Origin of the sequence: Anaplasma platys (assembly GCF_012790675.1) — a bacterium.
Classification (GTDB): Bacteria; Pseudomonadota; Alphaproteobacteria; order Rickettsiales; family Anaplasmataceae; genus Anaplasma; species Anaplasma platys.
Genome location: NZ_CP046391.1, coordinates 581,144 through 666,135, shown reverse-complemented (window position 1 = coordinate 666,135; position 84,992 = coordinate 581,144). Strand labels below are relative to the sequence as shown.

Genomic DNA, 84,992 nt, shown 5'->3' with positions numbered 1-84,992 from the left:
TAACCAGCGCCGAAAAGAACAAGGTAGCTGGGCTGCTAACGAGGACTATATCCGGGGCTTGGAAAATAGAAATGTATTGGCTAATATACCGTGAGCCCCATGTCCCATAACAAAACGCAGTTGCGCTAAGCTATACTACGGAAGTTTACATACTGACTTACTGTAGCAGAGTGATGGAGATGCGTTGGTAGAGTAGTGTAACGTAGGTTAGTGTTCTAGCATGGTGAGAAATTGGCACTAAGCTATACTTTATGGAGGTTCGTGGAACAACAGGGCGTATGAAGTAGGCAAGATGTGTTGAGCTAATTTGCCATGGGCTATATCTCCCCGCAACAAAACGCCATTTGCGCTAAGCTATACCCTGAGAAATTTGTGGCAAACTTACATAGCCCATCTCTATGCAGGGGTTATTTTAGATCTGTGAGGCGCTTGTTTAACGTGCGTTTAATAAGTGCGGCGTTGCTTCCCTGTCATATTAGTCCTTGGCAAATTTGAGCTTATACACAAGCTCTGCAGTGGGTTTATGATCATGGCAATAGCTAAGCTCTTGTTGTTAATTCGTGGTATGTAGACTTTTTGCTCGGTAGCTCGGGTATGGATTTGCGTGCAGATTCAAAGAATGGGTTTTTGTTGAAGGTTTGGAATCACGCTACAAAATGCAGTTGGGCCCGCATTTTAAACTATCTCTTGCCATTATTGGGTGCTATGTAACGTGGTACGAGCTTACGCTTGGCTGTACTTAGCGCAAGTAGTTTGCATTCCCCCCCCCCTCCTTCCTTGCAGCCACATTTCCTCATCTATGGAGTCTAATAAAGCAGACGGGCGTTCTATGTGGCGAGGGAGGAAAGGATCCAGCACTAGGTTCTCATTGATGCGGTTATATGGATTGCTTGCGCCAGTTTGAGCATCTTTTTTCTGAATTCTGTGTGTACACAACTCAATGGATTCTGATAACGACGCTTCAAGCGTTTGCGTATATTTTTCCGCCATAATGCCGTAAGTGCGAATTTTTGATCTCAGAGTGCGGGTATTTTGTAACGCACGTTCTGTGTAATTCAAGCAGGTACTGTAATCAATGTGTTTAGCATATATGGGATATCTTTCCCTTAGCATTAACTGTCTAGAGTAGGCAGTGATTGAAGCATATACCGAATCGAATATTTTTTTAGCGTAACGGGCATACACAGTTTCCCTTGTAGCATAGCAGTCTGCAAGACTGGAGGACTGAGTTCGTATTTCTGCGGCAAGTGCCAAGTTTCTGATGAGACTGAACTCCAATGAACCTTCAAGAACCTGTTTTTGTGTGGTGTTACTTCTCCAAGAGATATCATTGACCAAGACTTCATAGCACGACAGCGCCGAGCTTATAATCTTACACAAAATCTTCTTGCTACTATCGCCAGAAGATGAACGCCTAACATTGAATAACCAAAGCTGTATTACACTAACCCTTAGGACAATTAATGTGCACACTGTGTCCTTTTCCGTCCTACCTAGATTCATAAATTCAGGGTTTATTATTAGCCGATTTATAATATTTAAAACAGCTACTGTGCGCTGTGCCGCTATATCCGCAGTTACGCGACTCTCTGATACTAGTCTATTTACTGAAAGATTTACCACTTCTAGTATCTTTGTTGTGTTTGTTGCAAGTTGAGAATTGGGTGACTGTAGAGTCTGGGTCTCGCTATGGAAACCTGACTTATCACCTGGCATAAAGGTCTGCATTATATCTATGGCGTTTACTAGAATCGCCAATACCTGCTCTGCCCGAAAATGTTTCAGATCGCCAGGTGTGTTGAGTTTCGCAGATAAGAACAGTTCAGTGTGGACAAATGATACATATAGATATGTGCGACATAATTTCACGAGCTTCTCGCTGTCTTTGTTTGGGCAGGAGTGTTTCTGGACATAGAGTTCCAGTAACTTTCGTATAGCAAGCCGCATGTTTTGGTAAGAGGTGTAAATATAACACTGCTTGTGGTAGTCATCATCGTAGTTGTATCCGCTGGTGCACTCCTTAAATATTGCGGCGGTTCTTTCCTTTGCACTGACGAGAAGATTCAGCAAGACCTCAAGTACTTGTGATTGTGCGAGCTGAAGGTTTACTAATGCTGTGCTGGCACCTTTTATAACCTCAGCAAGGTCTTCACCTTCTTGTTGCTGTGATAGGTGTGCGCTCACCAAGTTATGTTCCATAACACTTATACTCCTGTTACCTGAGAAAAACCTGCTGTTGTGTGTTGGGGTTCCATAGAAATGCAATGTTGTTTACTGCACCACGATGCCTTTTTATGAACGAATTAGCTCTGTATAATGGTTTATATAAGTTCCAATTCCCACCCTCTACCTTGTAGATACATTTCTTCCTCTATGGAGTCTAACAGGGTCGACGGAGAAGTATTATCTGCAGTATAAAAATACGACAATACAGAGAGCTCTTCATTAAACAAGTTGCGGAAGCAGTGGCCATTTTTAGTAAATAACGCTTCGTTTTGCATGGTCGATGCGCACAACCTTCCGGATTTAGTCAGCGACTCCTCTAACGTTTGCAAATTCTTGTTTGTCACATCGCTAAGCGTTGCAGCTTGTGACCTAATATTCCGCACTTTTTGCAGTGCGCTCTCGAGCTCATCTAAGCATGAGTTGTAGCCTGTCATTTCAGCTTCAGAGCGCAGAATCTCTTGCAGTAGCAGTTGTTTATAATAAGAGGTAATCGCTGCATATATCACATTGCATACGCGAGATATTTTTCGTATCATGTCCAGACGTGCCGCCCTATTTTGCTCAGGGCTTTCTTGTTGATCACTAGAACAGATGCTGGTCTCAAGTGCTAGAGAAATATTCTCAATGAGAGAAAAGGCCAAGGAATGGTTCTCATCATGCGGTTGTGCAGGAGGATAGCAGTCAATTGCTCTGTATGCAGCTATTTCATAACAAAAAAGCGTAGTATTAGCAACTTGGCACAAGAGCACGTTTCTTCCCTCTCTCTTCTCGAAGCGGGGACTCATTATAAGTGATAACTGTGCTGTGAGCACTCCCAGTCTTTTTCCTATCAGGTCCTGTAGAACACCAGTTTCTGATGGCCAAAGGGCAAAAAACTCTGCGCCCCGTACCAGTTTGTGCAGTACATTAAGCTCCCCGGCAGTTCTATAAATCATAGTGAGATTCGTCATATGAGTTTCGTTTTTTAGACGCAATCTGTTAACCGCGCGATTAACTACTTCTAGCATCTGTGTTGTTTTAGAATAAAAAGCAGAGGATTCACCGTATTCCTTTTTTCTTTGAGGCGACTCATCTTCAAAAGCGTGGGTCTGGATTAAATCTATAGCATTAACAATTAGGACAAGAACTTGCTCCGCGTGCCAGTACATCAAATCCACTTCAATTTGGAGTATCTTTTGGTCTAGGAATCTTCCAACATCGTCCAGGGTTACATATAGCCTGTAGAGGCACATCTCCCAATAGAACTCACGCAATTCTTGATCCATAAAAGCGCGCTTTTGGGTGAGAAGTTCTGCAATGTTTTCCAATACAATGGTGGTATTACCGTAAGCACAACAGATACGTCGTTGCTTGCTACAGTCATCATCGTAGTAATGGCTTCTGGTGCTCTCTTTGAGTATCGCTGCAGTTACTTCCCTGGAGCGGGTCAGAAGACTCCGTAGCACTTTAATTAATTGTCCATGTGACAACTTTTTGTCGCTCAGTGTTGAGCTTGCCCCCATTACCACTTTTGCAGGGTCTTCATATGCATTTTTATTCCCTGAGTGTGTATGAACCGGGTGGTGTTCCACAATTCTCATATTATCTCCACCTATTACTTATAAGAAGCAAATATCATGTGCGAAAAGGTCTCAGATGTGGGGACGTGCAATAGCACGTTGTGTCTTATGTGAACGCCAAAGAGCACAACCACGCAGTGCTGTACCTCACATCCCATATAATTACCGCGATCTTCCAATTTCCCCTCCTTGCAGCCACATTTCTTCATAAATTGAATGCCGTAGGGGCAATTCATTTGCGTTAAAGCAGTTCAGTACTAAGATGTCAGAAACCAATTCGCTGCTTGGGTAGCCATCTGCAGAGGGTATTTCTCTATCTCTCAGTACCAGTGCACATAATTCTTCAGATTCTTCCAGCGACTCCGCTAGCATTTGCAGACGTTTATCCACGGCGCTACCACATGAAGCGATCTTTGACCTAACGATCTCAACTCTCTGTTTCGCACTTTCTATGCAATCCAAGCAAGTATAGTAGCCTGCGTATTCGGTGGTAGGTGAGAAGGAACGGAAGCTCTGTAGGAGCAATTGCCTATAACAAGCAGCAATAGCGTCGTTTATTCCGTTACACACATAAAGCATTTTTTTCAACATACTCCTGGGGACTACAAGATTGCCTGTTGAACAAGAGTCTTTGATCTCAGAAAGCAGCGTGTGAGTTTCAAGCGCTAGGGATAGATCCCTCATCAGACAGAAAGCCAGAGGACTGTCTCCATGGTATTCTTGTGTGGGAAAGAAGCAGCCAAGTGCATAATGCGCAATTCGCTTGTAATACAGAATCATTGAGTAGACAATTTTGCGCAAAATCTCATTTCTCTTACACGATTTCCTATCTATAGTTGATGTGGCAAGCAGGAGCAATAATTGTATTCTCAGCGTCCATAGCCTTTGTTCTATTATATCATGTATGATATAATTTTGCGCAGGTTTCTGTTCGTACAATGCCGAATTAATGACTAGTCTATTCAACATGTACAGCTCTGCGGTGGTTCTCAAAAGCAAGGTATGGGATGTGCCATCCTCAAATTGTAACAAATTTACTGATCTATTAATTACCTTTAGTATCCCCGTTGTTTTAACTGCAAGAGCTGAAGCTGCTCCATACACATCCTTATTATTGAGTAATGCATGAGTCTGTATCATGTCTATGGTATTGACAACTAGTGCCAGGACTTGCCCTGCTCGCCAATACATCAAGTCAACTTCATTCTTGATGGTTTTGTGATCCAAGAACCTTTCCATATTGCTTAGTGCCACGCAGAGATTGTAGAGGCACCGCTCCAGGAACCCCCGTTTTATGGAGTCATGCTTGCAAAAGCAAAGTTTCACAATTTCGTCTATGGATTGAGAAATGTTGTCGTGAGCTAGGAGCAAATAGCGCTGTTTGGCAATGTCCCAATAGGCCCCACTTTGGTGAGTGCTCTCTTTGCAAATTGCAGCAGTTATTATTTTAGAGCGAGTCAGAAGATGTAGAAAAACTTTCATCAATCCACTCTGCGTTAGCTTCGCGCCACATAAAGTTGTACACTCTCCCCGAACCACTTCTGCAGGGTCTGCGTATACTTGTTCGAGTGGTGAAGGCGTCATGACGACATCATGTTCCATAAAATACTCCGGACTATTACCGATAAAAAGCCGCTTTCAGGCACGAAAAGGTCAGTAAGGCGTGTTTTTGCGGACTTCCATAATTACAAAAATGCTTACGCAGCAAACTGCGCTGGTGACATTCATCCTGTGCCAGATGATCACCATAATCTCACCATTCTCCCCCCCCCCTTCCTTTTTGAGACCATTGTCACTTATGTTGTATTGCAATTGTTCAATCAGCATGCGGTAGCCAAAACACATTCCGCTAGGAAGGCCTACATGTTTTCCAGTGGGGACGTGGTCCACATTGTACATTAAAGTGTCAGTCGCGCTAGGCGATGCTCCGTTACCTGAACTTTGTGGCGAGTAAATAGGCGGATTTTGCCTGTTTTTTTTAGAGCTCCCATACGTATTTCGATACAATGTACTGAGCATGGACGCCCAGGTCCTTCCGCTGCTGTTATTAGATTCTGCTTTGTGGTACACAGGGTCAATGCTGGGAAGCGTCGAGCTATCTAAACTGCAGAGTCCCTCCTCAGCGCACAAGCTTTGCACTGAGCTGGCGTGCACGGGAACGTCGCTTGTGTAAGAAGAAGCGCTACATCCTACATGCCCCCACGCAAAACGCCCTAATTTCCACCAAGTGCCTTGATGACACCTTTCCTTATCATCCATATCTCCCCCCCCCTCATTCAAAAAGGTGCCATCTGTAAAATCGCCGACACTTCGTGAAACACGCGTTCTCTATAGCTCGTTAATGGCACACACAATGTGTCTTTGTAGGTAATTTTCTTTGCGTGAATTAAAAACACAACACACCCACGATTGTACAATTCGCACACTGTTCTAGCAAGTTGTCATAGAGTGTGGCAATATAAATATTAGGTGTACGGCGTATTTCATGGTGAAATTTGCAAAATAATCTCACCTATCTGGTCTTGCTAGTAGACCTAAATAATGCGTGTCCGTTTCCAAGGCAAGTACCTCTATGAACACTTCGTATTCCGCAGCTGTGGCTTTTAGCTAGTATTTGCCTAAGGGTATTAGGGGCCAATATTTGCTGTTTTGTGAGTCCGTATAGCAAAGTTCTGCTCTCTAGGCCTACAGTCATGCTCGGGATCTGATAGTGTTCTCAGGAAATGCTTGCTGCATGGAATCATTCTGGGGAAAAAGGGCATATTAACAAGTTCCTTTGCGGTATTGCTGGTTAGGGGTGCGGGCTGCTAGGAATAATTAGGAAGATGAGCGTGAATTTGTGGTTCCCAGCATGCTGCACGTGTACCTTTTTGCCTTATCATCTAGGTGAGGTAAGTTTTTAATGGCCTGCTAACCTGGTTTGGGTTGTTGTCACCCCACATGTGTACTGAGATATTCTCGAGATAGTAGCGACATAAGCTCCAGTGGATTCGGGAATTTACAGCTATCTGATAGGCTATAGCGCTCTTGAATAATGGGAAATGTTTCACTGTTTTGAGAGCAAATATACTAATTCAAGGATTTATAAACGTGCTGCTAATAGATCCCTCTTTGAGAGAGATGATTAAATGAGGAGAACATTTACCCGGAAGGTGAGGCTCAGAAGATTTTCCTATAGGTATTTCAGGGAAAAAACTTTAGTGGCGAGTTCTTTTACAATATTTTATGACGTGCACGTTGTGTTTTTGGTAGGGAAGGGGCTTCTCTTTCTCGTTCTACTTGGCGGTTTTGACCTCTACTTCCTAACCATTTTTCGGCCTTGTTTTGTGGAATAAGCCTAGTGGCTGGTAGGGTAGTCGGCAAGTTGCCGAGAGAAACCCTGTGTTGTTGCTAAAATAGCGAACGACACGTCGTTGGAGTAGGTCTACCTACTCGGCTTGCTTTTTGCTCTTCAACAACGCTTTCAACGAGCAGCTGTTTGCGGCAATGAAGCAAAGAGTTGGGAAACTCATGTGCGGTAACAAGAAGTTTTGTCAGCCGTACGCTGACATTGTGGCGAAACTCATAATCTCCTTGAGGCTGTTTTTTAATACCCGAAAATCACATGACTGCATTGCATGCTTTGTCTACTAAACGGGTTGTCGGATTGGTTACTAGGTTCACTAAATGCTTAGTGTCAGACAGTTGGCAATCGCACAACAATGCCTGAACCGCAGAGTTATAGCAGGTGGAAACGATTGTTCTGTCTCTCGGTATTTCACCTGAAAACACAGGGAGCAGGGTTTGCTTGTCCCAGTTATGGCTATACCCTGGTTAGATCTAGCCTGTCTTGGACTCTCTCTGACGCTATGACGATTCTTTCCAGAGATTCAAACATCTCCCTGGGTACCCATATCTCGTTCAGAGCATCTGATATGTTCGCAGTGTCAGCGCTCAACGACTTCAATAACCCATAAGCGATTTAGCAAAATTTCGATCTTCCTCAGTGGAAAGATCAAACTTCTCCACATAGTTCTCGGCTCTCCGGTCTGATAGAAACATGCACAAGAAAGCTGTTTGGCGAGATTCGCTAGCACCCTGTCCACATTTAAATCACTCACTAGATAATCTTTTGCTGCAAAGCCATTCCCGTTATTTTTGTTTTCGAACTTTTCCAAATTCTCTGCGCTTCTTCCAGCAATGCAGAGCACTCAGATATTCCAAACTGTACCAAAGGCCATGTGTCCCACAGTTTTTTTCTATAAATGACGTTGGTGTTTTGAGACGAAATGCGCGAATACTCTAACGCAGCATCGGAGTACAGCGGTAATGAGTGCTGTAATAGAAAGGCGCACTGACGCGTGACTATCCAATATTAAGTCTGCTTGTTGTGCCAGCGCCAAGGTTGTTCCATAACGGGTCAAGGCCCTAAATGTGGCAAGCGATCTGTATCGCTTCGGAGTGCCTCTACTAAGTAGTCTTGTTGCATAGGCAGCTCCTATGAAAGCTTTCGCCATAACAGCCTCGGATACATCTTGCCATATCCTAACCTTGGGCAACAATACTTACCTTAAGACGGGGATCATTCTATGGGTAATAGTTGTTTCATTGCTTTCTGGAGCAAGGCTGTGCCTTGGTCTCAGTGATGACTTTCTGGCACGCTGCAGAAAAATTATGGCTTCTGTGAGTGAGATGATAGACTTCTCAGAGAGGGAGACAGATGGATCACCATTATGTAGCGCTGATAATGAAGTAGCGTAAGTTATCTGCCCCTCACAGAAAAAGACTGAATATCCAAAATTGCCGACACCTCCGGTTATGTGCGCAAACGATGCAAAACACACCGCACTTAAAAACAGGCAATTTCGGTTGAAAGAGCTGCGAACACAGCCACCCAGGATTGTACAATGCCCCAATTGTGCCAGCAAGCTGTTAATAATCTGAGCAGCGTGAACATTCGGTACATGGTGCGTTTCATAATTAAACTTGTAAAACACCCTAGTAAATTCTAAAGGTCATAGCTGGTGTGCTTGGGTGATGTTGAAACAGGGCTTTTACCAGATTCAGGTTAGGTATTTAGTAGGGACGTAAAGGCACCACTCACCCTTTTGGTTATTGCGGTGAGTGGTTGGTCAATGCTTTTACAGAGTGTGGTAAGATGGTTTAGTGCCGTCTTGCCGCTGTTGCTGAGTAAAGTTCTCTGCAACGGGTCCTTCGATCATGCTGTCTATATTTTCAGTGCCTGGATCTGATGCTGCAACGGATCTACAAGTTACCGGGTCCGAGGGGCTATCACACGTTCCAGTGCTATGTTCAGATGTTTCAGTTGGGGCACTGGACGTACTTGCACGCTCTGTAGATGCATGTGAATTCTCAAGGGCAATGGAGATATTATCGGGCTTTCTTGTGTTTCCTTGTGCTTGTTGTCCTTGGAGGTTAGCATTTTTTGTTTTACTCAAACTATTTCCAGCATGATTAATGGCAATAGTGCAACTGGGTCTACTTGGTCTAGAAACAGCGGTGACCCCGGGTAATAGTTCGTACGAACGAGTTCTAAAAGCATTTTCATCATTTTTTTTAGTTTTCTCCGTGGGTTCGGATGCTTCCTGCCCAGGGTGTGTACCCGCAGTGGGTGCGGGGAATAGAGCAGTATATGATGGAGGTGGCGTACAGCTTCTGCTGTGCTCTCCTTCTGTAGAGCAACTAATGTACCCGGGCGAATTTGGATCATTCAAGATCTTTTCAAAAAAAGCGGTGTCAACAGGTGTCCGCAGCGCCTCATCATCGATGGTTACAGCTTCTAAAGCTGCTGCGCCTTGTGGATCACCCTGCTGGTTATCAATAGCATTTTCAGCATTAATTGCTGTTGAGACGATGTCTTGATTTCTTGAAGTTTCCACAAGTTGCACGGCGTCATCGTACTTTTGTGGTACATCAGATACAGGCTTATTGTGTGGTTGTTCCATAATATTTTCCTCTGTTATTAAATTTATTAAGTATTTAACAGTTGTGGCACAATGTGACCAGGGCGAGTTTCTTTTGACGTGTGTTTCCGGTATGAAGCCCGGGTCTTTATACTTGCCGGCGAAAGTTTTGTAGGTTGTGTTGTGTGTCGAAAATGTGCTTTCACCGCGAATAGCAGCGCATGGCTTGGTGCCTTCTGCATGTTGCGTTGTAGGTTTTTCAGTGAGGGTGTATGAGTTGTATTTTCTCAGCGTGATGCTGTCATAGATTCCTTTGTTTTGTCCTTTCATTTTCCGGTATGGATTACCCTCCGGGTATACTACGCTTACGCGGTAAACTCGGTAGTTTGTGTATCCTTCCATAAAGTTATGTGCAGGTATGAGAACGGGCGCTTGGTTCACGTAATTGAAATCATACTGCGAAGTATGCACGCAATGGTGACCATCGCCGTGTAAAACAAGCGGAGGCTCCGCTATCACGTGGGGAGCATATCGACTGGGTTGAGGATAGTGAAGTGGACCACTGTTTGATGCTCTTGATGCATACACGTAGGCATAATGTGTGGCGTTCAGTTGGTGAGTTAAGGGTCCTACAGGGTGAAAAGACAATAGGCCATAGTAAGGTGCGCTTTCAGCTAATGATGTTGCTACTCCTGAGGGGTTTATCGCGCTTAGTGCATACCTATATCCCATGTGACTATGGATTTGGACATTGTGATTTTGTGACGGAGGCAGAGGATAAAGTATCAAGGGATTGGGTAAGACGGCACCTGGTGGCGCACGCATTCTGCTAGTGTTAATCCTCCCGTCACTTTGGGTGTAGTCAATCATACAAGTACATACATAGGGTTCAGGTACTGTGTAACTCCCTGCATATTGCGCTGTAGAGTTTTGTGGATTTGTATTCCAAGACCGTCGCGTATACGCAGATTCGAAATTGGGGTGTGCATGGCTTGTTTCCTGGAATACATTGGTCGAAATATGGGGTGGTAAAAAGGGTATTGTTGTTGCTCGGCGTGCTGTTTGAGGGGCATAATCGTGTTGGTATTGGGGTGCACCCCTATGTATGGCGGGAATTTCGTGGCCCACAGAACCTCGCTCCGGCAGAGCATCAGAGGATCTTATAGCTGCAACTTCAGAGTGTAGAGGTCCGTAGTTAGCCCTTTGAAGGGGTGCAGCCGTTGCAGAACAGATAGTTGTTGATACTCTAGTTGCGTTGTTTGAAGCCTGAGAATTGACAAGATTGCGTTTATTTATGCCGGAAGCATTCCTTCTGTATGAAGCAGCCTGAGAGTTGCTCGATGCAACGCTATTTGCGGCATTAAGATGACTAATTCTTCCGGCAGCCGTTGCTTCATTGTCGTGCGATGTGCACCGAGCGTCCTGTGACGTCGGTGCTTCTGGTTCCGAAGTGCGAAATTCTTGGTATGTCTCTGTCGCCCCATCTGAGACTTGAGAAGTAGCCAAGGTACTTGTGGGCGTAGGAACGAGGTTTGCATGATTGTTTTCAGATTCTGTGGCTGTTGCTTCAAGTTGTTGGTGCGCTTGGCACATACCCGAAAGTGTAGGTTTTGCTTTAAGAGGATAAAGCGTCGCTGCCGCCGATGTTGCAGAGTTTGATTGGGAATTAATCGGATGATGTAGCAGTGTATTGTGATTGTCCCTTCCAAGCGAGGCAGCTCTATGCGAAGCCGTTGCAGTGTACGCATACGGAGTAGAATGATTTACTTGATTGCAATGAAACTGCGAGTTGGCGGCGTTTTGTGCACTCTGCTGACTATGACGTCTAGCAGGCATTGAGCGGTTGGCCAAATTAGCGTTGACAGCGGATCTTTTAGCTGCAGTTTTGCGGGTTGTACTGCGGGATATGGAAGCCGTCGAGGGAATATATGTTGTTGAAGGTAGAGTGGTTGTGCTGCTAGAAGTAATGGGGTTGGCCCCGTAATCACTATGGCACCCGTTGATAAGATCACCTCTATTTATTGTAGGTGTAGCATAGGTGCTAGCAGCTTGAGACATGTTGCGTAAAAGGCCTAAGGTGCCCATTGGCTGTGGTGCCACTGTGTTTATGTTTCCAGCGCATTGTGGGGACCTGGTAATAGCAGATTGTAGGGAGTTTGTGTTGCCTATTTCCACGGTGCCTGTGGTGTCTAACTGGTTTTTAGCGCTTACAGGATTCGTGTTCGCGGTCTCACAATTTGAAAATGTGAGATTTTGGTTCAATGCCTGAGTTATAGGAGCAGTCGTAGTTTGCTCCGTGTCAGATTGCGTCGCGTTATCCAACTCAGCCCAAAAAGGTCCTTGAGTTGCCAGCACCAGATTTGCGACTTCTCTTTGTAAATCACATGGTATTTGTAGCCCGGGCAATGACGATTCTTCTGTTGCCCGGTTTGATTCGGAATTTGTATTAGCATTTTGTGGCATATGTTTCTTCGATTAGTTGATCAAATTTAAAGCTTTGGTTGATGACATGAGAAAGAGGAAACAATTGCGTCGGAACAAAAACGCCGGGTTACTCGGGAAATTCAGAGAGGAGCTCTGTTTGTTACAAGGATTATGGATAGCGATCTTTACTGTAAAGGCGCAAAATTCCATACTATGGCATGCATTGAAACGCTGCATTGCGCCTTTAGTAGGAAATGTTATGTTCCATAATGCCGCAATATAGACTGCAGAAAAAGTGTAACTAACATGCCGTTTAAGAGTAGTCTTTGTGGGACTTTTTTGCTGATGACTTGGCGTACAGTAGTGTGTATATTGTTGCTTAAGGCTGTGAGTACCACTTGTAATATGGCTACATGAGGGGTAGTAGCATTCGTAGGTTGAGAACTGATTTATACTCCGATTAGATGTGCTCACTGGTCTGCCTAGTGATTTCGCTACAAGAATTGCAGTCCTGTGGGGCTCGGAAATTACTGATGTCAAAAATGGTATAGAAGGGACATGTTGTTGTTCTTTGTTATTCATCGTGCGTAGAAAAAAACTAGTCCTTATATCGCGCTTTTCGAGATACCTATGTGCGATTTTGTTTTCCGATAATTTTTCTTCCCCAAAAAGCATATCCGTTAAAGTATACAGTTGGTTTTTCTGTTGCCGCACTAGTGAATCTTGAGGACTTGGTGCATGTATTCCTTTCCCATTCAAACAGCGTGGGGAGTTTCTTGTTGCGGAAGGAAAATCGAGGAAAATTGGATAGTTTTTGTTATTTGAGTTTTGCAGGCTTTTTCTTACGTTATTTTCATGTCCAATATGTCTTATTTTGTTTTTGGCGCTGTTCTGTTTGATGTCTTTTTTGTGTTTTGTACTAAAGCTCCAGTATAAATCAGCTCCCAACCCTCTTCTGTTTTTTAAACCGTATGCCTTGAATATCTGTTTTGCAGCAGGGATAATGTGGTAGGATTGCAGTATGCGGCCACGCAACAAGCCCGAAGGCCTTACTCCACGTGAGAGAAGGCATGTAAAAAAGAAATCACAACGCGCAACCCACGGGCAACGACGCGACAAGGTTCCTCTTATATAGTCACCACCGTAAACAGTTTAGTGCTTATACTAGATTTCGCATAATCATGCTATACTATTTTTTAATAAAAAATTAGCGATTTTCTTTCGTGCAACTTGTTTGTGCACTTGATAATCCCCGGGGTTGATGTAAAGCCGAACCTAGTTACTGTTTTAGTACGTGCAACATTTCCGGTTGTTTTGCAGAGCAGGGCATGTTTTTCAAGCAACTAGCGAATTTTGATAGGCGTTGAGTAACTTACTCCACACCTATCACAAACTTGATACACCGCCACCTGTGTGGAAGGGGCTGTAATGCGTTCTTTTGCGGGAGGAGCCGCCCAATAGGCTTTTACCCTAGACACCTTTGGCTGCAGGGCCCTGAAAATGAGTACTTCTCCGTTTCGAAAATTTCCATGTGGCTGGGTTCGTGGAGTGCGCGGCGTTTCAAAATCTGCAAATAACCCCAACATGTCCGCTGCCTGTTGTGTGGAGCAAACTACTTTCATATGCTGCATCATTCTAGTGCCAGAAGAAGCATTGCGGTGCTCTGCGGGAAAGACGTGAGGCACGTGTTGCGAGGTGCCAGGGTGCTTGGTAGCGTGGTGGCTGCGTACTGGCACGTTTTGATAGCAACTCTCCTGCAGTAATTCAATAGGCCTTACTACTTCCGAACGAACGCCAGCTGTGGCTGAAGATTTTTGCTGCTTCTTAAAGTAAAGTCTCAACCTTCCCGGCATGGAACCTCTAAGATCTTATTTTGTTAACACCACTTTCGCATGTTCATCGGTTGCTTGACAATACCTTTTTCAGTTCTAAGTGTAATAAAAAATACATGTTCTCCCGAGCCGTGGTTTCTCTTATAGCACAGGCAGTTTGTCCGTTATGCTCTTGCGTAATTTTCCAGGTCAGCGATTTGTTGTTGTGTGATAATACAATTGTAAAGTACTTACTGTACGTAGTCTATGTGCCGTACAGCCGCTTTTTGTGGCCAGCTACATAAGTTTGCGTTTTCTGCGAAAGCAATTACCTATGGTAAGAGGTAATAGCGGTGCATACATTTACATATATCAAATGCCCTTCAACACGCTCGTGTTAACGTTTACCCTAACTCCAGGCAGTTTTTTATATCGACAAGCAATATGCGAGTGCCAGTGACAGATCCCTTATCGGCAAGAGGCCAGCGAACTGCCCATAGAGTGTAGTTGCATAGGAGATACCTAATGCTTTGCATGCCACCCCCTACATAGTGGGTATCAGGAAGGGAAGGGGGCTTTACTATTTCCCATGTTTTCGAAGTGCAAAGAGTCTATGTGATATTTGCCACCACGAACTGCGCCAAAGTTCACAAGCTTTTTTATAGCCAGTCTTTTAGTGGTGGACTCTTATTAGGTCTATGCACAATTCTAATTCCGTCCTCCTCGCAACGCAAAGATCGAGTCCGGTACCTTACTCCAAAGCCTATAGAAAGTGTATTGCTGCAAACTAACATAAGGTATGAAGCATTTCATCATATGCGCAGCAATATAGAAAGGACGACGAGGCTTGGGGGATGAGAGTACGTACAGCGAACAAGTTTGGCCCGAACGCGGGCAAGTGTTTATACCTGCTACTACCACTATGTGAGCTTCTGTGGGGTCTGTTTTCCATCTAGGATGGCCTACTATATGTTCATGTTATTTTACTATCAGTACAAGAAGACAGAATTATCGCACATATAGTCGCGACTGTGCGTGACGGAGATACCTCTCAGAGCTTGCGGTTGCTGACAGCATAATAACACACATAAGCAATCTCATAAGCTTGAAGTGGCACCCGATGATAGCCAGCTGTCCATGGGAAGAGAAGGGGGGGGGTATTCCGAGCAACAACATGCGGTTGTGCGCTATGGCTCTCCAAGCTGGTACCGGGCCTTGCAGCACTTTCGATTTCAGGAGGTCTATTAAATAAGGCATAGGCTTCTGGGCGAGTATCTTCGCTCGTGAATGACCCTGTGGCCAATATAGCATCTGTGTCTGCATAGGCTATATCATTCCCATTAAAGACTTCTTGCAACAATATTACACTGATGCCTTCCAAGTCATTGATAATGTCTCCGAGAGTCGTGGGTGGATCCTTGAAGTACGGTATGTCGCTGTAAAAACAATAAACATAAGATTTTTTTAAGAGACCTTCGAAGTTGTCAGGAATAGATCCTGGGTTGTCCCAATGTGCTATAGTTTTTTGGGAGAATATGGTCCATAGTGGATTCATATCTTCCAAAACGACTGCGTGCCTCCATGAGTTCTATGCTTTTTATGCAATAACCTCTATGCAGTGTCCTAATAATATCTTCCAATTCCCCGCAAATCCTCTTTGCACGCGATACTTGCACTTGGGATAGCTGATCTAAGGTGGGGTAATCTCCATACATATCCTCTATTGCTACAAGTGCATAAAAAGCTTCTGCCAAATTTAGTGTTGCAAAAACGTGGGGATCACAGAGAGTCTTCACCTGGGTTACATGTTCCTGTAGAGTCGAGTAGTAGCACTTTCTGGGTTTAGCCTTAAAGCGATAATTCTGAGTGTAGGGGTGACAAGGTTGGAAATAACACGTGCTGTTCTATTCTTGGAATAAAAGCTTACTGCATTTTTGTCTTTGGTTAGCGCGTCTATTACGCTCATTACGTACTTAATGTGCTCGCAAACTACATCTCTGCTGCTTCTATAAGATGGTTGGCACTGATCTAGTCAATTATGCCTGCCCATGAAGCAAGTGTTAAAGCCTGGCTCGAGAGGATTTTCTTGTAATTTGGGGAAACGCCAGTATCAGTAGCAACATCGATAAGTGTATTTGCAGCTACACTTAAAAAAACGCGGCGGGTCGCAGCTTGAACGGTTTTTACACTTGTTTTCTGCATGATGCAGTGCATGCGATGATAAGATTTGAAAACGGGGGACTTCCCGTGCTTGGGCTATCCATTTTTGGATGGATTGGATGCACGCGCTCAAGTCTACCAGAGCATTTCTCACGCTCAGCATGCCAGCTGTATTATGTACTTCTGAAGCGAAAAAAGAGCTTACACAACTTGTTAGAACAACAAGTTGCTCAAGTAATTGGTGCTCCAGGTAACGCATTCGACCGATATCACACTCAACCAACCGACCAATCATTTCATTATCTAGAATAGCCGTAATAGCCATCAAGACAGCTGGTACCTCACTGTATTCATGACCACTTGCGTGGAGCTCAATTCCGATATTACGCCGCCCAAAATTCTGAAGACATCTACGGGGCATCCTTTTGTCCATATATGGTCCCATCTATGAGTGCATGGTTGACATTTGTGAGCCTTTTATGCGGAGTTCTCTTAGCCCTAGTTGCTGTGGTTTAGGCTGGGAGATTTCGCTCCATGTTATTTTCTAAAATGTTCTAAACTACAGTAAGATCCGGTGCTTGGTGTTAGTAACCCTGCAGAAACTAGCTTTGTGACCCTGCAGCCTCCTGCACCACACACAGCCACCCAGTGCTTAGACCGCAGACAACTTTCGGAGTGAGAGAGAACTTCAATTACTGCCGTTAAAGCGCCTTGCCACCCACTGCATTAGCCATTCCTACGCTACGCTCCACAAGCCCCCAGACGGCTGCTCTGCCAACAGCGAAAGTGCCACCTAAACACGCACATAACACGCTGTATTTCCGTTGTAACCAAGCTGGACACGCAGCAGAGCTCATGCCCCACTACTCGGCGAAACTCAACGAAAAACACCTGCTCCACACTACTAAGCGCCACAGGCACACCCCGCGGTATACGTATCTACCCCGAGCAGGTCAACCCTATAGCGCGTATGGACTTTCCACGTAACTTAGGGAGTGGGTGCAGTCTCTTCTATGGAGAACGCTACAGCGCGCTCCATCGTAACTGCGGCTGCGCCGCCCCAGATGTGCTAGCGCCTTCAACAATGGTGCTGGCACAGATGTGTTGTGACGCGTGGCGACGCAGCCGGTGCTACCTCCTATCAGCACGCTACTTCTGCCACTTACTCCTGTGCTTCCAGATATAGAATTGTTAGCACCACAATTCAAGTTACTTCCAAATACCCCATTCAGACCATTCCCTAACGCATCTAGTCTGTGTACTTCCACATCGCAGTTTTCTGTACAGCCTCTCTCACTTTGAAATTTGTCATCGCTGAGCATTTCCGAGCTTTTTACAAAACTTCCGCCTCGTACTGTCGCCGTAACATGTCCAAACCTCTTCCTGCCATGTGGGTTGGCATCCAGCGTTTGGTTATTTTCAGTACATTTAGAAGTACTTGGACTCTTGGCTATTACAGCACACCGTGCAGTCTGACTAGATTCTCGCTGAGCAAGCAAGCCAGTAACAGTTTCTTCAGTCTTGCGCAAACCGTTTTTAATTTCGTGTCTTGCGGCTGACAAAACATAGGCACAGCGGTCTTTTCCCCTCTGCTTACGTATTTTTAGATTTGCTGCCGTAACATGTCCAAACCTCTTCCTGCCATGTGGGTTGGCATCCAGCGTTTGGTTATTTTCAGTACATTTAGAAGTACTTGGACTCTTGGCTATTACAGCACACCGTGCAGTCTGACTAGATTCTCGCTGAGCAAGCAAGCCAGTAACAGTTTCTTCAGTCTTGCGCAAACCGTTTTTAATTTCGTGTCTTGCGGCTGACAAAACATAGGCACAGCGGTCTTTTCCCCTCTGCTTACGTATTTTTAGATTTGCTTTTGTGATTTGAGATACCATTCTCCCTCCCCCGTATCTGTTGTCAAAGATTTCAAAATGCTCTCGCAAAGCACATAGAACGTATTTGATGCATGCTCACCACTGCCGACTTTCGACAGCTGTGGCATGAGGGAAAAGCCTCACTACCACCATGCCAGTACACCGTTCAGGAACACAGCCCAGCACAGGCTCTAAACGAATAACCATGCCAGCACACACCACGTAGAGTATATATTATTACCTCGCGAGTGTCTATATGCTAACAGCGTAATGTCGTGTTGGCGAAAGGGGGATACTTATCCCCTTTCATTATGTAATCAGCCATAGGAAAAGGTTTAACCCAGGAGATACGAAATAGAGGTACGTGGTTACACGACTTGATGTTATTTCCAGAGTAAGCATGGAAATCGTATCTTAACCCTCACCTAAGGCTTTCCAGCATCAGGTGTTTATTACGTAGTAAAGTGAAGTGTGGGGCAGGTGCATGATAGAGTATTGCATTCAATGCGCGAATCATCATTAAAACCGTGGTCTGCCGCGCTGCTGCCAATGAAGCACAAAACGCGTTAGCTGTTCCATAAGGTGGTGGGGCACGCACTAACCTATAGATCTCCATGCTGCTAGTTTAACTGCACCGGTGCAGTGTGATCTAATGCTAGCGTAAGGTTATGGAGTGCTGCGTTTTATGAAGTGAACTGGTTAAATCTATCCGTGAACTTGGTGACTCATTATGACCCTGAGAATGTTGACCGGGTTTGCCATGACCGACCTTATTATCGCTCCTGTCAAGTACTTGAGTGCAAGCGCCATACGCTGTCTCTTCGGCGCTGAGCATTTCTACAGCATCACTGTATAATAACAACCCTGCAGTGCCAGCAGAATTTGCATGGGAGCTGCTAAGATTTGGAAGGGCCCTTGTCACTACATTCTTACTCACCAAAAGTTTCCTGAGCACAGATCCTGTATTATCAATAGTTTCAGGGTCGGCGGACACCGCAATAGGAACATTGTTGCAGGCTTTACACGCTGCCAATGCCCTTTGCACGTAGTATGACAGAATTTTTGGCGCATTACTACATGAAGCTAGGCCTTGCTCCACGACATGCAAATGTTCTGCAGTACGACGCGCAGTATCTTGTACGTCTTGCAGTCTTGCATCAGTAAGCGGCGTCGCTTTATTAAGCTCCGTTTCCAACGAGCACAGAACATCGAGTACATCCACTACGTGCTGCTTTAATATATCCTGTAAGTTACCATCGACTGACAATAGCGCCTCTCTCACCGACCCAGTTAAATATTTTACATGCAGTAGATTAAACCTAACAAAATCGCTATAGTGCACTAGTGATAGCTTATGCTTTTCTGATCCCAATACCGCGAGGACGAAGTCACACATCAATGTCACTAGCGTTCGGTCGTTGTTGTATGCGCTTTGCCCTACAGGGACTGATAAGTTGCCTCCGGCAATCGCTTCCCGGGCATGTTTAACACGTTTTAAAATATGCGCTGCTAGCTCATCCCGCTGGAAGGCATTATAAGCAGAATCAAGAAGATCCGCCACGGCGGACACCATAACGGCAGTTTCTTCTAGTGATGCATGCTCCTTCCACGAGCTTCCTATCTCGCAACTATTTGAAAACGCTATTAAAGCGTGCGCTATAGCATTCATTGTGTCGCCATAAAGGGTGTTTATAACACTCACCTCAGGGGTGTGACAGACTTCTCTTTCTCTGCCATTGCGCACAGGAACTTGCACTGCTTTTACACATTTTCCAAGCTCAACTATGCATGCCCCTAGCAAATCTGTGTTTCCACGAACACACAGGTGTCGCACTTCCTCTTGCATGGTTAACAGCGCAGTGATAGCTTCTAGAAGATCGTTTTCGAGACTTCTCGGATTGCCTTTTTTAGATTCTGCCACACTCACTGCAGATACTGCATCAATAGCTCGCTCGTAAGCGCCGCAGACTTTCTTGAGTTCAGCCGCAACGCTCAGCAAAATTTCCCCGATGCGATCCGGCGATAAGTTATGTTTGTTAAACATAACGCGATCCACATAGCTGTGCGTTGCATGTACGCGAGTAATATCTGTGCTGCAACCCCCGGCATTCACTATCCCTTCGTGCTGTAGCTCCGCGCATGCTTCGATGCCGGACGACTTTGCTCCGCTAATGGATCGGGTTAAATATGTTCTTGTAGTACTGTACGCAGCATCAGTAGTATATTTTGCGGAATACAAAGTTGCAAAATGATAAAAGGAGCGGCTCTCTACTTCAGCAAGGCGGGCGGATTCTATTAATTCTTTTTGTGCATACACGTTTTTCGATGTCTTTTTTGCAAAGGCCATAGCAGATTTGTAAATTCCCTTTGCTGTTTTTTGTATTTCCTTTTTAGCCTCTGTGCCTGGGACATTAGGTGTTCTGCTAAGAGCAGCAGCCAATGCTACTAGGCGTTTCACCATACTGGCGACGTTCTTTTTGTACATCGGCAATGAGTTTTTACGTGGTACAGTGACCGCGAGGATAGGAGTTGTTTCTAGAAGCTCTGCAATGGCTTTAGTAGCGCTCACTGTGAGCATAAGTTCAGCCTTAAACGCATAAGAAATGCGCACACAATGCGGCGCAGTGTACTGTGTTGGATCTAGGATAGCTAGGGCATCAGCGAATATATAATGCACAAGCTCTTTATTCACAACACTACTAAAGACTCCATCTTCGATCAAGAGTCCCTTTCTGACATACATTTCATTAACAACACCACGAGCAGATTTAACTTCCGCAGTCAGTATATCCTCGATGGCCATCCTATGTTGCGGACTCTGATTATCACTTAGTACTCCGGAGAGAGCTGCGACCAACACAGTGTGTTTAAGCAAGCATTCTTTCTCGTTGTCATCGGCTTGCTCTGCAATAAAGAGCAATGCAATAACGACTTTACTTTAACTGCAGTGAAGTTCTGCAGCAGTACTAGCATGTTGTTCTTCAATTACGTGGGAAGTAATAGCACTGCTAGGTCTTTCTGTTGTGTCATGAAACAGAATTGACTTTTTACCTAATTCAAGCGAAAAGTCGTGTTCTACTGTTTTCTCTCTACATCCTTGATTCCATATTGGATTGCTGGCCATTGATTCTATTGACCTTCCAGCTAATTTCTGCAAAACACTTGATAGTGTTGATTGCCCATCGGTTGACAATATTACCTCTCCGTTAATAAAGTTTAGGAGATTGTGTAACTCTTGTCCATAAGCAAGATTATGTAAGGTTTGTACAAACTCAGATGGCCACGTTTCTGGGCCCCTTTCTCTCCATGACACAACTTGCCTGTCAAGCATCGCTCCTTCTAAGTCTACCTCATCCTCTTCTAAAGCTTCATCATTTCTTCGTACATGATGATCACTGCTGTTTGTTTGAGCTTGATAGGTATTGCGCAAACATTCACTTACCTTGTTTCTTATAACGCAGTAAGTGAAAGAATCATTAAATTTTCTAAAGAAATTATTTTGGAAAATTGGGGAGCTTTGCCCCGGCAAAGTGCCATTCTTAGCAGCAGTTAGGAGAAAGGCTGCTATCCAAACGTTATCTGCGCTTTCATTCAAGATACGTACAAGCTCAAAAGCTTTTCCAGAGTAGAGTAGAGATAGGATGTGCAAGCAAGTTCCCTGTTTATTTTGTCTTTTTTCTAGAGCATCAGCAAAGGTCTTTCCGTTTTCTATATCAAAGCACGCAAATAGATATTGCCTGTCCATTGTGATTACGTCCTCTAATTTTGGTCCTTCAACAAAATATTCTGGAAGCTCCATAGGAGAAGACATTGTCGAAAGCAGAAACTTTAAAAACCCCGCAGTGGGCATATTGTAATGTTTAGGCATATCCTTCGAAAACTTTATACTATTCTGAATGAATGTGTTTAAAATCCTTGTTTCCAAAGTTCTATTGTCACCACGCGAGAGTTTTGTACGCCTCCAATACTGTATGATTCCGCGGAATACATTATGGTTGTTAATAATATCAAAACCCATGCTGGTACCTAGAGGCTCTAAAGGAGCAGTAATAGAATCTGTTCCCTTTTCAAGCTGTTTCTGATATTCTCGGGGCATTTCATGTTTGCTGCCTATTGTACTAGCCAAGGTAGCGTGGCTTATCCAGTATGATGCCGTTTCAGCGTGCATTGAAATACATGACATTAGAAGGCGTGCATATCTTTTAAAAAATTCATCTCCTCGTTCATCGCCCTTGAGGAAATAATCGTTATATATTTTCGTGAGTATCTCACTTCTTTGGTTCTCACAAGATGTTATACGGAGAAAAGGGGCCTTATTTTTTGGAAATACAACCCTAATAGCAGTAGCATCTTCAAACTTTCGTTCTGTAATTCTAATCACCTCTTCACGCAGTGATTTCGTAGAAGCAAGGGACAGATAGATCTTCATGTCACTTGTTGCTTCTAAGCCCTTTAAATCCATGACTTTATTTACTAAATACCAGTGACTCTCAGGGCGCAAAAACTTGAATTCATAGGAATGTTTTGTACTGTAGCTCCTACTGAGACCCATGAAGCCACTACTAGGTGTTTCGAATAAGTTCATCAAGTCTGAAAACTTCCTTCTGTCAGTTTCAGGGACCTCTATAACCACAACACGCTTCCTATTTACGGCTTCAGGGGGATTATCCCCTCGGCAGTAGTTATCATGGTGAAAGGAAAATACATGTGGCGCTTTTTTTGGGTCAACTGATCCAGATGCATGAGTGATAATTTCCCTGTTAGTTGTATTGCTATGATCAACTCTCGCTAGGGCATTCAATGAACTTGCCATATCACCGCTTTCTCTATCTTCTACAAGTGGCGCTTCGCTTGTGCTCATAGATGGGCCAGCTGCATCTGCTGGAACCAATATTACAGCTGGTGAAGGTATGGCGTCAGAATCTTCAATTTCAACAGCTTCTATCTCATCTCTATCGCTATCAGCAGTTATTACGCTGTCACTCCTCAGAACAGTTTCTGTCAAGTTATCCGCTGCCACTTTCTGGGCTGAAGCCATATTTTCAGCGTTTCTACTCATTTCGACAGGGCTCTGTCCACTAGTGATTTGTTCATTCTCAACATCGTGTGAGAACTCCCGATGTTCATCTTGTAACTCTTTCTGCCTACCCTCCAATTCTGTCCGTCTTTCACTCATTATTTTTAGGTAATGCGTCAAGATTGAGACGGTGCAGATGAAAAACAAAGCACTAACCAAAGCACCGAAAACCCACGAGAGAAGTACTATCCTTTCTTTTCCTAGCCTCAACCTCTCTGCAAGCATCAAAGCCATTGCACATACGGCAGCAGCAAGTGTTAGTAGAATTCCCATTCCCCATAGAACACCTGCACTTAATCTATCCCTTCTCATCTTGGTTCCTTTATTCAATTTACTTAAAATTTTTATCTTTATGTTGAAAACAATTCTGGGCAATAAACCATTATTGTTAATACGACAGCTGCCTCCTTTTGCAATCGGCAGATGAGATGTGTATAAGGACCTTAGTTTATAAGATATATTGTGAATATCTATCCGCGCCAGAAGAGGGCACAAGGACGTAAAAACACATATCCATAAAGTGGTTTATTTTTATTAATACAATTAACCCTTTCGGCCACATGATAGCGTCAATCTTGTTAAGAAATCAACTTATTTCCTTTGCAAGGAATGGATTGAGGAGCCAAACGCCGATTTGCAGTTGTGTATGTGCCATAGAAATTTGCATGGGGTCGACGCCTATAGATAGAGATCTCATTCATGGTGGAAAAGGAAAGCGCACACATTCCCACAGGCCATAAGTGAGAAGAGCAGCTTTCCCTAAGCTATTCTGCTAAATTTACTGTGTTACTCTTTTGCTTTGGTCAGAAGTGCCACTAATAGAGACCTTGTTAACACTACGCGATGGCTTACCACTAGAAAAAGAAAAATCAACAATATTTTCGTTACTGGATTCCATCAGTGTCTTCTGTATTTTTGTTGTGGGCTCAAGCTGTTGTACAGAACTTGCAGCATCTGATGCCATAACTTCCTCCCACCTTGCTGTTTCCCCGCAACTCACTCTAGGTGCGCCTTTTTCATAGGCAGAAGCTTCTGCATTTTGTAAATTACTTTCTCCCGTGTTTCTATCAGCATCTTTATTGGTACTATAATATTCTTCGCAACCACCTGAAAGTATCTTCCTTATACCAATAAACTCTTCCTTCACGGGAAGTACGTACATGCCCCTTGCCTTGCTATTCATGATTTCTCGATAGAAGCCACGGCCAATATAACCTTTTCTATAGGGCCATATACATTCCAAGAAGTAAGAATCTACCAAACGTGTCATGTTTCTATACAGAACTAGCAAACCCTTAACATCCCTTGAGCCCTCACCAGAATCGAAAATTACACTTGCCTTTTCCTCTCCTTCTAAACACTCGATAGTAGAAACGACAGCATACGGAATACAGTTAAAAACATCCGGAATACAGTTAAAAACATCATTGGGCTTTGATGTGTTCAAATCAGAGCTAAGTGCAAAGCAAGAACTTGGACTCGCCGCCAAGTCCTTTAACCTTCGAAACTCTTCCAATCTTTCTGTGTAGCCACTGACAGCTTCAAGTGCAGCCGTAAGGCCAAGCCTAGTTCCGCCAGGGGATAATGCCATTGCCGCTAACAGATGTTTATTCTCCTCGCTGGCAGAATATAAATCTTGGACCACTCTGTCAAAAGTACTTCTATCTGCTTTAGCATCATAAACACTGAGCATTGTTTTCACACTATTCTTCAGGTAATAAATCTGGCTGCAGAGGAAGGAGGATTCCGCCTCTGAAGTAAACGTTTCTTCTAAAATTGCATTGATGATAAGTGCCTTTCTCAGAGTCTCCTGGAAGTAAAACATGTAATGCAACGTCATCAACACTGCAGGCTTTAGACCTCGCTCGATGAATAGAGGATTGCTTTTTCTGCAGGACAGCCCATAGATAGCACACATTGCCTCATACAGAAGCCCTGATCTAACATCTGCCGGGTGAGCAAAGCTACTGGGTGTACACAGCCTGACCGATTCGAGGAAGGCAAAAAGAACACGAGTTTCTTCATCGCTCTTATATTCCTGCATAAACACCTTAAAACTAGCGTAATTTTGCGCAATATCCGCAACGAACCTGGCTCCTATAGGGCTGCAATAAAGCGCCCCATTTATATCAAACCCCGTCAAATGTGTTTTGCGTCTCTCTTCATCTTTTATCTCTATAGCAAATTCCCATAACTCGCTATAGTAGAACCTCAAGTATCTTATGAAAAGCCTTTCTGTTTCGCCACTTCTAATAGCCTGATACGAAAACATCAGTTTCAGAAGGTTGCAGTACGTAACTGGCATGTCGACATTATAAAAAACATTGGAATTAACAAAATCTGCCGGCTTTCTAGCAGAACCCCTGGGTATCTCGATCATGACGTCCGCACCAATGTTTACCCGCCACCCAAAAGGCAACCTAACTCTACGAATAATTTGCACATCCTGAGTTAGGATTGGATACCCATCTCTAGGAGAGTAAGTAACTATTCTAAATGGTGAATTAACCGCATTCCTTTCTGCACGAATCTTTCTATTTTGCAGACTTGTCGGTACTACTTCTTTGAACTTTTTCTTCTCTATATCATTAAGCTGCTCTTCACCTATATCAGCGCTATTTAGCGCAAAAATTGCGTAATCAAAGAGCCCGCTCGCAATATGCCTAGATGCCGGTTCTACGCTGCCATCACTGTTAAATTTGGGTACAGAGGCTGCCGCATTTGCATGAGCAACGCACAAATCCTCTTTTTTCCTTTCTTCCTGCACAGGCTTCCCTTGAACATGCTCATCGGACCGTTCCAGAACATTTAGTGACCTTTCAGGAATATGATCCTCCATTGTATCGGGCATACATGAAAAGCAGTTCTCATCATGCTCATCTGATGTCCGGAGGCTCGCATCCTGTTGTTTGAGAGCGCCACAGTCATTGGGATCTTCTGTAGCAGCGTGTGTTTCTTCCTCTATGGGCATATACCCTAAAAGCACGGAGCGCCTACGAAACGCATATGCTATTATTCCACAGACGAGGATCCCGGTAACAGTGAGCACCGCCGCAGATAGGAATAAGTACAACTTACCTAGGCTGTAGCCAAACGGTAAAGCGTTCCTTCTCATACAATATAGATGGTAAGAGAGAGCAGCAGCAGTCGCGCATATAATAAGAACCGTGCCAGCGATGACAAGACCAGTTGCTACAGCACTTAACCTTTTAGCAGAAGCGTCAATTCCTAACGAAGTTTCTTTGTTTTTTGCTTTGGCGTACATTTTAACCACGTCATTAAAGTGTCATTTTGGCATTCGTGCGTGCCGCGAGAAAGCACGCATAGCACACCATTTATGCTGCATGATTCCATAATATGCAAGGCGCAATTGTATTTTTGCGCAAAACACCAGATGTATTTATGCCCTCTCCACCTAATCACGGTAGCGTCAAAGTACTAAAATTGCCAGTCTCAGTTTAGACACGCAATGTGCAACCGTGCTAAGCACAACGGAAAGGAATCCTCAGTGTGTATTACAGTTTTATTAGAAATTCAAGAGATTAGGTTTTTTGTTTATCTTTCTGAAGATCAATAATTGTACTGTTCAGAGGATTTCGCTGCACGTAATTAATAATGGCTTTTCCACATATATGCCTTCACTATTCATATCTTCGTACGTGCTCCTAAAAATAGCTATTAGCAGTGAGTGTCATAGTCAGTTTACTTGTGACTTGACCGTATGGTGTAGTGGTTGATTGTCTGAATTTTTGTCAAATAGCCTCCTTTTCCCATCACTACTTACCACCTGAGCAAAGGAACTCTTTTGTAATTTCAAGTCTTCTGCTACATTTAATTTACCGTAATAGCTTACATTTTCACTTTCACTCCGCCTTGGGTTGTGCATTACATAAGAAAAATAAAGTAGGGTGAAGCACTCAATATCGTTATACTAACATTCAATCCCGTGATTTTACTATGAGAAACAGTTTTTGGGTGAATTGCATTGCTTCTGGTTGCAACGTTTGCAGTATGGGAAGATGCCAAAGTGTTTCTCTGCTTCAGCCATATCACTTAACTCATGCGCGATTGCTGTTTTAGGAATGTTTGCTATTTTTTAGGACTTGTACACGTACTAAAAGCTCATATACTGAAATTGCTGGGATTTGGTATTGTTATGGCAAGTCAGAAGGCTCTCTCCTTAAGGATACGGAGCGTAAAATCTATACAAAAAACTACTAGGGTGATGCAGATGATTTCTGCGTCTAAGTTTCGTGTTGCTAGGAATAACTTAGCAAGTGCCCGGGAGTATTGTGCAAAGCTTGGGGGCGAAGCCTGCAACAGCACACGGGGGAAGATAGTTCTGGAAAACGCTAAGGGAAGGCTCATTGTTGTTTTCTCCTCAGATAGAGGATTGTGTGGGGGGTATAACTACTCCATCGCAAAGTATCTAAGAGAGCATATGGGCTCGTTGAGCGAGAAGGATGTGAGCTTTCTTTTTGTCGGGAAAAAGGCCTATGATTCCGTTCGCAGCACCGTGGAAAGTTATGGAAAAGTATTGGCGGTTGTGCCACAACCAAAGGGCATGAGCTTTCTTTCCTTTAAGGGGTTTCTCTATTCGCTGGGGATTGATTTTTGGAGTTTCAGTAAGGTTTCTGTTCTATACAGCAAATTTAACACGATAAACGATCACGAACAGATCGTAGAAGATATTTTATCAATAAGTAACCCGGATGATTTAGAGTATTCTGCTGAGGGAGATGAAAAGGACGGCATTGGGGACGAACTATGTTCTTATGATCCGTCACTTTCAGAAATTCAGAAGATGCTTTGGATGCAGGACTTTATGGGGAGATTCTATCTTGCACTGTGCAACAGTGTGACTTGTGAGCATTGTTGTCGAATGATCTCTATGGAGTCTGCTAATACAAATACGCAAAGTATGTTGGAAAGGCTTGTGCTTGATTATAACCGTTCAAGGCAGGCATCTATAACAACTGATCTTATAGAAGTAGTTAGTGGATGTGAAGCTCTGGGGTGAATTATGTCGGTTGATGTATCGTGCCCACCCTCAAGAGAGCAAGCCGAAGATGCAGTCAGGGTATTAATTAAGTGGATCGGGGATTCCGCGGAGCGTGATGGCCTACTGATGACACCTAGTAGGGTCTTGGATATGTATAAGAAGACCTTTAGCGGGTATGGATTCGATGAAGATGCAGTATCCAAGGGTGCAGTTCTTTCTAACGACGCCGGATACACAGATATGATAGTAGCCAAAGGAGTTGGCTTCTCTTCAAATTGTGAACACCATTTCAGCTCAGTTCAGGGGACAGCGAACATTGCTTATATTCCTAGGGAGAAAATCCTTGGTATAGGGCGGATAAAAAAGATAGTAGACGGTTTTTCTAGGAGATTGCAATTGCAAGAAAGGATGACCGTTCAGGTAGCGGAGCTATTAGAAAAAGTGCTTGATCCCATAGGTGTTGCCGTGCTTATTGAGGGGGAACACATGTGTGTTGAATGCGATATAAAGAAGATGTGGACATCTGGTTTCAGGTTTCAGACTAGCCATATGTTAGGCGTTTTCAAAGATAACAATGAGTTGCGCCGCGAGTTTTTTACTAGGCTTAAACTGGGATTGTAGATTGATTGGGAGTATGTTTTGGATATCTTAAACGCTGCAGAAGATGTTATCAAGCTCATAAAAGGGAAGGGAGTTGAAGGGGAGGTTGTCGTAAGTAAGCAGGATTCTATCTCTGTTTCTCAGCGATTGCTGAAACCTGAAGAAATGGTACAGGACCGTGGAGTCCAAATAGGTGTACGTGTTGTGGTTGGTGACAAGAAGCACGCTTGTATCTCTTCTAATGACATTGAGGGAATAGCAGATCTAATAGATACTGCAGTTTCCATAGCCGACTTATCTCCTGAAGATCCGTATTTTTCGCTCAGCGAAGAGGCGGGGTCTTATGCGGATAGTGGTGAGGAGCTCATGATGTGCGACGATACTGTCGTAGACGTAGGAAAAATGAGAGAGATTCTGACTACTATAGAAGAAGAAGCTCTAGCTACTGATAGTCGTGTGGTAAATACAGAAGAAGTAAATTTTGCCAAAGCAACAACTGAAGTAGCTCTGGTGAGCACAAAGGGTTTTTATGGTTCATATAAGAGATCGTGCTTTTCAGCTTATATCTCCACTGTAGCTTCAGAAAACAACAAGATGGAGGTTGATTATAGTTTCTCAGTAAAAAGTAAGTTCAGTGATTTAGAAGATCCTAAAACGCTGGGCAGAGAGGCTGCTAATAGGACTTTGAAAAGGCTCAATGCAAGGGATATCAAGACATGTAGAATGCCCATTGTCTTTGAGAATAGGGTTGCTTCCTCTTTGTTGAGCAATTTTGCAGCTGCGATTAATGGTGAAGCAGTTGCTAATAAGACGTCTTTTTTATCAGCCAAGATGGGGGAAAAAATTTTTAGGGATGACATCTGTATTGTTGATGATCCATTGGTAATAGGGGGTATATCCTCAAGGCCTTTTGATGGCGAGGGGATAATGAGCAAAAGGAAAAATGTAGTTGAGAATGGAATCTTGAAAAGCTGGATTCTGGACATGCGTACAGCGAAGAGGTTGTCTTTAAATACAACTGGCAACGCATCTAGGAGCTCTAATGCCTCGGTGAGTCCAAAGGTGAGCAATTTTTTTATAGAACCCTCAGGTATTTCCGTTTCTGAATTGATATCAGATATAAAATATGGCCTATATATTACTGATCTTTTCGGTTTTGGAATTAATTTAACCACGGGTGACTACAGTCAAGGAGCTTTTGGGTTTATTATAGATAACGGTTCGATCTCGTATCCTGTGCATGGGGTTACCGTTGCTGGAAACCTTGCAAGCATGTTTTCGAGCATGCGTGCAGCTAATGATCTGGTTTTACTTAAGTCCGTAAATTCTCCTACGCTGAGGTTTTCAGAGATGGTTGTTTCTGGAACTGACTGATATCCGAGAGTGCGAAAAACTTTGCAATGTGGCAGTATATCGATATTGTTGGTCCATGAGGGTAAGTGGGGATGGACGTGCAGGTTTGTACTTCTTGTGATGTGGCAATAGTTGGGGGCGGGCCAGTTGGCCTTTTTGCAGTCTTCCAGGCAGGTATGCTAGGTATGACCTCTTGCGTTGTAGACGCGCTGGATGTTATAGGGGGGCAATGTTCTGTTTTGTATCCAGAAAAGCCTATTTATGACATACCGGGATATCCTGAAATAAAAGCTCAGGATTTGGTAGATAGCCTCTATAAACAAGCAGCTCCTTTCAAGCCTTTTTATGTACTTGGGGAGATTGTTGAAAGCATCACAGAGGAAAACGAAGGTTTTATTATTGTTACCAATAAAAGAACCAGAATACGCTGCAAAGCCCTTATTATAGCTGCAGGCGCTGGGAGATTTGGCCCCAATCGCCCTCCCATTGATGGGATATTAGAATATGAAGGAAAGTCTATATTTTACAGTGTTAGAGAAATAGAGAAGTTTAGTGGCAAGAAAGTAGTAATTGCTGGGGGAGGGGACAGTGCTGCTGATTGGGCTGCAAATCTCGCTAAGGTTGCGGAAAAGCTATATGTGGTTCATAGAAGGCGCTCCTTTCGCTGTGCTCCTAGTACCTTGAAGGAATTGGAGGAATTATCAGGAAGCGGTTCAATAGACATCTTAGTTCCTTATCAGCTTGCAGGACTTGCTGGAGAAAATGGCATTCTCCATAACGTTGTAGTTAGTAACATTTCAACAAAGGAAGAGAAGGAAATAGAGGCAGACTATTTACTGCCATTTTTTGGTATATCGGCAAATCTAGGACCAATAGTAAACTGGGATTTAGGGGTGGAAGGCTATCAAATACCAGTAGAACAATCTACATGTAGAACAAGAAGAAGTAGAATATATGCAATAGGAGACGTTGCTTCTTATGCTTGCAAAATAAAGCTTATTTTGGTGGGATTTTCAGAGGCGTCGCTTGCATGTCAAGATATAAGGAGCGTGTTGTTTCCTGATGCCCCGCTGAATTTCGTTTATTCCACTACAAAGGGGATTCCCACGATTTAACGTTGGTTGCTATTCTGTGTTTTAGAAGGTGTGTACGTATCCCTGTTTCGATATGGCGATTTTGTTGTTATTCTCATCAAGGATATGAACATCTGGCTCAGATGTTATAGTCCCGATCTTTGAAATACTTACATCTAGGTTTTTTGCTAACTGTTCAACTTGTGCGCAACTTTCTGGTGGAACAGTAAATGCCAGTTCATAATCATCTCCTCCGGTTACAACACCTTCAAAGAGTTTTTTGTTAGATTGCAAAGCTGCGCGCGCTTCTTCAGATAATGGAATTTTTGAAGCCTCGATAGTTGCTCCAACCCGGGAGATTTTGCACATTTTCTGCACATCTTGTAGTAGCCCATCTGAGATATCAATACAAGCCGAAGCAAAGGTGGCCATTGAAGTCGATAGATTCACCCTCGGGATAGGTAGGTCATACCTTTTTTTCAGGTATATACATTTTCCAGATATCTTTTCTTGATAGGCCATTAAACCTAAAGCAGCATCTCCTATCGTTCCGCTAACATATAGATAATCGCCTACTTTTGCATTGTCTCTGGTTAAAATCCTGTTCTGGAGAATTCCCAAAGCTGTGATACTTATGACAATCACGCTTGATCCATTAGAGGTAACATCTCCCCCCACGAGGTTTATAGAAAAAAGAGAGTTGTCTTCTTTGAGACCTTCGGTAAACTTCTTCCACCATTTTTCAGTAGTTCCCTTAGGAAGAGATAGTCCCAAAAGATATGAATGGGGAGTAGATCCCATGGAAGCAAGATCTGACAGGTTAACTCTAAGCGCCTTTTTAGCTAAAAGTTTTGGATCACTTCCACTCAGGAAATGCACACCCTCCACCAGTAAATCCTTTGTCACTACTATAGAAGACTTGTGGAAGAAAACCTGTGCAGCATCGTCCTGACTAGTGACGTAGTCATCACCTCTACCTCGCAACAGGGGACGGATGTACTTCTCGATGGCACCGTGCTCGTTCATAATACAGGAATACTACTGGCTCCCTAGCACATTATCATTCCACCATTCACATGGATAGTCTGGCCAGTTATGTATCTACTTTCATCACTTGCCAGGAATAGCGCTACAGATGCTATCTCCTCGGGTGATCCCATTCTCCCCATTGGAATGCTACCCAAGATGTGCTCTCTCTGCTTCTCAGGTATTGTTTCAATCATAGGCGTATCTATAAATCCAGGAGCTACGCAATTTACAGTTATTCCACGCGAAGCGAACTCCAGCGCCATGGTCTTACTCATCCCGATTATCCCGGCTTTAGACGCAGCATAGTTGGCTTGTCCTATGTTACCGGTAATTCCAACAACCGATGAGATGTTTATTATTCTGCCACTTTTATTCTTTAACATAAGACGGCAAGCACTTTTGTTTATCTTGAAGACAGAAGTGAGGTTAACTGCTATTACCTTATCCCAATCTTCGTCGGTAATGCGTAGTGACAATTTATCCAGCGTTATGCCTGCAGAGCATACCACACCGTCAATTCCCGACATGCTTTCAGCAGCCTTGTCGACCAAGGAATCTACTTCAGAGGAGATCTCACCACATTCGGCTTACAGCAAATCTGACGTTTCTATGGCTGCTTAACTTCATGTCTACTTAGGTAAAGTGCTATTCAGCGGATCTACCCAGACTATGTAGTCATCTCGCATGTATATCATATTCACTTTGTTTGTTCTGGAATTTATAAACAAGAGGGCAGGTACTGATAGCAACTCCATTTCCATTACTGCATTGCTGACAGACATTCTTTTAAGAGAGATTTCCTCTTCCACGATCAATGGAGAGTTTTCAATATCTTCTTCAGTTTCTATACTTTCTGGGCTGAATGTGTACCCCTTACAGCTTCCGCTACTCTTGAGAACGCGATTTTCGCGGTACTTATCGACCCTTTCGCTTTTATATTTTTTCAATTTACTAGATATATGAGCCAAGGAGGAATCCACTGCTTTATATACCGTTTCAGCCTTTTCAGATGCCTTAATAAACTCATGTTGGCTTTCATCGTATATTGACACACAGGAGGTAAACAGATGTCCTTCTTTTGACAAAACCACTCTTGCATTTACAGCGGGATTTCCAGATAAATACCTTTCAACGTGTGCTCCAAATGCAGAGTTTATATGCGCTTTTATCGCGTCAGTAGCGCTATATCCTTTGCAAGTTATCATTATATTCATAACTGCTCCTCATAGAACCTCTACGGCAAATATTATACAGCCAAAGTCTTGAAAGTTTACTATTTCATACTTATACTAGAGGGCACGTAATTTATTACGTTTTGCGGGACTTTGTAGGTGTTTCGTTTATGCTAGCTACGTCGGTTGTTTCGGGGTCAGATGATCTGCTTGCATACATGGAGCAGGTTAGAGCCTTCCCTATGTTGTCTGAAAAAGAAGAGAAGGAATGTGCGGAAAATTGGTGCAGAAGTGGTTCTGTTGCCGATGCTCACAAATTGGTTACTAGCCACTTAAGGCTGGTAGTAAAAGTCGCTATGGGCTTTAAGAGCTATGGTCTCCCTTTGATGGAACTTATAATGGAAGGGAATATGGGTCTGATGCAGGCGGTCAAGAAGTTTAACCCCAGCTTGGGCTTCAGGTTGTCTACGTACGCAGTGTGGTGGATAAAGGCGTCCATAAAGGATTATATTCTGCGCTGTTGGTCATGTATGCGTATCGGGACGACGCAGGCTCAGAAGAGGCTTTTCTTCAGCTTAAGGAAAATAAAGAGAAAGCTATTGGGCTATAATTGCTTAATGGAAGAAAAAGACGTCAGTGCGGTAGCAAAAGAGTGTGGAACTTCTGAGAAGGAAGTTGAGGCGATGGATAAGTTTTTCTCGAATCGGGGAATTTCACTTAGTGAGAAAGTGCACAGCGAGAGTAGTACGGAGTTGCAGGATGTGATTCCATGTCCGAGCCCTAATCAAGAGGTTATGTTCTTGGAACATGAAGAGAGTGTCATGAGAGATAACATGATCAGCAATGCCCTCTCAACCTTGGATGGCAGGCATAGGGACATCTTTTTTCGGAGAAAGCTACAAGAAGATCCTGATACTCTTGAGAAGTTGAGTGAGGAGTATGGGGTTTCAAAAGAGAGGATTCGCCAGATTGAATTGCAGTCTCTGGCCAAAATCAAGGCTTTCGTTAACTCGAATCGGATTAGTAATGGTGGTTGTAGTGCTTAGCATTGGCGGCAGGGGCTAAATGTGTTGTTTTTGTCTCAGTGCTTGGCGTTTTTTCCTCATGCTACTGGGATTTTTCAGTTACTAATCTTTTGTGATAGATCGTCAGGTTTTGGTCTACGGTAGTAAGCGGCTTTCCGATCCTTTATTGAAAGAAGGGCTTTGATATTCGGTGTGACTAGTCCTAAAATCACGAGATGTATGCCGAATGTTAATTTCCCCCAAGGCTCTTGCGCCTCATGTAGATTGGGGTTGGTTATAGTATGGAAAATTGATCTGAAATTGGAGAAGATATAGCGTAGGGTTCGCTTGCTTTCGCCATAGCTTTGTTCAAAGTCGTTGGGTTTAAAATTCTAATTCATGGGGATGCTTTGTGTACGTACTGGGTGACAGCCCATAATCGACCCATAATTATAGATAGCTTATAAAGCACATTTTATTAGATATTAGTTGTGAGACTTATAATAGGCCCCTCAGTCGTCCTATGTGTTTTTCAAATCGCATATGTAAGTCTGCGAAATTATGAGGTTATGCGTTCGAGTATGAGTAATTTACTTGGTTTGTATAGGTCAATGCATACTTGAAATAAGGTCCAGTGTGGATAGGGAGAGATTCAACTCATAAAGTTGCTTTTTCCCTTCAATTTAACACACAGTGACCAACACGCTTCTTTGAGTGCAAGGTTTCTGCATATGTTGGCGTAATGTATCAAGGCTATAGTCAGAGAGAATTTGTACGCTCCTTTAGAATACCTACTAAAAGCAAGGCAACTCTACTAGCAGCCTAATATACTTCTTTCCTTTCTATCGCGCGCAGCTTCGCAGATCTAGCCCTTATATTACGGTCTATTTCCGCGTTAGTAGGCCTAACCACCTTCTTATTTACTAAGCCAAATCCTTGATTACACAAATCGTGGAAGATATTTTTTGCAATTCTGTCTTCAAGGGAATGAAAGGAAACTACTACAATCCTTCCGTTGTTGTTTAGAATATCTGATGCTGCCATAAGTCCCTTCTTTAGCTCAGATAGCTCGTCATTAACCCATATCCTAATAGCTTGAAATGTCCTTGTAGCAGGATCAATTGGGTTAGCCCTACTCCTGAAAACTACAGATCTGACAATCGCAGCTAATTCGCTGGTCCTGGTTATTCTCGTTTTGCACCTAGTATCTACTATAGCTCTTGCTACCTTTCTGGAGAATCTCTCCCCTCCATAGCGGAAAATAACATCTGCAATATCTTTTTCTGATGCGGTATTTACAAAAGTTTCTGCGCTTTTTCCCGTGCTCTCATTATTCATTCTCATATCGAGGGGACCATCTTTCATGAATGAAAAGCCCCTTTCAGGATCACTAAGCTGCATTGTGGATACACCAACATCAAAGACCGCACCATCAACCTTTTCAAAGCCATGGGATAATGCAATCTCCTTTAAGGAACCGAAGGTCGCATTAGCGAACTTGATTCGCCCAGGAAACTGTCCTGCAAGCTTGGTATAAAACTTTTTCGCTGTGGGATCCCGATCAATGGCTAAAATTCTACTACTTTCCGAGCACTGCAATATTCCTTGGCTATATCCACCGGCACCAAATGTGGCATCAATGTAGGATCCTCCATTTTTAGGGGAAAGCGCTTCTAACATTTCGTTGAGCATTACAGGATTATGGGAGTCCACGGTGCAATTTTATACAGGGTTCAGGCGTGAATTCTAGCAGAATTTTTTTCTTCTCCACACGCTATATTTTACATTTTAATGAGAAATTACTGCTTCTTCTTTAGCTACCTTATATCTTTCCCTAGGCTCTACGTGATTTTTACGTCTTCATGATACAGAGCGTTTGTAAAGTACTTAAACCCGTGCCAGGATTCTCATAACTGACATAAAAAAATTCTGCATTTTTCAGGAGAGTAGCAGACGAATGACGCTTATTTTCCCTTTTTATTATAGCCCACGAAGAGGAATGGGTCGAAAACCTCTCTTTCGTCCCGCGGTGAAAATTTCTCCTTGATCATAGAGAACAGAAGGATCATAAGAGGCTGCAACGGGCTATCTATAGATAGAGTTACTACTTTACTTAAGCATTTACCTTCCAGCATTTTCTTCTTTTCAACGATGTCCTGTTCGAAGAGTAAATCGCATTTATTGAGAACAACCACCTCAATTTTGTTGGCTAGTGTGTCGCTATAAAGAGAAAGCTCGTTTCTAACCAGTGAGTACGCCTTTGCAACATCGTCTAAGGATCCGTCGATAACATGAAGCAGCACTGAGCACCTTTCTATATGCTTCAAAAACTTATGACCAAGACCCGCTCCGCAGTTTGCATTTTCTATCAATCCTGGTATATCCGCCAGGATTAAGTCGTATTCTCCTACTCTAGCAACTCCTAAATGCGGTTCTAAGGTAGTAAACGGATAGTCGGCAATTTTCGTCTTCGACATTGTGCACCGAGACAAGATGCTCGATTTCCCCGCATTGGGCATGCCGATTATACCCACATCTGACAGAACTTTTAGCTGCAATAAGACGCAAAACTCTTCTTCTACTTCCCCTAAAGTAAAGTTTACAGGAGCTCTGTTGGTTGAGCTCTTATAGGTGGCATTTCCGGTTCCTCCTTTTCCTCCAGAAGCAACAACTTGCTTTTGTCCTTTAGTAGACAAATCTGCTATCAGATTCGTCCCAGATTCGTCATAAATCTGTGTCCCTACAGGGACCTTTACTATTCTGTCACGTCCTGCAGCACCGGTTTTGTTTCTTCCAGAACCGCCTTTGCCATTTTCAGCCCTGATGTGCTGATTATACCTGAAAAACAAGAGCGTATTTACCGCATCGCTGGCTTCGAAGATCACAGAGCCTCCGTTGCCACCATTGCCGCCATCTGGACCACCAAATTCTACGTACTTTTCTCGACGGAAGCTAACGCACCCGTTTCCGCCATTACCACCTCTAAGGTATACTTTGGCTTCGTCAATAAAACTCATTTTTCCTCACAGGGATTTATGCAAAACCGCTCCCTTGCCTAGGCTTTCTTCTATCCTTAGCAACTCATTATATTTTGCAATGCGTTCGGATCTTGACATAGATCCAGTTTTTATTTGCCCACTATTCAAGGCTACGGCTATGTGCGCAATGGAAGCATCTTCAGTTTCTCCAGATCTATGAGAGACTATAGTTGCATAGTCGTTTTTTTGAGAAATGCGTACTGCCTTTAAAGTTTCTGAAAGCGTTCCCACTTGATTTGGTTTTATGAGTACAGCGTTGGCGAGCCCCTTTCCTATATACTTCTCTATCAGCTCGGGATTAGTGACGAAAAGGTCATCTCCTACCAACTGCACCTTTTCCCCTAGTCTTGTAGTGAGCCTCTCCCAGCCTTGAACATCTTCTTCAGCCATTCCGTCTTCAATGGACACAATTGGATACCTATCTACGATATCTTCATAGTAGGATACCAGCTCTTCACTGCTCATAACCGAGCCAGAAAAACTATACGAATCGCCGTTATAAAACGTAGACGAAGCCACATCTAAAGCCAGGGCAACATCGTCATATGGCTTGTACCCTGCAGATTCTATAGATTCCAGCAAAATCTCAAATACCTTCTCGTTATTATCTATTTCTGGAGCGAAGCCACCTTCATCACCAGTATTTGTGCTAAAGCCCTTATTTCTGAGTACTTCTTTGAGCTTTAAAAACACCTCGGCACACATCTTCATCGCGGAAGAGAATTTGTCAGCTCCTATGGGGACTATCATAAATTCTTGGAAGTCCAGACCGTTATCAGCGTGCACCCCTCCATTGATCACATTTACAAGAGGAATAGGAAGTTCTTTTGCTATTACGCCACCTAGATACCTGTATAGGGGCACTCCCAAGCTATTGGCAGCTGCTTTCGCGCAGGCTATTGATACAGCAATTGTCGCATTAGCCCCCAGTTTTGACTTATTTTCAGTGCCATCCAGAGAGATAAGGCAATCGTCAATAGTCGCCTGATCAAACGGCGTTTCTCCTATCAAAGCGGAAGATACCAGTGAGTTCACGTTCTCTACAGCGCGCGCCACTCCATAACCGAAAAAACTAGCCGGATCCTTATCTCTTAGCTCCAAAGCCTCTAGCTTACCAACAGATGCTCCAGATGGAGCGGAGACCATACCTTGAGACCCATCAGATAGCGTAACAACAGCTTCTACAGTGGGGCGACCTCGACTATCAAGTACCTGCCTTGCAAACACGCTACTTATCGTGACAGCACACTTGTTATGCACTACATGTTCCCCCAATTCCCCCGAGTGGAAGCAAGTGTAAACAGTCTTCAACAAAAAGTAAATAATGGAACAATGCCCCTTTCATGGAACAGTAGACTGGCTTTTCCCGGCGTATCGCCAATGGAAGGTTCCTTCAGTGTCTTACAGGCAACACGTGACAGTAACGATTCTGTGACCCCTCGTGACTTTATCCTTTCAAATTGAGAAAAAAATCTATTTCTGCTTTGAGCTGCGGCATCTTCATTGCACGTCAATATTTTAGTTTTTAAGGTATATAAGCGAAGATTTTAGAAGCAACACCTGCGGGAGGTTATGTTGCGACCAGAATTTTATTGACACCACTGCTCATGTAAAGCAGAATCTAGACGTTGTGATATGTCGATCTGAGGCTCTGTTATTATGTTCGCTGTCGTTGAGACTGGTGGAAAGCAGTACAAGGTTAAGGAACAGGATGTGATAAAGGTTGAGCTCCTAAAGGCTGCGGTGGGTGATAAGGTTTCCCTGAAGAGTCTTGCTACTTTTGACGATGGGGGTAATGTTAAGTTCTCATCTGATAGTGGAGGGGTTTCGGCAGAAGTTGTGTCTCATTTTAGAGCCGATAAGATTATCGTGTTTAAAAAGCGGCGCCGTAAGAACTACAGGCGTAAAAATGGACATAGACAGAATATGACGGTTTTGCGTGTAGTAGAAGTGAGGTAGGCTGTGGCTACTAAAAAGTCCGGTGGTAGTACCTGTAACGGTAGAGACTCGAGAGGTAGAAGGCTAGGAGTCAAGAAGTTTGGGAGTGAGGTTGTCGTTCCTGGAAATATCATAATTCGCCAACGTGGAACTAAGTATCATCCTGGCAAGAATGTGGGGATGGGGAAGGATCACACGATATTTTCTAAGATTTCTGGGGTTGTTTCCTTTAGAAAGAGAGCTGGTGGAAAGGTTTTCGTAGGACATTCTTCCGGCTGATGTTGTTTCTTTATAAATCAGGGGTCTGTAGCTCAGGTGGTTAGAGCGCACGCCTGATAAGCGTGAGGTCGGAAGTTCGACTCTACCCAGGCCCACCAGTCTTGTTTGCAGCGGAATTAGGCTCTACTCTTGCTGCGGCATTGCAGTTTGTTGCTGATTCTGTGCAAACTACTAATACTCCAACACCTGCACGCACCGTAACAGAAAAGGTGGCTACAGGGATTAGTACATCGAACCAACCGATCAGGCCTGAATTTTCTAAAATAGATACGAAGAGCGCTTTGCATGAAGCGGCTAAGGAAGTAAGTTCTATGCTTGGAAAAACACTAGAGAAAGTAAATGATGCAAGCACACAAAAACCTAAATTGCCTTCTAAAACTGGAGTCAAACCTTCAGTAAATGATTCCCAGAGAGAGAATATACAATATGCGAAAGAAGCGTGGGAAGATTTTGCTAGGGCTTTTGTCAGGGCAAATGCACACTTTGCTATGAACATCCCTCAGGGTGATAACGCAACTGTTATCAGGCTCGCAAGGGAAATAAGTGATGCTTATAGTAGGATAACTCTCGAAGATTATGAACCGTCTCTAGAGCGTTCCAAATTAGGAAACGAAGTGAAGAACATCTTCAAAAAGAACCAGGTACCATGCAGGGAAATCACTTCTCGTATATTTAATATACGCAATGGAGTAATATCTAATCCTTATCTTGACTTACGCTTCTCCTCGCCTTTTGGTTTTGGAAGAGCTGTGGATGGCATGATTTTGAATTCTCTACAAAATATTCAGGAAATATCTAGCCGCTCTGGGGTTGATGTTGAATTTGATATGGAAATTTCTGACTTGCCTCTTCTACCTAATGCTACAGACGCAATAAAGCGAAATCCTGGAGATGTTGAGCTACCAACACTAGGAATAGGTCAGACTTCGCCAATTTCTACTACCGATAGTAAACGTCTCTTGCTTTCTATAGCTAACATGTCTAGGCCCATTTCAAGACCTCAAGTGGCAGCAACAACTCATGAAAATCAAGAAGAAAAGGGGACGTCTTTTACAGCAACATTAGGGAGATTTAATCAAGCTCTGAACCAGAGAGAAGGCACTGACATCTCCAAAGAAGCTCGCAAAAAGCCTGAACCACAGAAGCTTCTTAGTGATGCGCAAAGGGAGGTGCTACATGACATGTTGCTGGCAATATCGCGCGAACGAGATAATCAACCAGACATTCAATTTTCCGGAAAAGAAGGGGCTATCAAGGGAATATCTGGCAGTATAAAAACACAAACAGAATACGGCAAGAGTGCATTTATAGAATCGGTGGAAGGAAAATTCCGTACTGAAAGAGCGCCACAGCACTACGATATACAAGATAATAAGCCGAAACTTGATGCACAATCCGCGATAATGGCAGAAAATTTTCATAACAGTTTGCATCACTCCATCATGCCACTCAAAGAGATGGCATCTAATATGAGAGACATGCTGAACAAAGTTGCCAATGGCGGTAAATATTCTGAAGAATGCTCCTGGGCGTTGCTCAATAAGGCCTGCACTGATGCGGGACTTAATTTCGCATTTGATTCTGCTAACAGGCGTGATCTTAATAATGTAGGACTGCAAGTATATGCCCTTTATATGGTGCACGCACGGGCCGAATCTGATTCTCAGACACTAGCTAATGATCTAAAGAGCAAATTGCCTTCAATATTGACTCAGAACAACATAAGATACGTAGATGCCGGAAATTCCCCGCTCACCATAAAGGATGGAATAATTACCGAGAATAACAGAGTCCCAGAGAATTTCTGTTCTAAATTAGGCTATGGTGAAGCTATGGATGCTTCAATAAGGAATGCTGCTGCGTATATGGGTAAAATTGCAGAAAAAGCATCGTTGTCTCATACCACTGTTATTGATAGACAAGACCTCCTTCGTTTGCCGGCAGCCACTGCACAAATAAATGGGAAACACGGAGCCTACAATGGACGGTATTTTGATTTTAATGATCCGTTACCCATCCCACAAGAAGAAGGACGCATACTACTGAATCACATTAATAATATGCTGTGCTTAAAAGAAGCTCCCACAATAGAACCAATAGCTGATAGTAGGGAAATAGCCGCTCAAGATGCTGTTAAAGCTATGGCAAATAGGTCTTCTAAAGAAATCTCTAGTGGCAATGAAACAAGCACACGCGCACAGACAACACATGGAACAGCTACCCCTAAAGACATGCTGAAGAAGGCTGCGCGCATTGCTGAAGAAATAAAAGCAGCTTTTGTACCAAACGAAAGTCACATAAACGTAGAAGATGAAGGTATAGCACAACCTGGTCGATCTTCTAAAGAAAACAGCACTGAGCACAGCCAATTCAGCGAGTCTGACTCATTGAATCCTGAATTGCTTGAACAATTAAAACAGAAGTTAAAGAGATGCGTCCATATGGAAGGTGTGCAGCATAGCGAAGAAAAGGGTAGTGTTGCAGGACATTTTGGACACAAAACGTCAGAAACCGCTCGCAAGACTGGAAGTGGACAGTCGAGATAATGAGTTGCATTCTTGTTGCTACCAATCTCCCTGGTAATTTTTTGTTTGTTAAAGAGCAATTTCCCAGGAAAAACTACGCACGTAAGACTCTCTCTATTGGCCGCCATGAATTAGTGTTTAAAGAGAGATATTAGAGCTATGCGGTCATCAGGCGCAGATCTCGATAAAAATAGAGTGTCACTCTATTTTTGGCACAGTTCGCTGCAATAAGCTCCTCTTAAAAACACAAGCCACAAGAACTTTGTCTTATAACAGAAGAGGAGCAGAAAAATCTGCGCTACTAATGGTGGAAGCGCGGTAAAGCATCAAAATACAAAAGGACGCCGGAAACTACCATAACCCAGACGAAAGAGAATGGAAGTAGTACTTTCCATCCAATCCTCATCAGCTGATCATACCGGTACCGGGGAATCGTCGCCCTTACCCATATAAAACAGAATAACAAGAAGAAAATCTTGATAAAGAACCAAACAAATCCCGGTATGTAATATAAAACCTTGATATCCAAAGGTGGATACCAACCGCCGAGAAAAAATATCACCATCATGGCGCTCACAAGGATCATATTTGCATATTCCCCAAGGAAAAACATCGCAAATGACATTGAGGAGTACTCAACATTGTATCCTGATACAAGTTCAGACTCCGCTTCAGGAAGGTCAAAGGGATGACGATTTGTTTCTGCTAATATAGAAATAAAGAACACAATTGCCATTGGTAACAGTAATACGTCCACCCAATATGGCATTGCATGCCTTGCAACCACAATATCCGCTAATTTCAATGAACCCGTGGAAATAGCCACAGACAAGACCACTAGCCCCATTGACATTTCATAAGATATCATCTGAGATGCTGATCTAATAGCGCCTAGAAAGGCATAATTTGAACCGCTAGCCCATCCCGCCATGATAACGCCATATACTTCGAGCGACGATATAGCCAATACATACAGGACACCTAGATTAAGATTAGCAATAACATGTGGCATCATAACAGATGCCCCATCAATGACTACTTCGCTTGCCCCGAGAGGTATCACAGCCCAACCTGCTAGAGCGAGCGCAAAAGTAATTATGGGAGCAAAAAAGAAAGCTATCCCCCTGGATTGAAGGGGAATTATGCACTCCTTGGTTAAGAGTTTCAGCGCATCAGCAAAGGGTTGCAGTAAACCTAGAGGGCCAACTACGCTGGGCCCATGTCTTAACTGCATGAACGCAATTACCTTCCGCTCCATGTATACAAGGTACGCAACACACACCAAGACACCTACCATAAGGGATATCATACCAATCAGTAACATCCCAGATGATGCTATCCATGAGAACAGGCTGTGCAGAATGCTCATACTAAGTGGCTGTGAGCGTGAAAAAATTTGGTACACTTGGCCATTGTGGGGGAAGCCCTACTTATGGGGTCAGTCATATAAAAGTTTTTTTCAGCAGAAACAAACTTCCCTTTGGGCAATGGAGCCTTCTTCCCTCCACTTGGAATAGACCAAGTCGCTTCCACTAAACTACCTATATTTTCTTCCCTGAATTGTGGACCCAAATTGGCCAGATCCTTCCAAAGGTCAAAAACGGTCTCATATCTCCACATCATTCCCAAACGCCCTGCTATCGTGCTGATTATAGTCCAATCCTCCTTTGAATCACCCGGAGAACGAACCGCAAGTTCCGTTCTCTGAACTCTCCCTTCCGTATTTACATAGGTTGCACGTTTTTCTGTATACGCGACACCAGGAAGCACTAAATCAGCTGAGTGAGCACCCATGTCAGCGTGATGCCCCTGATATATAACAAAAAGATTCGGATTTTTCTCTTTTACAGCAGCGATATCAACCTCGTCTGCCCCCAATAAATAAAGCACTTGTATTTCACCATTCTCTGAGCTTTTTAAAATCTCAGAAACTCCAATCTTCACTGGATCATGCGGTAAAAAGCCTATATCTAATCCCCCCACACGAGCAGCAACCTTATGAAGAACATTGAATCCGTTCCAATCATCGCGCACTAAACCAAATTTCTCTGCGATCATCGCGGCCTGCAACAAAATATCATACCCCAATTCATGAACAAGGGCATCTTGCCCTATAATGACCATTGGATTTTCTGCCGCGGCAAGAGCATTGCTAATCCTGTGTTTTCCACCATATATCTCCTTCAGTAGAGCTATGTCATCACCCAGATAATCAACCGCATAGTTATAGCTGAAGTTGCATCCGATAGATGCTATAGACAAGCCCCGCTCTAGATACTGCTTACGCACCCTGGCATTGATTATGGGAGCATCGTACCTTAAATCCGCGTTGATTAGCAGACACATATCAGCTGACGCTATCCCAGATATTGAAGTATTAAACAAGTACAGTGCCCTGCTATCTGCGGTTAACTTGGCACCATCCTGTCTACAATCCATTACTGCACTTTCCAAAGTTATGAGCAATTTCTTCAGCAGAAACATTGACTCACAATCTGCCATATCTCCAGCAATCGCAGCAACCTTACCTTTTCCTGCAGTTTTCAGTTTCTCTGCCGCTATAGAAAGCGCATATTCCCAACTTACTTCAACAATCTTGCCTTCTCTCTTAATACAAGGAGCATCTAGCCTCTGCAGAGCTAATCCATCACAAGCAAATCTAGTCTTATCCGAGATCCACTCTTCATTTATATCTTCATTTAAGCGAGGTAGGACCCGCATCACATCTAGCCCCCGGCAATCAACTCTGATGCTACATCCCACTGCATCAAACACATCGATTGTATCGCAATGAAAGAGCTCCCAAGGTCTTGCTTTAAACATATAAGGCTTGGAAGTTAACGCCCCAACAGGACAAAGGTCTATGATATTACCAGATAGCTCAGATGCTACCCCTTCACTAATACACGAATCTATCTCTATTTTCTCTCCGCGCCCAAAAGTGCCAAATTCATAAGTGCCAGCAACATCAGAAAGAAATCTCACACACCGAGTGCAGTGTATACAACGGTTCATAGAGTTTTCTATTAATGGGCCAAAATTTTTGCGTTTTACAGCCCTCTTACTCTCATCGTACCTTCCTATCCCACAACCGTAAGCAAATACCTGATCTTGCAGATCGCATTCACCACCTTGATCACAAATAGGACAATCCAACGGGTGATTCACCAATAAAAGCTCAAGAACACCCTTACGCGCTCTCCTCACTCTTTCAGAATCCGTGTTTATGACCATATCCTTAGATGCAGGCATGGCGCACGACGCCACTAATTTCGGTTGTCCTACAACCTCCACCAGACACATCCTGCAATTTCCGGCTATAGCTAAGCGTTCATGATAACAAAACCTGGGTATCTCCACACCGGCACTCTCACAAGCCTGAAGAACCGTCATACCCTCATCTATATTTACAGCTACGGAATTGACAGTAACTTCCATGGCTTCGAACCCCTATTTAAATGTTAGACCACTCTAACGGAAGGCCATTTGGTCCAGTCACTAGGCTTTCATCGTCAAACTGCGCAGCCATAAATACCTGCCCCTTTTCACGATCTATATACCTTACAGGCTTTATGTTCTTGCCATTAAATGTCTTAGCAGCTAAGCCCTTTCTTCTTTGTAACGGATTATTCTTACTTGCGGTCTTCGCAACCTTTCCACCCTTCGCCATAGCAATACCACAGAAAAAACAAGCTCAATTCTAGCAAATAGCCTAACATCGTCAATATATAAACCCACCACAGCGGAAATGTCACCTCAATTAGTACCAAGTGATCCGGCGGAAGAACACCATATACCGCGCGCTATTTTATTAATATCTTAAAGAATCAAAATACATACCATCCGCAAATACCTTACAACATACTTCTTAAGAAGAGGGTAAATCGCGATAGCAACAAAAAGCGCAAGCAATACACCTGAGAATTTCGAGCCCTTGAATTTGCCTCAAATGAGTAATGATAAAGCGCATACTATAAATTAGAGAACATGCGCGAAAATAAAAAGTTGCTCTTGAGAAGCACTCCCATTAAGAAGAACTGGGCTTCCTTAAGGAGAACCATTACTGGTGACGCAAATACATAAGTTCCACAAGCGGCAAAACACACATGTAATTACTGTCGAGCATGGTAAATGAATATACCGCTAACAGCTCATACAGGAGCACTTCCATGACATCATCAATTCCTCTATCAGGAGTCTATGTTCTGCACCTTTAGAGCATTATCGTTGATGAAATCGCGCCTAGGCTCTACAAAATCCCCCATCAATACCGAAAAGATCGCATCTGCAGCTTCGGCATCAGATATCTTAACGCGAAGGAGAGTCCTAGTCTGGGGATTAAGAGTAGTATCCCATAGCTGATCTGCATTCATCTCTCCCAGACCCTTGAATCTCTGCAACGCCATGTCCTTGCGCCCAAATTCGACAAGGCTACTTGCCAAAGCACAGGGAGAAGAAACCCGCACCTTATAATCCTTCGCAGTCAACACCGTATCTTCAGTAAACATACCCTGCATTCCGTCTAGAGCGGCTAAAACATTCTGCGCATCTCTAGAATGCACAAAATCAGCATCTAGCAAATACCTGTCTACCATACCCTGAGACAACCGCAGAATCTGCATCTTCCCATCGTCAGACAATTCAATATTCCACTCGTATTCAGAGAACACCTTATTTAAGTAAGCTGCCATATCAGCAGGAGAAGCCTCACCAAGCCGCTTATGTCGCACCAACAATGCCTCATAAACCTCTTGAGGAACTATTCTAGAGTATGATTTAGTGATGTTGGCAATGCGCACACACTTCCTTAGAACAGTCTGAAGATCGCTTCCCGAGCACTCACTATTACCACTAAGCACTAGATTTCTAGTAGCATTCCCAACTATGTAATCACTAAGCGCCTCATCATTCTTGATGTACGTATCCTTCTTGTGCTTAGTAAGTTTATAAAGAGGTGGCTGCGCTATATACAAATAGCCAGCATCTATGATCTCTCTCATATACCTAAAGAAAAAGGTTAAGAGTAAGGTCCTAATGTGCGACCCATCGACGTCTGCATCCGTCATAATAATTATCTTATGATAGCGAACTTTAGAGAGATCAAAGCTCCCTATGCCAATGTTACTTCCTATCGCCGTAATCAGGGATGCAATCTCACTGGAAGATAAAGTCCTGTCGAGACCCACTCTTTCAACATTGAGGATCTTACCCCTCAGTGACAACACAGCTTGGCATCGACGATCCCTACCCTGTTTGGCGGAACCACCAGCAGAATTTCCTTCAACAATAAAAAGTTCTGAAAGCTCAGGTGCTTTTTCCTGACAATCTGCCAATTTTCCAGGCATAGCAGTAAAATCAAGAGCTCCCCTGTTCTTAATTACTTCACGAGCCCTTCTTGCTGCTTCCCGGCCCTTTGAAGCCCTAATAACCCTCTCCACAACGCTCATAGCAAGCTTGGGGTTGGTCTCAAAGATAGATGCTAGCTTATCAAAAACTATACCTTCTACTACTACCCGGGCATCGGAGCTAACCAGTTTGTCTTTAGTCTGCGACGAAAACCGCGGATCTGGCATTTTTATCGACAAAACGCAGGTAAGCCCTTCCCTGACATCTTCTCCGATTATCGAAACCTTTGCCTTTTTCAGACAACCCTCATTTGTTGCATAATTGTTCACGCACCTAGTAAGAGCAGAACGGAAACCCGCAAGATGCGTTCCTCCCTCGCGCTGACGAATGTTATTTGTAAAACATAGCATGTTCTCGTAATAAGAATCATTCCAAGACATAGCTACTTCCACAGAAATATCATACCCACTCACGATCCCTTTCAAGACTATAACAGGCGTCACCTGCGTCTTATTACGATCTAGATACATAACAAACGCTTCAACGCCACCACAGGAATCTGCAGATGCATCACCGAAACGTGACTCCTGCACGGGGGATTCACGTAAATCCTTCAAAGTGATCATCACATTAGAATTCAGAAAAGAAAGCTCCCTGATTCTATTTTCAAGAGTAGAATAGCTGAATTCAGTGAAAGAAAAGATATCACTTGATGGCATGAAGCTTACCTTAGTTCCATTTTTGCGACACCCTCCTTTGATCATCTTTAAGGGCTCAACTGCCTTACCATCTTCGAATCTAATGAAGTATTCCTTTCCATCCTTCCATATAACCAGTTCTAACCAAGTAGAAAGCGCATTAACTACGGAAACACCAACTCCGTGCAAACCCCCGGAAACCTTATAACTGTTATGGTCAAATTTTCCTCCTGCATGCAACTGTGTCATTATTACCTCAGCTGCTGACACTCCTTCTTCGTCATGAATATCTATAGGAATGCCCCGACCATTGTCAGTCACAGAAATTGAACCATCGGCATTGATCTCAATATCTATTTTGTTACAAAAACCGGCAAGCGCTTCATCAATAGCATTATCAATGACCTCATACGCCATGTGATGCAGCCCCGAGCCGTCATCAGTGTCGCCGATATACATACCAGGACGCTTCTTAACCGCATCAAGTCCCCTCAAAACAGTTATGGAGCTAGCGTTATAACTACTCATGATGAAATCTTACCAAGAAAAAATCACCCCCATAATACAAAAAATCTAGCAAATGTAAAACCTCAATCCACTTAAAATAAAGCATAGTACAAAAAATGGGCACTTACATATAGGAAGTGTAACCTGTAACAAAGCACAACAAAAAAATACCAATCTCCCACGAGTAGAGTACTAGAAGCTTGCAACTATAGATTGAAGTTATGCAACACAAAACACGTTATGACATATAAAGGTCACAATTTAAGATTGTTTTTTACCGTATAACGACACCTAAACGCCAGACATATGCCATGCATCTTAATGAACGATACCCCATCCTACCTGATGCCATCTATAGAGAGAACTAAAAAACCTTCCCGCAACATAATATGGCCATCCCCCCCCCCCTCCCAGGCACTGCCCTATATATGCACAAATACAGACCAAAAAATGATTGTAATGTCGCTGAAGTATTCTTAACTTAGAACCGCGTCACGCTGTTCTATTGGAGCAAAAAATGAGAATTGTTGTGGGAATAAGCGGAGCTTCTGGGGCGATTTATGGAGTGCGTTTACTCCACTATCTTAAAAACACCACTACAGAAGTACACTTAGTAATAAGTAACGCTGCTAGATTGACCATAAAGCACGAATGTTCACATCTTATAACCGCAGAGCAATTGGAAAAAGAATTCTGTTCCCATTATCATGATAGTTCAGACATTGCCGCTTCGATTGCTAGTGGCTCGTTTGTTACCGAGGGAATGATAGTTGCCCCCTGTTCGGTACACACTATGTCAGAAATTGCTGCAGGTATTGCTTCTAACCTACTGACAAGAGCAGCGGATGTGACTTTAAAAGAACGTCGAAAGCTAGTATTAATGGTGCGAGAAACACCCCTGCATCTGGGACATTTAAGAAACATGGTTGTACTTACCGAAATGGGGGCTATAGTCGCTCCTCCGGTACCGTCGTTTTATCATAATCCTCAAAGCACCATGGATATAGTAGATCATTCAGTCCTTAGGGTACTTAATATCTTTGGAATTCATGATAAAAACCGTGAGTGGCGCGGCATAGACAAAAGCTAAGTACATAGTAGAAAGCAGTGTTACTGTCTGGAGTGTTCATGTGTAAATATAAACCTGCTGTGTCAATTAATATACCATGAGTTGTACACAATAATGCATTAATCGCACCAACAGTCTGCAATTCTGCTAGCTTGCTCAATATCTACATCTGGGCCAAGACTTATCCTGATAGCACTCTTAATATGCTCTTCCTCAGCTCCTATTGCTGACAACACGTGAGATTTATCACGCTTCCCTGAAGAACATGCAGATCCAATCCCCACAGCAATACCTCTGCTATCAAATCCTATTAGCTGCGTTTCACTGCTCACTCCTGGCATTGATACACAAGTAGTATTAGGAAGCCTAACAGCACCAGAACCAAAAATAATGCTGGTAGCAGATGCTTCCCTTATCCTACTCTCTATTAAATCCCTAGCCGATAAAACATCGGCCATTTTCTTTAAACGACACGAAAGGTTTTCCAAAGCAACTGCCATGGAATAGATGGCATGAACATTTTCAGTACCAGCTCGTAAGCCATTTTCCTGCATACCACCATGCAGCATAGGTACTATACCGACTCTATTGCTGTTATATAACAATGCACCTGCGCCAGGCATGCCTCCTATCTTATGCGATGAGATTGTAACAAAATCTGCCCCGAGATCCAGTACACTCAGCGGTATCTTGCCACATGCCTGTACCGCATCTGTATGTACTACTGCTCCATACTTTCTCGCTATGCTCACAACTTCTCTTACTGGTTGGATCACTCCGATTTCGTTGTTTGCTAGCATTACTTGATCTTAGTTCACAGGGCGCCATACCAAATAGAAGCGGCGGGAGACGGATAAAAGCAAGACACTTGATTTTTAGGGCCTAGAAAGCATGTGATTTCAATCTAGGTATATTAATGCGAGACGCTATTGTTCCTAACCATAAATAACTTTAAAAACATGGCAATCACTAAAATCACAGCAACAACCGCAGGGATAACCCACAATAGATACGTATCGCGACCATAAGGCGTTTTTGCAAGTATTTGCATTCCATAGCGCTCTCTAAGACTTGAAAGTATTTCGTCATCTTCCATTCCTTTGAGTATTTCCTTTCTAATCAGAGCACGCACTTCTCTTGCAAATGAAGATTGTGAATCATAAAGAGATTCCCCTGAGCAAATCATACACCTTGTAATTTTGAATAGACGCACTGCTCTGGTTTCTAATTCACCTTTCAGCACCCCTTCATCTAAAGAAAAAGCATGCAACTCACATATAAAAAAAAGGGAGAGAAAAAAGAAGAAAAACGTCTTCTTGAACATAGAACCTCGTTTCCCCACAACAACACGGAACTCACAGTATACTAGCTTTCCATGCTGCGGATTAAGGGCATTGCACAAACACCGCCTTACAACGGTGAAACGATATAGAGAAAAACCTTGTATGAATAGCCTACTAACTGAAATCCAGACCCATATCCCCCGCTAGTCAAAGCCATCAAAATACATTGTGCATAGAAACTCAATGGCCCAGCAATACCCTTATGAAATACAAAAAACGACAGACCTGCTCTGCATATCGCATGCAGGAACCCATCAATGGCTAGCCCGCAACATATATACCCACTTACACGAGGCAAATGCGGCCTAAACAGCTGCATTTTCATGGCTAGAGACACTAATCATTCTGTTCCTTGACTGGGGCCTCAAAGTCTTCGGGAACCACAGACGAATCCGTGCCACTAAGGACATCAGATGACAAAGATTTGTCCAAGTCACTCAAAACATCATTGGCACTCCCCTCGAGTAGCTCTTTAGCATTTTCGCTCTTGGATACTACATCTTCCACAGAGCGGAAAAATTCCGCTAAGGTAATGCTGCCTAACATCACATTCCCATCGCGCGTCTTTCTCAAATCCAGCACCAGCTTATCTCCGTCTCCTTTTACTGAAACATCACGAATGACCTGCTTGATCCCTTGAAACATTGACCTATGCATAATGAAGGAGCCGCTATCCTCATCAAGAACCTGTCTCTTTTGCAATATTTCTTCAAAAAACTTCCAGAAGTTGTCATAACCTTCAAACCCTAGAGTAAGTTCAAATTCACATACGCCTAGTGGAGATGGTCCACATTTTTCTGACAGCGCAGTACCACCATTCAGCGTCAACAAAAAGTCATCCCCCCGCAATTCAGCGGAAGTAATAGAAACATCAGAAAGCCTCTCATTTTTGAAAAAACGCACCACAACATCAGAAAGCTTGAGTGATAACTTGCCATCAGGACGATCTTTAGCGTTTACCTCAGCGTCCGCACGTACCTCAACATCATCAAGCACCCCAAATTTAAAGAGAGCATCGTTATATACAGAGACGTCTTTGCCCGTGTTAAGGTCCTTACAGCTGATTCCATCAGCATCTACATAGCTAAAGGAAACTACCTGATTCTCCGCACCCTTATCGCCTTTTTTGTACAGCAACTTCTTAATAGCGGAGAGAAATAGATTATCGCGCCATTCCACAACCAAAACAGGATCAACGCTACAACGCAAATCCCCATAGCCTTCTCCAAAGGACGCACTAACATTTTCAATGTCAACAAAACCCCTAGGAAGCGAAACACTCATACGCCTTCCAGCTATTCCATATGAAACTTTAATAGCTTCTGCCTTAAGCTTCATGCCATTGTCTTTTTCGCTCACGAAAAATCCATCAAGCAGAACGTTAATACTGGGAAAGGCTTGCTGAGCTTCACTAACCGCATCTTCCAAAGCCTCAGAACTCAGAGATAATCCAAAAGAAATATTCTCATAGCCTACAGACATCCCATCTGGAAAAACCCCATTTCCCTTTAGAGACTCTAAGAGACCTAATGTCACATCCTTTATGACAATCCTACAGAGGAATACGCCCCCTCCTACAATGCCGCATAGCAACAGAAAGAAGATTAAAAAACACCTAGCTCTGGACATTACGGATCTCCTACTTCATATAAGATTATTTAGTCTTCACTGTGGTTGAATGACACATTCCTAGTCTCCCCAGGCAGCATCACACACAATCCATCCAACTCCTTAGTCATGACAATCTGGCATCCCAGTCTAGACGTCTCAGTCAACCCAAACGCCATATCTAACATATCATTTTCGTTATCTGTTAGCTCGTTGCACTCCTCTACCTTACCATACCACTCAGGAGCAACAATTAGATGGCACGTGGAACAGGCCATAGAGCCTTCGCATGCGCCTTCTAAATCAACTTTGTTCCTATGAGCAAGAGTGAGAAGAGTCTCCCCTTCATATGCTTCGTAAGTCTCCTTGGTACCGTCAGGAGAAACAAACGTCACAAATGGCATATTACTTTACCTCGCAAAACTACAGGCCATTATCACTATTTTTCTCAAAAAACACTATTCTTCTTTTTCTTAAGCCGAATAACCCCAAGGCTTGCCTTCTCTACTAACTCATGAATCTCATCTACATCCGCCGATTCCGCTAGCGCTGCCTTGAGGGAGGATGCAGCATCTAGCACCTCTTTTAGCTCACTGTCTGGAAGCAACTCTTCTGCACCAGCTATAAGCACGTCCAACACTTCAAGAACCTTATCACCTTCTGCCTTAGCTTTACTTAGCTCTTTCAAAACCATATCAGAATCGAAATTCTCTACCGAATCTATGACTGCTTGCTCAATATTGGCCTGCGTAACCCCACGAAGTGAGTTTATTTCTAGATTCTTTTCCAGACCAGTCAAAACATCTTTTGCCGATACAGTGAGCAACCCATCCATGTCTACTCTAAACTCAACCCTAACCCTTGCTGCACCGGCAGGTAATGGAGGAACTTGTAAGTCAAACTTGGCTAATGACCTATTTTCCACAACAATTTCCCGCTCCCCTTGACAGACGTGAATACTGATCATAGTCTGCCCATCCACATATGTAGTAAACTCTTGAGCTACCACCGCGGGAACAGGAGTGTTCCGAGGTATAATAACTTCAGCAATTCCCCCCATAGTCTCAACGGACAGCGACAAAGGTACAACATCTATAAGAACTCTACTTTTAGGCGCAGAAGCGGGATCTGAAAGATAATACGCCTGCAAGGCAGCACCTATCACAACCGCCCGCTCCGGATCAACATCATCATATATCTTGTCGCCAAACATTTGCTTAAGCGACTCTTTAACCTGTGGCAACCTTGAAGATCCACCAACTAGAACGACTTTGGAAACATCATGAACGGTAACTTTAGCATCAAGCATAGCTGACTCCAATATAGCAACAGTTCTCCTGACTATACATTCTACTAAGCCCCCAAACTCATTACTATCTATTACACATGAAAAAGTAGCACCATTCCCTACTTTGAAGTCATACTTCCCTTCACAGCCTGCTTTGCAGATAAGCTCTTTCGTGCGCTTTGCGTCATACAGAAGGTCCACTGGCACAACCTCCTCATCGCGCACTTGTTCCCCGCTGTACTTTTGGAGCACTAACTTTGCTAAAAGGAAGTCTATATCATCTCCGCCCAATGATGTATCGCCAGCAGTGGCAATTATCTGTAGGGCCCCCTCGTGCATTTTAACAACTGACACATCGAATGTGCCACCACCAAAATCGTACACGATACAAATCTCGCCATCAGAGATCTGCTCATATGCAACAAGCGCTGCCGTGGGTTCATTAAGCAATCTCAATACTTCTATACCCGCAAGCTCAGCTGCGTTACGAGTTTCTCTCCTAGCAACTTCGTCAAAGTACGCCGGAACAGTAACCACAGCGTGCGCAATTGGCTCTCCAGTAGCTTCTTGCACCATCTTACTAAGACACCTTAAAATCTCTGCTGATACCTCAACGGGAGAGACAATAAGCCCCTTTTCTATTTCTAAAGCAACCCCGCCATCTCTTTCAACTAAGGGCACGCCACAAAATTTCCTCGGAACACCGCCTATACCCTTACCCATCAACCTCTTGACAGAGCTTATGGTTACTGCTTCGACATTTCTCTTTCCTACCGCAACAGGAATACCACCGCTATACCCAACTATGGATGGGATAAGAACACTACCAGAAGCATCCTCAAAGACCAGCACACTGCCATCCTTTTCAGCCTTTGCTACCAAAGAGTTAGTGGTACCAAGATCTATACCATATACAGCATCATGGCTCTTAACAATTTCAGGCTCAGCTATATCTACTAACTGCATACCCCTCAATCCCACTAGACATTCTCTTGAGATATTTAAGCCTTTCAAGCTGAATTGCAGCTTCATACATCTGACACTCTGCAAAAGCCTTTTCCATGGACTTTAAACAATTTGACACCTCTGCTCCAACATCAACCCCATTGAGCTTGAGACTGAATATTTCCTCGACGATTTTACTCCTATCCTCATCGCTCAGTTTTACCCCCCCAACAGAAAGTATGTATTCTGCACGAGATTCCGGAGATTTTAGTATAAGATACGCCTTATTGACCTTTGCTATATGGCGCGCCGCGGTTTCTTTATCCCTTATGGAGAAAAATCTATCCGGATGAGAAGAACGCTGAATTCCGATATAATTCTTTTCCATAAGAGGAAGGTCTATTGAGAAACTCACATCTCTCAAGCCAAGTAATGCGAAATAATCCTCAGACATAAAAACTTTTACCACACCCACATCTACCTTTTTCATTAGGGTTATTAAAAGTAAAACCAGATGACAACTTATCGCTGTAGTAGTCTATAGTGGTTCCGCGTATGAACATCATGGCTTTTGGCTCTATGAGTATAGTAACGTCAAACCCGTCTACCATCCTCTTAATCTTAACTTCTAAAGGCCTCTCATCATAGGCATACTCAACGTAATACCTGAGACCATAGCACCCCTTTTGCTTTATAAGTATCCGGATTGCCACCCCACAGTCCTTCTTATCAAGCAACAACTCTTTCATTTTCTGCAGCGCTGCATCAGTGATCTCAACAGGAAATTCAGCCACCCCCTTATCATCACCTCGCGACACACCCTCAACCATAACGATCTCTATTCGCTAATAGTGCCACCTATAGACTTGGCTTCCTGCTTCTTGCGATAATCATTAACCGCTGCCTTAACCGCGTCCTCTGCTAGCAAAGAACAATGTATTTTCACGGGGGGAAGCGACAACTCCCTAGCCAAGACCGTATTCTTCAGCGTACACGCCTCATCTACGGTCTTCCCCATAATCCTTTCTGTAGCAAGAGCACTAGCAGCTATAGCCGCACCGCAACCGAAAGTCTTAAACTTTGCGTCCACTATCTTACCGCCCTCATCCACCTTTATCTGTAGCTTCATCACATCACCACAGCTTGGGGCGCCTACTAATCCAGTTCCAACATCATCAGCGTCTTTCGGCAAGGAGCCCACATTCTGAGGATCTTTGCAACGACGCAATACTTCGTCACTGTAACTCATCTTATCTCCTCCTACTCATCCCATTTAATGCTCTTCAAATCTGTCCCCTCCTGCATCATCTCCCACAGAGGGCTTATCTCCCTGAGCTTTTTCACGCTACTGACCACAAGATCTGCAGCGTGCTCAACTTCCTCTAAAGTCGTAAACCTACCTATTCCAAACCTAATGGAAGAATGCTCCAAGTCTTGATCTACATTTAACGCACGCAGCACATAGGAAGCCTCAAGCGACGCGGATGTACACGCAGACCCAGAACTAACAGCGAGATCACTAATCGACATAATCAGCGACTCCCCCTCAACATAGGAAAAGCTCAAGTTCAAGTTACCTGGTATCCTTCGAGTATAACACCCGTTTAATACAACATATGGTAACTCATTCATTATCCTATCATATAACACATCACGCAACTTCTTTATCCTCTCACTCTCGACTTCCACCTCTTCAAAGGCAATTCTAGCAGCTTCTCCGAGACCCACAGCAAGTGGAGTTGGAACAGTGCCGGACCGCATGCCACGCTCTTGCCCACCACCATTAAACAAAGGCACCAACCTGACCCTAGGGTTACGTTTACGTATGTACAACGCTCCTATTCCCATTGGGCCATATATCTTGTGCCCAGAAACGCTAAGCAAGTCTACACGCATTTCATTAACATCAATCTGCAGCTTTCCAAATGCCTGCGCTGCATCAGTATGGAAAAACACCTCCCTTCCATCACTTTTGCATATCTCTCCTATTTCACGTATGGGCTGAATAACACCTATCTCGTTATTCACCATCATGACCGATACTAATATTGTATCATCTCTTATTGCACTTTTTAACTTTTCAAGATCAATTATCCCGTCCTTTTGCACTCCAAGGTAAGTAACTTCAAAGCCTTCTGTTTCTAGATGACGACAAGAGTCCAGGACGCACTTGTGCTCTGTACTCACAGTCACAATATGATTGCCTCTGTTCCGATAAAAACGAGCAACCCCCTTGATTGCTAGGTTATTGGATTCAGTCGCCCCAGAAGTGAAAATAACTTCCTTGGAATCGGCGCCGATGGCATTAGCAACCTGTTCGCGCGCCTGTTCCACAGCAGCTTCAGCTTTCCATCCGAAGCAATGACTGCGTGAGTGAGGATTAGAGAACTGCTGAAAATACGGTATCATCGCCTGGATAACCCTATCGTCAACTCGGGTAGTAGCCTGGTAATCGAAAAACACAGGTAGTTTTAGCCTGTTATTTTTTTCTTTTTTCATTACCTACCTCAACTACTTAAAAACTAATTCAGCGAAATAAAACTGCTATAAATACCGCACCAACAGTCTGCAATTCTGCTAGCTTGCTCAATATCTACATCTGGGCCAAGACTTATCCTGATAGCACTCTTAATATGCTCTTCCTCAGCTCCTATTGCTGACAACACGTGAGATTTATCACGCTTCCCTGAAGAACATGCAGATCCAATCCCCACAGCAATACCTCTGCTATCAAATCCTATTAGCTGCGTTTCACTGCTCACTCCTGGCATTGATACACAAGTAGTATTAGGAAGCCTAACAGCACCAGAACCAAAAATAATGCTGGTAGCAGATGCTTCCCTTATCCTACTCTCTATTAAATCCCTAGCCGATAAAACATCGGCCATTTTCTTTAAACGACACGAAAGGTTTTCCAAAGCAACTGCCATGGAATAGATGGCATGAACATTTTCAGTACCAGCTCGTAAGCCATTTTCCTGCATACCACCATGCAGCATAGGTACTATACCGACTCTATTGCTGTTATATAACAATGCACCTGCGCCAGGCATGCCTCCTATCTTATGCGATGAGATTGTAACAAAATCTGCCCCGAGATCCAGTACACTCAGCGGTATCTTGCCACATGCCTGTACCGCATCTGTATGTACTACTGCTCCATACTTTCTCGCTATGCTCACAACTTCTCTTACTGGTTGGATCACTCCGATTTCGTTGTTTGCTAGCATTACCGACACGAGTGCCCCCTCCCCTCCGAGGTCTTTTAACATACTTTCCAATGCGGTTAGGGAAATAACACCATTAGAGTCTACGGGAATGAAATGCGGATTGGTAGCGGAATTTATTACTGATGGATGCTCTATTGCTGATATTATGTGACGATGGCCACAGCGGTTAAATACTAAGTTATTGGCTTCTGTTCCAGAAGATGTGAAAATCACATCGTACCCTTTAGCGTCCAAAACTTCTATCACCAACCTCCTAACATCTTCCAATAGCTTGCGAGACTTCTGCCCCAAGCTATAGACTGCGGAAGGATTATAAAAGTTCCCAAATAGAAGAGCATTTCCTATTTTATGACGCACTTTAGGGCATATTTCTGCAGTGGAATTGTTATCAGCATAAATACGATGTCTGTCGCTCCCTCCAAATTCCTTTAGAGTATTGTTAAAGACATCAAGAAGAGTCGTATTCGAAAGGTAATGCATCATATACCTTTCAATACCCTCCCACAGGTAATGGCTATTACACTTTTCCCCCGCGGCTGATACGCATCCCCCGTCATCTCCTTGGCACCTAACCATCTTGACCTTGTCACCAACTGAGTACAAAAGCTGGTCAAGCGTAATTCGTTCGGGTGGCATACCTAGTGAATAACCTCCACCAGGACCCTTGCGTGATTTAACAAGCCCTTTGTTCTTGAGATACATAACCACCCTCTCGAGATATCCTTCTGAGAGAGACTGCTTATCTGCGATTACTGAAGCCCTTTTCGGTCTAGCGACACCCTGATTTTCTTGTTGCACCAGACTGACCATAAACATGACAGCATAACGCAACCTAGTTGTCATCAACACTTCAGTCTCATTATTGGGTACCTTTAAAACATGCCCCTAGGGCCTTTGCATTTACAGAATCAAAAAAAACCTTTGGTATACGGAAACTTTTTGGTTAGCATCCCCATGTTGCACAGTGGTAATAAATAATATACCTCATGTCAAGTAGGTTTTTATCAAGTGCTATATGGAAAGGTCTTGGTATATAGAATGCGCGAAGTTTTTTTTAATGGGTCTGCCGGAAAAATAGAGGGAAGGTTTACCAGCGGAAGAGATGCAAATGCTCCCCTGGTTCTCATACTACATCCTCATCCGCAATACGGTGGAAGTATGGATAATAAGATCGTATACAATTTGTATAAGGTTTTTGCCGAAAATGGTTTCTCAGTACTTCGTATAAATTTCCGTGGGATAGGGAAGTCCGCGGGCGTGTTTGACAAGGGAGTGGGAGAGCTAAGCGACGCAGCAGCAGCAGCAGACTGGTTACAAAACAATAGTCCTGCAGTATCGTCATTTTGGGTGGCGGGTTTTTCTTTTGGTGCGTGGGTAGCAATGCAGCTCATGATGCGGAGGCCTGAGGTTGACGGATTCGTAGCCGTATCCCCTCCTGCCAATAGGTATGATTTCTCTTTTTTGTCTCCTTGTCCGGTGCCCGGTTTGATTATTCAAGGTGACAATGACAGCATCGCTGAGGAATCTTCGGTGTCCCAGCTTGCTGCGAGGCTTGGCGCTTCTATCAAGAGTGAGTTCATGCAGTATTGCGTTATTGAAAATGCAGACCACTTCTTCAGAGACTATACAGAGCAACTTGGTAAAGTTGTAGACGCCTACTTAAAGGCACGCATCCTCGGCAAGGAATCTGCTATACCTTCTAAGAAGCAGGCTCGTGCAAAGCGTCCCGTTTTCGCTGGTTAGAAAATAGCCTGAGCCTTGTGGTGTTGCACACTGTAAGGCTTAGGTACGCACATAGGAGCTTCAATTGAGTGTAAGCAAGCTTGGGCATTAAAGCTTGACGACGTATGTATTCCCTATGGGAAAAGACACCCGCGGATTGCCCGTTCTTTAACTTCTTCCTTCGCAAGCACTCCGGATTTTTGTGTTCTAAACTGCAGCATTGCTTAGAATGGGTTCCTCATCTCCTTGCACATCTTTGTGGTCTAGGCATTGGTATCACGAGAATGTTTTCAACCTCTCACTACATCTCCTACCAGGAATTATAGGCGATCACTTCAAATTACTTTTCACCGCGTCCATATGGATTCATACATTGGAAATCACTAATATGTTTCGATTTTATCCTAAAAGGACCTACACAAACTGAGCACGGGTGTCTACCTGTATAAAAAGATAGCACTTCCTGTGGGGTCAAGTGTGGCAATGTGGCTCGGTGAATGGCTTACACGCCTGAGAACACAGCCAGTCTTCTGACTTTTAGATCGACATAATAACAAAGGACATAAAAAACAAGCACTCGAATTTAATAGCATCTCCATTCAATGAGTTTTTAGACCTAACCAAGCCCTGCACCATATTTTGCATTTTATATAATTTAGGAATCAAATCGCATTCTCCCACCGCGATGACTGCTAGATGCGATTCAAAAAGTTCTGAAAACTAATGCGGTTGACATTCGTCACAAACATGTTGAAAGCATTTATACATCGACATCGTGCGTCGCAACAAGACGCTAGATTTCCCCGCATCAGGCATATGGAAACTACTGATACGAGCTACAACTTTGCACTTCTTCTCGCCTCCCAAGCAAAATATGTTTGAGGAGCTCTACGGCATATGGGATTAACATCCTTTGGCGCCTCGGGTTAGCCTCAATCGTCGTTGTGTTCATATTTAAAGAAGCGATAAGATCAGAACAAACTGACGTGGCGCTCGAAGAGTGCTTCTCTTTTTCTAAGTCCTCTGCAACACACTTGCTATAATATTACAGGCGGGATTATTACGGTATGTTCTTCTACACGCCACGCGCAAACTGCTCCATAGGCACCATTCCTTGAGCAATAAATACTTGATCTACTTCATCGATACCTTCACCTTCCATCACGGAACGATTTCTCTCCCTTATACGGTCGTGAATTAACTGATTTTCAGCCAGCAGTTCCGCTGCAACATCGCGCGCAAATTCGCGTGGTTCGCAAGGAGTACTGCTTCTACTACCATACTGTACGGAGGTTGATCCTACTTTCAAAGAATGTTCACAAAAGCGGTAAGCACACCATAGAACCGGAGCTACCATCAGCGAGAAAACGTCCATCACATTACATAACCATAGCGCACCAATGGGAACAACAAAGCCACTGTATCCATAAAATGACTTTAAAAAGAAAGAAGTAATGCAAAACGTTGCAAAAGCTAGCATCACCGCAGTACGTACTCTACCAGTCTCCGGTTCATCCCTATTTGCCATTCGACTACAATCAGACATGAAAAACGGGCAGATAGTCACGAGCATAACCTGGGAGGCAAGTATATATACAATAGATATAGCTATACTACTCGCAGTAGCTGCATACACCCATAAAGAGGTGAACATTATAGGTAAGATAACACAAACGGCGCATACAATGAGCTGGGAACTAGTTAACGATTGGGTGCATTCTCCATCCTGATCTCGTGACATTTCCCCTCTTTAAAACTTTTTACCAAGACATATAGTTAATGAGTATTAATATTCAATAGGCAACTTTGGTGAAAATACCATTATCTATTAATATAATATATGTCATTAATGAAGAAACATATTGAAAAACTGCACTAATCTTAATCAAGACGGCATCTTATAAAGACAGCTCTTCTTCTTGCCTTTTAGTGTCCAACGACAGTGTTGCTTGACTGACGAATACCTGATCCACATCCGTACTTTTTTCCATATCGCTGTCATGTACTCCTACAGCTTCATCAGCTGGCACCTCAGAAACCGCATCTTCTGCAACGCGCTTCAATTCACTTTGATCGCTATCAGCATCTCTTAAACTGTCGCTACCATAGATGCCACGTTTGTACATATCATGCTCAACAAGACGAGCAACCAGCCATACTCCAGGAAGACCAACCATACAACATAAGTTGATGCAATAGCAGAGAATAAATCCACATGCTGACATAGTGGGCAAAGGATTTTCATAAGCATTCGCCATTTTAGAGAGTATGTAAAAAAAAGAAATCCCCATAAAACACGCTACAGCTGTCATCATCGCAGTGCGCGCGTTACTAGTCTCCTTTCCATAGCCATTTAGCATTTTATGCGTGTCACTAACAATCGGAACTGCCGCTAGCACAAAGAAGAATAGGAAACTTAATAAATAAAAAAGCGTAGTGTCCGCATTGATAATGGCTGCATAATGTGTGCACATGAGCATAAGAAGCAGTGCTGAAACAACACATACCATATCAAAATATGCTCTCAGCGCTTCTGTATTATTTAACAATAGACGAAGTTTTCTTTTTTGTTCTTCGAACATTTTATCTCTTATTTTTTTGTTTAGAACCCGCAACTACATTACGTACGGCAATAAATGTTAATACTTCCATCGTTGATTTAAGTCAAAGTACTAATTATCTATTTTTGAAGTAAGTTATTTTAATAACTGTAAGTAATGTATTAGGAAGCGATTTAGTTATAACTCTGTCCTTCGCCTCATGGATTTTGAATTTAGAGTATTTATTAAATCGCCTATTTGAATCCAAGAAATAGCTGTGGAAGCCTGTATAGTTACTGCTTTCTATATGTATTATGATGTAACAACAGTATGCTTGTCGAGGATAGTAAAAGAGAAAAAGAGAGTGGTATATTTATGGTATTTCTGCCATTGAGGATTGCTAACTAGACACCCAGTAAAGACAAACAGGGCACAAGATGGCAGTTAGAGCTTTAACAACACTGCATACTGCTGAAAAAAGAAATCGGACCAGAGAAAATTACAAGCTGATTGTGTCCATCTCCGAGTTGTTCCTGCTAATGAATGCGTCCGTTTCTCCTGCTCTTTTTTCTCTAATCCAACTCTCTCAATCTGCACAATTCAGCCACATTATGCTTTCAGCTTGTAAGGGGTTCATTGGGTCATCTAGGATTAGGAAGTTCCCTCCATCACCAGTGAGTGAGCCACCGACAGAAGTCGCAAATCTGTATCCAAGTTTTGTTGTCTGCAGTTTTCGTTTTGTATTTTGTTCTTTTGATATCTCAACTTCGGGAAAAACTTCCCTGTACCAAGGGGACTGTAATATGCATCTTGTCTCGAGAGATAATTTTTCGCTCAGGATCTGAGAGTAGCTGGCAACAATAATTCTCGCACTTGGATTTTGCCCTAATATCCATGCTGGCCATGCAACACTAACACATGTAGATTTCAGCGTCCTGGGTGGAGTATTAATTATAAGCCGCGTTATATCGCCAGAAAGTGCTGCTTGTAGCCTGTCAGCTATAACTTTTACATGCCAATTTTCCTGATATCTGCTATCCGGAGCAATGGTGGAAAAGACTAACCTAATAAAGTTAGTAAATTTCATATAATTTTGTTTTCGAACTTACAGGACTATAGCCTTCTGGCGCGAATAAGGTATAAGATATAGGTTCTTTAGAAGACATAACAATCTTTATAGGTTTCCTAGGCATGCATTTCCGCACGGGTCTTTTTTAGAACACAAAACTTACAAAAACCCGCGGGAAATTAGGAACAACTAGGGTAATTTGCTTTTTTATATAGACCAGAGCAAGGAATTACATTGCTCTCAAAGGAATGGAACTCTGTCGTTTTCGTTGCAACAAAACCCTTTCTGCAAATGATGACCACTTTTTTCCTTTTTTATTATTTTTATGCTTATCCTCCCATACTTTCAGTATGCAATCTACAATCACGTCTTTAAATGAGACTATTGGAAAAACCGCAAGGAAAAAAAGCTTTAGTAACAATTTGAAAAGTGAAGTAAAGAATCTGCGCCTTCCCTTGGCTTTGCGCCCATATTTAGCAGCCTCTCTTGCATTGGATTCACTAGTTTGCCCTGCCCTTTGTACGGGATCCATGCCATGAGCTATGCTCACCTTCACCATTCTCTTTATTACGGAAGATAACTCCTTTTGCAGCACATTATCCCTCTCCTTTTTAAGCTTTTGCACAAAGTTTAATGGCTTCTTGTGGAACGCAGCGCGTCCATAAACGCTGTTCTTATTTATCCTTAATGCAGCAAAGCTGGACTTCCCCGCTCCCCTATGAAGAAAATGCTCTGGGTTGCGTCCCTTTGGCCGCTCGCTTTCGAAAATAATGCGAGATTTACTCTTGCTTATACATCGCACATGCTGCTTCTGAACTCCAAGTGATGCTTTTCTGGCGGAGAATCTCTGATAACTCGACTGTTCATTCTCTATTAAACACACTTGAGGCTCGTATGTAAGAGAGCTACAGCGCATAACGAGAAATACTCCACTGGTGTCACTCTCTTAGGATTTTACAACACTATGTATGAATACCCGGTTAATTCTATGAAGAACTTAATAAATAGTCTTGATATATAGGGACGTAAATTTCTTTAATCAGCTGCGAAGTGTCTCATATTCCACTACTCCATGACTAACCAAAATTATAGAAAAGTATTCTAGTTCGCCCACAGCACAATCTTTTTCATAAAGCTCTACGAAGAATTTAGCACTGATAACTTCTTGCAAGAAGCTTTGGAGAGTTATTTCACAAAAGATAAATGCATTGTGTAAAGCCGCAGCACCCAAGATACTCTCGGCTTTGGAGTTACTAAGAATTCCCCGAATATTTATTGTAATGTGTCTATCTCCGGACTCTTCTATAAAAGTACGCCAACCTTTTGTATATGGCCCTCTTACTTTCGGGATTTTGTTATGAAAGGATAGTTTCACCCCTTTCATGTTTCTCAAATGAGTGCTTTCATTGTCTTCACCTTTAATCTTCACTGAAATCACGAGACAGTACCTCAATGTGGATCACCGATTGGAAACTACCCGACGGGATACAAATAATTTTGTAGTGCATGTCCGCAAGAGTGACATAAGTTCTTTTACGCAAAAAACTGTGTATACACGATCGGAGTTCTTCGACTATCTCGAGCATTTCGCTTAGATTGTTACAAAATGTATGGCATGAAACTTTTATACGATGAGCTAAATCGCCGTAGGTACGGATATCTTCCACGAGATCCAGGTTCACATATGTATAAGGCAGCGCCGCACTCGTAGGTACCTGTTCATAAACCTGGCTCAGCAAGATTTTTAAGACCCTATCCGCTTGGAAATGCTTTGTAAGCCTCAGGTAGAAGTATGCTATAGCTGACATAAAACACTCTTTGTTTACAACACAATGCGCACTTCCTTGAAAGGCTGGTATATGTCCTTAATAAAAGCAAGGTGCCTAACATCCATGTCGCTTCTGTTCTTATATGCGACTGCTGTATGATACAATATGCCGTATTTTACCTGCGCCGGAATAGAATCAGTATTTTCGTATCCCGACAAATACGTTACCTCTACTTTTAAGGTGTTGATTGGAGTAATAAACACAATGCAGGAAAGCGCGGTATCGACGCGATATTTATCTCTAGCGACGTGAACCGTTATACCACGACTCTTCTCTTGAATATTTACCTCACTGACTGATAACAGCGGTCCAAATGGAAGGTAGATTTTCAGTGGCATTTGCTTTCCACTGTACGATAATTGCCATGCTTGTTTTGCCAGAGACTTTTCCATAAACCACTGTGCATATTCCGTAGAAATAGATACCAGTCGACGGACAAGAACGTCCTCTTCCTCGTTTTTTATACCAATGAACGACTTCGCTTCTGCCAATGAGATTGGCAGATCTGCTGGTGGTCCTCTCCGAATTACTTCAAAGACGGAATTTTCCATCATAACCTGTTACCTATAAAAAGGCAGGTGGTAAAACACTCTTATTGTCACTTAGAAAATTTCAAATGGAACGCGATTTCATGCGTGAGAAATGGCGTTCACACGAAGGGTAAAAATCAACTCTAACCTTACTCCTTCATCTAGATCAATATAACTTGCACAACACAATGCGTGATCTCCTAGCCAAAAGGACCCTAACTTTCCCTTGATGACATTGAACTTTTTAAATAGCTGCCATCGTTGCTCATTTGATCGAAATCTATCTTTAAGCATCTTTTGATAGAATGGACTGCTATGAGAAAATGTCTCTTCTTTCATCACATAATAAAGGATACCGGATAGCAGAGCTATCATTGTATTCCACAAATTTTTTGATAAGGAAGCAAATTTAGAAACGCCAAGCTACAGTTTTGTAAATAGGTTTTGCAGAATGCAGCTATAAAGCAACACCAAGTACAAGTCTTATAGCAGCGTCGGAAAAACAGCTCAGCATCACAATGCAGGAACAAAAACAGACCTTACGCGCACAGTCCCCGCACACCACCTTCCTCCGCGCTGTCCATAAAGTTATCTCTTATAGGGCAAATAACGAACAAACTTTATGCTTCATTCCACCATGCAGATAGACGCTACACCACGGCTCTGCCGCACTCACCAGGCCCCTGACGCGGTAAGGCGACAGTATCCCACAGAACACCACCCCTACACTGAAAAGGGCTACACTTCCACCTTCATTTAAAAGTAAGTGCTTACTCCTCTTCCATACAAGCAAGTGCTATATTTCCACCCAGGGCTGCCGTATTAACACTCACCGTCTTTTCCGTAACAAATCTGTGTAGATAGAACGGCCCCCCCGCCTTCGGACCAGTCCCCGAGAGACCTCGCCCACCAAAAGGTTGAACGCCTACGACGGCACCTACTTGGTTCCTATTTACGTAGACATTTCCCGCACCTATCAGATCCGTAATTTCATCTATCCGGCTCTGAATCCTACTTTGTATAGCAAAAGTAAGCCCATAGCCAGCGTCATTAACCTCTTCTAAAACCTGTCTCAAATCAGCCTTCTTATACCTTACTATATGCAACACAGGCCCAAATACCTCTCTAGTCACTTCAGAGACAGAACCCACCTCAAAAATGTGCGGCGGAAAGAAGTACCCTTTTTCGGTAAGGGCAGAATCTAGGTCCAACTTGTACAACAACTTCGCGCCCTTTTTCTGCATTTCGCCTACATAAGACGTCAACATATCGTATGACAGTTGGTCGATTACTGGCCCAATATCTGTACTCAACTCCATTGGACTCCCCACCTTTAGCATGGCGGTAGCACCACATATTAACTCAATCTGCTTATCAGCTATTTCTTCTTGCAGCAGCAAAATCCTCAGAGAAGAACACCTCTGCCCCGCACTCTTGAATGCTGAATTTAATACATCATCACACACTTGCTCTAACAGCGCAGAACTATCCACAATCATTGCGTTGATACCACCGGTTTCTGCAATGAATGGAACTATATCTCTCCCACGTTTCGCCAAGTTTCTGTTTATTATGTTTGCAGTTTCCGTAGAACCAGTGAACACCACACCCGAAACTAGGTGGTTATTAACTAAACTCTCTCCAAGAACCCCTCCCTCTCCCGGAACGAAATGCAAAGCTTCCACGGGAACTCCCGCTTCGTAAAGCAGCTTCACCGCTTCATATGCCACTATGCTAGTTTGCTCTGCAGGTTTAGCTACTACGGTATTTCCAGTTACCAATGCTGCCGCTATCGGCCCCATGAAGATTGCCAGAGGGAAATTCCATGGGGATATACACACAAAGACACCCCGGCTTTCGAAGTACATATAATTCTCTTCACCCGATGGCCCCGGAAGTTTAATGGGCTCAATCATCTCCTTGCGAGCCTGCATCGCATAATACCTAAGGAAATCCACAGCCTCACGTATCTCGGCTATCGCATCAGATATCTCCTTTCCACCTTCGTTTATAAGAAGCGAAAAGAACTTTCCTTTTTGTCTTTCAAGAAGATCCGCCGCTTCTTCTAAAATCTTAGCGCGATCTTCCACAGAAGTATTACTCCAACCCCTAAATGCCGCATGAGCAGCCTCGACACTCTCCTTTGCTTGCTCTACTGTTGCAAAAAATACTTCACCAACCTTATTACTATGATCAGCCGGAGAGAAAACCTCTTTTGCCTCCGAACCCTCAACATCGCATCCATTTATTACAGGAGTCGCCTTCCAGCTCACTCCAGCAAAGGCCCCTATCTCTTCTTCAAGAACCGACATCCCCAAAGAGTCTGCAGTGTTTACACCCAATGAATTTTTCCTACCATCTGGAAACATATCTACCGGCAGTGGAATGTGCGGATGCGGTGCATACTCAAAATCCTTAGCTTTTTCAAGAGGATCAACCAGAAGCTGATCAACGGAGATGTCAACGTCGTTAATCATGTTCACAAAGGAGGTATTCGTTCCATTCTCTAAAAGTCTCCTTACTAGGTAAGGCAGCAGGTCATAGTAACTACCTACCGGAGAGTAAACACGGCACCTGATGTTTGGAGCAACTTCGGTAACGCAGTTATATAAACCCTGCCCCATTCCGTGTAAACGTTGGAACTCAAAGCCCGGATGATCCTTATCTGCAGTCTCCAGCACAGAAGCTAAAGTGTAAGCGTTATGAGTGGCGAAGCACGGGTAAAAAGTATTTGGTTTGCTCAATATCCTCTGCACACATGCAAAGTAAGATACGTCTGTATACACCTTCCTCGTGAACACTGGATAACTCTCAAAACCGAGCTCCTGCGCATTTTTTATCTCATAATCCCAATAAGCACCCTTAACTAACCGAAGCATAACCTTGCGGTTGGCCCTTATAGCCATATCCTCAACTATATCTAGAACACTGAGAGCCCTTTTCTGATATACCTGAACAGCCAGCCCAAGACCTTCCCAACCATCTAGCGACTTGTCCGAGAAAACTCTATCAAGAATCATCAACAAGATCTCTAGCCTTCTGGCTTCTTCAGCGTCAAGTTGCACGATCATGTTATACTTTTTGGCTATCTTACAAAGTTCCAAAACTTTGGAAGACAGCTCATCTATAACGCAGTCTACCTGAGCAAATTCATACCTAGGATGCAAAGCTGATAGCTTAACAGATAACCCATGCTTTGATCCCACGTCATCACTCTTATCAGAAGAGCCCCCAATAGTTTCGAGTGCACTTATAAACTGAGAGAAGTACCTTTCCGCATCTTCTTTCGTTCTGGCAGCCTCTCCCAAGATATCAAAGGAGCATAATTGCTTTTGATCATCAGCGCGCGCCACCGCTTCCTTAATGTTCTGCCCCATAATAAAGTGCTTACCAAGTACCTGCATGGCCTGGAGCGCTGCTTTCCTTATAATAGGCTCCCCCATGTTTTTAAGCATATTAGATAGCACACTGTACCAGCTTGAGTCGTCAACCTCCCTTAACATCCTTGCCCCTACACACAGTGCAAGAGTTGAAGCATTAACGAAGATAGATGAGGAACCGCCTATATGTTTATTCCAGGTTGTACGTGTTATCTTGTCTCGAATCATATCATCTATAGTAGACCCATCAGGGATCCTAAGGAGAGATTCTGCCAAACACATAAGAGCAACTCCCTCTTCTGTGGAGAGCCCATACTCCTGCATGAATGCGTCCATTATTGTCGTACTCTTGCTGGAACGAACCTTTTCTATTATCTGCTTGGCGAGGTTATAAATTCTTACCCTTGAGTCTGGAGAGATCTCAGAGCGCTCAGTCAAATATCTGATGTAACTTCTCTCATCTGCGTTGTACAACCCCTGCATGCGTCTACGTAACTCATCAGGTAATTGCAATGAACTCATCATCATGTACTGCTATCTCCTCAAAACATTAAACAACCAACGCTACGCCCGTTTTGGCAACCCTTACGCAAACTCATGGAGTCATACACACTTAACACACACGAACGCGACCATAAGCCAATATACAAGGGCCCACAGAGTAAGAAAAACACGGCGATGTTACCAAATAATGTTGCACTAATCAAACAAATTAGTTAGCGTATCAGAGATGCGCGCTTTGCTATGATTTGTTGATTTTATTTGTGTGTACATATGTTTGATTTGCACGGAAAGCGGCTATTAATAGTAGGAGCATCTGGAGGCATTGGCAAGGCTATAGCTGTTCTTTTTGCAGCTTCTGGTGCTGAGCTGTGTCTTTCCGGAACTAGGATGGATACCCTTGAAAAGGTTGCACGTGAGTGTGGGTCTAAAACCCATGTTTTGCAATGCAATCTGCTTAACTACCTATGTGAAGTGCCTGCATGGTTTGCAACTTCACGGTAGCCTGCTGCATTTTTTACTTCTCTTTTGCTACTGCTACTGTCGGTGCACGTCAGTTAGACTAAGTTGCTATCTCTTATGTGTATATAATCGGCGACAAGGGGCAGTTGCGCCTTATTAGGCACATGTTTAATTGTGATAATCTTTACTTGGATCACAAATACATTGTTCAAATCTGTCTACTTTTGCAGGTTCAAGATTGGCCACTTGAGTATTTACCCATCTATTTTTTCTCTGTATAGGTGTATATGTTTTGCGTGCAACATACGCGTAGCTCCTCACCGACCGTGTATTATTTACACCGATCTGTTCTTGCCGCTTATACTGGGCCCGCTTAAAGTGATCTATTGTAGGGAAGAATATTGCCATGAAGTGGAGTAATTTGAGCGAGAATAAAGGTCGGAGGAGTGGTAATAAAGTAGTATCTTATGTGAAGTCTTAAGCAATTTTGCCGATGATAGAGATGAAATGATGTCATTCAAGACTATGGAGTTTGGGATGGAGCCTTGACGTATATTAACCTCTTGTTCGTTTATCTCGATAGACGTTTTTGGAATAATACGATTCGGCTCTATTCCTTTGTCGTAGTATTGCTGCTCTGCCTAGAATTTGTGTACATCTTAAGAAAATATCGCGAACCGAGACGGAACTTGCCGTGATAGAACCTGTGAAAAGTCAGAGCTTTTTTCTACGGCATGCTCGGTAACAAACTATGGGATGCATAGTTTTGCAATTTCATGTAGTGTATACTCATCCTAGAGGTGCAGCGCGGGGTATGCTAGTACCGCGTGAATGTTGGGGTAGCTCACCGGTTTTTACCACTTCTGGGTTGCCTGCGATTTTTACTAGAGCTTTGGTGCTTCCTTAAGGTTTTTCAGAAAGAGGGCCTTGTGCCGGGTTTTCCCGTGTTGTTTTGAGTTGAGTATAGGGTGAAGAGCTAGGGCAGCATTTCAGGTATCTTTGTTCATGTTGTGTGAGAAACGAGGGGGAGGGGATTTGTTACCTAGATACAAAAAACTATCGACAGTTGAAGATGCTGACGGGGACACCGTGGAAGCAACACGAGTTGTTGCTAGCTATACCGTAGCGCGTGACAACGCGGTTGCTGCTAGTAGTGTGATCTTTGAAAATTTGCTTCGCATCCGTCCCTTCTTAAAGTCTAAGACTGCAACGAGAAGCTTCTCCGATGACACTTTTGTGGGCATATGTAGGATAGGTAGCGAGCTCGATGCTGATGAAGCCTTGGAGAAGACTTTTCATGCTCTTGTAGATACTAAAGTGGCGTTGGCGAACGTTTTATGTAACTTGCAGTGCACGCGAGATGCTATAGAACGGCCATCTTGTTCAGAGTATGTGGTACTTAACCGATCATTGCAGAATGTAGGGCTTACTTTGGGAAAAGTGGAATATTTCTGCAAGCTCCTGGATTATGAAGGGAGTCTACACAAGGTGAAGGGAAACCACCTTCTCAAGCCTGTTTTTGTTACCAAGATGCTAAATGAATTTTACATCATGTTTTTTACTCTACACAGAATATGCCCAGAAGATGTAGTGGAGGTAGATCCTGACGGATGTCTTCAGGTAGCGGAGTACTCCCTCATCGAAGCCATTTATGCTGTACAGGAGTTTGTCTATACTCAAAACAAAAGTACAATGTCGGATAAGCAGCTTGGAGCCAGGAGTTGGGCAGCCTCGTTGCGCAGGGCAATAACCCTTGCGTCAAATACCGTTCTTATGGCAGCGAGGAAAATCACATATACGGAATATGAGCTCGTGCAGTTGGATGCCGCGCTTGCAGTTCGTGTTGCGGGACTTGCCTCAGAATACACTCCTGAGAACTTTGTTAAAGCGCTTACTACTCTAGTTGGAGGCTTGGTAGAGAAGTTCTATGCTGTGGCGTACGTTGTAAGAGAAAGAGCGCAGAGCGATGATGGATGCAAATCGCTTGCCGGCGTTTCCATAACATCGGCATGCATAGCGAAGCATGCACTAGGGATGTATTATGCATATGTGTCGTTAGGTGGTGTGTCAGAGGATAGGCAAGTCTCCATATGTCGCTCTTATTTCGAGAAAGCCGTAGTGTGCGAGATTTGCCTGTATGCAAAAGCGGCGATGTGCACAATAGAAAATAAGGATGACTTTCCAATATTGGTCAGCCGCATACAGCGTATCATAGACTTATGTGCATTGATTCATGATTCACATGTTGAGTTGGAAAAGATGGCACTGTGTCCAGAGGAGTGTGGGAAGAAAAAAGGCCCTGTCAGCGACGCAAATGGCTTATCTCAAAGTATAGAGAATAGAATAAGACGCATTTGCGCGAATGTGGCATGTTTGACCATTCATCACAAGCAAAACCTTAATTCCAAGACTTTTAGATACATAGGTGGTGTGGTAGTGTGTGCACTTAAGGCCTTAGATATATTTTCAGGTAGGGTTGCAATTAACAGAAGCTATTGGATAAGTGATGATTACGATGTTTTGCGGGTTTTTCCAGGAGAAGTGAGTAAAGGTGCACGAATTATCTGTGATAACTTCCTTGGTAAGCTTACTCCTTTGCAATTTATAGAAAGGGTTTACGGGAACGATCTGCATCGCTATATGACAGATGCGTCCACTGTTGATGTTCTTCCTGCTCACCGAACAGCTACACCTTCATGTCAAAGCCGCAGCGCCAGTAACCTAATTGACCACGTTCAGGTGTGTAGAAAAGTAGCCATCAGTGACGTGAGTTCCTTTCAAAGATAGACTTGTCCCATTGATTTCAATATTCAAAGAAAACACTGCATATGGCATTTTGTCCAATACGCAATATGCTGGTAATATCAAATAAGCCATTAAAGCCATAACGAAGCATTGGGGGTTATGGGAAATGCAACAAGTTTTGTATGGTATGGATGCAAGAGCAGAATAGTCAGCCGTGGGTAGTGGTGAATCTACAGAGAAGAGCAGCAGTGTTTACATGTGCAGGAAGCGTGAAAACAATGGCAAAGCAGTCCTCGCAAATGCCATTCCGTGATCGAGTTTTTCATCGTGAGCGGGGGGGGGAGGAATAAGGCAAGTTGTGTCACGATTGTATGTCTTTTCTCTAGTATCTAAACATGCTGCATGTAGGGGCAAATCTACAATTTAACATAGCAGGTGTTGCATATTACGCGAATTTGTGCAACTTGAGTCCCAGTAATGGTCCGTGAAAGCTTAGTAATAAGCTTAGTGCGAACTGTGCTTTGTTATAGGGGATAGCTCATTGCATATCAGCTCAACACATCTTTCCCACCAGTTCCAGAAATGATCTTGGAAGTTGTTCCGCAACTTCTATAGAGTGTAGCTGAGAGCCATGTAGTGCTGTGTGAGAACACTAAGCTTGTGTTCTATAATCTAACAACAACAAATATCCACTACTTTAGCTTCAAAAATAGTCTTTTATAGTGGGCTGGCAACTTTTCCTTTTTCGTTCCTATTCAGTGTCCACAGTTCTTTGGCCATTTCCTCCGCAGTGTCCGTATTGCTTACGATACTACCTGGCCAGCCGCGCGCGGTGTAATTTCCGACCTTTGACTTTACCGGATCCGTGCTGGTCTTCGCCGCACCCTGGTCATGCCCACATTCACAAACCTCCAGGACATAGTTTTGTCCGAGTGGCACTTTCGTATGGCCATTGGTGTGCGCGTTCCCGGTGTAATCATACAGCTCCACTGTACTGACTTGCCATTGACCCCAGTGGTGACGCCGTCACCCCCTGTTACGTCATTCACCCTCTTCTTCGCACAAACCTTCCCATCAATCCCCTTAGCCTGATGGCCAACAGCCTGTGCTAAAGCTGCTATTTTCCTTTTTATCTAACAATGCAGCATTCAGCTAATGCGCTCTTTTTGTTTGGGTGTTATTGGGGACAGCAAGCACGCAATGAATACTAGAATACAAGCCTTACACCGATTTTGGCACCTGTGTACGCCATCTTGAATGATGCTCTCGCAAACTCCTCGCTCCTGTTCGTAGTAATGTCATCAACAAGACTTTGTACCGGCAAATCGTCGTACTCCCCGTTTCTAAGGACTCTATGGTAGAACCCGGCAGCAAATACTGAGAGATCAGGTGACAGTGTATAGCCAAGACCAGCCTTAACCTTGTAAGCCAACTTAGGCGTGACCTGCCCATCAACAATACTCACAAAGTTTGCACCAACACCTAAACACGTAAAAGGAACAACGTCAAACTCCTCACTTCCTAGATCATAGCAAGAATTTAACATTACCGAAGTTGTCGACACAGAACGGATTTCTGCTACTTCACCTCCAGAAATGGTCTTCGTAAGCAGAGCGGCAGCAACCTTTGTTTCATCTTGCGTCAGTCTTACAAGGCCATACTTCGCTGCAGCCCAATTTGGCCTTCCTTCGTTGTCCCCTCGCGCTTCCCCATGAGGCCAGCTGTCCGGCATCTTTCTTATGGCTTCCCCAAACTCCGACAAACTCACAGGCCCATGCTTTTCAGCAAACTTATCTCCCCGGCGGTAGTTCTTATATTCACTACTTGTCTTTGGCCCCTCTGCTTTGCAAGCGCAAACTTGATCGTTTATCCTAGGTGCTGAATAGCCTACAGCTTGAGCAAAAGCTACCAAATCACTTGCTGTTGTTTCCGCAAGAGCCCTGCCAAACCTTTCATCTTGGAGGCTTACCAAATAATGTGGAAGACCCTTTGCCAGTAGGTACAGTGCATCAGCATCTTCTTCCTTGTTCCCCCTATCTTTTATTCCCCTAGTCTTGAACGATTCATATCATATCTCCAGTTCCACCCGCGCAGATCCAATGCTATACCCTATACTCGCTTCCAGCGCTATCAAATGACTGTCCTTAAATAAGATGCTTGGATTCGGCATGCCCCAGTCGAACTTGTCCGATCTACGCTCTATTATGGCACCATCTCTGGCATACGGATAAACCGCAGCAGTACTCCCGGAACTTTCCCCTATTTCAAAATTACTTATCCATACTAAATGCTGGACTATAATTTAGTCCTACGTAGAAGTTGCCTCCACTGAATCTGTCCATGTTGCTGATACCTCGCACAGGGGATGCCTGCACCCAAGTAGAGGCAGCATGGCTAGCAAGCCAACCGCTGAAAGAGCTAACTTCATTCTTTCTACTTTTTTAACACCTTGTCCGCCTAGGTAGGTCCTCAAACATACCACTCTATTTATCCTCTGATAACACGTACTTACTGGCGCCTGGCCCGACTTCTAGGTGGACTTCTAATCCCTGTCCTGCAGCCCCCGCCTATTGCCATAAAAGAAGCAAAAGTGCTAAACTAGCTCCATCTTCATCTATTTATACAGATGTAACACAACACTTCCTGCGTGCATCTCGCCGCTCATACATAACTACTGCGTTTTAATGCTTCTTACAGGTAAGTTTTTTAAATAAGATCCCCCCCCCCCCTCTCTCTCTCCCGCCATACCCTGAGCAGTGTTTATCTTCCCTTTCGCTGTCCCCGGCCAGCCACGGTTGGTTTGCTTGTTGATGTACCATACGTGTTCTACCCTGAGCAGTGTTTATCTTCCCTTTCGCTGTCCCCGGCCAGCCCCGGTTGGTATAGTTACCTGAGCAGCTTAGATCGCTCTTATCACTACACTGTTTGCGCTTAGACAAGTCCTCGAATCTCCAGCTTAAACTTCTATCTTAGTGCGACGGCTTCGCAAACCTATTCTTATCCGAATGCGCAGATTGGCAATCAACGCAACACCAACGTCTCGTGTCGGTAAACGGCACCACGTCACCGCCTATCTTCGCGCCTACCTTCTTCTTACGAATTACAAACCTTACCATCAATATCCCTGGCCTGATGGCCAACAGCCTCGGCAAAAGCTGCGATTTCCTTCGACAGCATTAATATATGACTAGTACTGGTAGATATTTCAGGAGCCGTGGAATCGAGTTGGTGTCGCGAGCAGTTTGCACGCCACTTGCCCAACATGTGGTCCAGTTTGCGTGGTTGCTAGAGTGATGTTCTGGAATACCCTACTGCAACACCTTTATTGTCTTAGCAGTGTTAAACCCTCTTGTAACCGCGGCGCTGAAGTCGCAACTTGCCTTCATAATATTCTCTATCGTGTGGATCAGCATGTACGTCCAAGCCGCAAGTGAAACACCTCGGATTTTTTGCGAATTCATATGTGTCAAAACTGTTATCAAGCAGATCTACCCTATATAGTTTGCCCAGGTGCTGCGGTGTGATGCCCACGAGGTGTTTAATGGTTTCTGATGCGGCCATACCCCCGATTACACCCACAGTGGAGGACACAATCCCTGCATTTGCACAGTTTAAATCTGTACTTACGGGCGATCCTTCGAAAAAGCAGCGGTAACAAGGACCATTCTGGGGCACTATGACCATTAACTCACCCCGAAAGCCAATAGCGACACAATGAACTAAGACCGTCCCCGTGGCGACACATGCATCATTGAGAAAAATCTTCACTGCTAGCCGATCAACACAATCGACAACGACATCTACGCCTTCGAGCATGGATTCAAAGTTATGGGGTCCTATGGCGACAGTTATCGTTTCTACAACTACATCACCATTGATACCATGCGCGAGTTTTGAGCCTACCTCGGCCTTTTTTTTCCCAACACTGGTTTCTTGAAACATAATTTGGCGGTTAAGATTGGAGATTTTTACCGTGTCATCATCGCACAACATTAGCTTTCCCACACCTGTTGCTGCGAGTAAGGGAATGACACTGCTTCCCAGCCCACCACATCCAACTACCAGCACCTTACTTTGCCGCAATTTTTGCTGTCCCACTACTCCGATTTCCGGAAGTACCACTTGTCGATCATAGCGTTGTCGCAAGTCCATAGCGCTGCGTCCCTTTATGCGCGTTTGTCCCAAGGCTTACTGAAAAATCTGCTGCCAGGTTCTGTCACAGGAATCTGCGCAAGCGATGCTGGCACCTCGTTTTCAGGATAATTCTTAATATCAAGAGAAAGAAGACTAACGACTGGGAAAGGCAGTTGTGCGTTATGCGAGCGTCTTATGATACTGACCTCGCCAACAACTTCCCCACCGATGCCCCGTATGGCATTGTACACCTCAAGAGAGGATTTTCCCGTAGTTATCACATCTTCCACTATAAGAACCCTGGACGCCGGGACAACACCATGTCCGCGTCTCAACGCGAAACTTCCCTCCACACGCTCGAAAAAAACGAAATTCACATTAAGCTGTCTTGCAACCTCATATCCGAAACAAATACCGCCCACAGCTGGCGCTGCGACGACGTCGGCATCGAGTAAATATGCGTAGTGGTCGCGAACTTTATCAAGCAACTTGCCACAGATTTTCTCGCAGACTGCTGGGACCTCATGTAGTTTTGCGCACTGGATGTATGTATCAGAATGCAGACCTGAAGAAAGCAGAAAATGCCCCCGCAAAATTGCCCCCCGCTCAAGCAAAGTACTCAGAATCTCAGTTTCTAATTCGCTTCCAACCTGAAATTCATGCATAAAAACTACCTTACCCATATGGTATCAAGCATAATAGCACATTATGCGGAAAATAGTAGTCTACAAGAACACGGGCGCTTCGCGTGTAAGCCACTGTGTAATGTACGAAAAAGTGTAAAAATATGAGGATAGACTGTGTGCATAAAACAGAGGGAACCCCAGACACTTCCCGTGTTTTTCTTCGCGTCCGTAGTTTCTTCGACTGCACTACTCTGGTTGTTGTGCATTTCTTACTCTGAAGATTGGGAATACTATCCACTCTTCTCAAGCAAAAACCTAACAACCACGCATGAAGCCCCCTCCCGGCATCTTGTATGCGCGCCGGCCACATTTCTTTATGTGCCAGCAGCAGTGTAGGGTAAATCATTCCAACAACGAAATGACTCTCAGCTAAACCTGCCTTGTGCACGCAGTGCGCGGTAGCTGAGGCTGTTGGCACATCGGCAAAGGATATTGATGGAAAGGTTTGTAAGAAGGGCGGCAGCGGCAATGCCGCGGGCAGCTGGAAGTGTACGCAGACTGGCAGCAACGGCGTCAGCACCGCAGAGTTCAGTAAAATATTTACGAAGGCAGACGTAAATACTGACAACAAAGGCAAAGCATGGCCTAACGGGAACAACGACGCTGCGAAAGCGGAAGACCTAAGTATTGCGTTGAATAGAGAACTAACCAGCGCCGAAAAGAACAAGGTAGCTGGGCTGCTAACGAGGACTATATCCGGTGGTGAGGTAGTGGAGATCCGTGCGGTGTCGACAACGTCAGTAATGTTGAATGGTTGTTATGATCTGCAGAGTGAAGGGTTTAGTATAGTACCTTATGCATGTCTTGGTGTAGGTGCTAACTTCGTTGGCATTGTTGACGGACACGTCACTCCTAAACTGGCTTACAAGGTCAAGGCTGGTTTGAGTTATGAGTTTATGAGATATCGTGTAGTAGTTTGGATCTTAGCAAAAGAATCTTAATCAGTAAAAATAGCTGCTCTTATGTATAGTTATACAAGCATTAGGATCAAAGTGCACAAGCATAAGTAGTGAGGATAATAGGCCATATCACTACAGTTTACACTTGCGTAAATTTAGAGGTGTAGAATGCCAACTGCAGATAGAAAAGAGAGGCTTTATTAGTTAGTAAAAGTCCGTTCTGCATACACATTAATGTATGAGGGATCGTAAAGAATGAGAAGAAATTACGGTAAATACACGTTAGGCGTTGGCGCGTTACTCACATTAGCACTGATGGGAAGCAATGAAGGTGTTTCTGAATCAGTTTATTCTCAGAAAAATTTGAGCACTCAATCTGGGAGAAATGTCTATATTGGGTTAAGCTATAGTCCTTCTTGGCATAACATTCAGAACTTTTCTGTGGGCGCTAGTGATGGTAGTACTGTTGCTTGGTATCCGGGGTTGCACGGCGCGAAAAAGAGTTGGGATATTAGTGATTTTGACTTGAGTATACCGGTGCACAGTATAAACTTCCAGAATAGTTCTCCGCTGGGGGTAGAAGGAAGTCTAGGATATCGGATAGGTGCTGCAAGAGTGGAACTTGAAGTTGGCTACGAAAAGTTTGAGGTCAAGAGTGCAACTGGCAGCACGTCGGACAGAGATGCTTCATCAGCATACCTTCTCGCCAAAAACCTAGTGCATAGCCTGCTCAACAAACAGGTGCAAAATTTTGCCTCAGAGCTGGCAAAAGTAGATGCACAAGGTATTGTTGATTTTGCCCAAGCGATTAAGCTTACCAGCCCAGAAATCGACAAGAAGGTTTGCTTTAAACAGGTTGGAAGGAGTATAGCCGGGTACAGAAGACACGTCACGCCATATAGCTTGGCAAAACATGAGCCCTGGAGTTGTGTGGATTTTGCTAGCACAGTTTTCTCAGGCAGGTTGGGCATACCAGGTTACCCTGAATATGGTGTAGGAAGCCTTAGCAAACGCTTTGGCTCATTGGAAGGACATAACATTATGCAAGAGGATTCCGCCGACGGCACCAAAACCAACCGTGGGTGGCCTGGAACTTCTAAAGGTAAGATAAACACCGCCCAGGGTATGGCAGAAGACCTGATCAACCGACTTAATAAGAATGAGAGAGAAACTGTTGCCCGCATCCTGACGCAGAAAATTGCCGGGGCTGAAGTTGTGAAAATACGCGCCCTGACCTCAGCATCAGTAATGTTCAATACATGCTATGATTGGCGCTATGAGGAACTGCACATCGTGCCGTTTGCATGCGCAGGTATAGGTGCTAACTTTGTTAGTGTTGCCGATGAGCATTATACTCCGAAGTTGGCTTGGAAGGTGAAAGCAGGGCTGAGTTATAAGTTGGCTCCTAACCTTACTATTTTTGCTTCCGGGTTCCACCATAGGGTCTTGAGTGAAGGAAAATACGAAGAGCTGCCTGTATATAGACTTGCTGGTGACATAACCAGAAGCAAGTCTAAGCAGTCCGCTAAGGCATCGTTCAAGTTGGCTTACACCGGCGCGGAACTTGGTGTCAGATTAGAGTTCTGATGCCAGGAATGTGTCCGTAAAGTAGCTCATAATAGGGGCTCTTACACCGACATAAGACGAGTCGCACTCTGGAAAGATTCTTGAAAACTAAGATCTGTAATACTCCGTACTCACGGTTCAATAGGGGTAGGGGGTGAAGACCAGAGGACTAATCGGGGATCCAGAGTGCGGCGCGCCGGCATACCATGGCGTTTTTCCTCTATGATAGGACTTTTACCTTATGGAAGGTGCTACTACGATACCAGACCACAACATAGGGTACCAGCACATGTTTGGGGGATGACAATCACGTAAGAGGAGATAATATTCTGTGGAACCATAAACAAGAACCCATCCAAAAGCAAATAGTTACGACCGAAAGTAAGCAGACGCAGTGGCATTTTGAGCAGGAAAATCAGGTTTATTTTTCGCACAATGCCTGTTCCTGCTACGAGAGTTACATGTTTTGTCTCATGCAGTATACTGGGCAAATGTGCTCATGATAGCAGCCTTAGTAGCGCTCAATTAGTGGCAATATACAATATAACTGAGGATTAACGAGAAGATTATGCTGCTAATCAGCACAAACTCTTTTTCCTCGGTACAAGCAAGTAAATACGCTAGTTTCCGGGCGAAAAACATCTACTAGACATGTTGGATGGGGGAACAAACTATTTAAAAAGCTGGCTAACCAAGAAAAGAAATCGTTATACACTATGAGCCGATCGCATGGGTATTAAAAAATTGGGCAAGCGGCAGAAACAACTTATGCGATGTTACCACCGATTTGCACATTGATGACGTTATGTAATTCTGTCAGCAGGGTCCTGCAATTTTCTGGGCATTGTCAAAAAGTTAAAATCTGTGATATACTACGCCGCTGGGTTGGAAGGGAGTAATACATGAAACCTGAGCTATATAGCACTAGCGAAGTTGCAGAGTCAGTTCCGTCATTGTCTTCTACCACGAGGGGGTGGGGCTTTGGCATGCTAAAAATTCTTACTGGAAGTACTGCATCGCAAGATAAAGCTCCTGGGCATTCATTTAAGGCGACGTATGCTGAAGAACACGGGAGTCTAAGGGATAGAAGTGTTGCGAAAATGTCTGGTGCACTGGCGTTCTGTGGTAGTAGCGCTACTTCGTGGGTCAGTAGGGTAACAAGAAATAGAAGCGGGTTCAAGCAACTGCCAGTTGATGAGAGGGGCCGCTGCTAATTCGGACTGTAGGTGGAGAGCAGAATCGTGCTTGAGGTCTGTCTCGATTCGGAACACACAACAAATCTCCTGTGTACTATAGTGTGCACTTAAGTGGAAGACAACTTCTAACGGTTCCTGGGGCCTGTGCGCTATACTGCATAGGCGGGTTGTGCCCCGGGAAATTATAAGAAAATGAAAATCTGAGATACATTACTGCGCTAGATTTTGGAGGAGTACCATATAAAACCCGTTGCACATAACTCAAGTGGAGTCCTTGAACGTAACCAAAAAGAGAATAGACGGGCCGATGTCGGGAAGGGGGAGGCTTTTACGCGGTAAACCCAAAATATGGGTGCAGTGTAACAAAGGGATGTTAATTCTTTGACAACGATAAGCACAGAAAAACAAGGGGTGTTTGCGGAAGATCAGACTGGATCAGGTGCTTGTTATAACTTCCAGAATCCTCCTTTGAGCTGTCCTGCGTACGATTTGAAGGTGCCAAGCGTTGAAGACGGCGTAGATCTTGGAAGGCTTGAAGCAAGTACACCTAGTCTTCCGCACCTATTAGGCAGAGAAAAATGGGATGATATTCCACTAGGTGAGGACCCCCTCGAGCGCAAGTGAGATAACATAGGGTATGGTAAGCCAGTATCTTACGATTTAAACTGCTGTCAAGGTGCGATAGGAGCTGTGTGCTCCTGGGTATGGAAGATTATGGAGGACAAGTACAACGAGTTTACATGTAGTGGTGATAAAAAAGTGACAGGAAACAGCAAAACAAAGTGGTGATAGGATACACATTGATGGCACTACCAAGCACTCTGACTGTACTCACTCATTGGCAGGCACATTGGCGTTTAGTGCACTAAAAGGCCGGAATTAGGTTGTTTTGCCTTGGCCAATTTTCTATACTCTGCTCATCTACCTGGAAAATAACAGGAACGTTTTATGCGAGCATCAATGGACGAAAAGTATAGCCATAAGTCTATAGAAGAGAGATGCCGTACTTTTTGGGACGGTGCAGCAACGTATAGATGGCGTGGAGATGGCTTGCGGAGCTTCGTTATTGATACCCCTCCTCCAACCGTTTCGGGTAGTTTACATATGGGACACATTTTCAGTTACTGCCACACGGATTTCATAGCCCGGTATCAGCGAATGTCTGGGGCTGATGTGCTATATCCTATGGGATTTGACGACAATGGCCTTCCGACCGAGCGTCTTGTGGAGAAAGTAACTGGAATAAGGGCTGCCCAAGTATCCAGGGCAGAGTTTGTTGCTACCTGCAGCAGAGTCTCTGCGGAGTTTCGTGAAAAGTTCCGTGAGCTGTTCCGCGCGGTAGGTATTAGCTGTGATTGGGCTCTGGAATATAATACCGTTGGTAGCACAATACAAAAAATCTCCCAGCAGTCGTTTTTAGATCTGTATAACAAAGGAGGTATATACCGCAAACAGCAGCCCATACTGTGGGATACTGTTGATCAGACAGCGCTGGCTCACGCTGAGATAGAAGATCGCACGCTCCCTTCCAACATGAATACCATTTGCTTCCACACAGAAAGTGGATTGCCAATTCATATAGCAACAACGCGTCCAGAACTGATTCCAGCCTGTGTTGCAGTATTCTATAATCCCGAGGACGAGCGCTATATGCATCTTAATAGCCAAGTCGCCATTGTCCCTATAGGCGGACATAAAGTGCGAATTCTCCCAGATGACAAGGTAAAAGTGGACAAGGGGACGGGTTTGGTTATGTGCTGCACCTTTGGTGATGAAACTGACGTCCATTGGTGGCGCGTTCACAAGCTAGATACCAGGATTATTATCGACAAAACTGGGCGTCTGAGTGGCCTGGATAAATTTGACGTTGCTGGTGCAAAGATCAAATCTACGCAGTTCGAAGGGCTTAAGATCAAGGATGCGCGAGAAGCAGTTTGCGCTGCACTCTATAGTAAAGGCTTGTTGGTTGCACGAGAGCCCATTGTTCATGTAGTACGTTGCGCAGAACGCTCAGGAGTAGCTGTAGAGATCTTACCCAGCGACCAGTGGTTCGTTAAGGTGGTCGAGCACAGGAATGCGCTGATGCAACAAGTGCAAAAAATACAGTGGCATCCGCCCCACATGAAAAAGCGCATCGAAATGTGGATTGAGAATTTAAACTGGGACTGGTGTATTTCTCGCCAAAGGTACTTCGGGGTATGCTTCCCCGTGTGGTACTCAAAGCGCCCCGGAGAAGAAGGAAAGGCACTGTTTGCTGATGTGAAGGCATTGCCTGTTGATCCATCGCAAGACTTACCTGAGGGCTATAGCCGCGAGGAAGTCATGGCGGATACAGATGTGATGGACACCTGGGCAACCAGCTCCTTGTCACCGCGCTTTGTCCTTGATGCAAGGTCGCAGATGACCGATGAGGGATTATGGTCATCATGTCCTGCGGCGGATTTGCGTGCTCAAAGTCACGAAATAATACGTTCCTGGGCTTTCTATACAATTCTTAAGTCTCATTTGCATGATGACGATATCCCGTGGAAGAACATCATGATCAGTGGCTGGTGTCTTGCGGAAGACAAGTCAAAGATGAGCAAGTCGAAAAATAACGCAATGGACCCAGCAAAAATTCTGGATACGTATGGAGCAGACTCAGTGAGATATTGGGCAGCTAGAGCCCGCACAGGTGCAGATACGGTATTTTCTGAGGAGGTTCTAAAAATCGGAAAGCGCCTGGTAGTCAAAATATGGAATGCTAGCAAGTTTGTGAGTTCTTTCCTAAACGGGGATACCCCCTCAGCAGTCCAGCTTATGCCCACCGATCTGTGGATTCTAACAAAACTCAGTAAAGTTGTGGATGACAGCACAAAAAACCTCAACGACTTCGAGTACTGTCTTGCGCTGTCTTGTGTCGAAGAGTTTTTCTGGAAAGATTTCTGCGACAACTATCTAGAACTGGTAAAGTTTCGTGCATATAACAACGGGGATGCCGCTGGACATGCATCAGCAATTTTAACCTTGGAAACAGTCTTGCGCACGCTTCTGCTGCTCTTCTCGCCATATGTCCCCTTTGTCACCGAAGATATTTTCAAAACTCTTTATGGAACATCAGTACATTCCAGTGCGTGGCCTACTAGCGACACAATTCCCACAGATATGACTATGGAAACACATGGAGATATTATGGTAAGCCTGATAGAAGAGGTGCGAAAAACTAAAACTGCTGCACAAGTGTCGGTAAAATACCCTGTAGAGTCAGTCACAATAGCTGGGTTAACAGAGGAATTTCCGGTACACATGCTCGAGGACTTTAAGCACGTTTGTAGCATAGAGAACCTGCTGTTGAGTGAAGCTATCTCCCCAGCAACTGCACCTACGGTAGAAATTAAGCTGGCTGCTAAGGCTACATAAACAATCTACAAGGGCCCCGTTAAAGGCAAAAATCCTGTTGATACAGGGTAATATCTCTACTAGCGCCGCACTTACCACCATGTGCGAAAGTAGGAATGTTAACCGCTATTTGGGTTTCCACAACCTCAACTACCATGGGTAGCCGATGAAGCTGGCCGCCGACTTCTATAGAACATGGCGTCGTTTCAACGGTAATTCCGTGTACTAAAACACGAAGCTTGCGTTCTGAATCTAACACAACTACCTCAGCCACAGCGAC

Annotated in this window: 66 protein-coding genes, 1 tRNA gene and 2 pseudogenes; 22 read left to right on the top strand and 47 right to left on the bottom strand. The window is 43.8% G+C overall.

Features of this window, described 5'->3' with window-relative positions; genetic code table 11:
* Positions 1-723: 723 nt before the first annotated feature.
* The 4 genes from ANPL_RS02740 to ANPL_RS02725 all read right to left on the bottom strand — a co-directional run bounded on the left by ANPL_RS02740 (position 724) and on the right by ANPL_RS02725 (position 6,044).
* The gene (locus ANPL_RS02740; RefSeq protein ID WP_169193249.1) at positions 724-2,199 is read right to left on the bottom strand and encodes a hypothetical protein; all 1,476 of its coding nucleotides are present in this window, start codon (positions 2,197-2,199) and stop codon (positions 724-726) included.
* A gap of 122 nt (positions 2,200-2,321) precedes the next feature.
* On the bottom strand, positions 2,322-3,806 hold the full coding sequence (locus ANPL_RS02735) for a hypothetical protein (protein WP_169193248.1): 1,485 nt from the start codon (positions 3,804-3,806) through the stop codon (positions 2,322-2,324).
* A gap of 141 nt (positions 3,807-3,947) precedes the next feature.
* The gene (locus tag ANPL_RS02730) at positions 3,948-5,387 is read right to left on the bottom strand and encodes a hypothetical protein (RefSeq protein ID WP_169193247.1); all 1,440 of its coding nucleotides are present in this window, start codon (positions 5,385-5,387) and stop codon (positions 3,948-3,950) included.
* Positions 5,388-5,438: 51 nt separating this feature from the next.
* A complete protein-coding gene (locus ANPL_RS02725) occupies positions 5,439-6,044 on the bottom strand; it encodes a hypothetical protein (protein ID WP_169193246.1) in 606 nt (201 codons plus the stop codon).
* An 869-nt stretch (positions 6,045-6,913) separates the two neighbouring features.
* Here ANPL_RS02725 and ANPL_RS02720 point away from each other — a divergent pair.
* Positions 6,914-7,120 carry a hypothetical protein gene (locus ANPL_RS02720; protein ID WP_169193245.1) on the top strand — a complete coding sequence of 69 codons (207 nt, stop codon included), beginning with the start codon at positions 6,914-6,916 and terminating at the stop codon, positions 7,118-7,120.
* Between the two features lie 591 nt (positions 7,121-7,711).
* Here the strand turns inward: ANPL_RS02720 and ANPL_RS02715 are convergent.
* On the bottom strand, positions 7,712-7,975 hold the full coding sequence (locus ANPL_RS02715) for a hypothetical protein (protein ID WP_169193244.1): 264 nt from the start codon (positions 7,973-7,975) through the stop codon (positions 7,712-7,714).
* Positions 7,976-8,264: 289 nt separating this feature from the next.
* On the opposite strand from ANPL_RS02715, the gene ANPL_RS02710 reads away from it, so the two are divergent.
* Positions 8,265-8,525, top strand: a complete 261-nt coding sequence (locus tag ANPL_RS02710; protein WP_169193243.1) for a hypothetical protein — start codon at positions 8,265-8,267, stop codon at positions 8,523-8,525.
* 380 nt (positions 8,526-8,905) lie between these two features.
* Here the strand turns inward: ANPL_RS02710 and ANPL_RS02705 are convergent, their stop codons facing one another.
* Positions 8,906-10,018: a hypothetical protein gene (locus ANPL_RS02705; protein WP_169193242.1), complete on the bottom strand. Its 1,113-nt coding sequence runs from the start codon at positions 10,016-10,018 to the stop codon at positions 8,906-8,908.
* A 1,513-nt stretch (positions 10,019-11,531) separates the two neighbouring features.
* Between ANPL_RS02705 and ANPL_RS02700 the strand changes: the two genes are divergently transcribed.
* Both ANPL_RS02700 and ANPL_RS02695 read left to right on the top strand, forming a co-directional pair.
* Positions 11,532-11,672 (top strand): hypothetical protein, encoded by a 141-nt coding sequence (locus tag ANPL_RS02700; RefSeq protein ID WP_169193241.1) that lies wholly within the window; start codon positions 11,532-11,534, stop codon positions 11,670-11,672.
* 525 nt (positions 11,673-12,197) lie between these two features.
* Positions 12,198-12,395, top strand: a complete 198-nt coding sequence (locus ANPL_RS02695) for a hypothetical protein (protein WP_169193240.1) — start codon at positions 12,198-12,200, stop codon at positions 12,393-12,395.
* A 1,060-nt stretch (positions 12,396-13,455) separates the two neighbouring features.
* Here the strand turns inward: ANPL_RS02695 and ANPL_RS02690 are convergent.
* The 6 genes from ANPL_RS02690 to ANPL_RS02665 all read right to left on the bottom strand — a co-directional run bounded on the left by ANPL_RS02690 (position 13,456) and on the right by ANPL_RS02665 (position 26,293).
* A complete protein-coding gene (locus ANPL_RS02690; protein WP_169193239.1) occupies positions 13,456-13,965 on the bottom strand; it encodes a hypothetical protein in 510 nt (169 codons plus the stop codon).
* 1,009 nt (positions 13,966-14,974) lie between these two features.
* Entirely contained in the window at positions 14,975-15,487 is a 513-nt protein-coding gene (locus ANPL_RS02685; protein ID WP_236822781.1) for a hypothetical protein, read from the bottom strand.
* 1,555 nt (positions 15,488-17,042) lie between these two features.
* Complete coding sequence (locus ANPL_RS02680) at positions 17,043-17,972, bottom strand: hypothetical protein (protein WP_169193237.1); 930 nt, start codon at positions 17,970-17,972, stop codon at positions 17,043-17,045.
* Positions 17,973-18,606: 634 nt separating this feature from the next.
* The gene (locus ANPL_RS02675) at positions 18,607-20,871 is read right to left on the bottom strand and encodes a hypothetical protein (protein ID WP_169193236.1); all 2,265 of its coding nucleotides are present in this window, start codon (positions 20,869-20,871) and stop codon (positions 18,607-18,609) included.
* A gap of 18 nt (positions 20,872-20,889) precedes the next feature.
* Positions 20,890-23,340, bottom strand: coding sequence for a hypothetical protein (locus ANPL_RS02670; RefSeq protein ID WP_169193235.1), 2,451 nt, complete (start codon positions 23,338-23,340; stop codon positions 20,890-20,892).
* 466 nt (positions 23,341-23,806) lie between these two features.
* The gene (locus tag ANPL_RS02665) at positions 23,807-26,293 is read right to left on the bottom strand and encodes a hypothetical protein (protein ID WP_169193234.1); all 2,487 of its coding nucleotides are present in this window, start codon (positions 26,291-26,293) and stop codon (positions 23,807-23,809) included.
* Positions 26,294-27,184: 891 nt separating this feature from the next.
* Here ANPL_RS02665 and ANPL_RS02660 point away from each other — a divergent pair.
* From ANPL_RS02660 to ANPL_RS02645, 4 genes are all read left to right on the top strand, one after another.
* Positions 27,185-28,048: a F0F1 ATP synthase subunit gamma gene (locus ANPL_RS02660; RefSeq protein WP_169193233.1), complete on the top strand. Its 864-nt coding sequence runs from the start codon at positions 27,185-27,187 to the stop codon at positions 28,046-28,048.
* Positions 28,049-28,051: 3 nt separating this feature from the next.
* The gene (gene folE, locus ANPL_RS02655; RefSeq protein WP_169193232.1) at positions 28,052-28,651 is read left to right on the top strand and encodes a GTP cyclohydrolase I; all 600 of its coding nucleotides are present in this window, start codon (positions 28,052-28,054) and stop codon (positions 28,649-28,651) included.
* A gap of 18 nt (positions 28,652-28,669) precedes the next feature.
* Entirely contained in the window at positions 28,670-30,004 is a 1,335-nt protein-coding gene (locus ANPL_RS02650; protein ID WP_169193231.1) for a TldD/PmbA family protein, read from the top strand.
* Positions 30,005-30,075: 71 nt separating this feature from the next.
* Positions 30,076-31,098 (top strand): NAD(P)/FAD-dependent oxidoreductase, encoded by a 1,023-nt coding sequence (locus ANPL_RS02645; RefSeq protein WP_169193230.1) that lies wholly within the window; start codon positions 30,076-30,078, stop codon positions 31,096-31,098.
* 21 nt (positions 31,099-31,119) lie between these two features.
* On the opposite strand, the gene thiL is transcribed toward ANPL_RS02645, so the two are convergent.
* From thiL to hpf, 3 genes and pseudogenes are all read right to left on the bottom strand, one after another.
* Entirely contained in the window at positions 31,120-32,082 is a 963-nt protein-coding gene (gene thiL, locus ANPL_RS02640) for a thiamine-phosphate kinase (RefSeq protein ID WP_169193229.1), read from the bottom strand.
* A 23-nt stretch (positions 32,083-32,105) separates the two neighbouring features.
* A pseudogene (gene fabG / locus ANPL_RS02635) lies at positions 32,106-32,648 on the bottom strand (3-oxoacyl-ACP reductase FabG); the annotation flags it as partial.
* 66 nt (positions 32,649-32,714) lie between these two features.
* On the bottom strand, positions 32,715-33,299 hold the full coding sequence (gene hpf, locus ANPL_RS02630) for a ribosome hibernation-promoting factor, HPF/YfiA family (RefSeq protein WP_169193228.1): 585 nt from the start codon (positions 33,297-33,299) through the stop codon (positions 32,715-32,717).
* A gap of 128 nt (positions 33,300-33,427) precedes the next feature.
* Between hpf and ANPL_RS02625 the strand changes: the two genes are divergently transcribed.
* Positions 33,428-34,303 (top strand): RNA polymerase factor sigma-32, encoded by an 876-nt coding sequence (locus tag ANPL_RS02625; protein WP_169193227.1) that lies wholly within the window; start codon positions 33,428-33,430, stop codon positions 34,301-34,303.
* Between the two features lie 780 nt (positions 34,304-35,083).
* On the opposite strand, the gene rsmH is transcribed toward ANPL_RS02625, so the two are convergent.
* The 3 genes from rsmH to eno all read right to left on the bottom strand — a co-directional run bounded on the left by rsmH (position 35,084) and on the right by eno (position 38,559).
* A complete protein-coding gene (gene rsmH / locus ANPL_RS02620; RefSeq protein ID WP_272899031.1) occupies positions 35,084-35,974 on the bottom strand; it encodes a 16S rRNA (cytosine(1402)-N(4))-methyltransferase RsmH in 891 nt (296 codons plus the stop codon).
* A 251-nt stretch (positions 35,975-36,225) separates the two neighbouring features.
* Positions 36,226-37,278 (bottom strand): Obg family GTPase CgtA, encoded by a 1,053-nt coding sequence (cgtA, locus tag ANPL_RS02615; RefSeq protein WP_169193226.1) that lies wholly within the window; start codon positions 37,276-37,278, stop codon positions 36,226-36,228.
* A gap of 6 nt (positions 37,279-37,284) precedes the next feature.
* Positions 37,285-38,559: a phosphopyruvate hydratase gene (eno, locus tag ANPL_RS02610; protein ID WP_169193629.1), complete on the bottom strand. Its 1,275-nt coding sequence runs from the start codon at positions 38,557-38,559 to the stop codon at positions 37,285-37,287.
* A gap of 399 nt (positions 38,560-38,958) precedes the next feature.
* Between eno and rplU the strand changes: the two genes are divergently transcribed.
* From rplU to ANPL_RS02595, 4 genes are all read left to right on the top strand, one after another.
* The gene (rplU, locus tag ANPL_RS04690) at positions 38,959-39,258 is read left to right on the top strand and encodes a 50S ribosomal protein L21 (protein WP_174764265.1); all 300 of its coding nucleotides are present in this window, start codon (positions 38,959-38,961) and stop codon (positions 39,256-39,258) included.
* Between the two features lie 3 nt (positions 39,259-39,261).
* Positions 39,262-39,516 carry a 50S ribosomal protein L27 gene (gene rpmA, locus ANPL_RS04685; RefSeq protein ID WP_174764264.1) on the top strand — a complete coding sequence of 85 codons (255 nt, stop codon included), beginning with the start codon at positions 39,262-39,264 and terminating at the stop codon, positions 39,514-39,516.
* A gap of 21 nt (positions 39,517-39,537) precedes the next feature.
* Positions 39,538-39,614, top strand: a tRNA-Ile gene (locus ANPL_RS02600).
* The gene (locus ANPL_RS02595) at positions 39,579-42,062 is read left to right on the top strand and encodes a hypothetical protein (protein WP_169193225.1); all 2,484 of its coding nucleotides are present in this window, start codon (positions 39,579-39,581) and stop codon (positions 42,060-42,062) included. The genes ANPL_RS02600 and ANPL_RS02595 overlap by 36 nt, the downstream gene beginning before the upstream one ends.
* A gap of 280 nt (positions 42,063-42,342) precedes the next feature.
* Here ANPL_RS02595 and nuoH read toward each other — a convergent pair whose 3' ends face one another.
* The 4 genes from nuoH to gyrB form a co-directional block, all read right to left on the bottom strand.
* Positions 42,343-43,410 (bottom strand): NADH-quinone oxidoreductase subunit NuoH, encoded by a 1,068-nt coding sequence (gene nuoH / locus ANPL_RS02590; protein WP_169193224.1) that lies wholly within the window; start codon positions 43,408-43,410, stop codon positions 42,343-42,345.
* A complete protein-coding gene (gene nuoG / locus ANPL_RS02585) occupies positions 43,407-45,479 on the bottom strand; it encodes an NADH-quinone oxidoreductase subunit NuoG (protein ID WP_169193223.1) in 2,073 nt (690 codons plus the stop codon). The genes nuoH and nuoG overlap by 4 nt, the downstream gene beginning before the upstream one ends.
* Before the next feature lie 16 nt (positions 45,480-45,495).
* Entirely contained in the window at positions 45,496-45,711 is a 216-nt protein-coding gene (locus ANPL_RS02580; protein WP_169193222.1) for a hypothetical protein, read from the bottom strand.
* A 520-nt stretch (positions 45,712-46,231) separates the two neighbouring features.
* A complete protein-coding gene (gene gyrB, locus ANPL_RS02575) occupies positions 46,232-48,613 on the bottom strand; it encodes a DNA topoisomerase (ATP-hydrolyzing) subunit B (protein WP_169193221.1) in 2,382 nt (793 codons plus the stop codon).
* A 496-nt stretch (positions 48,614-49,109) separates the two neighbouring features.
* Between gyrB and ANPL_RS02570 the strand changes: the two genes are divergently transcribed.
* Positions 49,110-49,682, top strand: a complete 573-nt coding sequence (locus ANPL_RS02570) for a UbiX family flavin prenyltransferase (RefSeq protein WP_169193220.1) — start codon at positions 49,110-49,112, stop codon at positions 49,680-49,682.
* Positions 49,683-49,780: 98 nt separating this feature from the next.
* Here the strand turns inward: ANPL_RS02570 and ANPL_RS02565 are convergent, their stop codons facing one another.
* The 10 genes from ANPL_RS02565 to ANPL_RS02520 form a co-directional block, all read right to left on the bottom strand.
* Positions 49,781-50,461 carry a cysteine desulfurase family protein gene (locus ANPL_RS02565; RefSeq protein WP_169193219.1) on the bottom strand — a complete coding sequence of 227 codons (681 nt, stop codon included), beginning with the start codon at positions 50,459-50,461 and terminating at the stop codon, positions 49,781-49,783.
* Between the two features lie 113 nt (positions 50,462-50,574).
* Positions 50,575-51,003: a cytochrome c-type biogenesis protein gene (locus tag ANPL_RS02560; protein WP_236822780.1), complete on the bottom strand. Its 429-nt coding sequence runs from the start codon at positions 51,001-51,003 to the stop codon at positions 50,575-50,577.
* A gap of 337 nt (positions 51,004-51,340) precedes the next feature.
* Positions 51,341-52,633 carry a hypothetical protein gene (locus ANPL_RS02555; RefSeq protein WP_169193218.1) on the bottom strand — a complete coding sequence of 431 codons (1,293 nt, stop codon included), beginning with the start codon at positions 52,631-52,633 and terminating at the stop codon, positions 51,341-51,343.
* 29 nt (positions 52,634-52,662) lie between these two features.
* Positions 52,663-53,016: a ferredoxin family 2Fe-2S iron-sulfur cluster binding protein gene (locus ANPL_RS02550; protein WP_169193217.1), complete on the bottom strand. Its 354-nt coding sequence runs from the start codon at positions 53,014-53,016 to the stop codon at positions 52,663-52,665.
* A gap of 44 nt (positions 53,017-53,060) precedes the next feature.
* The gene (locus ANPL_RS02545; protein ID WP_169193216.1) at positions 53,061-54,866 is read right to left on the bottom strand and encodes an Hsp70 family protein; all 1,806 of its coding nucleotides are present in this window, start codon (positions 54,864-54,866) and stop codon (positions 53,061-53,063) included.
* Positions 54,844-55,299: a Fe-S protein assembly co-chaperone HscB gene (locus ANPL_RS02540; RefSeq protein WP_169193627.1), complete on the bottom strand. Its 456-nt coding sequence runs from the start codon at positions 55,297-55,299 to the stop codon at positions 54,844-54,846. The genes ANPL_RS02545 and ANPL_RS02540 overlap by 23 nt, the downstream gene beginning before the upstream one ends.
* Entirely contained in the window at positions 55,292-55,675 is a 384-nt protein-coding gene (locus tag ANPL_RS02535; RefSeq protein ID WP_169193215.1) for a HesB/IscA family protein, read from the bottom strand. Before ANPL_RS02535 ends, ANPL_RS02540 begins: the two co-directional genes overlap by 8 nt.
* Positions 55,676-55,683: 8 nt before the next feature.
* Positions 55,684-56,094: a Fe-S cluster assembly scaffold IscU gene (gene iscU, locus ANPL_RS02530; RefSeq protein WP_169193214.1), complete on the bottom strand. Its 411-nt coding sequence runs from the start codon at positions 56,092-56,094 to the stop codon at positions 55,684-55,686.
* Positions 56,095-56,105: 11 nt separating this feature from the next.
* Complete coding sequence (locus ANPL_RS02525; protein WP_169193213.1) at positions 56,106-57,344, bottom strand: IscS subfamily cysteine desulfurase; 1,239 nt, start codon at positions 57,342-57,344, stop codon at positions 56,106-56,108.
* A 23-nt stretch (positions 57,345-57,367) separates the two neighbouring features.
* A complete protein-coding gene (locus ANPL_RS02520; protein ID WP_169193212.1) occupies positions 57,368-58,924 on the bottom strand; it encodes an aminotransferase class V-fold PLP-dependent enzyme in 1,557 nt (518 codons plus the stop codon).
* 189 nt (positions 58,925-59,113) lie between these two features.
* Here ANPL_RS02520 and ANPL_RS02515 point away from each other — a divergent pair, with 189 nt between their 5' ends.
* A complete protein-coding gene (locus ANPL_RS02515) occupies positions 59,114-59,818 on the top strand; it encodes an alpha/beta hydrolase (RefSeq protein ID WP_169193211.1) in 705 nt (234 codons plus the stop codon).
* A 1,054-nt stretch (positions 59,819-60,872) separates the two neighbouring features.
* Here the strand turns inward: ANPL_RS02515 and ANPL_RS02510 are convergent.
* The 8 genes and pseudogenes from ANPL_RS02510 to putA all read right to left on the bottom strand — a co-directional run bounded on the left by ANPL_RS02510 (position 60,873) and on the right by putA (position 69,670).
* A complete protein-coding gene (locus ANPL_RS02510; RefSeq protein WP_169193210.1) occupies positions 60,873-61,325 on the bottom strand; it encodes a hypothetical protein in 453 nt (150 codons plus the stop codon).
* 370 nt (positions 61,326-61,695) lie between these two features.
* The gene (locus ANPL_RS02505) at positions 61,696-62,379 is read right to left on the bottom strand and encodes a hypothetical protein (RefSeq protein ID WP_169193209.1); all 684 of its coding nucleotides are present in this window, start codon (positions 62,377-62,379) and stop codon (positions 61,696-61,698) included.
* Positions 62,380-62,950: 571 nt separating this feature from the next.
* Positions 62,951-63,424, bottom strand: a pseudogene (locus ANPL_RS02500) (phage terminase large subunit); the annotation flags it as partial.
* 211 nt (positions 63,425-63,635) lie between these two features.
* The gene (locus ANPL_RS02495; protein WP_169193208.1) at positions 63,636-64,322 is read right to left on the bottom strand and encodes a hypothetical protein; all 687 of its coding nucleotides are present in this window, start codon (positions 64,320-64,322) and stop codon (positions 63,636-63,638) included.
* 123 nt (positions 64,323-64,445) lie between these two features.
* The gene (locus ANPL_RS02490) at positions 64,446-64,844 is read right to left on the bottom strand and encodes a phage tail tube protein (RefSeq protein ID WP_169193207.1); all 399 of its coding nucleotides are present in this window, start codon (positions 64,842-64,844) and stop codon (positions 64,446-64,448) included.
* Positions 64,825-65,214, bottom strand: coding sequence for a hypothetical protein (locus ANPL_RS02485; protein WP_169193206.1), 390 nt, complete (start codon positions 65,212-65,214; stop codon positions 64,825-64,827). The genes ANPL_RS02490 and ANPL_RS02485 overlap by 20 nt, the downstream gene beginning before the upstream one ends.
* A gap of 14 nt (positions 65,215-65,228) precedes the next feature.
* Complete coding sequence (locus tag ANPL_RS02480; RefSeq protein WP_169193205.1) at positions 65,229-65,789, bottom strand: head-tail connector protein; 561 nt, start codon at positions 65,787-65,789, stop codon at positions 65,229-65,231.
* Between the two features lie 746 nt (positions 65,790-66,535).
* Positions 66,536-69,670 carry a bifunctional proline dehydrogenase/L-glutamate gamma-semialdehyde dehydrogenase PutA gene (gene putA, locus ANPL_RS02475; protein WP_169193626.1) on the bottom strand — a complete coding sequence of 1,045 codons (3,135 nt, stop codon included), beginning with the start codon at positions 69,668-69,670 and terminating at the stop codon, positions 66,536-66,538.
* 249 nt (positions 69,671-69,919) lie between these two features.
* On the opposite strand from putA, the gene ANPL_RS02470 reads away from it, so the two are divergent.
* Together ANPL_RS02470 and ANPL_RS02465 are read left to right on the top strand one after the other, a co-directional pair.
* Positions 69,920-70,150, top strand: coding sequence for an SDR family NAD(P)-dependent oxidoreductase (locus ANPL_RS02470; RefSeq protein ID WP_169193204.1), 231 nt, complete (start codon positions 69,920-69,922; stop codon positions 70,148-70,150).
* A 963-nt stretch (positions 70,151-71,113) separates the two neighbouring features.
* A complete protein-coding gene (locus ANPL_RS02465; RefSeq protein ID WP_169193203.1) occupies positions 71,114-72,895 on the top strand; it encodes a hypothetical protein in 1,782 nt (593 codons plus the stop codon).
* 675 nt (positions 72,896-73,570) lie between these two features.
* Here the strand turns inward: ANPL_RS02465 and ANPL_RS02460 are convergent.
* From ANPL_RS02460 to pyrE, 6 genes are all read right to left on the bottom strand, one after another.
* Positions 73,571-73,792, bottom strand: a complete 222-nt coding sequence (locus ANPL_RS02460; RefSeq protein ID WP_169193202.1) for a hypothetical protein — start codon at positions 73,790-73,792, stop codon at positions 73,571-73,573.
* 268 nt (positions 73,793-74,060) lie between these two features.
* The gene (locus ANPL_RS02455; RefSeq protein WP_169193201.1) at positions 74,061-74,825 is read right to left on the bottom strand and encodes a P44/Msp2 family outer membrane protein; all 765 of its coding nucleotides are present in this window, start codon (positions 74,823-74,825) and stop codon (positions 74,061-74,063) included.
* Positions 74,826-74,921: 96 nt separating this feature from the next.
* Positions 74,922-75,116, bottom strand: a complete 195-nt coding sequence (locus tag ANPL_RS04870) for a P44/Msp2 family outer membrane protein (RefSeq protein WP_410518189.1) — start codon at positions 75,114-75,116, stop codon at positions 74,922-74,924.
* A gap of 706 nt (positions 75,117-75,822) precedes the next feature.
* Positions 75,823-75,969, bottom strand: a complete 147-nt coding sequence (locus ANPL_RS04755; RefSeq protein WP_236822886.1) for a hypothetical protein — start codon at positions 75,967-75,969, stop codon at positions 75,823-75,825.
* A gap of 223 nt (positions 75,970-76,192) precedes the next feature.
* Positions 76,193-77,005 (bottom strand): HesA/MoeB/ThiF family protein, encoded by an 813-nt coding sequence (locus ANPL_RS02445; RefSeq protein ID WP_174764262.1) that lies wholly within the window; start codon positions 77,003-77,005, stop codon positions 76,193-76,195.
* A gap of 14 nt (positions 77,006-77,019) precedes the next feature.
* Positions 77,020-77,652 carry an orotate phosphoribosyltransferase gene (gene pyrE, locus ANPL_RS02440; protein WP_169193200.1) on the bottom strand — a complete coding sequence of 211 codons (633 nt, stop codon included), beginning with the start codon at positions 77,650-77,652 and terminating at the stop codon, positions 77,020-77,022.
* A 401-nt stretch (positions 77,653-78,053) separates the two neighbouring features.
* Here pyrE and ANPL_RS02435 point away from each other — a divergent pair, with 401 nt between their 5' ends.
* The 5 genes from ANPL_RS02435 (at position 78,054) to ANPL_RS02415 (ending at position 84,733) form a co-directional block, all read left to right on the top strand.
* Positions 78,054-78,614, top strand: a complete 561-nt coding sequence (locus ANPL_RS02435) for a P44/Msp2 family outer membrane protein (RefSeq protein WP_169193199.1) — start codon at positions 78,054-78,056, stop codon at positions 78,612-78,614.
* Positions 78,615-78,827: 213 nt separating this feature from the next.
* Entirely contained in the window at positions 78,828-80,159 is a 1,332-nt protein-coding gene (locus tag ANPL_RS02430; RefSeq protein ID WP_169193198.1) for a P44/Msp2 family outer membrane protein, read from the top strand.
* Between the two features lie 881 nt (positions 80,160-81,040).
* A complete protein-coding gene (locus ANPL_RS02425; RefSeq protein ID WP_169193197.1) occupies positions 81,041-81,352 on the top strand; it encodes a hypothetical protein in 312 nt (103 codons plus the stop codon).
* Between the two features lie 363 nt (positions 81,353-81,715).
* Positions 81,716-81,958 carry a hypothetical protein gene (locus tag ANPL_RS02420; protein WP_169193196.1) on the top strand — a complete coding sequence of 81 codons (243 nt, stop codon included), beginning with the start codon at positions 81,716-81,718 and terminating at the stop codon, positions 81,956-81,958.
* A gap of 324 nt (positions 81,959-82,282) precedes the next feature.
* Positions 82,283-84,733: a valine--tRNA ligase gene (locus tag ANPL_RS02415; RefSeq protein ID WP_169193195.1), complete on the top strand. Its 2,451-nt coding sequence runs from the start codon at positions 82,283-82,285 to the stop codon at positions 84,731-84,733.
* 19 nt (positions 84,734-84,752) lie between these two features.
* Here the strand turns inward: ANPL_RS02415 and ANPL_RS04750 are convergent.
* Positions 84,753-84,992, bottom strand: a 240-nt coding sequence (locus tag ANPL_RS04750) for a hypothetical protein (protein WP_236822885.1), incomplete at its 5' end; no start/stop codon positions are given.

Bases quoted from the DNA above. Each gene is read 5' to 3' on its own strand.
- cgtA (WP_169193226.1), bottom strand. From the start codon at position 37,278: ATGAGTTTTATTGACGAAGCCAAAGTATACCTTAGAGGTGGTAATGGC.
- ANPL_RS02740 (WP_169193249.1), bottom strand. From the start codon at position 2,199: ATGGAACATAACTTGGTGAGCGCACACCTATCACAGCAACAAGAAGGT.
- ANPL_RS02645 (WP_169193230.1), top strand. From the start codon at position 30,076: ATGGACGTGCAGGTTTGTACTTCTTGTGATGTGGCAATAGTTGGGGGC.
- ANPL_RS02480 (WP_169193205.1), bottom strand. From the start codon at position 65,789: ATGATGGAAAATTCCGTCTTTGAAGTAATTCGGAGAGGACCACCAGCA.
- ANPL_RS02680 (WP_169193237.1), bottom strand. From the start codon at position 17,972: ATGGTATCTCAAATCACAAAAGCAAATCTAAAAATACGTAAGCAGAGG.
- ANPL_RS02515 (WP_169193211.1), top strand. From the start codon at position 59,114: ATGCGCGAAGTTTTTTTTAATGGGTCTGCCGGAAAAATAGAGGGAAGG.
- ANPL_RS02565 (WP_169193219.1), bottom strand. From the start codon at position 50,461: ATGCTAGCAAACAACGAAATCGGAGTGATCCAACCAGTAAGAGAAGTT.
- ANPL_RS02550 (WP_169193217.1), bottom strand. From the start codon at position 53,016: ATGCCATTTGTGACGTTTGTTTCTCCTGACGGTACCAAGGAGACTTAC.
- ANPL_RS02710 (WP_169193243.1), top strand. From the start codon at position 8,265: ATGAAAGCTTTCGCCATAACAGCCTCGGATACATCTTGCCATATCCTA.
- putA (WP_169193626.1), bottom strand. From the start codon at position 69,670: ATGATGAGTTCATTGCAATTACCTGATGAGTTACGTAGACGCATGCAG.
- ANPL_RS02525 (WP_169193213.1), bottom strand. From the start codon at position 57,344: ATGAAAAAAGAAAAAAATAACAGGCTAAAACTACCTGTGTTTTTCGAT.
- ANPL_RS02705 (WP_169193242.1), bottom strand. From the start codon at position 10,018: ATGAAAGGACAAAACAAAGGAATCTATGACAGCATCACGCTGAGAAAA.
- nuoG (WP_169193223.1), bottom strand. From the start codon at position 45,479: ATGGAAGTTACTGTCAATTCCGTAGCTGTAAATATAGATGAGGGTATG.
- ANPL_RS02465 (WP_169193203.1), top strand. From the start codon at position 71,114: ATGTTGTGTGAGAAACGAGGGGGAGGGGATTTGTTACCTAGATACAAA.
- ANPL_RS02665 (WP_169193234.1), bottom strand. From the start codon at position 26,293: ATGTACGCCAAAGCAAAAAACAAAGAAACTTCGTTAGGAATTGACGCT.
- ANPL_RS02485 (WP_169193206.1), bottom strand. From the start codon at position 65,214: ATGTCAGCTATAGCATACTTCTACCTGAGGCTTACAAAGCATTTCCAA.
- ANPL_RS02505 (WP_169193209.1), bottom strand. From the start codon at position 62,379: ATGTTCGAAGAACAAAAAAGAAAACTTCGTCTATTGTTAAATAATACA.
- ANPL_RS02540 (WP_169193627.1), bottom strand. From the start codon at position 55,299: ATGTCTGAGGATTATTTCGCATTACTTGGCTTGAGAGATGTGAGTTTC.
- ANPL_RS02470 (WP_169193204.1), top strand. From the start codon at position 69,920: ATGTTTGATTTGCACGGAAAGCGGCTATTAATAGTAGGAGCATCTGGA.
- ANPL_RS02720 (WP_169193245.1), top strand. From the start codon at position 6,914: ATGAGGAGAACATTTACCCGGAAGGTGAGGCTCAGAAGATTTTCCTAT.
- ANPL_RS02690 (WP_169193239.1), bottom strand. From the start codon at position 13,965: ATGCCGGGAAGGTTGAGACTTTACTTTAAGAAGCAGCAAAAATCTTCA.
- ANPL_RS02735 (WP_169193248.1), bottom strand. From the start codon at position 3,806: ATGAGAATTGTGGAACACCACCCGGTTCATACACACTCAGGGAATAAA.
- ANPL_RS02695 (WP_169193240.1), top strand. From the start codon at position 12,198: ATGAGAAAGAGGAAACAATTGCGTCGGAACAAAAACGCCGGGTTACTC.
- gyrB (WP_169193221.1), bottom strand. From the start codon at position 48,613: ATGAGTAGTTATAACGCTAGCTCCATAACTGTTTTGAGGGGACTTGAT.
- ANPL_RS02445 (WP_174764262.1), bottom strand. From the start codon at position 77,005: ATGGACTTGCGACAACGCTATGATCGACAAGTGGTACTTCCGGAAATC.
- ANPL_RS02415 (WP_169193195.1), top strand. From the start codon at position 82,283: ATGCGAGCATCAATGGACGAAAAGTATAGCCATAAGTCTATAGAAGAG.
- ANPL_RS02535 (WP_169193215.1), bottom strand. From the start codon at position 55,675: ATGGTTGAGGGTGTGTCGCGAGGTGATGATAAGGGGGTGGCTGAATTT.
- iscU (WP_169193214.1), bottom strand. From the start codon at position 56,094: ATGAGTTACAGTGACGAAGTATTGCGTCGTTGCAAAGATCCTCAGAAT.
- ANPL_RS02725 (WP_169193246.1), bottom strand. From the start codon at position 6,044: ATGGATGATAAGGAAAGGTGTCATCAAGGCACTTGGTGGAAATTAGGG.
- ANPL_RS02570 (WP_169193220.1), top strand. From the start codon at position 49,110: ATGAGAATTGTTGTGGGAATAAGCGGAGCTTCTGGGGCGATTTATGGA.
- ANPL_RS04755 (WP_236822886.1), bottom strand. From the start codon at position 75,969: ATGGTAAGGTTTGTAATTCGTAAGAAGAAGGTAGGCGCGAAGATAGGC.
- ANPL_RS02495 (WP_169193208.1), bottom strand. From the start codon at position 64,322: ATGCGCTGTAGCTCTCTTACATACGAGCCTCAAGTGTGTTTAATAGAG.
- folE (WP_169193232.1), top strand. From the start codon at position 28,052: ATGTCGGTTGATGTATCGTGCCCACCCTCAAGAGAGCAAGCCGAAGAT.
- ANPL_RS02580 (WP_169193222.1), bottom strand. From the start codon at position 45,711: ATGGCGAAGGGTGGAAAGGTTGCGAAGACCGCAAGTAAGAATAATCCG.
- ANPL_RS02730 (WP_169193247.1), bottom strand. From the start codon at position 5,387: ATGGAACATGATGTCGTCATGACGCCTTCACCACTCGAACAAGTATAC.
- ANPL_RS02510 (WP_169193210.1), bottom strand. From the start codon at position 61,325: ATGGCAAATAGGGATGAACCGGAGACTGGTAGAGTACGTACTGCGGTG.
- nuoH (WP_169193224.1), bottom strand. From the start codon at position 43,410: ATGAGCATTCTGCACAGCCTGTTCTCATGGATAGCATCATCTGGGATG.
- ANPL_RS02625 (WP_169193227.1), top strand. From the start codon at position 33,428: ATGCTAGCTACGTCGGTTGTTTCGGGGTCAGATGATCTGCTTGCATAC.
- ANPL_RS02670 (WP_169193235.1), bottom strand. From the start codon at position 23,340: ATGAGAAGGGATAGATTAAGTGCAGGTGTTCTATGGGGAATGGGAATT.
- ANPL_RS02430 (WP_169193198.1), top strand. From the start codon at position 78,828: ATGAGAAGAAATTACGGTAAATACACGTTAGGCGTTGGCGCGTTACTC.
- thiL (WP_169193229.1), bottom strand. From the start codon at position 32,082: ATGAACGAGCACGGTGCCATCGAGAAGTACATCCGTCCCCTGTTGCGA.
- pyrE (WP_169193200.1), bottom strand. From the start codon at position 77,652: ATGCATGAATTTCAGGTTGGAAGCGAATTAGAAACTGAGATTCTGAGT.
- rplU (WP_174764265.1), top strand. From the start codon at position 38,959: ATGTTCGCTGTCGTTGAGACTGGTGGAAAGCAGTACAAGGTTAAGGAA.
- hpf (WP_169193228.1), bottom strand. From the start codon at position 33,299: ATGAATATAATGATAACTTGCAAAGGATATAGCGCTACTGACGCGATA.
- ANPL_RS02425 (WP_169193197.1), top strand. From the start codon at position 81,041: ATGAAACCTGAGCTATATAGCACTAGCGAAGTTGCAGAGTCAGTTCCG.
- ANPL_RS02545 (WP_169193216.1), bottom strand. From the start codon at position 54,866: ATGCAGTTAGTAGATATAGCTGAGCCTGAAATTGTTAAGAGCCATGAT.
- ANPL_RS02555 (WP_169193218.1), bottom strand. From the start codon at position 52,633: ATGTCCAGAGCTAGGTGTTTTTTAATCTTCTTTCTGTTGCTATGCGGC.
- ANPL_RS02660 (WP_169193233.1), top strand. From the start codon at position 27,185: ATGGCAAGTCAGAAGGCTCTCTCCTTAAGGATACGGAGCGTAAAATCT.